This window comes from Saccharothrix sp. NRRL B-16314, from assembly GCF_000716595.1.
Classification (GTDB): domain Bacteria; phylum Actinomycetota; class Actinomycetes; order Mycobacteriales; family Pseudonocardiaceae; genus Actinosynnema.
This window is the reverse complement of the sequence record NZ_JNXC01000023.1, coordinates 1-114062: the sequence shown is the minus strand read 5'-3', so window position 1 is coordinate 114062 and position 114062 is coordinate 1. Positions and strand designations below refer to the sequence as shown.

Below are 114062 nucleotides of genomic sequence, written 5' to 3'. Positions count from 1 at the left end.
ACAGCGCGAACAGGTCGTTCGCCTCGGCCGGCAACCCGGCGAACAGGTCGTAGGTCCACGCCGCGGCGCCTCTCACGCCGCTGTACCGCTCGTCCTTGTACTTGGCCATCCGCGCCTGGTGGTCGGCGGTGAACGCGGCCTTCGCCTTCGCCTCGCCGGACTCGAACCGCTTGGCCACCTCGTCGTCCAGGCCGCCCAGCACGGCCTCGACCTTGGTCTTCGTCTCGTCGAAGATCGCCTTCAGCTCGCCGGTGATCCTGATCCGGTCCTGCTCGTCCTTCGACTTCGTCGCGTTCTTCGCCGCGGCGGACTTCTGCGCCTGGTTGCCCTTCGCGCCGGTCAGGCCTGCGACGGCGGCCTGGCCGGTGGCCCTCGCGTCACCGGTGGCGGAGGCCAGCGTCTGCGCCTCGGACGCCCGCACGGCCGCGGGCGCGGTGTCGCTGTGCTCCTCGCCCTGCTTCTTCGCGGCGACGGCTCCGGTGAAGTCCGGCTCGTTGGACTGGGCCAGCTGCTCCTCGGTGACGCCCGCCTCCGCCATTTTGGCGTTCGTCTCGTGCTTGTCCGCGCTCAGGTCGGTCTGCTCGGCGGGAGCCTTGTCCGGCACGGCCTTCCGCGCGTCCGGCGGCGCGATGGCGGCGGGTGGCGGCGCGTCGGCCATCGGCTTGACCGGCTTCTCCACGGCGCGGCTCGGGTCCGGGGACTCCTTGGTGCGGTCGGCGACGTCCTTGGCCGACTGCTCCTTGCCCGCCGTCACCTGGCCCATCACGTCGGACTTGAGCTGGTCGGCCTTGCCCGACGTGGCGAACTTGTCGGCCTCGTCCAGGTTCTTGGGCGCCTGCTTGGCGATGGCCGCGTTGACCGCCGCGATGAACGCCGCCTTGTCGAACCCGGCCGGCTTCGCCTCGGCCATCTTGTCCACCTGGGCGGCCTTGGCCTGGGCATCCTTGTCGTCCGGGGGCGCCACGGCGGCGTCCTGCGCCTTCTTCACCTCGGCGGACGCCGGCGGGTGCGCCTTCGCGGTCTTGGCCTTCGCCGTGATGTCGTGCCGGAGCGCCCGGAACTTCGGGTCCTGCGCCGGGGTGATCGTCGTCGGCGCGGCGGCGCGTTGGGCGACCAAGCCGGAGACGGCGGCGTTGCCCGCCAACGACTGCAAGGCGAGCAGCGGCGGCGCGGGCGGTCTGCGCGTGCGGGCGTGGGGCCGTTGCACGCGCGGAGCCGGGCCGTCGTCCCGTGCCAACGCCATCCACCCACTGTCGGGCGCGCCGGGTCCGGCGGCAACGACCGGAAGGGCGGTCCCGGCCGCCCGAACGGGCAGCTGCACCTTTGGGCAGCTATCGGCGTACCCCGGCACAGCCTCGCGGTCGTTTCGCCCGCCGCCGAACCGCAGCAGCATCGACCGCACTCGCTCCGAGAACCAGCCGGATCCGAACCGTCAGCACGACTTGGGAGGCAACGGATGCCCACCTATCTCTCGCCGGGGGTGTACGTCGAGGAGGTGGAGGCAGGTGCGCGGCCCATCGAGGGCGTGGGCACCGCCGTCGCCGCCTTCGTCGGCTTCGCCGCCCGAGGCCCGTACAACACGCCGACGCTGGTCTCCAACTGGGCGCAGTACACGCAGGTCTTCGGCGACTTCGTGCCCGACTGCTACCTGGCCCAGTCGGTTTACGGGTACTTCCTCAACGGCGGCACGAACTGCTACGTCGTGCGCATCGGCGGTGAACGGGCCAAGGGCAACGGCCACGTGCCCGTGAGCGCCGGCGCGCACGCCGTGCTGGGCGGCTACAAGGTCACCGCGCGGGAGCAGGCCGCGGGCGAGATCGAGGGCGAGATCACCGTCGAGGTGGCCGACCCGGCCGGCGAGAACCCGCCGGACGACCGGTTCGCGCTGCTGGTCAAGCTGGACGGCAAGGTGGTCGAGACGCACCAGGTGACCACCAAGCGCACCAAGGAGCACGTCGTCACCGTCGTGCGGGAGAAGTCGAAGCTGATCACCATCGAGGAGACCGCGCCCAACGCGGTGGCCAAGCCCGACAAGGGCAGCGTCACGTTGAAGGACGCCGGGGCGCCGCCTGCCGTGCCGCGCGAGGTCGCGGCCGACGACTACGTCGGCGACGTCTCCGACCGCACCGGCTTCGGCGGCCTGGAGGCGGTCGAGGAGATCACCATGGTCTCGGTGCCCGACCTGATGAGCAGCTACCAGCGCGGCGCGATCTCGCTGGAGTCGGTGAAGGCCGTGCAGCTGGCGATGATCGCCCACTGCGAGCTGATGGGCAACCGGATCGCCGTGCTCGACCCGCCGCCCGCGTTGAACCCGCAGCAGGTCAGGGACTGGCGGCTGAACGGCGCCGGGTACGACTCGAAGTACGCGGCGCTCTACTACCCGTGGATCAAGATCTTCGACCCGGCGAGCGACGACCACCTGTTCGTCCCGCCCAGCGGCCACATGGCCGGCGTGTGGGCCAGAACGGACGCCTCGCGCGGTGTGCACAAGGCGCCCGCGAACGAGGTCGTGCGCGGCGCGGTGGCGTTGGAGACCCAGCTGACGAAGGCCGAGCAGGAGCTGCTGAACCCGATCGGCGTCAACTGCGTGCGGTCGTTCCCCGGCCGTGGCATCCGGGTGTGGGGCGCGCGGACGCTGTCGTCCGACCCGGCGTGGCGCTACCTGAACGTGCGGCGGCTGTTCAACTACCTGGAGGAGTCGATCCTCAACGGCACCCAGTGGGTCGTGTTCGAGCCGAACGACGACGCGCTGTGGGCCAGGATCCGCCGCACCATCAGCTCCTTCCTGGTCACGGAGTGGCGCAAGGGCGCGCTGTTCGGGCTGACGCCGGACGAGGCGTTCTACGTGAAGTGCGACCGGGAGACCAACTACGCCGAGACCATCGACCTCGGTCAGGTCATCTGCGAGGTCGGCATCGCGCCGGTCAAGCCCGCCGAGTTCGTGGTGTTCCGGCTGGCGCAGATCTCCGGCGGCACCAGCCTCGTCAACGAGTAGTCGTCGTCCCGTCCCGTCCTCTCCTCGATGTTGTCGTTCTAGTTAAGGCGGTTGGTCATGGCTCTTCCCGACCTCGACACCTCGGTCGGCCACTCGTTCGGCCTGGAAGTCGACGGCGTCGCGATCAAGCAGATCTCCGAGGTGTCCGGGCTGAAGATGGAGCAGGACGTCATCGAGCTCAAGCAGAACACCCCGGACGGCAAGTACGTCATCAAGAAGTTGCCCGGCAGGCCGAAGGCGGGCGAGGTCACCCTCACCCGTGGCCTGACCGGCGACAACAGCTTCGAGAAGTGGGTGAAGGACGCGCACTTCGGCAAGATGGCGAGCGCCCGCAAGGGCGGGGCGATCATCGTCTACGACTACGAGGGTCAGCCGATCAAGCGGTACAAGCTGACCAACGCGTGGCCGAAGTCGTTGGAGATCGGGTCTTTGAAGGCCGGCGACACCAGCGTGCTCACGGAGAAGCTCGTGGTCACGTACGAGATGATGGAAGTCGAGTGACGTCATGCGCAGGATGATGGCGGCGATCGCTCCGGACGTTTCGACCACTGCTTCGACTGTTCCGGCTGCTTCGGCTGCTTCGGCTGCTTCGGTCGAGCGGATGCGGACGGAGTTCGCCTTCGAGCTGCCGCGCGGGTACGTCGACGACAGCGGCGTGGTGCACCGGTCCGGCGTGATGCGCCTGGCCACCGCGCGGGACGAACTCGTGCCGCTGCGCGACGACCGGGTGCGGGAGAACGCGGCGTACCTGACCGTGGTGCTGCTGGCGAGGGTGGTCGTGCGGATCGGCACGGTGACCGACGTGCACGCCGGAGTCGTGGAGAACCTGTTCGCGTCGGACCTGGCTTTCCTCCAGGACATGTACCGGCGGGTGAACAGCGAGGGGCACACCCGCGCGGCGGTGGCCTGTCCCGAGTGCGGGCACGGGTTCAGCGTGGACGTCGCGGGTGGGCGCCTGGGGGAATCGTGACGTACGCGGCCGACCGGCTGCACGAGGAGGTCGCGTACGTGGCGTACCACTTCCACTGGTCCTGGGACTCGATCCTCGACCTGGAGCACCCGGACCGGCTGCGGTACGTGGCCGAGATCGCCCGGATCAACACGCGGATCAGCCAGGGACGGTGAGGGGCCATGTGGCCGTGGCGACGCGCTCGACCCGCGCCGCCGGCGTTGCCGGTGCGGCGCGCGGAGTGGCGTGGGTTGCCGCCGATCCAGCGGGTGGTGGCGGCGCACCCGTTGGTGAACCCGGTGGAGCGCTTCTCGGGGAATCTTGTGTCGTGGCGGTCACCGGCTTACCTGGCGCCGTTGGCGCACCGGGTGGGGGTGGACGAACCGTCCGGGGTGATCGACGGCGTTGTGCAGCGGGTGGAGCCGTCGGGTGTTCCGGACCTGCCGGTCGTCGCCCGCCCGCCTGCGCGCAAGCCGCGCGAGGGGTTCTGGTCACGGATCTGGGGGTCGGCCGCTGGGGGCTCGGCTGAGAGCGTTGTGGCACAACGTGATGTGGTGGAACCGGTGCAGCGGTTCGAGGACGGCAGCGAGCCGGATGCGCAAACCCTCGGCCCTGAACCTGAACCTGAACCTGAAGCCGAACCTGAAGCCGAAGCCGTGCCAGGGCCAGAAGGCACGCCACCGCACCAAGCGAGTTCCGCGCGTGCAACCGAGCCAGCCCTCGAAGTCGCGAGAAGCCTCGCCGACGCGCCGACCCCCGAAGCAGCTCCAAGCCGTCATGCGGACCCGGAGCCGTCGACAGCGCCGACAGGGCCGACGCCGACAGCCGCACTGAAGCCGATAACCGCGCAGAAGCCGATAACCGCGCAGCGGTCGGTGGTCGGGCCGGGGCTGGAGGCGGTGCAGAGGTCGGTGAGTGGACCGGAGTTGGAGGCGGTGCAGAGGTCGGTGGACGGACCAGAACTGGGAGCGGCTTCGAGATCGGTAGTCGGGTCGGAGCGGGAAGCGGCGTCCAGGCCGGTCGCTGCACCGGACCCGGCAACCGCGCAGAGACCGGTAGCCGCGCAGGAATCGGTAGCCGCGCCGGGGCCAGAGGCGGACGTGGTGCCAAGGTCAGTGACGGCACCGGGGATGGACGTCACGCAGCGGTTGGTCGGTGAGCCGCGGTCGGAAGCCGCGCACAGGTCGGAAACGGCGCAGCGGTCGGTAGTCGGGTCGGCGTCGGGAGCGGCGCAGGGGTCGGTGACCGATCCAGGGCTGGGAGCGGCGGAGAGGTCGGCTGCCGGGCTGAGGCCGGGGCCGGGGTCGCCGTTGGTGACGGTGCCAGGGCTGGGAACGGCGCAGCGGTCGGTCGCTGGCTCGGAGTTGGAAGCGGTATCGCGGTTGGGGGCGGGGCCGGAGCTGGGGGCGGTGCAGCGGTCGGTTGCTGGGCCGGGGCCGGGAGCGGCATCGCAGTTGGTGGACGTGCCGGGGCTGGGGGCAGTACAGCGGTCGGTGGCGGGGGCGGGACCGGAAGCCGCGCAAGGACCGGTGGCTGTGCCGGAGGTGGTAGCCGCGCAGAGGTCGGTGGATCTGCCGGAGCTGGGAGCGGCCCAGAGGTTGGTTGCTGGGTCGGAGCGGGAAGCGGCATCGCGGTTGGTGCCTGCGCCGGAGTTGAGAGCGGCGCAGGGGTTGGTGCCTGTGCCGGAGACGGGAGCGGCGCAGGGGTTGGCGCCTGCGCCGGAGTTGGGAGCGGTGCAGAGGTTGGTTGTTGGGTCGGAACCGGAAGTCGCGCAGAGGTTGGTTGGTGCCTCGACGCTGGATGCGGTATCGCGGTCGGTGGCTGGGTCGACGGTTGGCGCGGCACCGCAGTCGGAAGCAGGACTGCAGTCGGGAACGGCATCGCAGCTGGCAGTCGGGCGGGCTTCGACGGTTGGGGCTGGGCCTGCGGTGGCTTCCGGGCTGAATCCGGGGCGGGAAGTTGCGGCCCGGCTGGAGGTTGGGCAGCCGACAGTTGAGGCGGCACCGGCTGTCGTCCCGTCGATGCAGATGCTCGGTGGCACGCCGGTTGTCAGCCGAAGCATCGAAGTTGCTGGTGCCGAGGTTACTGCGGCACAGAGACTTCCGGTCGGGCAGTGGAGTGAAGGCGCGACCGAAGTGGCACCGACCCTGTCGTCTGCGGGTGGGCTCGGGGCGCCGATCGTCGGCCGTTCGGTCGCGATTCAGCGCTTCGCGGAACCCGCTACCGAGGTGACGGGGCCGTTGCTGGGCGAACAGCATCAGGTCGGGCCGGTGGCGCAGCGGACTGTTGCGTCCGCGCCCACTGCCGCCGTGTCGGCTGGTCCGGACCCCGGTCGTCCGGTGCTGGGGTTGGGGCGGCCTGTGGTGGGGGAGGGTCGCGGTCCGGCGGTCGCGCGCCCCGTTGTGGCCCGGTTCGACTCTCAGAGCGATGCCCCGACCGATTCCCAGGCCGGTTCCCCGGCCGACTACCCGGTCGACTCGCGGGTCGAGTTCGTGCAGCGGGAAGTCCGGCCTTCGACGTTCGTGCCCGTCGAGCCGGTGCAGACCACCACCGAGGAGGTGGCTGCGGCCAACCCGGGCCAGGCAGCGCAGGCACCGGCCCAAGCACAAGCACAGGCAGCACCGGGCCAGGAGCCCGAGGAACTGCTCAAGAAGCTCTACGACCCCCTGGTTCGCCGGCTCAAGGCCGAGCTGTGGCTCGACCGCGAACGGCGCGGAGCGTTGACCGATCGGTGGAGGTGAGCGGAATGGCCGAGGTGGATGAGGCGGTGGCCGTGTGCTTCGTCGTGCGCATCGACGACGAGAGCCTCGGCTCCTTCAACAGCTGCGACGGGCTCGGCATCGAGTTCACCGTCGAACAACGCGAAGAAGGCGGCAACAACGGGATGGTGTGGCAGCTGCCCACCCGCATCAAGTACTCCAACGTCAAGCTGTCCCGCCCCGTCACCAAGGACAGCGCGAAGATCATCAAGTGGATCGCGGGCATGGCGGCCGGCATCACCCGGAAGACCGCGATCATCGAGGCGCGCACGCTCGCGGGCACGGTGATCGCGAGTTGGGCGCTCTCCGGCGTCGTCCCGGTGCGGTGGAGCGGCCCGCAGCTGTCGGCCGACTCGCCCAAGGTCGCCACCGAAACGCTCGAACTCGCCCACCACGGCTTCCTCAGCACGGCGAAGTGACGCCATGGCCTCCCCGATCACCTTCACCTCGGCGGGCTCCGGCAAGACGACGAGCTACGCCGCACCCACGAACCTCCAGAAGGCCCTGCTCAGCGTCCACCGCCCCCCGAAGGCCGGCGGCGCCGCGAAGCCGGGCGACCTGATGCACGAGATCACCTTCCAGTTCAACCCCAAGGAACTCTCGCTGACCAAGAACGCCAAGTGGGAGCGCAGCCGTCAACCGAACGTGGCCAAGAGCGGCACGCCGGAGTTCAAGGGCTCGGACCCCTGCAAGCTCACCCTCGAAGTCTTCCTCGACGCCACCGAGCACATGAACGACGACGTGGTGAAGAAGGTCGAGCAGCTGTTCGGCTGCTGCGTGCCCACCGAGGACAGCCGCCAGCAGGGCAAGGGCTCGCCACCCTGGGTGATCTTCAAGTGGGGCGGCATGACGGGCTTCCCGGCGTTCGTCTCCAGCGTCAGCGCCAAGTACACCCTGTTCACGCCCGCCGGTGTCCCGGTCCGCGCCACCTGCACGGTCAACCTGGAGGAGATCGCGGGCGAGCAAGGCGGCCAGAACCCCACTTCCGGCGCCCTCGCGGCCCGCGACTCGCACGTCCTCGTCGCGGGCGACACCCTGCAATCGCTCGCCTACAAGGCCTACGGCAACGCCGAGCTGTGGCGGGAGATCGCGGAGGCCAACGACATCGACGACCCGATGCGGCTGCGGCCCGGCTCACGGCTGCTGGTGCCCGCGTTGGAGGAGATCCGCGATGGCCAATGAGACGTTCGCGAACTCCCTCGTGGTCGAGGTGGAGGGCGGCCCGCTGCCCGCCGACGTGAAGTCCCTGCTCACCCACGCGTTCGTGGACGACAGCCGCAACCTGCCGGACGTGTTCGTGCTCCGCTTCCGCGACCCCGGCCACGTGGTGCTGGGCAAGGCGAAGTTCAAGATCGGCGCCAAGATCGCGCTGAAGGTGCAGACGTCCGACCCGGGCGGCCCGCAGCCGCTGATGACCGGCGAGGTCACCGCGGTCGGCGTCGAACTGGACGCGACCGGCACGTTCACCGAGGTCCGCGGCTACGACCTCGGCCACCGGCTGTTCCGCGGACACCGCGTCGCCGCCTACCCGAACATGACGATCGCCGACGTGGTCCGCAAGATCGCGCAACGGGCGGACATCCCGGTCGGGCAGATCGACGACGTCCGGGGTTTCGGCCGCCCGCACACCCAGCTCAGCCAGGACGGGGTCAGCGACTGGGAGTTCCTGTCCCGGATCGCCGGGCTGGTCGGCGCGCAGATCGCGGTGGTCGAGGGGAAGCTGGAGTTCCAGCTCCCCGAGGAACCCAAGTCCGCGCCCGCCCCGAACGCCAAGGCCAAGGCGAATCCCCTGGTGCTGGAGATGCACCGCACCCTGCTGTCGCTGCGCGCCGCGATCACCGCCGCCGAGCAGGTGCCCGAGGTCCAGGTGCGGGGCTGGGACCCGGAGAACAAGCAGGCGGTGGTGGCCGCCGAGCCGCCGAGCGCGCTGGGCACCGAGGTCGCCGGCCTCGACCCGCTCGCGTTGGCCGGGAAGTTCGGCAGCCCGCCGTTCCTCGCCGCCGGCACGCACCGCACCCAGGCACAGGCGAACGCGGTCGCCGCCGCCCTGGGCACGCAGCTGGGCGGCGCGTGCGCGGAGTTGGCCGGTGTGGCGCGCGGCAACCCCAAGCTGCGCGCGGGGACGGCGGTGGCGTTGACGAACATCGGCGAGCCGTTCGCGGGCAGGTACACCCTCACCAGCACCCGGCACCTGTTCGCCGAGCAGGTCGGGTACACCACCGAGTTCACCGTCTCCGGCCGCCAGGAACGCTCCCTCTACGGCCTGGCCAACGGCGGCCCGCGCGGCACGGCCGAGCGCGGCCTGGTCCCGGCCGTGGTCAGCGACGTGCGCGACCCGGCGAAGACGGGACGGGTCAAGGTGACCTACCCGTGGCTGTCGGCGGACTTCTCCAGCGGCTGGGCGCGGACCGTGCACCCCGGCGCGGGCAACGGCTACGGCGGACTCGTGCTGCCCGAGGTCGGCGACGAGGTGCTGGTGGGCTTCGAGCACGGCGACTTCGACGCCCCCTACGTCCTCGGCGGCCTCTACAACGGCAAGGACGCGCCGCCCACGCTCACTGTGGACCCCGTGGACGGCAACAGCGGCGAGGTCGTGACCAGGGGGTTCGTCTCGCGCAAGCACCACAAGGTCGAGTTCGTGGAGGACGAGGGGATCGTCGTCTCCAGCGGTGACGGCAAGTTCGTGGTCAAGCTCGACCAGAAGAACCAGGTGGTCGAGGTGACCAGCGGCAAGGCCGTGACGATCAAGGCGCAGAACGGCGTGACCATCGACGCCGGCACCGGCCCGCTGGAGCTGAAGGGCCAGAAGATCACCGCGAACGCCCGGACCGACGTGACCATCGAGGCCGGCGCGCAGCTCAAGGCGACCGGCACGGCCGGGGTCGCGGTCGAGGGCGCGACGGTCGCGGTGACCGGCCAGGGCCAGGCCGAACTGACCGCGAGCGGACCCGTGACCGTGCGCGGCGCGGTCGTCCGGATCAACTGAAGGGGAGGGCGGATGCCACCAGCGGCGAGGGTCGGCGACCCGACCGGGCACCCGGGCGTGCTGGCGCCGCCGGGCGTGCCGACCGTGCTCATCGGCGGGATGCCCGCCGCCACCGTGAGCGGGCTGCACACGTGCGCGTTCCCCGGCCTGCCACCGCACCCGCCGACGCCCGTGCTGCCGCCCGGCTGCCCGACCGTGCTGATCGGCGGACTGCCCGCGGCCCGGATGGGCGACCTGGCGGGCTGCGGCGCGCCGATCGTCGTCGGCTGCCCGACCGTCCTCATAGGAGGGTGACGTGGACTTCATCGGCCGCGGCCTGGCCTTTCCCGTGCACACCGACGCCACCGGCTCGGTCGCGCTGGTCGGCGGCGAGCGCGAGATCGTGGAGAGCATCCGGCTGATCCTGGCCACCGCGCCGGGCGAACGGCCGATGCGGCCCGAGTTCGGCTGCGCCATCCACGACCTGGTGTTCGCGCCCGCCGACGCGGCCACCGCCGGCCGCATCGCCTACGAGGTGCGGCTGTCCTTGGAACGCTGGGAGCCGCGCATCTCGCTCACCGACGTGTCCGTCGGCTTCGACGAGGTCGACCAGGGCACCCTGCTCATCGACATCCGGTACGCGCTGCGCGGCACGAACGACCCGCGCAACCTGGTGTTCCCCTTCTACGTCATCCCGCCGCACGAGGCCGACGAGGAGGGCGTGCGATGACGTCCCTGCCCACGCCCAACCTGGACGACCGGCGGTTCCAGGACCTGGTGGACGAGGCCAAGCGGCGCGTCCAGCAGCACTGTCCCGAGTGGACGGACCACAACGTGTCCGACCCGGGCGTGACGCTGATCGAGGCGTTCGCGCACATGGTGGACGAGCTGCTGTACCGGCTGAACCGGGTGCCCGACCTGCACTACCTGCGGTTCCTCGACCTGATCGGGGTGAAGCTGTTCCCGCCGACCGCGGCGCGCGGCGAGGTGACGTTCTGGCTGGCCGCGCCACGTGACGTGCCGGTGGTGGTGCCGGCGGGCGCGCAGGTCGCCACCGAGCGCAGCGAGGTCGAGGACCCGGTGGTGTTCACCGTCGACCGCGAGCTGAGCGTCGTGCCGTGCTCGTTGACGCACCTTGTGACCGCGGTCGGGGACGCCGGCATCCCGCCCGCCGACCGCACCGACGAGCTGCGTGACGGCAAGGAGCCCGAGGTCTTCGCCGACCCGCCCGCGGCCGGTGACTCCGTCCTCTTCGGACTGTCCGACGCCGTGCCCGGCTGCGCGGTGCTCCTGCGCGTCGAGGCGCACGCGGAAGGCCGCGGCGTCGACCCGCGTGACCCGCCGTGGGAGTGGGAGGCGTGGAACGGCACCGGCTGGAGCCCGTGCGAGGTCGACCGCGACAGCACCGGCGGCTTCAACCAGCCCGGTGACGTGGTGCTGCACGTGCCGCGCACGCACGTCGTGTCGGTCATCGCACGGCAGCGCGCCGGGTGGCTGAGGTGCCGTGCCGTCGCGCCCGAACCCGACCGGCCGTTCTACCAGCGTCCGCCGAGACTGGTGTCCGTCGTCGCCGCCACCATCGGCGGCACGACCAGCGCCACCCACGCGGACATCGTCCGCGGCGAGACCATCGGCGTGTCGGAAGGCGTTCCGGGACAACGGTTCCCGCTCGCCCGCACGCCGGTCGTGGTGGACGACGGCACGCTCGTGGTGGAGGTCGCCACGCCGGACGGCTGGCAGGAGTGGCGCGAAGTGCGGTCGTTCGCCGAGTCCGGGCCGGCCGACCGGCACGTGGTGCTGGACCGGGTCGGCGGCGAGGTGATCTTCGGACCGGCGGTGCGGCAACCCGGCGGCGGCGTGCGGCTGTACGGGGCGATCCCGGCGAAGTCGGCCGCGATCCGGGTGCCCGAGTACCGGACCGGCGGCGGGCTGCGCGGCAACGTCGCCCGCGGGCTGTTGCAGGTGCAGCGCGACCCGGTGCCGTTCGTCAGCACGGTGACCAACCGGCGGCCGGCGTCCGGTGGGGTGGCGGGGGAGTCGGTGCGCGACGCGGCGTTGCGCGGGCCGCTGCTGCTGCGGACGCGCGACCGTGCCGTGACGACCGAGGACTACGAGGTGCTGACGCGGGAGGCCGCGCCGGAGATCGCGCGGGTGCGGTGCGTGCCCGCCGGGCCCGGGTCGGCGGCGGTGCGGGTGCTGGTCGTTCCCGCTGTGGGGATGCACGAGGAGTCGGACTTCGCCGCGTTGCAGCCGAGCGCGGACGTGCGCGGCCGGATCGAGCGGTTCCTGGAGGAACGCCGGTGCGTCGGCGCGCGGGTGTCCGTCGAACCGCCCTACTACCAGGGGGTCACCGTGGTGGCGCAGCTCAAGGCGAAGGCCGGTACCCCCGAGGACGTGCTGCGGACCCGGTCCGTGCAGGCGTTGTACGACTACTTCAACCCGGTCAGCGGCGGCCCGGACGGCGACGGTTGGCCGTTCGGGCGGCCCGTGCAGTCAGGTGAGGTGTTCGCCGTGCTGCAACGGCTGCCGGGGGTGGAGCTGGTCGAGGAGATCAAGCTGTTCGGGGCGAACCCGGTCACCGGCGAGCGCGGCAACGCGGCGGCCCGGCTCGACTTGCCGGTCAACGGGCTCGCGTTCTCGTACGGCCACCAGGTGAGGGTGGCGCGATGACGACCCCGCACCCGTTGGCCGATCGGCTGCCCGCCGTGTACCTGGAGGACGGGTTCACGCAGCGGTTCCTGGTGGCGCTGGACGAGGTGCTGGCGCCGGTGTTCACCACGCTGGACGGGTTCGCGGGCTACCTGGACCCGAAGCTCGCGCCGGAGGACTTCCTGGAGTGGCTGGCGCACTGGGTGGCGCTCGACGTCGGCGAGGGCTGGGCGGTGCCGCAACGGCGGGCGCTGGTGGCGCGGGCCGTCGAGCTGCACCGGTGGCGCGGCACGAGGCGAGGGCTGGCCGAGCACGTGGCGCTGTTGACGGGTGGGCAGGTGGAGGTGCGGGACAGCGGCGGCTGCACGTCGACCGACCGGCCGGGCCTGGCGGTGGCCGAGAACCCGCCGCGCGTGCACGTCCGGGTGCGGGTGCCGCGGCCCGATCAGGTGGACCGGACCCGGCTGGTCGCGGCGATCGCCGATGCGGTGCCCGCGCACGTCGCGGTGGAGCTGGAGGTGGTGGGGGCATGATCGTGTGCGCGCAGTGCGGTGAGGGCAACGCGGCTGGTGCGGAGTTCTGCGGCGCTTGTGGGACGTACCTGGAATGGGAACCTGCGGCCCAGCCCGTGGCGGGGCAGGCAGCGGGGCCGCCGGGCGGGCAGGCAGGTGGTCAACCGGGCGGTCAGGCCGGTGGTCAGGTTGGTGGTCAGCCGGGCGGTCAGGCAGGCGGGCAACCGGGCGTGCCTGCGGGTGGTCAGGCGGGGCACGGGCCGCTACCGAGTCGCGGTGTGCCGCAACAGGGACCGCCGTACCAGCCGGTCCCGCCGCCGAGAGGCACCCAGTGGCAACCCCCGCCCGGTCCTAACGCGCCGGGTCCTAACGTGCCGGATTTGAATGGGCCGGGTCTGAATGGGCCGGGTCGGTACGCGCCCGGTTCGAGCACGCCCGGTTCGAGCACGCCCGGAGCAGCCGCGTCGGGGGGCAGCGGGGCCGGTTATCCATCACCCGGACACGCTGGCTCGGGTTATCCATCGCCGAGTCAGTCCGGGCCGGGGTTCGTGCCTGCGAACCAACCCGGCGCCGGCCAACCGGGATCGGCACAGCCTGGCCGAGCACAACCCGGCCCGCTGCAACCCGGCCCGCTACAGCCCGGCGCGATGCGGCCCACCGACCAGAAGTCCACCCCAGGCGCCCGCCGCCCGCGCCTCACCGAACGGCGAGCAGCCCAGTCCGGTGACCTGATCTGCGGCCAGTGCGGCGAAGCGAACCCACCCTCCCGCAAGTTCTGCGCCCGCTGCGGCGCGGCGCTGGTGGAGGCGGAAGTGGTGGCGGAGAAGTGGTGGCGACGCCTCCTGCCCAAGCGCAAGCCGCTGGAGGCGGGCACGCGCCCCAAGAGGCACCGGCACGGTTCCGCCAGACGTGGCATCGGCAAGGCGCTCCGCTGGTCCTTCCTCATCGCCCTGCTCGGCGCGATCGGCGTCTACGGCCTGGTCCCGTCGTTCCGCAGCCTCGTCAACACCCAAGCCACCTCCCTCGCCACCGAGGTGAAGGGCATCTTCGTCACCGAACTCACCCCCGTCCGCCCGACCGGCATCACGGCCAACGTCGAGTCGCCCGACCACCCGCCGCTGATGGCCACCGACAACGCGAAGAACACCTTCTGGCTCGCACCGGTCGAGCCGGCGGAACCGTCGCTCGTGCTCGACTTCGGCCGCGAGGTGGACCTGCGCGAAGCCATCATCCGGGTCGGCAACCCCGACGACCTCCAGGCCGCGCACCGGCCCAAGAAGCTGCACCTCGTCTTCTCCACCGGCCAGACGTTCGACGTCGACGTCGCCGACACCCCCGACGAGCAGCGCGTCAAGATCGGGAACAGCGCGGGCGCGACCAACGTCGAGGTGCACGTGGTCGAGCTGCACCGGTCGTTGCGGGGCAACGAGGTCGCCCTCGCCGAGATCGAATTCTTCGCGGTGAGGTGAATCGTGCGACACCTGGCGCTCGTGGTGCTCCTGCTGGCCGGCCTGGTCGTGGCCGCCCGCCCGGTGGCCACCGCGCAGCCACCCGACCCGACCGCGCCGTACCGGATCGGCGTGAGCCGGACCGGTGACCTCTGGAGCACCGACGCGGACGGCGGCGATCCGCGCCGGCACACCGACACCACCCGGCCCCGGGAAACGGACCCGGACTACTCGCCGGACGGCACGCTCGTCGCCTACACCGTCGACCCCGGCAGCGACGCGCCGACTCAAGTACTGATCGCGAACGCCGACGGCTCGAACCCCCGCCCGCTGAGCGACCGGGAAGGCGAGCGCCAGCCGTCCTGGTCACCGGACGGCACGATGATCGCCGTCACCGACGACGACGGCATCAGCATCGTGCGCGTGTCCGACGGCTCCGTGCTCGACTCGATCCCCACTCCCGCGCACATGGAGCTGGAGGACAGCCACCCGGCGTGGTCCCCGGACGGCGACACGATCGCCTTCGCCCGCGACACCCGCCGCGCCACCACACCGCGCGTCACCCCGTTCACGGTCGGTGCGTCCACCCAGGACTCGTTCACCACCACCGCGACCGTGCGCACGCCGCCCGTCCTGGCGAAGCCCGAGATCATGTTCCTGGTCGACACCACCGGGTCGATGTCCGCCACGATCGACGCCCTGCGCACCAGCCTCGGCCAGGCGATGGGCAGGATCGCCGACGCCGAACCGGAGGCCACCTTCGGCCTGGCCGCCTACGAGGACTTCACCGACGGCGTCGACCGCCGCTACCGGCTGCTCGCGCCCCTGGGCGAGGCGGCGGCGGTGCAGGCGGCGCTGGGCCGGCTGGACCTCGGCAACGGCGGCGACCTGCCCGAGGACTGGTTCAACGCGCTGCACGAGATCGCCAGGGGCACGAACGCGGACGGCTCGTACAAGGTGTTCGACAAGCCGGGCACCAGCCGGATCGTCGTGCTCGCCGGTGACGCCAGCAGCCACGAGTGCGACCCCTCCTGGCCCAACCCGACCGTCTCACCCACCCCCACACCCACAGCGACCGCGACGCCCACCACGGATCCGGGCCCCTCGCTCCGCGCCCAGGACGAGCCGGACGAGTGCGGCCCCTACTGGCGGCGCTCCACCGTCGTCGAAGACCTGACCAGCCGCGCCGGCGACCCCGAACCGCGTGACATCCACGTCGTCGGCGTCCCGGTCATCACCTCGTCGTCCGAGGGCCTGGACCGGCAGGGCCAGGCCACCGAGATCACCCGCGCGACCGACGGCGCCCTGATCGAGGCGGGCGCGTCGCCGGACGACATCGTGGCGGCCATCGAGGACGGCATCACCCGGATACCGGTCACGGTCCGGCCCGTGGCGGACTGCCCGGACAACGTGTCCGTCACGTTCCAGCCCGAGTCGGCGACCGTGGGCGGCAGCACCGACGTCGAGTTCACCGAGACCGTGCGGTTCGTGGAGCCCGGACCGTCCCGCGCCGCCGCCTTGGGCGACGTCCACTGCACGATCCGGTTCGAGTTCGACGGCAAGACCCCCGACCAGCCCTACGAGCAGCACCTGGACCTCAGCCGACGCACCGGCCCGACCCTGGTGGTCGAGAGCAACGCCACGCCCAGCCCGAACGGCGACCCCGTGCCGGTCACCTTCACCGCCACCGCGACGAACGCCGCCGGCGCGACCCTCCCGGTGCGCTGCGACGCCACCTCCGGCGCGCTGTTCCCGGTCGGCCTGACGACCCTCACGTGCAGCGCGACCGAACGGGGCCGCACGGTCACCGCACGCACCCTCATCACCGTCTACGCGCCGGACGGCGACTCCTACCGGGACATCTGGCTGGCCGAGCTGAACGGCACGCGGGTCCGCCGCCAACTCGACCTGACCCGCCGGTTCACCGGGGGCTGCGGCCGTGACGACGGCGCGCCCGCGTGGTCGCCGGACGGCTCCCGGCTCGCCTACGAGCACGCCGACGCGCTCTGCGTGGCGGACGTGGCCGGTGGACTCGCCACCAGGGTCGTGGGCGGCGACCCGTCCGACCCCGCGTGGTCGCCGGACGGCGCGCTGATCGCGTTCAGCCGGTCCGACGGCGACCGCCCGAGTCTGGTGTGGACGGTCCCGCCCAGCGGCGGGAGCGCGTCGCGGCTGATCGCGCTCGACGAGGACGACGTGACCCAGCCCGCGTTCCAGCGCCTGCCCGACCTGCGGGTGACCGGCAGCGCCGTGCCCGCCGACATCGTGTTCGGCGGCACGACGACCATCCGCCTGCGGGTGGCGAACGTCGGCCTGACCGCACCCCGCGCCGCCGACCTGGCGATCACCGTGCCCGCCGGGCTGCGCGTCGACGGCATCACCACCACCGTCGGCACGTGCACGGTGACGACGTGCGCCCTGGGCCGCCTCGCCCCCGCCGGGTTCGCGGACATCCGGATCACCGTCACCGGGACGACGGCGGGCAGGCACGTCGTCCGCGCGTCGCTGGCCGACGACGTCAACCCGGGCGACAACCGGGTCGACGTGCCGGTGACCGTCGCCGAGGAGGTCCGGCCACCGGACAACCCCGGCTCGCTGTCGATGGCCGTGGCCCTGGCACCGCTGGAGGGCTACGTCGGCGGTGACGACCTCGTGCTGTCCTACAAGGTCCGCAACGGCGCACCCGAGCCGATGACCGACGTCCGCGTCGTCACCGCCCTGCCGCCGCAACTGCTCCCGGTGAAGGCCGTCGTGGGCTGCGCGGCCGACGGCGCGACCTGCCCGATCGGCACGCTCGCGCCCGGTCAGGAAGCCGAAGTGCGGGTGACGCTGCCCGCCAAGGCGGCCGTGGACGGCACGGCGGGCGGCTCGGTGCTCGGCGTCGGACCGGACAGCGACGCGGCCGACAACACCGCCGTGACCTCCGTGCGGGTGCGGCAGCCGGAGATCACCGTGGCTCCGGGCGTCGGGCCGGCCGGGTTCGTGCCGCGCGCCACCGGCAAGGCGTTCCCGCCCGGCGCGACGGTGCGGCTGGCCTGGACCGTCGGCATCTCGCCGACACCCGGCGAGGTCGTGGTGAAGGCCGACGGCACGTTCGACACGCAGTTCCTGGTGTTCCACAACGACCGCATCGGACCGCGGCAGCTGGAGGGCGCACCGGTCATCGGACCGGCGTTCGGTCCGGTGCGGTCCAAGGACTTCCTGGTCGTGCGCAGCTCTCTCCAACCACCCGATTTCGTGAACCGGTGACGAGCCGGTCCACCGGTGGAAGCCGGTGGGCTGCCCGTTGGGGCAGCGCCGGTCGCACCACGTCCCACCCTTCCGCCGGTCCCAGGACCGACCCGACCACCGGAGGATTCACGCCATGGGCGCAACCGCGACGCTGTCCGCCACGGGCCTGGCCGTGGTGCCGGGCGAAGACGTCACCTGCACGGTCGTCGTGCGCAACACCGGGGACCTGGTGGACGAGTTCACCGTGGACGTGGTGGGCGACGCGGCCGGCTGGGCCACCGCCGAACCCGCCTCGGTGAGCCTCGTGCCGCAGGCGTCCGCCTCGGTGGTCGTGCGGTTCGCGCCGCCGCGCGCCGCCGAGGTCGCCGCGGGCCCGGTGGCCTTCGGCATCCGGGTCGTCTCCCGCGAGGACCAGTACGGGTCGGTCGTCGAGGAGGGCGTGGTCGAGGTCGGCGCGTTCACCGACATGTCCGCGGAACTCGTGCCCGCCAAGGTGGAGGCGGGGGCGCGGGGCAAGTTCGAGGTGGCGATCGACAACGTCGGCAACCACCCGGTCGCGGTGCGGCTGCACCCGGCCGACCCGGACGGCGAGCTGGAGTTCAAGCTCGACCGGGCGGACGTCGTGCTCGCGCCCGGCACGGCGGCGTTCGTGAAGCTGACCGCCAAGCCGCGCACCACGTTCCTGCGCGGACCGTCGCAGCCCCGGCCGTTCCGGGTGGAAGTGGTGCCCAGCTCCGGGCCGCCGCTGGCCGCGGCGGGCATGCTGGTGCAGCGGCAGCTCCTGCCCAAGTGGCTGCTGCCCGCGTTGATCGCGCTGCTGGCGTTGGCGCTGGTGCTCGCGGCGCTGTGGTTCACGGTGCTGCAACCCGCGGTGAAGTCCGCCGCGCGGGAAGCCGCCGTGCAGCAGGCCGACCAGGTCAAGACGGCCGCCGACGAGGCGCAGGCGGGTGCCGGGCAGGCGCAGGAGCAGGCCAAGGAGGCCGAGGTGAAGGCCGATGCGGCGATGAAGGCGGCCGGTCTCGACCCGCAGGCGCCCCTCGGTTCGCCGCCCACCGCGAAGCCGAACCAGCCGGCCGAGGTGCCCGGCGACCCCACCGACTTCCGGGTGGCCGCCGACGCGGCGATCGTGGCCAACCCGGACGTGTTCACCGACTTCGTCTTCACGCCGCCCGCCGACAAGACGCTGCTGATCAGCGACATCGTGCTGCAGAACCCGCGCGGCGACACCGGGACGGTCCGGGTCGTGCGCGACGTCGAGGGCACCCGCAGCGTGCTGCTGGACCTGGGCCTGGCCAACTTCCGCGACCACGACCTGCACTACGTGGAGCCGCTGCGGTTCAAGAAGGGCGAGAAGATCGTCGTGCTGGTGAGCTGCCAGAACCCGGCGGAGAAGGGCAACTGCAAGCCCTCGGTGTCCTTCTCCGGCCGGGCGCTGTGACCACTGGCGCTGTGACCACGTCGGATCAGGTCGGATCAGATCAGACCTTCGCGGAGCGCGAACGCCACCGCGTGCGCCCGGTTGCGCAGCTGGAACCGGTTGGTGATGTCGTGCAGGATCGACTTGACCGTGCGCTGCGAGTAGCACAGCTTCTCGGCGATCTCCCGGGTCTCGAACCCGTCCGCGATCAGCCGCAGCACCTCGGTCTCCCGGTCGGACATGCCGGCCATGGTCCAGCCGTTGGGGTTGAGCACGTTGCGCTGCAACCGGGACACCCGGTCCAGCAGCCGGCCGAGCAGGTCCGGCGGGAGCGCGCCCTGGCCCGCCGCGGTGGCCTTCACCAGGCGCACCAACGTGTCGGGCGTCGCGTCGGACCGGCGGATCACCGCGGACACCCCGCTGCTGACCACGTTCAGCAGCTCGGGGTCGGCGATGTCGCCCGCCACCAGCACGATGCCCGCGCTGCCCGGCGCCTGGAGCCTGCGCAGCAGCTGCTGCGCCTCGCCGTCGAGCCGCTCCAGCACGACCAACGCCACCGGCGCGGGCTCGTCCTGGTCGACCAGCCTGATCTCCGGCCGGGACCGCAGCGCGGCGGTGACCCCGGCCCTGGTGATGGAATCCGTCGCGTGCAGGGCGACCGCGACCTGCTCTGCGTTCATCTCGTGCTCCCGCCCTCGTGCCCCGGATAACCCCGTACTCCCGATAACGCCCAGTGCTCCGATAACACCTAGTGCTCCGATAACACCTAGTGCTCCGATAACGCCTAGTGCTCCGATAACCCTGTCGCCATCGTCGCCACCCGGGGTGTCCCGGCACTACGGGCGCTGCGTCCCGATGTGTCCCGGCGCATCGCCCAAACCGGCCTGCTTCGCCCGGGACACGGCCTGGGCGCGGTCGGCCACGTGGAGCTTGCGCAGGATGTTCGACACGTGGTTGCGCACCGTTTTCGGGCTGAGCACCAGCGATCGGGCGATCGCGGTGTTGCCCCGGCCGTCGGCCATCAGCCGCAGCACGTCCCGCTCCCGCGTGGTCAGCTCCGGGAACGCCTCCACCCGCTCCGGCGGCGCGCTGCCGAAGAACGCCAGCAGCCGCACCGCGATCGCCGGGCTGAAGATCGCCTCACCCTCGCCGACGGACCGCACCGCCCGCACGATCTGCTGCGGCCGGGCCGCCTTCAGCAGGTAGCCCAACGCGCCCGCGCGCATCGCCGCGAACACCGACTCGTCGTCGTCGAACATGGTCAGCACCAGCACCCGCACAGACGGGTCGTGCGCCACGATCCGCCGCGTCGCCTCCACCCCGCCCAGGTCCGGCATGTTCAGGTCCATCACCACCACGTCCGGGCGGAGCGACGCGGCCATGGACACCGCCATCCCGCCGCCCGACGCCTCGCCGACGACGTCCAGGTCCGGCGCGGCGGCCAGCGCGGCGGCCAGCCCGTACCGGAAGAGCGGGTGGTCGTCCACGACCAGCGCCCGTAACGGGGTCATCCCGTCACACCCCGCCCACGACGGGCAGGTCCGCCACGACCACCGTGCCGCCCTCGGCGGAGAGCTCCATCCGCCACGTGCCGCCGACCTCGTTCGCCCGCTCGCGCATCGAGTTGAGCCCCACCCCGTCGCCCTGCTCCGGCACCGCGCCCACACCGTCGTCCACGACCTCCACGCGCAGGCAGCCGTCGAACCGCAGCCCCACCAGGCAGCACCGCGCACCGGCGTGCCGCACCACGTTCGTCAACGCCTCGCAGATGATCCGGTACGCCGCCACCTGCACCGACACCGGTAACTCCGGCAGGTCACCGCACCGCACGTCCACCCGCACCGGGTGCCGGTCGGTCAACGACGCCACGTGCGCCCGCACCGCGCCGACCAGACCGAGCCGCGCCAGCACCGCCGGGTAGGAGCCGGAGGCCAGCCTGCGGATCTCGTCGACCGCCGTGTGCGCCTCTTCCTCCAGCCGGGCCAGCAGCAGCCCGGCCGATGCCGGGTCGTGGGCGACCAGCTGCCGGGCCGCGCGCAACCCCAGCGCGATCGCGGCCAGCGACGGACCCAGACCGTCGTGCAGGTCCCGCAGCAACCGGCGCCTCGCCTCGTCGGCGGCGTCGGCGGGAACGATGAACTCGCGGCGCATGTCCCCTCCCCCAAGTGGGTGAGCGCGCGGGCTGCCTCGCCGTGACGGTGGGCCGCCTCGCCTGTAGGGGAAGTCGTCCTGCCCGCACATCCCGTTTCAAACCTCGACGATGTTCCACCTTTGGAGGTAACGAAACCCGAATGCGGTGACGGAACGACGTATCACGGCGGCCCGACCGTGCTCCATACGGATAGCGAGGACCACAGGAGGGCGTGGAATGGGGCAGACGAGTGGCCGGGCGGTACTGCAGGTGCACCCGACCAGGCTGTGCAACCTGCGCTGCCGGCACTGCTACTCCAGCTCCGGCCCGGACGTCGCTGAATCGGTTCCGATCGCGGTGCTGTCCACCGTGGTGCGGGACGCGGCCGGACTCGGGTACGACGTGCTGAACGTGTCCGGCGGCGAACCGTTCCTCTACCCGGAACTGCCCGCGTTGCTGCGCGCGGCCCGTGCGGCGGGGATGCGGACGACCGTCACGACGAACGCGGTCGCGCTGACCCAGCGCCGGATCGGGCTGGTGCGCGGGCTGGTCGACCTGGTGGCCGTGTCGCTGGACGGCGACCGGTCGACGCACGACCGGATCAGGGGCCAGGAAGGGTGCTTCGACAAGGCGCTCGCCGGCATCCGCAGGTTCACCGAGGCGGGCATCCCGGTCGGCGTGATCACCACCCTGACCCAGGGCAACGCCACCCAGCTGGGCGACGTGGCGCTCGCCGCGGCCCAGTCCGGCGCCCTGCTGCTCCAGGTACACCCGCTCGAACCCGAGGGCGCCGCGAACCGGCTCATGGCGGGCGAACGCCCGGACGCGGTCGAACTCGCCTACGCGGCGGTGGAACTGGGCCGGATCGCCGAGGAGCACGGCCTCGCCGTCCAGCTCGACGCGGTGCCGCGCACCATGCTGGCCCGCAAACCGGAAGCCTTCATGGCGGTGCCGGTGGACGAGCCGCAGCCGCTGGGCCGGTGGCTGACCCCGCTGGTGATCGAGTCGAACGGCGCGGCGGTGCCGGTGTCCTACGGGTTCGACCGCCGCTACGGGCTGGGCAACATCCTGGACCGACCGCTGGCGGACCTCGCGGGCAGCTGGGACGCCGCACCGTTCCTCGCCCTGTGCCGGGAGACGTGGCAACGCCTGGTCGACGGCCGCACCGGGCCTCTCATCCCCTGGTACGGCCACCTCGTCCGGGCGTCCCGCGTCTCGCGCACCGCCACCGCCGGCCGTTAGACCGGCAGCTCGGCCGCTTCCCTGGTGTTGACCACCCGATCCGGTGTCACGCCGCACTCCTCGGCCCGCTCGCACCCGTACGAGAGCCAGTCCAGCTGCCCCGGCGCGTGGGCGTCGCTGTCGATCGAGAACGAGCACCCGAGCTCCAGGGCCAACCGCAGCAACCGCTCCGGCGGGTCGCGCCGCTCCGGCCGCGAGTTGATCTCCACCGCGGTGCCGTGCTCGACGCACGCCGAGAACACCGCCTCCGCGTCGAACGTCGACTCGGGCCGGCCCTTGCCGACCACCAGCCGCCCGGTGCAGTGCCCGAGGACGTCGACGTGCGGGTTGGACACCGCCGCGACCATCCGCCGGGTCATCTCCGGCGCCGGCATCCGCAGCTTCGAGTGCACGCTGGCGACCACCACGTCCAGCCGCTCCAACAACTCGGGCCGCTGGTCGAGCGACCCGTCGTCCAGGATGTCCACCTCGATCCCGGTGAGGACGCGGAACGGCGCCAGCTCGGCGTTCAGCTCCGCCACCACGTCGAGCTGTTCGAGCAGCCGGTCGGCGGACAGGCCGTTGGCCACCGTCAGCCGGGGTGAGTGGTCGGTCAGCGCCATCCACGAGTGCCCGAGGTCGCGGGCCGCCTCGGCCATCTCGCGGATCGGGCTGCCGCCGTCCGACCAGTCCGAGTGCGTGTGGCAGTCACCCTTCAGCAGCGCGCGCAGCGCCTGCCCGCCGACCACCGGCTCCCGGAACTTCGCGAGGTAGGCCGGTTCACGCCCGGACACCGCGTCCGCGATCACCCCGGCGGTGGCCTTGCCGATGCCGGGCAGGTCGGTCAACGTGCCCGCCGCGACCCGCTTCGCCACCTCGCCGTCCGGCAGCGCGGCCACCACCTGCGCCGCGTTGCGGAACGCGCGCACCCGGTAGGTGGGTTCACCCGCGCGCTCCAGCTGGAACGCCACCTGTCGCAATGCCCAGAGCGGATCCACGACGTCCTGTCTACTCCGCCCGGTGCGGTGACGCGCGCTCGGACCCCGTGCGGAACCAGAGGCCGCCGGGGGCCTGGCGGTAGCCGAGTGCCCGGTACACGGCGTCCACAAGGGACTGGCCCCGCTCGTTGACGCCGACGCCCTGGCCCATCCGGGTCATCGCGTACCCGAACGACATCCGCGACTCCGGCGCCGCGAACCCGAGCGAGCCGCCCATCCCCGAGTGCCCGAACGCGTCCTCGGACATCAGCGCACCCCGTTCCTCCGGGGGCAGGTAGTGGTTGTCGACCGCTTTCATGAACCCCAGCGAGAACCGGGTCGGCGCGAGCAGCATCTCGTCGTGCCCGGCCGACACCACCGACGACATCACCGGGATCTGCGTGTCGGCGACCAGCCGCACCCCGTTGTACTCGCCGCCCAGCGCCAGCGGCCGGTACATCTGCGCCAGGCCGCGCGCGTTGCTCATCCCGCCGACCGCCCCGAACTGCGCCGCGTGCGCCTCACGCGTGTTCGACGCGGCGACGTACCCGCCGCTGTTCGTCAGCAGCAGGGCCTGCATCGACTCGGGCCGGGTCATCCCCGCCACGTACAGCTTCGGCAGCGTGCCGCCCCGGTCGGCCGGGATGGTCGGTGCGACCAGCGGCTCCAGGTCCTCCGGCAACGTCAGCCAGAAGTCCAGCCCCAGCGGACCGGACACCTCCTTCTCGAAGAACTCGGCCAGCGACGCACCGGAGACCCTGCGGACGACCTCGCCGACCAGGTGCCCGAACGTCAACGCGTGGTAGCCGTGCCGAGTGCCCGGCGCCCAGAACGGCTCCTGCCGGGCCAGCAGGTCCGTCATCAGCCCCCAGTCGAACATCCCGCCCGGCGGCACCGGCTCACGCCACGCGGTCAACCCGGCCTGGTGCGCCAGCAGGTGCCGCACCAGCGCGTCCGCCTTGCCGTTCTGCCCGAACTCCGGCCAGTACCTCGTCACCGGCGCGTCAAGGTCCAGCTCACCCCGTGACGCCAGCACGTGCGCGCACAACGCCGTGGCGCCCTTCGTGCACGACCACACGTGCGTGATCGTGTCCTCCGTCCAAGGCCGACCGCCCGCGTCACCGCCCCACAGGTCGACCACGGTCTCGCCGTCCACCGTCACGTGCACGCCCGCGCCCACTTCACCGCGTTCGGCGAAGTTGCGCTCGAACTCGGCACGGACCTCGGCGAACTCGTCGGCGCAGCTGCCCTCGACCGTCATCGACCCTCCAGGTGCGGCGGTTGTCGCACCCATGCCACCACGGTGAGCCACGACACGTGAGTAGGGATTCCTCAGTCGGTAGGGCGCCGAGCCGGGGCAGCGGCTGAACTAGCACTTCTATATCGGGTCCGCTACCCTTGTGTACGTGGCTGGCTTGAGCGTGCGGGAAGCGGCACAGCGCTTGGACCTGAACCCTTCGCGTGTCCGGGCACTGCTCAAGGAAGGCGGCCTCACCGGTCGGCGGGTTGGATCCCAGTGGGTCGTCGACGACGATTCGGTGACGCGCCGGCTCGACATGGCCGCCTCGGCTCGTGGTCGTCCGTTGTCGCGCAGGAGCGCGTGGGGTGCGGCGGCGTTGTCGGACGGGCAGGCCACGCCCTGGCTCGCGAGCAGTGAGCGGTCTCGGTTGAGAACCCGGCTGGCCGGACATGCCGCAGACGGTGTCGACGTCTACCGGTGGTGGATGCGGAAGCGGGCTTCGGTCGCGCGCTACCGCATCGCCGATGCCGACATCGCCGAGTTGCTCGCGGACAGCGCTGTGGTGGCCGGTGGTATCAGCGCGGCGGCACCGTACGACCTCGGGCTGTCGTTCGCGGACGAGGCCGAGGTCTACGTGGGCAGCTCCGAGGTGGGCCGGCTCGTCGACGAGTTCTTCCTGGTCGGGTCAGGGCGCGGAAACCTGGTCCTGCACGTCGAAGACAGCGGTTCGGACTGGCACCAGCGCACCGCCCGGGTGGTCGACGGGGTGTCTGCCGTCCCTCGGCTGGTGGCCGCCGTGGACCTCCTGGACAGCGATGACACCAGGACGAGAAGCGCGGGGACACGCCTGCTCGGAACTCTTCTCCGCTTGGTGGCAGGAGGGCTTGGTCCGCGTGACTGACGAACTGCCGGCGGGCAGCAGCGAGGTGCTCGATGCACTGGAGGTCGTCAGCGGTGAACCTCGTGCCCGCCTCGACACCGCGCTCCGGGCGGCAGAAGCCGACACGGCGATCGCGGACGTGGAGCATGTCGTCGAGGCGCTGGATGCCGTTGTCCGGCGCGTCCGCCTCGCGCCGATCGCATTCGACGCCAAGGCACCTGTCATCGAGCCGCTCAAGCGGCTTGTGGTGTCGCCACCGGCGGTCCGCATGGCCGACATCGCGGTGTGGCGGAAACTGGTGAAGGAACTGCCCGTTCGGGTCGTGGACGTGGTGCGGGATCCGGTCGTACTACCGGCGATGACACGGCCCCAGGAAGCGGCGTGGTCGACCATCCTCGACCTCGAAGACGGGCTGGATTGCCACTGGTCGCTCATCGGCGGCCAGATGGTGGCGCTGATCAGCGTCGAACACGGAGAAGCCATTCCGCGGGCGACCACCGACGGGGACATCGTCCTCGGCGTCTGGCTCGATCGCGACGCACTGCGCGAGGCGAGCGCGTTGCTGACGGAGCGCGGGTTCAAGGAGGACGTCACCGGTGACGGATACGGCTACCGGTACCGGCGTGACACGGCCAGCATCGACCTGCTCGTGCCCGAGGAACTCGGCCGACAGCACCGGATCCCGACCACTGCGACGGGTCGTCGCGGGGTCGAGATGCCTGGCGGGAACCAGGCGTTGATCCGGAGCGAACGACTTCCCGTGCGGCTGGGTGATCGCACCGGCCTCGTGCGCCGCCCGAACCTCCTGGGTGCGCTGGTCGCCAAGTCCGTGGCCTCCGTGGTCGACTCCAGGGACCCCGACCGCCATCGTGAGGACGTCGCCATCCTCGCTCGGATCGCGCTGAACGCGGGTGCGTTCCGCGCCATGAGGCGTATGAGCCGGGACAAAGACCGCAAGCGGTTGAGGAAGGCCCTTGAGCTGATGCCGGACGGACATCCGGCGTGGCGGCGGATCGCCGAGCCGCAGGAGGTCCGCCAGGCGTTGGTCCGGCTGGCACTACCCGGGACCAGGCGGTAGGGCATTCCGGTACCCATCGGTAGGGTGAGTGGCCCATCGACGGGAGGTGGCCTGTTGTCGTCCTCGGGCCGGGCCTTCTTCGGCAGGGAAAGCGAACTGGCGGCGGTCTTCGACGTGGTCGGGCGGGTGCCGGCGGCCGGGTTGGTGACGGTCGTGGTGTCCGGCGAGCCGGGGATCGGCAAGTCCAGCCTGCTGGCCGAGACGTGCCGCCGGCTGCGCGACCAGGGCTGCGCGGTGGCCGCCGCGGAGTCGGACGACGTGAGCCGGCGCATCCCGTACGCGGCGGTGGCGACGGCGTTGCGGTCGGTGCCGGTGGCGGACGACGTCCGGGCCGCGCTGGACGCGTTGGACCTCACCTCCACGCCGGACGCCACCTGGTTCGGCCGCTCCTGCGAACTGGTCGCCCGCGTGCTCACCGGCCTCACCGCCGAACGGCCTGCCGCCCTCGTGCTGGACGACCTCGACCACGTGGACGACGACTCGCTGGCCATGCTCGCCGTCGTCCTGCGCCGCGTCACCGCCGCACCGCTCGTGCTGATCACCGCCGCCCGCACGCACCACCACAACCCCGGCGTCGGCGAACTGCTGGACCGCCTCGAACGCCACGCCGAGGTGGTGCGGGTGGAGTTGGCCCCGCTCAGCGGAGGCGACGTGGCGCGCATCGTGGAGACCGTCCTCGGCACGCCGGTCGACGACGGCCTGGCGCACGAGGTGCACCAGCGCGCGGACGGCAACCCGTTCTTCGCCGTCGAGATCGCCCGGTCGCTGCGCGAGCTGGACCTGGTCGCGGTGGACGGCAACCGGGCGCACCTCACCGTGTCGCCGTCGGCCATCCGGCTGACCAGGCGGGAGGCCGTGCTGCGCCGGGTCGCGCCGCTGGACCGGGACACCAGGGCGGTCGCCCGCGCGGTGTCGATCTTCCGGCGGGTGCGGCTGGACCAGATCGGGCTGCTCGCGCGGGTGTCGTCGCTGCCCGAGGACACCGTGGTGGACGCGTTCGACGGGCTGCTGCGCGCGCACATCGTGGTGCGCGACGACGACCGCGGCTACCGGTTCTCGCACGCCCTGGTCGGCGAGGCGCTGTACCAGGAGATCGGCCCCGCCCAACGCCGCCACCTGCACAGCCTGATCAGCGCCCGGCTCATGGACGACCGCGAGCGCGGCCTCGCCGTGGACGAGATGGAGCTGGCCTGGCACCTGGCCGAGTCCGCGCCGCCCGGCGACCTGCGCGCGATCCGGGTGATGGCGCGGGCCGCCGCGGCGAACCGCACCGGCGCGCCGGAGACGGCGGCGGCGTTGTGCGCGCGGGCGTTGGAACTGCTGCCGGTGGCCGCGCCGGAACGGGCCGGGCTGCTGGCCTCGCAGTGCCGCGCACTGGCACACGCGTCCCGCCCGGCCGCCGCCATCGCACCCGGCCTCGCCGCGCTCGACGTGCTGCCACCCGGCCCGGACCGGTCACGGTGCGCGGTGGTCGTGCTGACCAGCCTGTTCCTGGTCGGTCGGATGGCCGAGGCGCTGAGCCTGGCCGACGCGGAACTCGCCACCGGCGACGCCCCCGCCGCGTTGCACGCACAGCGCGCGCTTCTCCTCGTCTTCACCGGACGTCACGCCGAAGCCCTCGCCGCCGCCGACCGGATCGAGGCCATGCCGTTCACGTCCGCCGCCGAGGGCGTGGTGGTGTTCGACCGGCTCGCCGTGATCACGTCGATGCTGTTCCGGCACGACAAGACGGTCGAGTACGCCAACCGCTCGCTGCGTTCCGCCGCCGGCCAGCCCATCCTGGAACTGCAGGCGCTGGCCGTCGGCGCGTCGACGGGCGCGCTCGCGGGCCTCGTGCACGACGCGACGTGGCGCCTGCGCCGAGCCGAGGAGCTGCGGGAACGGACCGGCGGCCACGCGTTCCGCGGTGAGCTGGAGATGACGCGGGTGGCGCTGGACTGGTTCGGCGGCGCGTGGGACGCCTGCCTGGAACGCGTGGGCCGGGCCGCCGCCGAGCTGGAGTCGCGGCAGGAGCTGATGATGCTGGACGGCCTGCGCGCGATCGAACTGGAGGTCCGCACCTGGCGCGGCGAACTCGACGTGGCCGCCCGGCTGGCCGCCCTCGCGCCGCCGACCAGCCCGAACATGTCCCGCCTGCACGCACTCGCGCTGGCGGGCTACCTCGCCGCGCGGGGTGACGCGGAAGGCGCACGCACCACGCTGGTCGAGGCCGTCGACGAGGACGGCATGACCGCGTACAGCTGCGTGCTGCTGGGTCGCCTGGTCGAACTGGACCTGGCCCACGGTCGGGTGGAAGAGGCGCGGCAGACGGTGAAGCGGCTCTGCGGCGTGGCGGCCGACCGGGTCGCGCCGTGGACCGTCACCACCGTCCGGCGGGTCACGGGCCTGGCCGAGCGGGACGGCGACGTGCTCCGGGAGGCGGTGCGGGAGGCCGAGGCCGGCGGCCTGGTCTTCGAGAAGGCCCGCGCGCAGCTCGCGCTGGGCGTGGTCGACCGTGACGCCGTGCCGGAACTCCTCGACGCCTACGCCCTGTTCCAGCGCCTGGGCGCGCACGGCCTGCGCCGCCAAGCCGGCGGTCGGCTGCGCGAACTCGGCGCGAAGGTGCCGCGGGCCCGCGCCAAGGCACCCGGCGTGCTCACCGAGGCGGAGGAGAACGTCGCCCGGCTGGTGCAGCAGGGGATGCGCAACCGGGACATCGCCGCCGCCCTGCACTACAGCCCCCGCACGATCGAGGTCTACCTGTCCCGCATCTACGCCAAGCTGCACGTGTCCTCGCGCCTCGAACTGGCCCGCGCCCTGGACGCCCGCGCTTAGCGACCGTTTAGCCGGAGCGACCCGGACAGCGTGTCCGGACACGTACGATCCGCCCACGGCGGCGCCTCCCGCGGAGCCGCGGGTCCTGTCACTCGTGCGTTCCGGGGGGAATCCGTGAAGCGACTTGCCGACGTCCGCTTGCTCGCCCTGCTGATGGTCTTCTTGGTGGCGGCGGGGTGCGCCTCGCTCACCGAACTGGCGAACCTGCAGTCGCGGATCCAGGAGGAGGGGTACACCGAAACGTCGGTGTACCACCGGACGTCCAACGGCGTCGACACGTTGACCATCTCGGCGAGCACGACCGCGAAGGACGACGACGGCGAGCGCATCGCCCGGATCGTGTGGGACACCTACCCGGACGAGGTCGACCAGCTCGTGGTCACCGTCAACGGGAAGGCGAACTCCGCGTCCCACGGGCAGATGGAACAGGCGTTCGGTCCGCGCAAGATCAACCCGCAGGGGTCGGGCGGCGGATCGGTCGGGGGGTGGGTCGCCGGCGTCGGGCTCCTCCTGCTGCTCCTGCTCGGCGGCGTGATCGCCGTGCTGGTCGTGCGGAGCCGCCGACGCACCCGGCGGATCCAGCTGATGCACCAGCAGCCGCAGTACCCGTACTACAAGCAGCCCTGACCGCGAGTTCCCGGGTCCGCGGGCCGTCCGAGCCCGGCCGCCGCTTAGTTGTCGTGGAGACACCACTAACCCGCCGGTGACTTCCGGTGTTGCCTGGTGGGCGTGGAGGTCATCGCGGTCGCCGGTCGCCGGGAGCTGTCGTTCGACGGCTTCCGCTTCCCGCTGCCCGCGGAGATCGGCGACGCCTCCGCGCTGGCCCTGGCCCACCACGGCGTCACCGCTTGGCACCTCCTCCGGACCTGTGCGCACCTGCGGCAGGGCGAGTCGGTGGTGGTGCACGACGCGGCGGTCGGGGTCGGCGCGCTGGCCGTGCAGCTCGCGGTGAGCTTCGGCGCGGGCCGGGTGGTCGCCACCGCGCCGACCCAGGCGCAGCGGCGGCTGGCGGTGCGGCTGGGGGCCGACGTCGCGGTCGACTCCTCCGCGCCCGGACTCACCGAACGGCTGCTCACCGGCGGGCTGGTCGACGTCGTGGTCGGCCTCACCCCGATCCCGCTGCCCGCAGGCCGGTTGCCGACCAGGCCGCTGCCGACTGGGCCGCTGCCGTCCGGGCCGCTGCCGTCCGGGCCGTTGCCGTCCGAGCCGTTGCCGACCGGGCCGGTACCAACCGGTGCCGAGCCAACCGGTGCCGAGTCGACCGGTGCCGAGCCGATTGGTGCCGAGCTGATCGGTGCCGAGCTGACCGGTGCCGAGCTGACCGGCTGGCAGCCGAGCGCCGGGTTCCCGACCCATCCCGGCCCGGTCGACGGCGCGCTGGCCCTGCTGGCACCCTTCGGGCGGCTCGTCTTCCACGGCGAACCGGTCGACGTGGACCCGGTGCGGCTCGGATCCCGCGCGGTTGTGGGGTTTCGGTTCGCGGACTGCCTGGCGAAGCCGGAGATGGTCGTCGCCGCGCTGAGCGAGCTGACCGGCCTGACGTCCGCCGGCCGGCTGCACCCGCTCGCGCCCGCCCGGACCACCCGTTGAGGAGTCGCATGCGCACCGCCTACACGACCTGCCCGCTGTGCGAGGCCACCTGCGGGCTGGAGCTGACCATCGAGGACGACCGCGTCACCGCCGTCCGCGGCGACCGGCAGGACACCTTCAGCAACGGCTTCCTGTGCCCCAAGGGCGCGTCCCTCGGCGCCCTGGACGCCGACCCGGACCGCCTCCGCACGCCCCTGGCCCGTCGCGGCGGCGAGCTCGAGCCCGTCTCGTGGGACGACGCGTTCACCCTGGTGGACGAAAAGCTGACCGGGATCATCACCGGGCACGGCCGGGACGCGGTGGCCCTGTACCTGGGCAACCCGACCGTGCACTCGCTGGCCGGCGGCCTGTACGCGGGCGTGCTGCGCAAGGCGCTCGACTCGCGCAACGTCTTCACCGCTGCCACGGTGGACCAGATGCCCAAGCACGTGTCGTCCGGCCTGCTCTACGGCGGGATCTTCACCATCCCCGTGCCCGACATCGACCGCACGGACTTCCTCCTGCTGCTCGGCGCGGACCCGTTCTCCTCCAACGGCAGCCTGTGGACCGTGCCGGACGTGCCGGGCCGGCTCAAGGCGCTGCGCGAGCGCGGTGGCGCGTTCGTCGTGGTCGACCCGAGGCGCAGCCGCACCGCCGCCGCGGCCGACCGGCACCTGCCGATCGTCCCGGGCACCGACGTGTTCCTGTTGCTGGCCATGGTGAACGAGCTGTTCGCCGCCAACCTGGTCGACCTCGGCGCCCTCGCACCGCACGTGGTCGGGGTGGACGGGGTCCGGGCGCTGAGCGAGCCGTTCACGCCGGAGGCGGTGGCGGCGCGGTGCGGCATCCAAGCCGACGAGATGCGGGCGTTGGCGCACCGGCTCGCGGCGGCGCCCCGCGCGGCCGTCTACGGGCGGCTCGGCACCACGACGGTCGAGTTCGGCACCGTCGCGAGCTGGCTGGTCGACGTGCTGAACATCCTCACCGGCAACCTGGACCGGCCCGGCGGCGCGATGTTCCCGCTGCCCGCGCACGCGCGGCGCGGCACCGGGACGGGCAAGGGCTTCACGGCCGGCCGGTGGCACAGCCGGGTGCGCGGACTGCCCGAGGTGGCGGGGGAGCTGCCGGCGGTCGCGCTCGCCGACGAGATCGAGACGCCCGGCCCCGGCCAGGTCCGCGCGCTGGTGACGGTGGCGGGCAACCCCGCGCTGTCCCTGCCCAACTCGGCCCGGCTCGACGCCGCGCTGTCCACCCTGGACTTCATGGTGTCGGTCGACCCGTACCTCAACGAGACCACCCGGCACGCCGACGTGATCCTGCCGCCACCGCCGCCCAGCCGGCGCGCGCACTACGACCTCGCGTTCCTGTCGTTCGCGGTGCGGAACGTGGCCAAGTACTCCCGGCCCGCCGTGCCACCGGTCCCCGGCGAACCGGACGAGGGCGAGATCCTGCTGCGGCTGACCGGCATCGCCGCCGGCCTCGGCCCGAAGACCGACGTCGACGCGCTGGTGGGCCTGTCCGGCGAGTCGCCGCACACCCGCGAGGAACGGCTGCTGGACGCACGCCTGCGGTCCGGCCCCTACGGGCTGTCGGTGGACGCCCTGCTCGACCAGCCGCACGGCGTCGACCTCGGGCCGCTCACCAGCCGCGTGCCGGAGGTCCTGCGCACCCCGTCCGGCCGGATCGAGCTGTGCCCCGACCCGATCGCGGCCGACGTGCCGCGCGTCCTCCGGGCGTTGCGCGCGCCGGCCGACGGCTTGGTGCTGGTCGGCCGCCGGCACCTGCGGACGAACAACTCGTGGCTGCACAACGTGCCGGCGCTGGTGAAGGGCAAGCAGCTGTGCACGCTGCTGGTCAACCCGGACGACGCCGCCCGGCTCGGCCTGGTGGACGGCGGCGCGGCCCGCGTGACGTCACGGGTCGGCGAGGTCGAGGCCACCGTGGAGGTCACCGCCGACATGGCCGCCGGCGTGGTCAGCCTGCCGCACGGCTGGGGCCACGACCGGCCGGGCACCCGCCTCACCACCGCCGGGGCCCGTCCCGGCGTGAACGTCAACCTGCTCACCGACGACCTGGCCGTGGACCCGCTTTCCGGCACCGCCGTCCTCAACGGCGTCCGCGTGCACGTCACCCCCGCCCAGTCGGCCCAGTCCGTCCAGCTCGCGAAGTGAGGAGTACCGCCATGTCCGTGACCACGGCGCGCGTCACCGCCGACCTGCCCTTCGTGGCCGCCCAGGTGCACGACGACCGGGTGGCCTGGCGCCACCTGCGCGACGGGCAGTGGCAAGACCTGACCTTCACCGAGGTCGCCGAGTGGGTCATGGAACTGGCGTCGGGCCTGGTGCACCTGGGCGTCGAGCCAGGCGACCGGGTGTGCGTGCTGTCGGAGACCCGGCCCGAGTGGTCGGCGGCGGAGCTGGCGGTGCTCGCGGCGGGCGGCGTGGTGGTGCCGATCTACCCGTCCAGCGCGCCGGAGGAGTGCGCGTGGATCATCGGCGACTCGGGCGCCGTGCTGCTGATCGCGGAGACCGCCGAGCAGCGCGCCAAGGTCGACGGCATCCGCGACCGGGTGCCCGCGCTGCGCGACGTGATCGTCGTGGACGACGGCGGCCTGGCCGAACTCCGGTCGCAGGGCCGCACGTCACCGCTACCGGCCGAGCTGGACGACCGCCGCGCCGCGGTCGACCCCGACGACCCGGCCGTCATCATCTACACGTCCGGCACCACCGGCCCGCCCAAGGGCTGCGTGCTGACCAACCGGAACTTCACCACGATGTGCCTGCTCACCGAGGAGCTGTCGTACGTCCTGGTGGACGACGTGGTGTACCTGTTCCTGCCGCTGGCGCACGTGTTCGCCCAGATCGTGCACCTGTCCGCGATGCACGTCGGCGCCACGCTGGCGTTCTACGGCGGTGACGCGACGAAGATCGTGCCGGAGCTGGCGCAGGTGCGGCCGACGTACCTGCCGTCCGTGCCCCGGATCTTCGAGAAGGCCTACACCGCCGCGACCGCCGGTGTGCCGGAAGAGCAGCTGCGCCAGGCGGTCAAGGTCGGTCTGGCGGTCCGCGAGCTCCAGGCCGCCGGCCGGCCGCTGCCCCCGGAACTGGCCGCCGCGTTCGAGAAGGTCGACCCGGTGTTCGCCAGGGTGCGGGCGATCTTCGGCGGTCGGCTGCGCCAGGCCCTGTCCGGCGCGGCGCCCATCTCGGTCGAGGTGCTGGAGTTCTTCACCGCGGCCGGCGTGCCGGTGCTGGAGGGGTACGGGATGAGCGAGTCCACCGGCGTGGGCACGGTGAACACGTTGACCCGGCACAAGTTGGGCTCCGTCGGCACGTTCGGCATCGCGGGCCTGCAGCTCAAGGTGGACGAGGACGGCGAGATCCTGATGAACGGCCCGCACGTGTTCGCGGGCTACTGGAACAACCCCGGCGCCACCGCCGAAGTGCTCACCGACGGCTGGCTGCACACGGGCGACCTCGGCGTGGTGGACGACGACGGCTTCGTCACCATCACCGGCCGCAAGAAGGACATCATCATCACCGCCGGCGGCAAGAACATCGCCCCCGCCAACGTGGAGAACCAGCTCCGCCAGTCCCGCTGGATCTCGCACGCCGTCGTGTACGGGGACCGGAAGCCCTACCTGGTCGCCCTGATCACCCTGGACCAGGACGAAGTCGTCCCGTGGGCCACCGCGCAGGGCCTGCCCACCGACCTGCCCACCCTGGCACGCACGCCCGAGGTGCGCGCACTGATCCAGCAGGTCGTGGACGAGGCGAACTCCCACTTCTCGCACCTCTCCCAGGTCAAGCGGTTCACGATCCTGGACCGCGATCTGAGCCAGGACGACGGAGAGCTGACGCCGACGTTGAAGGTCAAGCGCCGGGTCGTCCACAGCACCCACGCCGAGCTGTACGACGAGCTGTACACGTGACGACAGCCGATCGGGTCGTCGTCGCCGACCGATCGGGTGCTCCACTGGACGGCGCGCTGGAATGCCTTTACCGTTCCAGGTCACAAGACCATCACCCGACCTGCCTCCGCCCAGGTCAACGCACGCCAACGATCCGTGGAGGCTTCCGTGGCACCCAGCCCAGGCGCACCCCGTCCAGGCGTACCCGGTCAGGGCGTACCCGGCGCCCGGCGACGCCTGTCGACCTCGTTCGGCGCCGTCACCACCGCTCTGGCGGTGCTCGCGACGACCTTGGTGTCCGCCGTGCCCGCGAGCGCGGCGCCGATCCTGCTGTCCCAGGGAAAACGGGCGGTCGCCTCGTCGGCCGGCTCGGGCTTCGCGCCGGGCCTGGCGGTGGACGGGAACTCGTCCACCCGCTGGGCCAGCGTGGGCGGCGTCGACCCGTCGTGGATCTACGTCGACCTCGGCGCCACCGCGACCATCACCAGGGTCCGGCTCCAGTGGGACCTGTCCTGCGCCCGCGCGTACCGCGTCGAGACGTCGGCCGACGCGAGCACGTGGACGACCGTCCACTCCACCGCCGCCGGCCAGGGCGGTGTCGAGGACCTGGTGGTCAGCGGCAGGGGCCGGTACGTCCGGGTGCACGGCACCACGCGGTGCCGCACGGCGTCGTACTACGGCTACTCCTTGCAGGAGTTCCAGGTCTTCGGCGAGACCGGGCAAGCGGACACCACGCCGCCGTCCCCGCCGGGGAACCCGCGCTCCGCCAACATCACGTCCACGTCGGTGGACCTGCTCTGGGACCCGGCGACCGACAACGTCGGCGTCACGTCCTACGAGGTCTACCAGCAGGGCCAGTTTGTCAAGTCGGTCACCGGCACGTCCACCACCGTCACCGGCCTCAACCCCAACGGCACCTACCTCTTCTACGTCAACGCCAAGGACGCCGCCGGCAACATCTCCCAGGCCAGTGACAACGTCGAGGTCCGCACGCCGCCCGCGCAGGCCGACACGGAGAAGCCCACCGCGCCGTCCGGCCTGCGCGCCACCGCCGTCACGGCGAACTCGGTGTCCCTCGCGTGGAACGCCTCGACCGACAACATCGGCGTGACCCGCTACGAGGTGCACGCCGGCGGCGCGAAGGTCGGTGACGCCACCGGCACGTCGGCCACCGTCGGCGGGCGCAGCCCGAACACCGCGTACACGTTCACCGTGCGGGCGTTCGACGCGGTCGGCAACGCCTCCGACCCGAGCACCCCGGTCACCGCCACCACCCCGTCCGGCGGCGACCAGGTCGGCACGGTCACGGAGCTGGCCGCCGACACCGATCTCCCGTGGGGCTTGGACTTCCTGCCCGACGGCTCCGGCGTCTACGCCCGGCGCGACGCGTTCGACATCGTCAAGCTGTCGCCGTCCGGCGTGAAGACGAACCTGGGCGCGGTGCCGGGCGTCGCGGGCACGAGCGGTGAAGGCGGCCTGCTCGGCGTGGAGGTGTCGCCGGACTTCGCCACGGACAACTACCTGTACGTCTACCACACCGCCGCGAACGACAACCGGATCGTGCGGATCAAGGTGCAGGACGACGCGCTGGTAGCGGGTTCGCTCCAGGTGCTGCTCACCGGCATCCCGCGCAACCGCTACCACAACGGCGGCCGGCTGCGGTTCGGCCCGGACGGCAAGCTGTACGCGGGCACCGGCGACGGCCAGAACGCGAACTGGGCGCAGGACCTGGCGAACCTGGGCGGGAAGGTGCTGCGGCTCGACACCGACGGCTCCGCGCCGACCGACAACCCGTTCTACGGCAACGGCGGCAACGCCCGGTACGTGTGGACCTACGGCCACCGCAACGTGCAGGGCCTCGCGTTCGACGGCCAGGGCAGGCTGTGGCAGGCCGAACTCGGCAACACCCTGATGGACGAGCTGAACCTGTCCCAGAAGGGCGGCAACTACGGCTGGCCCGCCTGCGAGGGCACGTCCGGCAGCTGCTCCGGTTACGTCGCGCCGAAGCGGACGTGGAGCACCGCCAGCGCCTCGCCCAGCGGCATCGCGATCGTCAACAACGCCCTGTACGTCGCGGCGTTGCGCGGCAGCAGGCTCTACCGGCTGGAGATCAGCGGCACGTCGGTCGGCTCGGAGACGACCCACTTCCAGGGCACCTACGGCCGGCTGCGCACCGTCGAACCCGCACCGGACGGCAGCTTGTGGCTGACGACCAGCAACGGCGACAAGGACAGCACCCCCGACAACTCCGACACCCGCGTCCTCCGGGTGCAGCTGAACTGAATAGGCTGTCTTCCGTGAGGTGGGCGTCCCTGCTCGTGGTGCTCTTGGTGCTCGCCGGTTGCGCGGACAGCCGCACGGTGGCCATCGACGAAGTGCCGGTGGCGGCGGACCCGCTGGTCACCACCCCGGACGCCTCCACCGGCACGTTCGCCGTCGACTGCGGGCGCAACGAGTCGCGGCACCTCAACGCGGACAACATGGTCATCGCGCCGGGACAGCCGTTCGGCGCGCACCACACCCACGAGTACGTCGGCAACGTCGGCACCGACGCCGCGTCCACCGACGAGTCGCTGGCCGCCGCCGCGACCACCTGCCGGGCCGGCGACCCGTCCACGTACTACTGGCCGGTGCTGCGGCTGACCGACCGGACCGGCCACGACGAGCACGAGCCCGGCGGCGGGGTGCACGGCAACACCGGCGAGGTGCTGCCGCCGGCGGCCGTGGACATCACGTTCACCGGCAGCCCGGTCAGCCGGGTCGTGCCGATGCCCAGGTTCCTGCGCATGATCACCGGCGACCCGGCCGCGCTGAACTCTGGGCGCGGTCGGGCGCGGTGGAGCTGCACCGGGTTCGAGGACCGGCACACCGACCGCTACCCCGACTGCCCGCCGGGCGGCCGGGTCCTGCGCACCTTCGAGTTCCCCAGCTGCTGGGACGGCCGCAACACCAACAGCCCGAGCCACCGGGCGCACGTCGAGTTCCCGGCCGCCAACGGCGTGTGCCGGACCGGGACGTTCCCGGTGCCGAAGCTGCGCGTCCGGGTCGCCTACGACGTGCCGCACGGCGTCCCGTACGCCATCGACAGCTTCCCCGAGCAGCGGCGCGACCCGAGCACGGACCACTGCATGTTCGTCAACGTCATGCCCGAGCCGCTGATGGCCCGCCTCACCGCCTGCCTGAACACCGGCGGCACCTGCTCGTAGGAACTCCTCCCGCCCGCGGTGAACCGAACCGGCCCGGCAGCCGTGTCCGGGGGAGGGAGTCGACGAGAGGAGTGGGTGGATGGCGGCTCTGTGGTCCCGGAAACGGGAGGCCGCGGCCGACGAGGCACTGATCCGGTCGCTCTACGAGGAACACGGGCGGGCGCTGCTCGCGTACGCGACGCGGTTGACCGGCGACCGGGCGGCGGCCGAGGACGTCGTCCAGGAAACCCTCGTCCGCGCCTGGCGGCACCCGGACGCGCTGGTGAACGGCAAGGGCTCGGTCCGCGGCTGGCTCCTCACCGTGACGCGCAACATCGTCACCGACCGCATCAGGGCGAAGGCGGCGAGACCGCGGGAGGTGGCCGAGACGCCCGCGGCACCGCCGGTGCAGCGCGACCACGCCGATGCGGTGGTGGACTCGATGGTCGTGCTGCAGGCCCTGGACCGGTTGTCGTCCGACCACCGCGACGTGCTGATGGAGATCTACTTCCGGGGTCGGAGCGTGACCGAGGCGGCCGAGGCGCTGGGGGTGCCGCCGGGCACGGTGAAATCGAGATCGCACTACGCGTTGCGGGCGTTGAGGGAGACGTTCGTCGGGCAACGGGTCGCGCTGAAGGGGGTGGCCGGATGACCACGAACCACGATCCACAGCTGCTGGGCGCCTACGTGCTCGGCGTGCTCGACGAGCGGGAGGCGCGTGCCGTGGAGGACCACTTGGCGTCCTGCCCGCGGTGCCGCGCCGAGGTGGACGGGCTGCGGGCGATGGAGGAGGTGATGGGCGACGTGCCCCCCGAGGCGTTGCTCGACGGCCCGCCCGACGGCGGTGACCTGCTGTTGCAGCGGACGCTGCGGCAGGTGCGGTCCGAGCGCGAAGGCCGCGTGGTCCGGCGCAGGGTCGGCCTGGGGTTGGCGGCGGCGGCGGTGGCGGCGATCGTGCTCGGCGGTGGTTTCGCGGTCGGCCGGAGCACGGCGCCCGATGTCGGCCAGGCCCAGCAGCAGCAGACGACCACGCCGCCCGCGCCGCCCGCCGGGACCAGGCTCGGGTCGGCCACCGACCCGGTGACCGGGGCCCGGATGACCGCGCAGGTCAGGCCCGCCGCCGGGTGGGTGCGGGTGAACGCGTCCGTCGCGGGCGTGGCGAAGGGCGAGAAGTGCAAGCTGTTCGTCGTCGCCAAGGACGGGAGCAGCCAGGAGGCCGGCAGCTGGCTGGTCTCACCGGCCGGTGAGACGGACGGCACCAACCTGGACGGCTCGGCGCTCATCGCGCCCGAGGACGTCGTCGCGGTCGAGGTCCGCACCTTCGCGGGGGAGCGGATCGTCACGGTGCCCGTCTAGCCCTGGTCCCGCCCCCGTGCGCGTCCACCGCGCACGGGGGCGGTCACCCGTTCAGGGCTTGAGCACGACCTTGCCCACGGTGGCGCGGCCTTCCAGCGCGGCGTGCGCCTTGGCGGCCTCACCGAGCGGGAACGTCGTGATCAGCGGCGTGAGGCGCTGGTCGGCCAAGGCGCGCAACGACAGCTCCTCCAGCCCGCGCAGGCTGGTGCCCTTCATCATCCGCGGCCCGACCGCGACCGTCGCGGTGATGCCGAGGCGGTAGAGGTCGGCGGTCCCGATGCGGGTCGGCTCGCCGGCGGACCAGCCGAACAGGACGATCCGGCCGCCGACGCCCAGCAGCTCCAGCGCCTCGCGGCCCGGTTCGCCGCCGACGCCGTCGAGCACCGCGGTCACCTCGCCGATCCCCTCCGACCAGCCCGGCCGGGTGTAGTCGACCACCACGTCCGCGCCCAGTTCCCGGACCAGGTCCAGCTTGGCGGTGCTCGCCACACCGACGACCCTGGCCCCGACCGCTTTCGCCTCCTGCACGAACAACGCGCCCAACCCGCCCGCGGCGGACGTCACCAGCACCACGTCGTCCGCGGTGATCTCCGCGATCCGCAGCACCCCGAGGGCGGTCCGGCCGGTGCCGATCATCGCCACCGCCGCGTCGAAGGGCACGTGGTCCGGCAGCTCGTGCAGCGAAGCGGCGTTCGCCACGGCCGACTCGGCGTAGCCGCCGCTCGCCGGCCCGAGGTGGGCGGTGACGCGCTTGCCCAGCCAGTGCGCCTCGACTCCCTCACCCAACCGCGTGACGACCCCGGCGACCTCCCGACCCGGCGTCATCGGCAGCGCGGGCAATGGGAACGGCCCGCCGCCCTCACCGCGGCGGATGCTCGTGTCGAGCAGGTGCACCCCCGCGGCGGACACCGCGATCCGCACCTGGCCGGGCCCCGGCTCGGGGTCTGGCGCCTCCTCGTAGCGCAGGTTCTCGGCTGGACCGAACTCGTACTGGCGGATGGCGTGCATCTTCGTCGTCCCCTCGGCCTGTGGTTGCCCGCAACGCTAGGAGTTCGAGCTAACTGGAGGTCAAGGGAACCGTTGCGGTGCGGTAATTCCTTTGACCGAACCACCACTTCGACGGGATAGTCGTGTGGACGCCGCACTGGTGTCCGATCAATCGGAAGGACTCGTCGTGGACAGCAGGGAGACCGAGTGGAACGGCTCGGCGACGCGCGCCTCGCACAATGCCGGCGCACGCTCCTGACCTGTGCGTACGGTGATTCCGGCGAGACGGCGCGGAATTGTTCGGGAAACCGGTTCGGCCTATTCGCACCGGGTTTTCGAATGGTGGTCCGCGCGGCACGCCGGCCCGGCCTTCATGGGGTGGGTCGGGACGGGTGAAAACCCCGGCACGACGGGGTGCGGGACTCCTGTCGGGAACGGGGGCGGGTTCGTGCGCCCGCCCCACCTCCACCCGACCGACTGGTTTGCCGTTCCGGGAGCAGGGGTAGTCGGTGGTCGTCCGGAGCCCGTCCAGGGCTCGTGGTCCTCAGTTGGAGGGCGAGATGACCCACCACTCGACCGCCGGTCGTGTCAAGGTCGCGGGTCTCCAGCCCGCCCAGGTGTTGGCGGGCCTCGTCGGCCTGGTCTTCCTCGCGTTGGGTGTGCTGGGCTTCGTGCGGACCGGCTTCGGCGATTTCGCGGGTGATCAGCACGCGACGCTGCTCGGGTTCGCGCTCAACCCGCTGCACAACGTGGTCCACCTGGTGTTCGGTGTGCTCGGCCTGGTGATGGCGAGCACGTCCGGGCTGGCCCGGCTCTACGGCTGGCTCTTGTTCCTCGGCTACGGCGTGGTGCTCCTCTGGGGCCTCGCTGTCGCCGGTGTCTTCTCCAGCAACCCGGTCTCGGGGCTGGGCAACCCGTTGGCGTTGAACAGCAACGACAACTGGCTGCACCTCGGCCTCGCCGCCGTCGGTCTGCTGATCGCGGTGCTCCCGGCGCGGCGCAAGCTCGTGACGGAGCCGGTGGTCGAGCAGCCGGTCGCGGAACGCCCGGTCTACGAGCACCCGGTGGCGGACCAGCGCGCCACCATCCGGAACCCGCAGGCACAGGTGGACCCGGCCACCCAGGAGATGCAGACGCAGGAGATGCCGACCCAGCGCTCGGGCGTGCACCCGAACGACCGGATCGAGTCGATGGACCCGACCGTGTCGCCGCGGCCGGTCCAGCCGGTCGACCCGACCGTCGAGGAGCACAGGTCACGGCGTGGTCGCTAGCAGGGCAAGCCACTGACGGAGCAGGTCACTGATCAGGGCTGTACCGGTGCACGGTCCTCCGCGGACCGTGCACCGTCGTGCGCGCTGACGGCTACGCGGCGGAGTCCATCCGCCGGAGCTGGTCGTCGTCCAGCTCGATCTCCAGCGCACCCAGCGACTCCTCCAGCTGGGCCAGGCTGCCGGCACCGACCAGCGGGATGATGCCCTGCCGCAGGACCCACGCCAGCACCACCTGGTTGACCGTCGCGCCGAGCTCGGCCGCCACGTCGTGCAGCACCTCCAGCCGCCGCGTGGTGCCGGGGTGGTCGTACTGCTCGTCCAGCGGCTTGTCCCGGTACTTCCCCGACAGCAGCGTCGAGTACGCCACCAGCGCCACGTCGCCCTCGGCCGCCGCGTAGTCGAACAGCTCGTCGGTCATGTGCACGTGCCCGGACTCCGGCAGCGCCGCGCCCGGCCTCGGCCGCAGGTAGCTGTACCGCTGCTGCGCCGCCACGTACAGCGGCCACCCGTTGGCCCGCGACACCGCCCGCGCCCGGTCGAACCGCCACGTCGCGTGGTTGCTCGCCCCGATCTCCCGCACCGCACCCGCCTCGACCAGGGACGCGAACCCGCCCAGCGTGTCCTCGAACGTGACGCTGCGGTCCTCGACGTGGCTGTAGTACAGGTCGATGTGGTCGACGCCCAGCCGCTTCAGGCTCGCCTCGGCCGCGCGCTTCACCGTGTCACCGGCCAGACCCTCGGCGTTCTCCAGGCCCGTGCCCGGCGTCAACGGCCGCGCGCCCATCTTCGTCGCCAGCACCACGTCGTCGCGGTTGCCCCTCGCGGCCAGCCAGCGGCCGACCGTCTCCTCGCTCTCGTCGCCCGTGCCGCCGTCCCAGAACACGTAGTTGTTGGCCGTGTCCAGGAACGTGCCGCCCGCCTCCGCGAAGCGGTCCATGATCGCGAAGGAGGTCTTCTCGTCCACCGACTTGCCGAACGGGAGCGTCCCCAGGCTCAGGGCGCTCACCTCCAGTGAACCGATGCGCTGTCGTCTCATGGCGGCCAGCCTGGATGCTGGAGCACGCTCCAGGTCAAGCCCCTGGCATGCTGGACGGCGATGTCGACACTGACGAAATGGGCTCCCGCCGTGCTGGCGCTGGTGCTGGTGGCCAGCCCCGGCGTGTGGCGGTACAGCAGGCACGTCATCACCATCGCGCACGAGGCCGGGCACGCCCTCGTCGCGCTGCTCACCGGCCGCAGGCTGGAGGGCATCAAGCTGAACTCGGACACGTCCGGGGTCACCGTGTCGCGCGGGCGGCCCACCGGCGTCGCCGTGGTGCTGATGTACTTCGCCGGGTACGTGACGCCGTCCCTGCTCGGCCTCGGCGCGGCGGCGCTGGTGACGTCCGAGCAGGTCAGGCCCCTGCTGTGGGCCACGATCGTGCTGCTCGCCGGGATGCTCCTCATGATCCGCAACGCGTTCGGCGTGCTGTCGGTCGTGCTGACCGGCGGGGTCATGTTCGCCGTGTCCTGGTACGCCACGACCGAGTGGCAGGCGTCGTTCGCGCTGTTCGTGACGTGGTTCCTGCTCCTCGGCGGTGTCCGGCCGGTGGGCGAGTTGCAGCGCCGGCGGCTGCGCGGGCGCGCACCGCAGTCCGACGCCGACCAGCTGGCCCGGATCACCCGCGTGCCCGGCCTGATGTGGGTGGCGCTGTTCGCCGTCGTCACGATCGGAACCCTGCTGGTGGGCGGGCGGATGCTGCTCCCGCTCTAGGCGCCGCGCGCTTCAGGGCGGACCGGTCGGGTAACCCCTTCCTTTCGAGGGAGGGCGCCATGACCACCACCGTCGCCGACCACGTGCTGCGCCGCCTCCGCGACTGGGGCGTCGAGCACGTCTTCGCCTACCCGGGCGACGGCATCAACGGGCTCGTCGCGGCCTTCGGGCGGCACGACGACCAGCCGCGGTTCATCCAGTCCCGGCACGAGGAGATGTCCGCGCTCGCAGCCGTCGGGTACGCGAAGTTCAGCGGCCGGGTCGGGGTGTGCCTGGCCACGTCCGGACCGGGCGCGATCCACCTGCTCAACGGCCTGTACGACGCCAAGCTCGACCACGTGCCGGTGGTCGCGATCGTCGGCCAGACCGCCCGCACCGCGATGGGCGGCAGCTACCAGCAGGAAGTCGACCTGCACTCGCTGTTCAAGGACGTCGCCTCCGAGTACCTGGTCGACGTGACGGTGCCCGAGCAGCTGCCCAACGCGCTGGACCGGGCGATCCGCACCGCCGAGTCGCAGCGCGCGCCCACCGCGTTGATCATCCCGGCGGACGTGCAGGAGCTGGAGTACTCGCCGCCGGAACACGCGTTCAAGCACGTGCCGTCGAGCGCGCCGAGCCGTTCGTGGGCCACCGCCGTGCCGTCGTCGGAGGACGTGCGGCGGGCGGTCGAGGTGCTGGACGCGGGGGAGCGGGTGGCGATCCTGGTCGGGCAGGGCGCCCGCGGCGCGGCCGACGAGGTGCGCGAACTCGCCGACGTGCTCGGCGCGGGCGTGGCGAAGGCGTTGCTGGGCAAGGACGTGCTGCCCGACGACGAACCGTGGGTGACCGGCTCGATCGGGCTGCTCGGCACCCGGCCCAGCTACGAGCTGATGCGCGACTGCGACACGTTGCTGATCGTCGGCTCCAGCTTCCCCTACTCGCAGTTCCTGCCCGGGTTCGACGACGCGCGGGCCGTCCAGGTCGACGTCGACGGTCGGCTGATCGGCATGCGCTACCCGACCGAGGTCAACCTCGTCGGTGACGCCGCCGCGACGCTGAGGGCGGTGCTGCGCGCGGTGCGGCGCAAGGAGGACCGGTCGTGGCGGGAGACGGTCGAGCGCAACGTGGCCGACTGGTGGGAGACCCTGCGCCGGCAGTCCTTCGTGGACGCCGAGCCGGTGAACCCGATGCGGATCATGTGGGAGCTGTCGCCCCGGCTGCCCGAGAACGCGATCGTCACCGCCGACTCGGGCAGCGCGGCCAACTGGTACGCCCGGCTGGTGCAGCTGCGCGGCCGGATGCGCGGGTCGCTCTCGGGCACGCTCGCCACCATGGGCGCCGGCGTCCCGTACGCGATCGGCGCGAAGTTCGCCCACCCCGACCGGCCCGTCGTGGCGCTCGTCGGCGACGGCGCGATGCAGATGAACGGGCTCGCCGAGCTGATCACCATCGCCCGCTACCACGAGGAGTGGACCGACCCACGCTGCGTGGTGTGCGTGCTGCACAACAACGATCTCAACCAGGTGACGTGGGAGCTGCGGGCCATGGGCGGCGAACCGAAGTTCGAGCAGTCCCAGGTGCTGCCCGACGTCGGCTACGCCGCGTTCGCCCGGTCCATCGGGCTGGACGGCATCGACGTGGACGACCCGGACGACCTCGGCGCGGCGTGGGACCGGGCGCTGACCGCGTCCAAGCCCGTCGTGCTGGACGTGCGGTGCGACCCGAACGTGCCACCGATCCCGCCGCACGCGACGTTCGAGCAGGCCAAGGCCACCATCGAGGCGATGCTGAAGGGCGACCCGGACGCGTGGGACGTGGTGCGACGCGGCGTCCGGACCAAGGTTCAGGAATTCCTGCACGGGTAACCGTCGGCCATGGTCTCGATGGGTTACTTCCTCTCCAGCGAGGAGTTCGGTCCGCGCGAGCTGGTGCAGCAGGCGCGGTGGGCGGAACAGGCCGGTTTCGAGCGGCTGTGGATCTCCGACCACTACCACCCGTGGAACGACGAGCAGGGCAACAGCCCGTTCGTCTGGTCGGTCATCGGCGCGTTGTCCGAGGTCACCTCACTGCCCGTGACCACGGCCGTCACCTGCCCGACGGTCCGGATTCACCCGGCCGTGGTGGCGCAGGCCGCGGCGACGGCCGCCCTCCAGTGCCGCGGCGGGTTCACCCTCGGGGTGGGCACCGGCGAGGCGCTGAACGAGCACATCCTCGGCGACCGGTGGCCGTCCGCGCCCGAGCGGCTGGAGATGCTGGAAGAGGCCGTCGAGGTCATGCGGGCGCTGTGGACGGGCGAGGAGGTCAGCCACCGCGGCCGGCACTACACGGTCGAGAACGCCCGGCTCTACACGCTGCCACCGTCACCGGTCCCGGTGTACGTGTCGGCGTTCGGGCTGAAGGCGGCGGACCTGGCCGGCCGGATCGGCGACGGCTTCTGCTCGACCATGCCGGACCCGTCGCTGATCTCGAAGTTCCGGTCCGCCGGAGGCGAGGGCAAGCCGACGCAGGCCGGGTTCAAGGTGTGCCACGCGGAGTCCGCCGAGGCCGGTGTGAAGACCGCGCACCGGTTGTGGGCCAACGAACACCTGCCCGGTGAACTGGCGCAGGTGCTGCCGACACCGCGGCACTTCGAGCAGGCCTCGACGCTGGTCACCGAGGAGGCCGTGGCGTCCGCGCTGCCCGTCGGCCCGGACCCGCGGCCGTACGTGGACGCGGTCCGCGAGTACGCCGACGCCGGCTACGACGAGGTCTACGTGCAGCAGATAGGCCCGGACCAGGAGCGGTTCTTCGCGTTCTGGGCCGACGCCGTGGCGCCCGAGCTGGCTACCCGGAATTCCGCCGCCAAGACACCCGCCGCCCGGACACCCGCGAGCCGATCACACGGAGGTGCGCGATGAGCGACCCGAACGAACGTCCGCTGGACGAGACCGAGCAGCTGGACGAGGACGAACTCGACGTCGACCCGCTGGAGCAGGGCATCGAACCGCCCGAGCACTGGAGCGGCGCCGACCGCCACGGCACCACGCAGCGTGAGCTGCGCGAGGGCGAAACCCTCGACGAACGGCTCGCGCAGGAAGAACCGGAGTAATCCGATGAGGCGCACCACGTTTGCCTTCCCCGGACCAGCGGGTACGCCGTGATCAAGGACATGTGACACCGCTAGGGGGTTCACCCGATGACCAGCACCGCGCGTTTGCCCAAGCCCGTGACCGATGTCTGGGACTGGCAGAAGGAGGGTTTGTGCCGAGGCCGTGACAGTGCGGTGTTCTTCCACCCGGACAACGAGCGCGGCTCGGCCCGCGCCGCCCGGGAGGAGAAGGCCAAGCAGCTCTGCGCCCGCTGCCCGGTCGTCGACCCGTGCCGCGAGCACGCGTTGGCGGTCCAGGAGCCGTACGGCGTCTGGGGCGGCATGGGAGAGGACGAGCGCCGCCGCATCATCGCGAGCCGTCGCCGTTCCGCTGCCTGACCCGTCCGGCGGCCCGACCCCGTCGGGCTGCCCGGTCCCGCACTGCCCGACCCCGTCCGGCCGCCTCGTCACCCGACCCCCGACCATGCCCAGGCCGGACCGACCGCCGTACTGGCCATCGAACACCACTGGCCCCCGAACACGCCGAGGCCGCCTGACCCGGAAGTCAGGCGGCCTCGAGTGTCCGGGGGTGTCCGGTAGCAGACCTCCCCGGCACCGTCCCGTCCGGCGGAGTCCCACCCCGCGTCCCACCCCGTCTGGCGTCCTACTCGGTCAGACCCTCGCGCAACTGCCGCAGCGTCTTCGCCAGCAACCGCGACACGTGCATCTGCGAGATCCCGACCTTCTGCGCGATCTGCGTCTGCGTCATGTTCCCGAAGAACCGCATCACCACGATCTTCCGCTCCCGCTCCGGCAGCTTCTCCAGCAACGGGTGCAACGCCTCCCGCTGCTCGATCGCCTCCAGCTCGGGGTCCTCCTCGCCCAGCGTGCTGCCCAGCGAGATCGAGCTGTCGTCCGCCACCAGCAGGTCGTCCAGCGACGCGCTGTGGTAGGCGTTGCCCGCCGCCAGCCCCTCGTGGATCTCCTCCCGGCTCAGCCCGAGGTGCTGCGCCAGCTCGCTCGGCGTCGGCGCCCGGCCCAGCTCCTGGGACAGCCGCGCCGAACCCGCGTTGATCGCCAGGTGCAGCTCCTTGAGCCGCCGCGGCATCCGCACCGACCAGCTGGAGTCCCGGAAGTACTTGCGGACCTCGCCCATGATCGTGGGCACCGCGAACGACAGGAAGTCGCTGCCCCGCTCCGGGTCGAACCGGTCCACCGCGTTGATCAGGCCGACCGTGGCGACCTGCACCAGGTCGTCGTACGGCTCACCGCGGTGCCCGAACCGCCGCGCGATGTGCTTGGCCACGGGCAGGTGCTCGGTCACCAGCTCGTCGCGCAGCCGCTCCCGCGCAGGATCTTCCTTCGCGGTCGCGGCGAGCCGGACGAACAGCGGCGCCAGGTGGTCGTAGTCCCCCTGGGTGCCGGACCGTGTCGTGCCCCCGTCGGACCCCGTCACGCATCCACCGTCCCCAGTGACCGCTTGACCAGGTCGATGTGCACCTCGAACCCGTCGGCCCGCGGCGCGACCCACGTCGTGACCGAGTCGACCAGCGCGCTCAGCACCCGCCAGCCGAAACTGTCCCGGTCGGGCGGTGCCGACCGTTCCGAACCCACCTCGGTGAACACCTGCACCGCGCCGTCGACCACGATGAACCGCGCGCTGAGCACGGCGTCCGTCGCGGCCAGCGAGATGAGGGTCGAGCACGCCTCGTCCACCGCCAGCTTCAAGTCCTCGATGGAGTCCAGGTCGAAATCCTGCCGCATGGCGATGTCGGCGGCCACGGCCCGGACGATGGACAGCTGCGTGGGATCCGCCGCCATCCGCAACTCGACCCCGGCCAGGGCGTTCTCCGACTCACCGCTGCGCGGCTCAGTGTGCGACACGCTCACCTCGTCGTCCGTTCTGTCTCGTTGTGCTGCTGAAGCTATCGGTACCCGAACTGATCGTCGCTCACACGTGTAAGCGACGCGCGGGCCGGGAAGACTGACTGATGCGACAGGAGGCCTTTTGACCGATCAACTCGCGGACCACCACTGGGGAGTGGAGTTCCCGGCACGGCCAGGGGAACTCGCGGCGGTCCGTGCCCGACTCGATTCCTGGCTGGCCGCCGAGGGTCTCTCCGAGGACGACCGCTACGACCTGCTCATCGCGGTGAACGAGGCGGCGAGCAACGCCGTCGAGCACGCCTACGCCTCCGACTCGACCGGCAACGTGCACATCCACGCCGACGCCCGGCCCGACGGCGGCATCCGCGTCGTCGTCGCCGACAACGGCTGCTGGCGCGTGCCACCGCCGACCCTGTCCGCCCGCGGCCGGGGCCTGCTGCTGATGCACGAGAACGTCGACGAGGTGATGGTCGACCGGCAGCCGAGCGGCACCACCGTCACCCTCGTCCTCACGCCCGGGCAGAGATCGCGCGGCACGTTCCTGCCGCCGTCCACGCCGCCGGAACCCGTGCAGGTCGCCGCACGCGACGGGTGGGTGGAGGTGGTCGTGCTCGGGGACGTGCCGGCGCACGCCGCGCCCGCCGTCCGCCGCCGCATCCTGACCGCGGCACGCGGTGGCACCGTGCCCGTCGTGGTGGACCTGGGCGCCCTCGGAGAGCGCAACGAAGGCCTCATCCGCAGCCTGAGGGCCGTCGCCGACGCCGCCGCGGCAGCGGGCAACCGCGTGGTCGTACGAGCACCCGAAGACGGCCACGCCCGCCGCGCACTCGTCGCGGCGGGCGTGGACCAGGTCGTGGACCTCGTTCCGCACGGCTAGAGCGGTGCGTGGTCTCAACGCGGCTCTTCGGCCTCCAACGCGCGGTCGACCGACTCGAACACGCTGAACACCTCACCCAGACCGGTGGCCGCCAGCGGGCGGGTCACCGCGCGCTCGACGGCGACGACGCGGAACGTCGCGCCGCGGCGCTGGGCGTGCTGGGACGCCTCCACCAGCACCGCCAGGCCGGCCGAGCCGAGGAAGCTCACACCGGACAGGTCGAGCACCAGGGTGCTGCCCTCTTCGATGTGGGGCAGCACGTCCGCGCGCAGCTGCGGGGCGGTGAGCATGTCGACCTCACCGCTCACCGCGACCACGGTGACCCCTTCGGACACCGTGCGAACGGTGAGCCGGATCTGCCCGGCCCGCAGGCCGGTGGCGGCGGACTCGGCTCCGCTCGTCGCCACGACGTCCGGATCCTGAACCGTCACGAGGCTCTCCTCTTCACCTTCAGTAACCGCTGGGTGGGAAGCCCGGTCGCGCGACGAGGTGCGCAGCGCTTGAAAGCAGCGTGGCGGAAACGTGCCCGCTAGCCGGACTTCCCGGCGCGGCTGTTGGCTCAACCGCTGCGTCACCCACCGTACGGAGCCCGTAGCGACACCACAAGCGGAGGGGCGGCGCATGACCTGTACCAGTGTAGTGCGCCTTTCGGTGTGCGGCGGGCCACGTACGGTGAACGGTTTGATCCGGGCGTAGGCGGTTACACCTCGAAGGAAGGCGCACTTCGGGATCCGCACAACTCAGCGACGAAACCCGCCTCCCGGCGCGGCTGGGCCCGGAAGTGACGTGGTGTCGGCCACAGTCGCGCAGAATTCCGTGTCGGGGATAACGCCACGAGAGCCGTGAGCGACAACCCTGATGGAGGGATTGCACATGAGCACCAGAACGGAAACCGAGTCCGAGCCCGCGAAGCGCAAGGCAGCGCGTCCCGGCACCAACGGGACGGGATCGCTGCCCACAGCCCCGTGCAGCGTGGTGTGGAGCCAAGGCCACGCCTACGTGCTCGAAGGTTTCCGGGCCCGCTGGGTCGGCGTCGACGACCGCGGTCGTCCGCAAGCGCTCAGCGGTGACGAACTGCAACGCCGCGGCTGGAGCCGCACGCGCGTCCAGTGACTACAGTTCGTCCGTGTCGCACGATCCAGCCGACCGGCTGCTGACCATCCCCAACGCGCTCAGCGTGCTGCGTTTGCTCGGCGTGCCGCTGTTCCTGTACCTGCTGCTGGGACCGCACGCGGACGGCTGGGCGCTCGTCGTGCTGGTCGCGGCGGGCCTCTCCGACTGGCTCGACGGCAAGATCGCCCGCTGGCTCGACCAGACCAGCAGGCTCGGCGCCCTGCTCGACCCGGCGGCCGACCGGCTCTACATCCTCGCCACCCTCGTCGCGTTCGTCGTGCGCGACATCGTGCCGTGGTGGGTGGCGGCAGTGCTGGTCGGCCGCGAGCTGGTGGTCGGGGCGTGCCTGCCCGTGCTCCGCGTCCGCGGCTACGGGCCGTTCGAGGTCAACTACCTCGGCAAGGCCGCCACGTTCAACCTGCTGTACGCGTTCCCGATCCTGCTGCTCGCCCAGGGCACCTCCACCGCCGCCCAGATCGCCCGGCCGGTGGCCTACGCGTTCATGGTCTGGGGCTGCGCCCTCTACCTCTGGTCGGGGGTGCTGTACCTCTACCAATTCGGCCACGCGCTGCGCGGACGGCCGGGGGTCGCGCCCGTCTGAACGGCGACGTGGGAAGATCCGGCAGCGAAGATCCACCGTCATTGAAGGAGCACACCGCGGTGATTCCCGAGGAGCTCAAGTACACCGAGGAACATGAGTGGGTGCTGCGCACCGGTGAGGACACCGTGCGCGTGGGCATCACCGACTACGCCCAGGAGCAACTCGGCGACGTCGTGTTCGTCCAGCTCCCGGAGCTCGGCGAGCAGGTCGGCGCCGGCCAGACGCTGGGAGAGGTCGAGTCCACCAAGAGCGTCTCGGACATCTACGCGCCGCTCGCCGGTGAGGTCGTCGCCCGGAACGACTCGTTGGACCAGCAGCCCGACCTGGTCAACTCCGACCCGTACGGCGAGGGGTGGATGGTGGAGCTGCGGCTGGAGGACCCGACCGCGGTCGACGACCTGCTCGACGCCGCCGCGTACCAGGAGCTGGCGGCATCGGAGTGACGTCGATCTTCCGGCGGCTCTTCGGTCGGTGGGGGAGCCGCTCCTCAGACAAGGGTTCGGGCACGATAGGTTCTAGCGGTCTCGACGCTTCCAGCAGCAGGAGGAGAGCTCAGGTGAGCACGAACGACGGGCCAGGCGTTCCGCCAGAGCAGTCCCCGGAGCGGACCTCCGTTTTCCGGGCCGACTTCCTCGCCGAGGTAGAGGGCGCCGAGGCGCCCGCCCAGGAGCCGGCCGTCGCCGGCGTCGACGCGCTGCCCGCTGGGTCGGCCCTGCTCGTGGTCAAGCGCGGCCCCAACGCGGGGTCGAGGTTCCTGCTGGACCGCGACACGACCAGCGCGGGTAGGCACCCCGACAGCGACATCTTCCTCGACGACGTGACGGTCTCCCGCCGCCACGCCGAGTTCCGCCGCGAGGGCGGCGAGTTCGTGGTGATCGACGTGGGCAGCCTCAACGGCACCTACGTCAACCGCGAGCCCGTCGACCAGGCGGTGCTGGCGAACGGCGACGAGGTGCAGATCGGCAAGTTCCGCCTGGTGTTCCTGACCGGTCCGGGCGCCGGGGGCCAGGGGGCCTGAGCGATGGGGCTCCGGTGACGGCGGCCGGGCGGTCACGCGGGGGGTCGAGCATCGGGGCGGTGTTGGCGCAGCTCCGGTCGGACTTCCCCGACGTCACCATCTCCAAGATCCGGTTCCTGGAGTCGGAGGGGTTGGTCCGCCCGGCGCGCACGGCCTCGGGGTACCGCCAGTTCAGCTCGGCGGACGTCGAGCGCCTGCGGTTCATCCTGGCCGCGCAGCGGGACCGGTACCTGCCGCTGAAGGTCATCAAGGAGCAGCTGGAGGCGGCCGACCAGGGTGCCGCGAAGGTGTTGCGCGCGGTGGACCCGGCACCGGCGGCCGGGCACCGCGTGACCCGTGACGACCTGCTGGCGCGGGCGGGCATCGAGCCCGGTGTGCTGGCGGACCTGGAGCAGCACGGCCTGATCAGGGCAGGTGCGGGCGGGTTCTACGACCACGAGGCGGTGCAGATCGCGTCGACCGTGCGGGCGATGGTGGAGCACGGGGTGGAAGCGCGCCAGCTGCGCCCCTTCCGAGCCGCCGCCGACCGGGAGATCGGACTGGTCGAACAGGTGCTCGCGACGGTGCACCGGCAGCGTGACCGGGCGAGGGTCGAAGAGGTCGTGCGCGAGCTCGCGGCACTGTCGGTGACCCTGCACACACTGCTGGTGAAAGTCGACTTGCGGGACGTGCCGGGTAAGCGCGTTTGACCGGGTGGACGCGTGTCCGCATCGTGATCCGGAGCCCGTGGACGGTTGCGCACGAGGCCCGCTTGGCGGGTAGCGTCGAAAGAGTACGTGGGGGATCCTCGTGGGAACGGGGACGCCAGAATTTCAGCGCGCTGAGGGAGGCGAGACCCGATGAGCGAAATGCGCGTCGTCGGCGTGCGGGTGGAACTGCCCGCCAACCAGCCGATCCTGCTGCTGCGCGAAACCGAGGGCGAGCGGTACCTGCCGATCTGGATCGGATCGGTCGAGGCCACGGCGATCGCGTTGGAGCAGCAAGGCGTCCGGCCCGCGCGGCCGTTGACGCACGACCTGCTCAAGGACGTCATCGGTGCCCTCGGCCGGCAGCTGGAGCAGGTCCGGATCACCGACCTCCAGGAAGGCACGTACTTCGCCGAGCTGGTGTTCGACGGCGACATCCGGGTGTCCGCGCGGCCCAGCGACTCGGTGGCGCTCGCGCTGCGGATCGGCGTGCCGATCCACGCCGAGGAGTCCGTGCTGGCCGAGGCCGGCCTGATCATCCCGGACGAGCAGGAGGACGAGGTCGAGAAGTTCCGCGAGTTCCTCGACTCCATCTCCCCCGAAGACTTCCGCGGCGCCGACACGTAGCCGACACGCAGCCGAGGTCGCAGGACCTCAGGGCCGTCCCCGCCACTCTCACACGCGCCAGGCCCGCCGGCGGCAGGGCCACACCCTCACTCGGACTAACCCGCGCCGGCTCCGCCCGCGCCAGCCCCACTCGGACTAACCCGCGCCGGCTCCGCCCGCGCCAGCCCCACTCGGACTAACCCGCGCCGGCTCCGCCCGCGCCAGCCCCGCCCGCGCCAGCTCCACTCGGGCCAGCTCCGCCCGCGCCAGCTCCGCCCGCGCCAGCCCCGCTCGGGCCAGCCCCGCTCGGGCCAGCCCCACTCGGGCCAGCCCAGCGCCGGCTCCACTCGGGCCAGCCCCACCGCGCCAGCCCTCCCGCCGCGCCCACCGCGCCAAGCTCGCCGACCGATCCCGGTGTGCCGCGAGATGCCGGTGTGTCGACTGATCCCGGTACCGACGGAACGTCCGGGTCACCCACCCACCCGGCTGCCCGCACGCGCGTTCTCGTCGCCCAGCCGCGTAGCGGCCACCCAACCGTCACCCGCACACACTTCCGCAGGGGTACCCGCCCAGGGGATCCCTGTTTTCGATCTTTCCAGGCGGGTCCGACAAATCCGCGTCGCCGGCGCGGGCCTGTGGACAACTGCGTGTGCGGTGCGTTGCGGGCCGAGGTTAAGTGCCACCCGTTGGTGGAGTCCGACCGGGTTACACAACGTCAGCGATCATCGGCTAAACGATCACTAAACGTCATCCGAATGGGTTACACCGGGCGGCTCCCTCAACCTCAACCTGAGGTTGAGGTCAGACACGCCCAGCGCGTCGCGTTGACCTGCCCCCTAGGCGGTCTTACCGTCGAACTCAGGTGAATTGCCACGGTGTGATTTCAGCACCGCGGCGGCTTCACGTTGGTCGCCGGTCGTCGTGACCGGACCGAGGGGAGGCAGGCGTGGTCGAGGAAGCGCCCATCCGGGCCGGATCCGGTGAACAGGGCGAGCTGTTCCCGGACTCCTCGCTGCCGGACGAACTCGTCGGGTACCGCGGCCCCGCCGCGTGCCAGATCGCGGGAATCACCTACCGCCAGCTGGACTACTGGGCACGCACGGGGCTGGTCAACCCGACGATAAGGAGTGCCCACGGCTCGGGGAGTCAACGGCTCTACTCGTTCAAGGACATCCTGGTCCTCAAAGTGGTCAAGAGACTCCTGGACACCGGTGTCTCGTTGCAGAACATCCGGGTCGCGGTCGACCACCTGCGCCGACGCGGCGTGCAGGACCTGGCCCGGATCACGCTGTTCAGCGACGGCACCACCGTCTACGAGTGCACCTCGCCGGAGGAGGTGGTGGACCTGCTCCAAGGCGGCCAGGGCGTGTTCCGGCTGAGCCCAAGCCGGCTGAGCCCAAGCCGGCTGAGCCCAAGCCGGCTGAGCCCAAGCCGGCTGAGCCCAAGCCGGCTGAGCCCAAGCCGGCAGAGCCCAAGCCGGCAGAGCCCAAGCCGGCAGAGCACAAGCTGGTCGGGACTGAGCGAGCCCAGGACTGAGAGAGCCGGAACCGAGTGAGCTGGGACTGAGCGAGCCGGGACCGACCAAGTCGGGATCGACTCAGTCAGGACCGGGCAGGTGGAGACAGGGCGAGCCGGGATCGACCTCCGGAGGCAATCCCGCCCGACCTCAGGCGAGATCCGTCGGGCGGCGGTACCACCGGCCTCGGCTGGGACCGGCCCCATCGGCGGCTCCGGCCGGCAACCCCGGCGAACACCGGTTGAGATCCCCGTCGCGCGGCGATACCACGGACGCGACCGCGAGGTATCGTTTCGCGCGTAGTCGCTTCAACCCGCGCGGGAGAGTCCGAGCCAGTCTCGGCGCCGAAGGAGCAAATCCTCCCCGGAACCTCTCAGGCGCAAGGACCGCGCGGGTGAGACGCCTCTGGAAAGCGGGTCAGGCCTCACCGGCCATGACCCCGCCGACGGTGCAAGCCCGCGAGGGTGAAGCTCTCAGGCGCCCGCACATCGGGCAGAGACAGAGGGGGAGGGCACGGCAGAAGTGTGTCCGTAGCCCACCCTGGAGGCGCATCACATGACGCAGGACCGCATTCCCCTGGCCGCTCTGGAGCACGGCACGCCCTTCGCCGACCGGCACGTGGGCCCGAGGCCGGTGGAGCTGGCCCGCATCCTCGACGTCGTCGGCGTCGGCTCGCTGGAGGAACTGGCGCAGCGCGCCGTGCCGTCGTCGATCCGTGAACGCGACCTCGTGCTGGACCTGCCGTCACCTGCCACCGAGACGGAGGCGCTGGCCGAACTGCGCGCCCTCGCCGCCCGCAACCGGCCGATGACCCAGATGATCGGCCTCGGCTACTACGGCACCACCACCCCGCCGGTGATCCGCCGCAACGTGCTGGAGAACCCGGCCTGGTACACCGCCTACACGCCCTACCAGCCGGAGATCTCGCAGGGGCGGCTCGAAGCGCTGCTCAACTTCCAGACCATGGTCGGCGACCTGACCGGCCTGCCGCTGGCCAACGCCTCGATGCTGGACGAGTCCACCGCCGCCGCCGAGGCCATGACGCTGGTCCGCCGCGCCGGCCGGTCGAAGTCGGCCAAGTTCGTGGTGGACGTCGACACGCTCCCGCAGACCCTCGCCGTCATCGAGACCCGCGCCGAGCCGCTGGGCATCGAGATCGTCACCGCCGACCTGTCGCAGGGCCTGGAAGGGCTCGGCCTCGGCGGCGACTACTTCGGCGTGCTGCTGTCGTACCCGGGCGCGTCCGGCGTGGTCCGCGACCACGCGGGGGTGATCGAGGAGATCCACAAGGCGGGTGCGCAGGCCGTCGTCGTCGCCGACCTGCTGTCGTTGACGCTGCTGCGCCCGCCCGGCGAGATCGGTGCGGACGTCGTCGTGGGCACGACCCAGCGGTTCGGCGTGCCGATCGGGTTCGGTGGCCCCCACGCCGGTTACATGGCCGTGCGCCAGGGCCTGGAACGGCAGCTGCCGGGTCGCCTCGTCGGCGTGTCCGTCGACGCGGACGGCTCGCTCGCCTACCGCCTCGCGCTCCAGACCCGTGAGCAGCACATCCGCCGGGAGAAGGCGACCAGCAACATCTGCACCGCGCAGGTCCTGCTCGCGGTGATCGCCTCCATGTACGCGGTGTACCACGGCCCGGAAGGGCTGCGGGCGATCGCGACCCGCGCGCACCGGATGGCGACCGTGCTGGCGTCCGGCCTGTGCGAGGCGGGCGTCGAGGTGGTGCACGGCGAGTTCTTCGACACCGTGCAGGCGCGCGTCGAGGGCCGCGCGGCCGACGTCGTCGCCGCCGCGCGCGAGCGGGGCGTGAACCTGTGGCAGGTGGACGCGGACGTCGTCTCGATCGCGTGCGACGAGACCACCACCCGCGCCCACCTCGAACTGGTGTGGCAGGCGTTCGGCGCGACCGTCGCCGACGTGGACGGCCTGGACGCCGACACCGCCGACGGCATCCCCGCCGACCTGCGCCGCACCAGCGACTACCTGACCCACCCCGTGTTCCACGCGCACCGCTCCGAGACGGCGCTGCTGCGCTACATGCGCGCGTTGTCGGACAAGGACGTGGCGCTCGACCGCAGCATGATCCCGCTGGGCTCGTGCACGATGAAGCTCAACGCCACGGCCGAGATGGAGCCCATCACCTGGCCGGAGTTCGCCGACCTGCACCCGTTCGCGCCCGCGTCGGACGCCGAGGGGCTGCTGACCATCGTCCACGACCTGGAACGGTGGATGGCCGAGATCACGGGCTACGACGCGGTGTCGTTGCAGCCCAACGCGGGCAGCCAGGGCGAGTTCGCGGGCCTGCTGGCGATCCGCGCCTACCACCGGGACAACGGTGACGCGCACCGCGACGTGTGCCTGATCCCGTCCAGCGCGCACGGCACCAACGCCGCGTCCGCCGTGATGGCCGGGATGCGGGTCGTGGTCGTCAAGTGCGACGAGCACGGCAACGTGGACATCGAGCACCTGCGCGCGACGGCCGAGGCGCACCGGGACGACCTGGCCGCCATCATGATCACCTACCCGTCGACGCACGGCGTGTACGAGGACACCGTGCGCGAGGTGTGCGGGCTGGTGCACGACGCCGGTGGCCAGGTGTACGTGGACGGCGCGAACCTCAACGCCCTGATCGGGTTGGCGCAGTACGGCAAGTTCGGGTCGGACGTGTCGCACCTGAACCTGCACAAGACGTTCTGCATCCCGCACGGCGGCGGCGGTCCGGGCGTCGGCCCGATCGGCGTGCGGTCGCACCTCGCGCCGTTCCTGCCGAACCACCCGCTGCAGCCGACCGCGGGCCCGGCGACGGGCGTCGGCCCGATCAGCGCCGCGCCGTGGGGTTCGGCGTCGATCCTGCCGATCTCGTGGGCGTACGTGCGGATGATGGGCGCGGACGGCCTGCGCCGGGCCACGCTGACCGCCGTGGCGGCGGCGAACTACGTGGCACGGAGGTTGGACGAGCACTTCCCGGTGCTCTACACCGGCGAGGGCGGTTTCGTGGCCCACGAGTGCATCCTCGACCTGCGGCCGATCACCAAGGCGACCGGTGTGACGGTGGACGACGTGGCGAAGCGGCTGGCGGACTACGGGCTGCACGCGCCGACCATGTCGTTCCCGGTGGCGGGCACCCTGATGGTGGAGCCGACGGAGAGCGAGGACCTGGCCGAGATCGACCGGTTCGTCGACGCGATGATCGCGATCCGGCACGAGATCGACCGCGTCGGCTCGGGCGAGTGGTCGGCGGACGACAACCCGCTCCGCAACGCCCCCCACACCGCCGCTTCGATCACCGCCGAGTGGGACCACCCGTACAGCCGTGAGGTGGCGGTGTTCCCGGCGGGCGTTTCGGCGCCCAAGGTGTGGCCGCCGGTGCGCCGCATCGACGGTGCCAAGGGCGACCGCAACCTGGTCTGCTCCTGCCCCCCGATCTCCGCGTACGGCGGCTGATCAGTCGTTCGGCCCTGGCTGCGAGCCCACGCCTCGCAGTCAGGGCCGGACTGATGACAAAGCCGGGCTGATGACCCTGCGGTAGGACTCGGCCGGTCTGCTCATCTCCTCGGTGAGGCCGAAGCGTCGCAGCACAGCCAGGCTGCACAAATTCTTCTCGTGCACCACCGCGTAGACCCGGGCGTCACGCGGTGGCCTCCGCGCACTGATGTCGGTCAGGGCAGCCGACATCAGCACGTCGGACGCGCGTGTTCCGGACTCGAAGCGTCTGCCCTGCCACGACAGGCTGAACGCGATGACGTAAAGCTTCGCCGCCTCGATCCGCCGACCGTCGGCGGCGACGAGCGCAGCGTGCTCGTGTGCCGCGACCCCGATCAACTCGTCGGACGGCGCGGTGAGCAGCGGGACGCGCGGATCGGCAGCGACCGCGTGGGGGTCGAGCCCCCAGCTGAGCGAGTCATGGCACACGAATCGCTCCACTTCCTGTTGCCAGGCCTCACCACCGAAATTCCTGAACCAAGCCCGCGTCCTCCGCGTACGCCGACCGGACGTGCCACTCCTGCGCTCTCATTCGTGGATGACCACCGGGACCGGGACGAACAGCGGCGCAGCGGTGCCGGAAAGACGGTCGGCGTCCTCCTCGGTGATCGCGACGGTCCGCCGATCCGTCCGGTCGACGGGTGAGTAGGGCGCGGGGTCGAGGTCGATGCCCGGCACCACCTCGACCATCGCCCGGTTCCGCGACAGCTCTGTCCTGACGACCACCGGACCGCCGAGGTAGTCGCGGTGCACACCGTGGAGCAGCGGCCGGGGCAGGAGGATTTCGCTGTTGTCCCCGCGGAGTCTGACCCGAGCGGTGTGCAGGTGTAGCTCGGACACGTGCCCGTGGTGGATCAGCATCTGCGCCAGCGCCTGCTCGACCGGTGAGTGGTACGCCTCGGTCCGTGGCGGCTCCGCCGCCCTGGTTGCCTCAGCCGCCGCGCGGACCAGGTTGACGTTCAATTCCGGCAGCAGCTCACCGGCCACCGTCGCGGTCACCGCGTCCCTGGGCAACTCCGCGAAGTGGTCGGCCAGGCGCTGGAAGATCTCGCCGGTCTCCAGCTCTCGCGCCGCGTCCGCCAACTCCGCCGCCTGCTCGAAGCGGCCGAGCCTGGCGCACTCCGCGGCCCGGACGTTGAGCCTGCTGAAGAACCGCACCTGGCCCTGTAGCCGGCCGCCACCACGGAGGCGCACGGACAGGCCCTCGGTCGCGCAGTGGTTCCTGCGCAGCGTGCGGTACGGGGCTTCGCTCGTCTCGTCGCCCCCTGGCTGGAAGGCCCGGACCAGCGCCTCCCGGCTCGCTATCGGCCACTCGACTGGTGCTCTCATGGCCTTCACGGTACCGCACTGAGGCGTCGAATCGACGCCTCGATCAGGTGATGTCGTAGTCCAGCTCCAACCGCCCCGGTTCGCCCTGTGCCCACGTGATCCGCCCGCTGCCGGTGAGGCCGGTCAGGGCGTCGGTGGCGGAGACGATGGTGACGGTGGCGTCCGCTACGCCGTCACGGAAGCCGCCGACGTGGTGCAGGACGAAGCTGCCCCGGCGGCCGTCGAGGACGCCCGTCACGACCTCGTACCCGGTCGACACGCACGACTTGTCGTCCGGATACGCCATGACGAACCGCATGTCGCCGGTCGCCTCCAGGCCGCCGCTGTACGCGACGGTCATGCCGCCCGCCGTCTGCTTCGGGCCGCTCACCTCGTCGTACCGCTTCCCGTCCCAGGTGTTCTCGTCCCAGCTCTTCATTTCCGCGTTCGCGATCACTGTCGTCATGCCGGGAATCGTGCCGGGCATACCTGACAGGTGTTGTCAGGAAGGATGGCGGTATGCGCGCGAGCCGCTTGTTGTCCCTGCTTCTCCTGCTCCAGTCACGCGGTCGGATGACGGCTCGGGAGTTGGCGGACGAGCTGGAAGTCTCGATCCGCACCGTCTACCGGGACGTCGACGCGCTCAGCGCCTCCGGCGTCCCCGTGTACGCCGACCGCGGCCCGGCGGGCGGCTACCAGCTGGTCGACGGCTACCGGACCCGGCTCACCGGCCTGACCGCCGCCGAGGCCGACTCGCTGTTCCTGGCCGGGCTGCCCGGACCGGCCGCCGAACTCGGCCTGGGCGCGGTGGTGGCGGCGACCCAGCTCAAGGTGCTCGCCGCGCTGCCGCCGGAGCTGCGGTCGCGTGCCGCGCGGGTGGGGGAGAGGTTCCACCTGGACGCGCCCGGCTGGTTCCGCGGCAACGAGGGCACGCCGCACGTCGCCACCATCGCGGAGGCCGTGTGGCAGCAACGCCGACTCCGCATCCGGTACGTCCGGTGGGCGCAGGTGGAGGTGGAGCGGACGGTCGAGCCGCTGGGGCTCGTGCTCAAGGCGGGCACCTGGTACCTCGTCGCGCGATCGGACGACGACCTGCGCACGTACCGCGTGTCACGCGTGCTGGAGCTGACCCCGTCGGACGAGCCGTTCGACCGCCCCGACGGGTTCGACCTCGCCGAGTACTGGCAGGGCTGGTCGGAGCGGTTCGAGGAGCGCATGTACCCGATGCGCGTGACGGTCCGGCTCACACCGGACGGGCTCAAGGCCGCCCGCGTCCTGCTGAGCCTCGTCGCCGCCCGGGAACTGGCGGACGTCGAACCGCGGGGCGAGTGGACGACCGTGCGGGTGCCGGTCGAGTCGCTGGACCACGCCCTGGTGGACCTGCTCCGGCTCGGCCCCGACGTCGAGGTGCTGGACCCGCCGGAGCTGCGGGAACGCGTCGTCGCCCGGATCGCCGCCATGGCCGCCGTCTACGACCGGTAAACCGTGCTAGCCTGACACGTGTAAGAGAATTCTTACACGTGAAGGAGCGACATGACGGGCACCCGGCCGACCGGCGACGAGCTGGTCGAGGTGCTGGCCGCGTTGTCCAACCCCCTGAGGCTGCGCATCGTCGCCACGCTGGCGGGCGGACGGGACTACGTGAGCAACCTCGCCCGCGTGATCGGCGTCAGCCGGCCGCTGCTCCACATGCACCTGCAACGGCTGGAAGCGGCCGGTCTGGTCGTCGGCAGCCTGGAGCTGTCCGACGACGGCAAGGCCATGAAGTACTTCGAGGTCGCGGACTTCGACTTCACCCTGACCCCGGCGGCGCTGGCCGCGGCGGTCCCGACCCTGACCACGCCGGACCCGCACCGCGGTCCGGCCCGCGAGGAGCGTTCGTGATGGATTTCAGCGAGACGACCTGGCCCGGCGCGATCCTCACGGTCGGCGTCCTGTTCCTGGTCCTGGTCTTCGTGATGTTCCTGCTCAACAGCTTCCTGGAGACCCGCAAGGCGAAGATCGGCGCCGAGCAGGCCGAAGGGCTGCGCCAGCTCGTCCGGCGCTACGAGCAGCTGGCCGAGAACACCCTCGACGTGCAGCAGCGCACCGCGGCGGACCTGGCCGACCTGCGCACCCGCACCGCGTCCGTCGAGCACATCCTCAGAACGGTGGAGTGACCATGAAAGCGATCGAGCAGGACGAGTACGGCACCGACGTGATGGAGTTCCGCGACGTCGACCGGCCGCTGGTCGGCGACGACGAAGTGCTGGTCAAGGTGCACGCGGCGGGTCTCAACATCGCCGACTGGTACATCATGACCGGCACCCCCTACGTGCTGCGGATGGCGGGTTACGGGCTGAGAAGGCCGAAGGCGAAGATCCGCGGCACGGACGTGGCCGGCAGGGTCGAGGCGGTCGGCCGCAACGTGACCGGGTTCGCGCCCGGTGACGACGTGTTCGGCTGGTGCGAGGGCTCGCTGGCCGAGTACGCGACCGCCAAGGAAGGCGCGCTGCTGCGCAAACCGGACGGCCTCACGTTCGAGCAGGCCGCCGCCGTGCCGCTGGCCGGGTACACCGCGTTGCAGGCCTTGCGCGACCACGGCCAGGTCGGAGCGGGGCAGAAGATCCTGGTCAACGGTGCTTCCGGCGGGATCGGGACGTTCGCCGTGCAGATCGCGAAGGCGTTCGGCGCGGAGGTGACCGGGGTGTGCGGACCGGGCAACGTCGAGCTGGTCCGGTCCCTCGGCGCGGACCACGTGATCGACTACTCCCGGTCGGACTTCACCCGCGGCGACGAGCGGTACGACCTCGTCCTGGACAACGTGGGCAACCACTCGCTGTCCGCGCTCCGGAAGGTCCTCACGCCGCGCGGCACGCTCGTGCCCAACAGCGGTGGGCGCGGCCGGTGGCTCGGCGGCGCGAAGCGGGTGCTCCAGGCGATGCTGCTCTCGCTGTTCGTGCGGCACCGCGTGAAGCCCTTCATCGCCCAAGCGCGCCTGGAGAACCTGGTCGCGCTCGCCGGACTGGTCGACGCCGGGCAGCTCACGCCGGTGGTCGGCCGCACCTACCCGAGGGGCGACGCCGCCGAAGCGCTCGCGCACGTCGCGGAAGGCCACGCGCGCGGCAAGGTCGTCGTGACGGTGTAGCCGGTGCGGGTCAGGCGGCGGAGAGGAGCTGGGCGAGGGCGGCGTCCACGCCTCGACCGTCCTCGACCACCGACAGCGTGCCGCCGGTGGAGCGGGCCAGTTCGGTCAGCGGCTCCCGTTCCGGGTCCGGCCCGATCGCGATGACGCTGATCACGATGTCCTTGCCCGGCTGCTTCGCCGACGCGAGCCGCGACGTCAGCTCCTCGAACGTCAGCCCGCCGTCGTTCACCCCGTCGGTGAGCACCACGATCCGGTTCCGCTTGCCGTCCTGGTAGTCCGCCAGCATCCGCTCGTACAGCGCGAGCACGCTGGTGTACAGCTGGGTCGCGCTGCGCGGCTCCAGCTTCCCCACGCCGTCCAGCAGCGCCTGCCGCTGCCCGGCGACCGGACCGGTGGCCACCAGCTGCCGGTAAGGCTTGTCGCCTTCGAGCTGCATGGAGAACTCCCACAGCCCGAGCGACCCGGACACCGACCGGTTGACCTGACCGGACAGCGCCTGCTTCACCCACTCCATCCGGCTGCGACCGTCGCCGCCGGGTTCCTCCATCGACTTCGACGTGTCCACCAGCACGGTGACCACCTGGCCGTCGTCCGCGGTCGCCCACGCCGCCGAGATCTGCTGGGTGGTGTTGGCGTCCGCGGGCGCGAGCATGTCCGTCACCGCGGCCCACCGGACGCCGGGCGACGGCTTGGGCCGCTCGGTGGTGGCCTCGACCCGCAGGCCGGCGGCGGCCAGCGTCTTCTGCTGGTCGTCGCCCTGCAAGAACTCCCGGAACGCCTGCGCCGCGCGCACCTGGGCCTCGCCGACCCAGTCGCCCGCCAACGGCACGAACGGGAAGTCCGCGGTCGGCGTCGGCCCGCCCGTCGCCACCCCGTACAGGGGCTGTGCGGGCGTACCGCCGTCCTTGCCGGTGTTGTGCCGGTACAGATCCACCTCGAACACGGGGACCGCGCTGAACCCGGCCGCGTTCACCGCCGGGTCGGCGGCCAGCAGCGTCAACGCCTCCACCGTGCCGGCGGGCGTCTGCCCCGGCTTGGCGGCCGTCAGCCTCGCCATCGTGGTCTTCACCGGGTCGAGCGCCAGCATCTCGGTGGTGACCGGGCCCTTGGCCTCGGGGCTCGCGCCCGCCAACGCCGACTGCACGGCCATCGCGGTGGCCGCGTTCGTCGCCGGGTCCGGCATGGCGACCGTGAACGCGCCCCACTCGGGCTTGCCGAATTTGCCCCAGCCGTCCGCCGTGCCGGCCAGGTCCGGCAGCTCGGTCCAGCGGAACCCGGCGCCGGACTGCACCGCCTGCGCCGGTTCCTGGTGCATCGCGAGCACCACGGGGCTCGTCGCGATGGACTCGGGCGCCGCGCCGAGCAGGCTCGCGTCCTGCGCGCCGAGCCGGTTCGCCCACAGCATCGAGTCGGTGACCCACGCGTGCGGTCGCGCGCCGAGCGCGCCCTCGTCCCAGCCCTGGGTGAGGCCGGCCAGCACGACCTCGGAGTCGACCGACTGCACCTCGATCTGGATGCAGTGGTCGTAGACGACGGGCCGCTGCCTGCTCCACGCCTCGGCGACCTGCTTGACCGCCTCGGCGATGCTCGGCGTCGACGCGACCCTGAGCAGCGCCTGGCCCTCGTCGCAGTCGCCCGCCTGTGCCGCGGCACGGCGCTCCACGATGCCACCGACCCAGCTCCACCCGAGCCAGCCGAGCACCAGCAGGGCGACCAGGCCGACGATGGCGACCGGCCACTTCGCGATGCCGCGCCGCACCTTCGTCCGCAGCGCGCGGTGTCGAGACATCGTCTTCCCTCTCAGCGTCCGACTACGGCTGGCGGATCCCGACCGGCGCCACGCTAACAGGTGGCGTCTGCAGATCGGGTGAAGTGCGACAACACCTGCGTCAGGCCGATCAACCGGGCCCTCAGCGGCGCGGCTTCCTCGGCGAACGCGCTCTGCCGCCGCACGTACTCGGCCCGGCCGTCGACCGTTTCGATCGGCACCGGACGGTAGCCCAGCGCGGACAGGTCGTACGGGCTCGCCCGCATGTCCAGTTCGCGAATCCGCAACGCCAGCTCGAAGCAGTCCGCCACCAGCTCCGACGGCGTGGCCGGGTCGAGCTTGTACGCCCATTTGAAGAGGTCCATGTTGGCGTGCAGGCAGCCCGGCTGCTCCAGCCCGACCTGCGTCTCCCGGGTCGGCTGGAGCGCGTTGCGCGGCCTCGCCTGCGGCGTGAAGAAGCGGAACGCGTCGAAGTGACCGCACTGCACCCGCTGCGACTCCACCACCTCGTCGGTGCCCGCGCCGCCCAGCCGCAGCGGCCACGCGTTGTGCCGCACCTGCTCCGGCTCCTGCCGGTACACCATCGCCCACTCGTGCAGGCCGAAGCAGCCGAGCCGGGGCGCGCGACCGGCCGTCGCGGTCAGCAGCCGACCTGCGAACCCGATCGTGTTACCCCGTTCCCGGGCGAACGCCTCGACGTCCAGCGCCACGCCGTCGTCGGTGCGCCGGTAGACGGGCCACTTGAGGTAGGCGCGTGCGGCGTCGCCTTCGAGCACCACGCCGGGGCCGGGGTGCCAGCGTTCCAACCGGGACGGGCGGTGCGAGTAGTACGAGAAGAGGAAGTCCAGCACCGGGTGCTTGAGGCCGGCGGCCTTGCGCTCGTGGTGCGGGCCGGTCCACTGCCGCACCCGGTCCGCGTGCGCGTCACGGCGCGCGGTCCACTCGGCTTCGGACAGGACGACCCCCACGATTCCTCAGAGTACTTCCCCCCGGACCAGCGCCAACCCGAGCCCGGTGCGCAGCGACACCACTTCACGCCCCTCACGGCGGCTGACCGCCAGGCCCGCCGCGCGAAGCACACCCAGGTGTTGCGACACCGAGCCGACCGTCACGCCGAGCCGGGTCGCCAGCTCCGTCACGGTGCTCGGCCGTTCCAGCTCGCACAGCAGCCGCGCACGGGTGCCGCCGACCAGCCGGGCGAGCGCGTCGTGCGTGGGCGCGTCCGACCGCTCCCACAACGAGCCGAAGCCGTGCGCCGGGTAGCAGAGCCCCAGCCGCACCGGACTGTCCCGCAGGTAGGCGTGCGGCCAGGTGAACGCGGACGGCACCAGCACCAGGTCGCGTTCGCCGATGAGGACGGTCCGATCCGCGACCGTCAGCTCGGGGTTGCGGTACGACACCTCCGGGTGGAGTTCGGCCAGCACGGTCGGTCCACCCAGCTCGACCAGCCGCCGTCCGCGCCGTTCCACGTCGCCTTGGAGCACACCCTCCAGCCGTGGCCAGACCGGCGCGATGATCGCGTCGTGCACCGCGTGCAGCCGTTCCTGCATGGCGGCGATCGCGGTCGTCGGGTCGGCTCGCAGCCCCGGGTCGTCCACGGCCGCCGCGATCCGCTCCGGCGTGGCGACCGCGAGCGCGTCGATCTCCACCTCGACGCCGACGGACCGCTTGCCCGGCGTCGGGATCAGGAACTCCGGCACCACCGGCCGGGTCGCGAGCAGGTGCAGCAGCGACGGGTCCGGACCCAGCTCGCCGAGCCGCTTCTCGGCCCACGCGATCCACCGCTGGTGCACCGGGGACAGCGTGGGTGAGGCGAGCACGCGCAAGCCGGCGATCGTCTCCCAGAGCGGTGAGACGGCGAAGCGGAGAGCCATGGGTTCACTCCACGCTAAAACGTCGTCGATCGCCAGTGGCTGTTGACAAGGTGTCGACCATGTCCAGGGGGTGGGTGCGGCTGCAGGCCGTCGCGGTGTCCGGTTCGGTGGCCGAAGGCCTGATGTTGGCGGTGTTGCCGTGGATCGCGGCGACGATCACCTCGGACCCGCGTCAGCTGTCGCTGGTGAACGTGGTGGGTCAGTCGCCATGGCTGTTGTTCTCGCTGTTCGCGGGTGTGCTGATCGACCGGGTGCGGCGCAGCACGGTGCTCGCGTCGGCCTACGCGGTGCAGGGGTGCGCTGCGCTGGCGCTCGCCGTGGCGGGGGTGACGGACGCGCTGAGCCTGCCGCTGCTGGTGGTCGTGGCGTTCGTGGTGACGTCGGCTCAGGTGCTCGGTGACGGCGCGACCGGCACGCTGGTGCCCGAGGTGGTGGAGCCGGAGCGGCTGTCCAGGGCCAACACCAGGCTGATCGTGATCGACCGCGGCGTGGTGCAGTTCGTGGTGCCGCCGGCGGCCGGCTTCCTGGTCGCGTACGGCCTCGGCACGCCGGCGTGGGTCGCGTGCGCGGCGGCGGTGGTCGCGGTCGCGCTGGTGCCGGGGCTGCGCTCGGCGCCGGTCACGCCGTCGGTGAAGCACCCGCTGCGCGACATCGCCGACGGGCTGAAGTTCCTGATCGCCACGCGGCTGCTGCTGTCGATCACGGTCGCGGTGGCGCTCGGGTCGTTCGCGGCGAGCGCGTCGATGTCGATGTTCGTGCTGTACGTCAAGGAGGTGCTGGGCCTCGGGTCGGTCGGCTACGGCGTGATGCTGGCGTGCGGCGCGGCCGGCTGGGTGGCGTCGTCCTTCGTGGTGGGCCGGATCGTGGACCGGATCGGCTACGCGTGGTCGATGCGGCTCGCCCAGGTCGGCATGGTCGCGGGGCAGGTGCTCATCGCCGTGCTGCCGCCGTGGGCGTGGTCGATCGGCGTGGTGTGGTTCGTGATGTCGGCGATCGTGATGGTGTGGAACGTCTGCTCGCAGTCCAGCCGGCAGCGCTTCACCCCGCCCGCCCTGCTGGGCCGGGTCCTGACCGGCCACCGCGCGCTGGCCTGGGGCCTGACGCCGTTCGGCGCGCTGGCCGGTGGTTTCGTCGCGGCCGGTTTCGGCCTGCGGGCGGTGTGGGTGATGGCGACGCTGATCCAGGTCGGCGCGCTGGCCGTCACCTGGCGCGGCCTGTCGACGCGGGCGTTCCGCGAGGCGGAGCAGACCGCCGCCGCGCGCTGATGGCCTGGGGTCAGAGCGGCGGGACCAGGCCGGGGAACTTGCGGGCGCCCTTGCAGTGCGGGCACTCCCGGCCGTTGTCCACCGTTCGCGGCGCACCGCCGATCACGGCCGACGTCGGGTTCGCGATGAACCCCGCGCCGCCGCACAGGTGGCAGATGGTGCGGGGTTCGGAGGTCACGCCGAACAGGTCGTCCTCGTCCTCGACGTCGTCGTCGTCGAACCCGTCCTCGTCGAACTCGTCCTCGTCCTCTTCCGGCTCGAAGTCGTCTTCGTCATCCTCACGCGGATCCACGTGACCAACCGTAGTCGGGTGGGACCGGCCGTGCCCCCTCGGCCGGTCCCACCCGGGCACTCAGGGCCGCTGTCCGGCCTGGTCGACCACGGCCAGCGCGATGATGGCGTGGAAGTTCGTGCCGAGCAGCTCGTGGGTGTCCTTGTCGAACACGATCACCACCGGCCGCGCCTCGGCCTTCGAACCCGCCGGCACGGGCCAGGTGATGCCGATCCCCGGCCGGCCCGCCGCGTCACGCGCGTCCGGCACCACGGACAGGCCGGGCACCCGCGCCGCCGCGTCGTACAGCGCCGCCCTCGACAGCGGCGGCAGGAGGGACTCGTTGATCAGGCCGAGCACGTCCTTGCCGCGCGCGTTGACGCTGCCCGGCTCGCCACTGGCGTTCGCGTCGAGGTACGCGAGCATCCCGTCGACGTCCGTCGGCAAGTCCGACCGGTACGCCGGGCGCGGCTCGCACGGCTCGGTGACGCCGGGCAGCACCTCGGGGCCCTTTACCACGGCGGCCTGCCCGTCCCGGCACCCCGGCAGCGGGCTCTTCGAGCCGTCGGGGTGGTGCAGCAGACCGTCGAGGGTGCCGTCGACGGACTTCCAGATCTCCCGCTCGGGTCCGCCTTCACCGGCGCTGCGCGTGTACACGAACTGGTCCGCCCGTGGCGGTGTCGACGTGTCGTCGCGGGCCGTCCGGGCGGCGCGGGCGAGCAGCCGCACGGGGTCCGTCACCTCGGCCGCCGACGAGTCCGGCGACGAGGCCGACGACGGCGCGGTCGCCGCGTTCCCCCCGGTGACCGGTCGGCCCGCCGGCATCAGCACGATGGTCGCCGCGACCGCCGCCGCCAACCCGATCGCCGCCGTGCCGACCAGCGCGTAGCGGGAACGCCGCTTCCGCAGTCGCACCGGCCCCCGACCGGCGATCCCGGCCATGAACGCGTCGCGGGCGGGCGCCAGCGCCGCCTGGTCCGGCAACGGCGTCTCGTCGCCCAGTTCGCGCACCAGCTGGAGCTCATCCATTGTTCAGCAACTCCTCGATCTCGGTGGGGTTCTGCCCGCCCAGGGCCTGCCTGACCTTGCGGCGGGCCCGGTTCAACCGGGACCGCACCGTGCCGACGGGGATCTCCAGCGCCGCCGCGACCCCCTCGTAGGACAGCTGTTCCCACGCGATCAGGAGCAGCACGTCCCGGTCCTCGTCGGACAGCCCGCCCAGCGCACCGGCCAGCATCGAGCGCATGGCCTGCGCGGTGACCTCGGCGGCGACGCGGTCCGCGTGGTCCGCCTCGGCGGCGGCGTGGTGGTCGGACGAGCGGGCCTGGTAGCGGCGAGCCTCTTGCCTGCGGTGTTGCCCGACGAGGTTCGTGGCGATGCCGTACAGCCACGGCCGGGCGTCCGGGCGGGTCCGGTCGTAGCGCTCCCGCTTGTCGAACGCCGTCAGGAACGTCTCGGCCACGAGGTCGTCCGCGACCTGCGTGCCGAGCCTGCGCGCGAGGTACCGCTGGATGTGCGGCGCGTGCCGGTCGAAGATCGCGGCGAACGCGTCCGGCTCGTGCCGCGATCGGTCGATGATCTCGGCGTCGGTGGGTGTCATGGTGGCCTTTCCGGCTGTTCCCCGGTGAAGGGCGGTCACCTGCTATCCGCCGGCGGGCCCGATCGGGTTCACGGTGTGAGCGGAAGTTGACCGGTGTGTGAGGACCCCTGGAGTAGCAAGGACGTCCAGAGCAAATCAGGGGGAGCTAGTGGACAAGGTGAACGGAGTGCAGCCCCGGCGGCCTGCCGTCGGGGTCGATGGCCGGATCCTCACCACCCCGGTGGGGTTGGCGTTCCCGCGGAACGTCACGTTCGAGTCGTGGGAGCAGGCGGGGCAGCGCATCTCGCGCATCGCCAGCTCGTCCGCGTGGTACCTCGGCGACTGGCTCGTCTTCGGCCAGGACAAGTACACCGACCGGTACCGTCGGGCGGTCGAAGCTGTGGGGCTCGACTACCAGACGTTGCGCAACTACGCGTGGATCGCGCGCAAGTTCGAGCCGTCCCGGCGCCGGCCGGGGCTGCCGTTCCAGCACCACGCGGAGGTCGCGGCGCTGCCGCCGGCCGAGCAGGACGAGTGGCTGGACCGGGCCGAGCGGGAGAGCTGGTCGCGGACCGCGCTGCGGCGGGCGTTGCGGGAGAACCGCGACCCGGGCTCGAAGGCGTACCGGGTGGTGATGCCGCGGGTGAGCGCGGGCACCGAGGCGGTGGACCGGTGGCGGCGGGCCGCGATGGCCGCCAACGCCGACTTCGAGTCGTGGATCGTGGCGGCCCTCGACCGAGCCGCCGACCACGACCTGGAGCTGGTGAGCGTGCCACCGCTGGAGCTGTCGGGCGACGACGAGCGGGAACGCGGCCGGGACCGGATCGGCCTGCCCGCGGTGCGTCCGGCGTCGTGACCTAGGCGAGCGCCGACGTGCGGACGGGAACGAGGCGGTCACCGGCGCCCGCCTCACCCACCGCTACAGCTCGCGGCGGACGTGCGTGCCGTCGCGGACGGTGCCCACGTACTCCTCGACCAGGTCCTCCAACGCCACCACGCCGTGCACGACGCCGTCCGCCGACACGGCCTGCGCCAGGTGGCTCTGCGAGCGCCGCAGCGACGCCACCGCGTCGTCCAGGCTCGCTTCCACCGGCACCTGCGGCAGCCCGCGCACCCTGGTCGGCGGCACCCGCGTCGACGGGTCGGCGTCCGACAGGTCCAGCACGTCCTTGACGTGCAGGTAGCCGATCAGCCGGTCGTCCTCGCGGACGGGGAAGCGGGAGAAGCCGGTGGCCGACACGGCGGCCTCCACCTCGCCCATGGTGGGCCGCCCGGACACCGACGTGACGCGGTCCAGCGGCACAAGGACGTCGGCCACGGTGCGTTCGGCGGAGGACAGCGTCTTCGCCAGCCGCCGGTGCTCCGAGTCCTCCAGCAGCCCTTCCTGGCGGGACTGCGCGATCAGCAGGGCCAGCTCGTCGCGCGTGTACGCGGACTCCAGCTCCTCCTTCGGCGTCACGCCGATGAGCCGCAGCACCGCGGTCGCCACCACGGTGAACCCGCGCAGCAGCGGCGCGACCAGGCGGCAGAACCACAGGTGCGCGGGCACCAGCAGCAGCGCGGTGCGCTCCGGCCCGGCGATCGCCAGGTTCTTCGGCACCATCTCGCCCAGCACCGTGTGCAGCGCCACCACGATGATCAGCGCCAACGCGAACGCCACACCGTGCCGCACCGCGTCCGGGATGCCGACGCCGTGGAACGGGGCCTCCAGCATCGCCGCCACCGCCGGCTCGCCCAGCGCGCCCAGGCCGAGCGAGCACAGGGTGATGCCGAGCTGCGCGCCCGCGATCAGCAGCGGCAGCTCGCGGCCCGCCTTGATCACCGCGCGGGCCCGGCTGCTGCCCTGCTCGGCCAGCGCCTCCAGCCGGTCGCGGCGGGCGGTGATGATGGCGAACTCGGCGCCGACGAAGAAGGCGTTGCCCGCCAACAGCAGCAGGATCACCAGGATGCTCACAGCGACGACCCCGATCGGTCGGGCACCGGCGGCTCGGCGGCCCGTGCGACCCGCAGTTCGGCCACCCGGTGCCGGTCCATCTGCACCACCGTGATCCGCCAGTCGTCCACGCGGATCTCGTCACCCGCGTCCGGGATCCGGCCCAACCGCGCCATCACCAGGCCCGCCACGGTCTCGTAGTCCCCCTCGGGCATCCGGAACCCGGTCGCCTCGGCGATCTCGTCGTCCCGCAGCAGCCCGGACACCAGCCACGCGTCGCCGCCGAGCCGCCGCACCGGCGCCGTCTCCCGCCGGTCGTGCTCGTCGCGCACGTCACCGACGATCTCCTCGACCAGGTCCTCCAACGTGACCAGGCCCGCCGTGCCGCCGTACTCGTCCACCACCAGCGCGGTCTGGAGGCCGGAGGCGCGCAGCCGGTCCAGCAGCGCGTCGCCCTCCAGCGTCGCCGGCACCGTCTGCACCGGCCTGGTCAGCGCCGACACCGGCGTGGTCGCCCGCTGCGAGCGCGGCACCCCGAACACCTGCTTGACGTGCACGATGCCCCGCACCTGGTCCAGGTCGCCGTGGTAGACGGGGAACCGGGAGAAACCCGTCTCCCGCGCCTTCGCCACCAAGTCCAGCACGGTCGCGTCGGCGCGCAGCGACTCCACCCGCACGCGCGGCGTCATCAGCTCCTCCGCGGTGCGGTCGCCGAAGCGCAGCGACCGGTCCAGCAGGGTCGCGGTGCCGGGGTCGATGGTGCCGTGCTCGGCGCTGGAGCGGATCAGCGCGCCCAGCTCCTGCGGCGACCGGGCCGACGCCAGCTCCTCCGCGGGCTCGACGCCGAGCCTCCGCACCAGCCAGTTCGCGGTGCCGTTCAACCCGGTGATCAGCCACCGGAACACGGCGGAGAACCCGGCCTGCACGCCCGCGACGGCACGCGCCGTCTCCAACGGCTTCGCGATGGCCAGGTTCTTCGGCACCAGCTCGCCGAACACCATCGACAGGGCCGTGGCCAGCGCCAGCGCGAAGGTCAGCGCGATCGGCCCGGACGCCGACGCGGGCACGCCGAGGGCGGTCAGCACGGGGGAGACCAGCCGGGCGATGGTGGGTTCGGCGATGTAGCCGGTGATCAGCGTGGTGATGGTGATCGCCAGCTGCGAACCGGAGAGCTGGAACGACAGGGAGCGGTGCGCCTTCTCCACCGTCCGCGCCTTGGCGTCGCCGACCTGGGCGACGTGCGACTCGACGGTGCTGCGCTCCAGGGCGGTCAGGGAGAACTCGGCGGCGACCGCGATGAACGTGCCGATGGTGAGGAGCACCACGGCGACGATGCCGAGCACGCTGGCCAGGATCATCATCGGACCCACCGGTGGTGGGCCGGGCGGGGCCGGCAGCCGGGTATCGGACCCGGCTCGGTACTGCAGCCCGGGGACTGCGCGTCGCGCACGGTGCGGGATCACTCCTCGTGAGGGGTGGTCGAACTCGGTCCAGTTTAGAGCGTAACCACCGGTCAGCGCAGTCCGATACCGCTGGGCGGCGCCGTGCTGGCGCGCAGCACGACCTCGCCCGCCACCCGGACCGTGCGGGGCGCCGCCACCACGTCGTCCAGCACCAGCCGGGCCGCCCGCTCGCCCATCTCCTCCAGCGGCAGCCGCACCGTGCTCAGCGCCGGCACCAGGTCGCGCAGGGTGGGGATGTCGTCGAACCCGGCCACCGAGACGTCCTCCGGCACCCGCAGCCCGTGCTCCCGCAGAGCCGCCATCGCGCCCATCGCCATCACGTCGTTCGCGGCGAACACGCAGGTCGCGCCGGTGCGCGCGGCGATGAGGCCGGCCATCGCCGCGTGACCGCCGTCGCGGGTGAAGTCACTGGTGAAGACGTTCTCGTCCGGCAGGTCGAGGCCTTCGTCCGCCAGTCCGGCCTTGAACCCGGCCAGCCGGTCGCGTGCCACCACCAGGTCCGGCGGACCGGCCAGCACGGCGAACCCGCGGTGGCCGAGCGCGGCGAGCCGCCGGGCCAGCGCCCGCGCGCCGGACCGGTTCGCGGGCACCACCGTGTCCGTGCCGAGCTTCGCCTGGGAGACGCACGCGACCCGGCCGCCCTGCGCGGTGAACGCGGTGATCTCCTCGGCGAGCCGGCGGGACGCGTTCCGGTCGGTGGTGCGGCTGCCCGCGATCACCACGGCCCTGGCCCGGTGCGCGCGCAGCGTGTTCACCAGCTCCACCTCGCGGCCCGGGTCGCGGCCGGTGGTGCCGAGCACCACGACGAGGCCCGCTTCCTCCGCGATCCTCGTCACACCGGCGGCGATGCTGGAGAAGTAGGGGTCGGCGATGTCGTGCACCACGAGACCCACCAGCACGCTGGAGTTGCGGGCCAGTGCCTGCGCCGAGGCGTTGGGCAGGTAGCCGAGACCGCGCGCGGTGCCGAGCACCCGTTCGCGCAGCTCTTCGCTGACCTGCCGGGTGCTGCCGTTGAGCACGCGCGAAGCGGTCGCGAGCGACACGCCCGCGTGCTTCGCCACTTCCGCCAGCGTGACCTGCCGCGACGCCAACGCCGCCTCCTTCGGGTTCCTGGTCCGGCGAGACTAGCCGCCCAGGAGGTTGACGTCCGTGAGGAGCCGACCGTAGCGTGTTGGAAAGCGCTTTCCAGTTGGCTGGGGCGGCCACGGACTTTCTCGAGTGGGGTGTACGCATGGCGGTGCGCACGATCGGCGTCGCGTTGAACGGGGTCACGGGGCGGATGGGGTACCGGCAGCACCTCGTCCGCTCGATCCTCGCCATCCGCGAGCGCGGCGGGATCAGGGTCGGCGACGACGTGCTGGTCCCCGAGCCGCTGCTGGTGGGCCGGAACGCCGCCAAGCTGAAGGAGATCGCCGAGCGGCACGACCTGCCGCGCTGGACCACCGACCTGGACGCCGCGCTGGGCGACCCGGACGTCTCGGTCTACTTCGACGCGCAGGTCACCTCGGCGCACGTGTCGGCGTTGACGGCGGCGATCGACGCGGGCAAGCACGTCTACAGCGAGAAGCCGGTAGCGGCCACGCCCGAAGAGGTGCGGGACCTGGCCCGGCACGCGGACGCGGCGGGCGTGAAGCACGGCGTGGTGGCGGACAAGCTGTACCTGCCGGGCATCCGCAAGCTGCGGCGCCTGCTGGACAGCGGGTTCTTCGGCCGGGTGCTGTCGGTGCGCGGCGAGTTCGGCTACTGGGTGTTCGAGGGCGACTGGCAGACCGCGCAGCGCCCGTCGTGGAACTACCGGGCCGAGGACGGCGGCGGGATCGTCGTCGACATGTTCTGCCACTGGAGCTACCTGCTGGAAGGGCTCCTCGGACCGGTGGAAGCGGTGACCGCGCGGGCCGTCACGCACATCCCGGAGCGCTGGGACGAGAACGGCGACCCGTACGCGGCGACGGCCGACGACGCGGCGTACGCGATCTTCGAGATGGCGGGCGGCGTGGTGGCGCAGGTGAACTCGTCGTGGACGACGCGGGTGCGCCGGGACGAGCTGGTCGAGTTCCAAGTGGACGGCACGCACGGCAGCGCGGTGGCCGGTTTGCGCAACTGCGCGGTGCAGCACCGGACGATGACGCCCAAGCCGGTGTGGGACCCGGACGTGCCGTCGTCCATCGACTTCCGCTCGCAGTGGCGGGAAGTGCCGGACAACGAGGTGTTCGACAACGGGTTCATGGTGCAGTGGGAGGAGTTCCTGAAGCACGTCGCCGTCGGTGCTCCGTTCGCGCACGACTTCCACTCCGGGGTGCGGGGCGTGCGGCTGGCGACGCTGGGCCTCGAGTCCTCCCGCACGGGCCGGCGGATCGAGGTGCCCGCGTGACCTCCGTCCTGCTGCCCGGCCGCGACGGCGCGTTCCGGGAGCACCGGCTGTCGGCGCCGCGCACGTGGGAGACCGGTCCGTTCTCGTCACGGGTGGCGTTCGCGGCGGCGCACGTGGTCGCGGACCCGTTCGGCGGCAACGGCGCCGGCGCGCCCGCCGCGCTCGACTGGGACGCGACCCTCGCCTACCGGGTGCGGTTGTGGGAGCACGGTTTCGGCGTCGCCGAGGCCATGGACACCGCGCAGCGCGGCATGGGCCTCGACTGGGACACCGCGTTGGAGCTGATCCGGCGCAGCGCCGCGATCGGCGGCGGACGGCTGTCCGCGGGCGTCGGCACGGACCACGGCACGGCGGACCCGCTGACCGCGTACCGGGAGCAGCTGGCGGCCGTCGTGGAGGCGGGCGCGCAGCCGATCCTGATGTGCAGCCGCAAGCTGGCCGCCGCGGCCCGCGGACCCGAGGACTACCAGAAGGTGTACGGGGCGCTGCTGGAGGAAGTCGACCAGCCGGTGATCCTGCACTGGCTCGGCCCGGCGTTCGACCCGGCGCTGGAGGGCTACTGGGGTTCGGCGGACGTCCCCACGGCCACCGGGCACTTCCTCGACCTGATCAAGGCGTACCCGGACAAGGTGGACGGGGTGAAGGTGTCGCTGCTGGACGCCGCGCACGAGGTGGGGCTGCGACGCGCGCTGCCCGCCGGCGTGCGCTGCTACACCGGTGACGACTTCAACTACCCGGAGCTGATCGCCGGGGACTCCGCCGGGCACAGCGACGCGCTGCTGGGCATCTTCGACGCCATCGCGCCGGCCGCGTCCACCGCGTTGCGGGCGTTGGACGCGGGTGACCTGGCGCGGTACGACGAGGTGCTGGCGCCCACGGTGGAGCTGTCGCGGCACCTCTTCGGCGCGCCGACCTACTACTACAAGACCGGTGTCGTGTTCCTGGCCTGGCTGGGCGGGTTCCAGGACGCGTTCGGCATGGTCGGCGGGTTGCAGTCGGCGCGGGACGTGGTGCACCTCGGTGAGGCGCTGCGGCTCGCGGACCTGGCCGGGCTGCTGCCCGACCCGGACCTCGCCGCGGCCCGGTGGGGACGACTGCTGGACGTGCTGACGTGAAGGCGTGCCGATGATGGAGTTGTCGTTGAACCAGGCCACGGTGAAGCGGGCGTCCGTGCCCGAGGTGGTCGACGTGTGCGTGCGGAACGGCATCCCGGCGGTCGGGCTGTGGCGCGACCCGGTGGCGGAGTACGGGCTGGAGCGGACGGCCGCGCTGGTGGCGTCGGCCGGGCTGGAGGTGTCGTCGCTGTGCCGCGGCGGCTTCTTCACCGGGCTCGACCAGCGGCTCGACGACAACCGGCGGGCGATCGACGAGACCGCCGCGCTGGGCGGCTCGTCGTGCCTCGTGCTGGTGCCCGGCGGGGTGCCGGACCGCGACCTCGTGGCGGCGCGGGCGCGGGTCGCGTCGGCGTTGGAAGTGCTGGCGCCGTACGCGGAGGCGGCCGGGGTGCGGCTCGCGCTGGAGCCGATGCACCCGATGTTCTGCGCCGACCGGGGCGTGGTGTCGACGCTGGCGCAGGCGTTGGACCTGGCCGAGCCGTACCCGTCGTCCGTGGTCGGTGTCGTGGTCGACGCCCTGCACGTGTGGTGGGACCCGGCGCTGGCGGCCGAGGTGAAGCGGGCCGGTCCGCGGATCCACTCCTACCAGGTGTGCGACTGGGTGACGCCGCTGCCCGCCGACGTGCTGCTCGGTCGCGGTCTGCCCGGTGACGGGCACATCGACCTCGTCGGGCTGACCTCGCTCGTCGCCGACGCCGGGTACACCGGGTACGTCGAGGTCGAGGTGTTCAACGAGGACGTGTGGGCGCGCCCGTACGACTCCGTCGCGGCGGACCTCGTGCGGCGGCACGAGTCGGGGTGGGAGCCGGTCGTGGACGGCGGCCACGACCGGCTCCCGGTCACCCCCTAGCGGGGCGGTCTCGTCAGCGGGGCAGTTCCCGGCCGGCGGCGAGCAGGCGGAGCGTGCTCACGGACGGCACCAGCGCGTACAGCGCGCCGGTGGTCCGGACGAACCGGGCGAAGGTCAGGCGGGCGCCGTCCACGGTCGCACCGCCGTGACCGCCGATGACCGGATCGGTGCCCGTCGGCGCGCCCCGCCCGCCCGCGGCGAAGTCGGGGTTGCCCGCCCACGCCCGCTGGACGAACTCGAACTGGTCCTCCAGCGACGTGCAGTGGGCCACGAACACCAGGCCGCGCTCGCCGTCGCGGGTGTCCTCGCCGTTCTCGCCTTGGCCGAACGGGGTGCCCCGGCGCAGGATCCGGTGCTGCCGCGGCGTCCGGTACGTGAACGACCGCGGGTTCGTCTTGCGGATGTGCGCCGCGCACGGGGTCGTGTCGCCGTCCGGGTCGTCGGCGTAGTCGAAGTCGTTGTCGTGCTTCGCGGCGGCGAGCGGACGGCCGTCCTTGTGCCGCCCGATGAGCCTCGCGCCCATCGTGACGGGGGTGGTGCCCGTCCGCTCCGCGTGCGCTTCGACGGCCCGGTTCCAGCCGTCGACGTCCTGGGTGAGGCGGCGGATCACCTGGATCGAGCCGTCCGTCAGCCACGCGGCGGCGCTCGGCCGGGCGGACTCGGTCGGGTAGCCGAAGACGAACTCGCCCGGGTTGACCAGCACCTGGCCCGGGTGTCCCCGCCGGTGGCCGGGCTGGTCCGGGTCCTCGTCGTGGAAGTAGCGGACGCCGGGCTGCGAGATGCCGTCCTTGTAGCCGAAGTGCTCGTGGCCGCGCTGGTCCCGGCGGGTGCCGGCACGTTCCTCGTGGACGACCGTGACGCCGAGGAGGGTGTCGAGGAGGTCCAGGATCCGGGTGGTGCTGTCCAGGCGGTCCTCGGCGTCGGACGCGACCGTGACCACGGCGTGGACGTGCTGGTCGGTGCGGCCGAACAGCCAGTGGGCCGGTGCGGAGTCGCCCGTGTCGCCGTTCGCGTCGGCCGCTTGTTCGGCGGTGCGCGGGAAGTGGTCCCGCAGGTCCTGCCTCGTCGCGTCGGGGTTGATGCTCAGGGCGACGATGCCCTCGGGGGTGAGGGACACGTTCGTCCACGTGGCCTTCAGGCCGGCCGGGTCTTCGCCGAGCACGGCGCGGCCGAGGGAGAAGGCCTCGTTGAAGTCCTCGATGTCGGCGGTGACGTCGACGTGGCCGAGCATCGCCGCCAACCAGGTGCGGGCCGGCTTGGCATCCGTGAACCGCACGAACCGGAACCGCTGGTGGTCCTTGTTGAACGCGGCCAGCACGTTGCCCTGGATCTCCCGCGACCCGCGCAGGAGCGGGCGCGCACTCCGCCGTTCGGCGTGCAGGTGCAGCAGGTCGGTCATGAGCCACCCCCTTGTGGGTTCGAGAGGCCCCACCAGCCCCCGGGATACGTCACCGCGCGTCGGAACCGGTTGAGAAGAGCCGCCCGCAACGTCGCCCACACCGCAATTCCCGGACCAGATGGGATGCGAGGACCCACGGGATCACCGGGTCGTCGAATCGGGCCGTGATCGGGGTGAGCGCCTTCACCGAGCCGAGAGGGGACCGGCCGTGCAGGACCCCGTGGACGGCCGCCACGGGTGCGTGACGGACCCGGACCAGGACGTGGCCGTTTCTCAGGGCCGGGCAGGACCGGATCGACAGTGCGGCGCAGTCCGCGCACACGGGCGGTTCGGTGCAGGCCATGCGGTCGGGCCAGTCCGGCCAGTCCTCCCGGTGGTCCTGGAGAAGCCACAACGTGCCCTCTTGGTCCGTGTCGGCCGGGCCGCCGCAGACCTGGCAGAGAAGGTTCTCCATGGCCTCGCGCTGGCGGGTGGCGTGGACGATGCCGAACCGCGGTTTCCCTCGGCCCGGCGCGTCCGGGGTGCGTTTGAGCAGGATGCCCCGCTGGTCGCGGTCGTCCGGGGTTTCGTCGCGGTAAGCGATGCCCCGGTTCCCCGGACGGATGATCAGGTCGAAGTCGGCGGGTTCCTCCGGCGACCACGCGGTGACGTACGGGACGTGCAGAGGGTTCGAGCCCTTCAACACCACGGATGGTTTCCGGGCGCATCCGGGTTCTTCGAGGTTCCCGCCCGCCTCGTGCACGAGTTCTGCGTTCGCCGCCATTCCTCTCCTTCCTGCTGTGCGCGGCGTCGGGCCGCACTTGATCACCACGCAACCCCGTGGGACGGATGTGGAAAACCGTGCCCACGGAACTCCCACGCCTGGTCGTGTCACCCGTTCGTGCGGCCGGCTACGCTGGGACGCAGCGCGGACACCTCAGCGGGACACGGGGGCCCAATGGCACGCCAACCGGACGCGATTGCGGAATCCCGCCGCGGACTCGGCGACCTCCTCGGGCGGTTCCTGGCCGCTGCCAGAAGGACGAAAGGTGAACTCGGTCGGGCAACCAACTACGACCGGACTTCGATCTCCCACATCTGCGCAGGGCGGCAGTTCCCCGATCGCGGGTTCTGGGAAGCGGCGGATCGCTTCCTGGCAGCGGAGGGCAGGTTGGCGGACCGGTACGCCGAAGTGGCCGAAGCGGAGGCACTGCTCAAGTGCGCCGAAGGTGAGCGCAAGCTCGCGGAGTCTTTGAACGCCTCCGGGCGGCATGTCGAAGCCGACCATGACGACGAGTCGGCCGCGATCGAGTTGACACGACGTGTCTCGGCAAGCGACGTGGGCGGTGAAACGCTCGCGCAACTCGAATCGTCGTTCGACGACCTGGCAACGGCTTATCCTGTCACGCCTCCCGCTCTGCTCCTGCCGAGGCTGCGTCGTCAACTGGCATACGTGACGCGCTTGACGGATGCGCGGAAAACGCTGGCCGAGCATCGGCGGCTGCTGGTCGTCGGTGGATGGCTGTCATTGCTGTCGGCGACAGTGCACATCGACCTGGATCAGCAGTCGGCCGCCGTGGCGCGGCTGAAAACCGCGATCAGCCTCGCCAAGAGCGCCGAGCACGACGAGATCAGGGCTTGGTGCTTCGAGACCGAAGCTTGGCGCGTCCTCACCCGTGGCGATTACCAACGGGCTGTCGAGTTGTCGAAGACGGCGCAAGGCCTTGCCCCCGCTGGAAGCTCTGCCGCCATCCAAGCCGCCTCGCAGGAGGGGCGAGCCTGGGCGAGGCTGGGGCAACCGAAAGAGACCTACGCCGCCATCAACCGGGTCCATGGTCTTGTGTCACCGCTCGCAAGGCCGGAACACCCGGAGCATCACTACCACTATGACCCAGACAAGTCTGTTGCCTACACGGCCACGACGTTGGCGTGGGTCGGCGACAAGGCGGCCGAGGGGTACGCGCGTGAGTTGATCAGCCGTTTGAACCCGGGTGGAGAAGTGGAAGAGTGGCCACGCCGAGTGGCGTCGGCCACTCTCGACCTGGCCTTGGCGCTGGTGGTCGGTGATCGGCTCGACGAGGCCTGTCACGCCACGCAGCAGGCGATGGCTTCCGGGCGAATAGTGCCGTCGAACCATTGGCGTGTCGCCGAAGTGGTGTCGGCGGTGGAGGCACGCCGACTCCAAGCGGCCAAAGACCTGCGCGACGCATACGAGACCATGTGCCGCCCTGCCGGAGGGATCGCCTGGGTGCCACGGACCCGATGACCTCGGCCGAACCCCGGAATAGCCGCCGAACCCCGGATTAGCCGCCGGACCCGCGGAGTAGCCGCCGGACTCGACCGGTCAGTCGGGGCCGACCAGCAGTCAACCCGCGTTCTCCGCGTGATCACCGACCGGCCGCTACCCGCCGCATCAGGCTGCCACCGGCCGCCGAAGACCGAGAGGACCGGGACGGTGCAGGGAAGCCCGGAACTCCCGGCTTTGTCGGACCCCGCCGGTAAAATCAAAGCAGGGGTCCCCCGGCGGGGACCCCTGCGTAGTGGTGCGAGTGCCGTGCGGTCAGCCGCCGTTGCAGGGGCGGTACGGCTGGGCGCGGTACGTGCGGGGGGTGTTGGCGGTGATGCGCAGCACCGAGTCGTACAGCGCCCGCCCCAGGGAGGCCCTGGCTCGCAGGGCCGGGTGGGTCGCGCTGTAGTTGTCCGCGTTCGCCGCCTGGTCGCCCGCGAACCGCCCGGACGCGAACAGGGCGTACGTGATGATCGGCTTGCCCGCCACGTCGAACACGATGCCGGCCTCGTTGCGACCGTCCTCGAACCAACCGGCCTTCGTCGCCACGTTCAACCGCTCCGCGGACGACAGGTTCAACCGCACCCCGTCCGTGAACGACGTCAGCGACCGCAGCACCATCAGCAGGTGCTCCGTCGACGCCTGCGACAGCAGCTCACCGGCCGCGAGCCGGTGCAGCAGCGTGAACGTCTCCCGAGGCGTGGTGGTGCCGAGGTAGAACCGGTTCGGGTTGGCGACCGGAACGACCTGGGTGTGCACGAAACCCTTGGACCGCAGGATGTCGTTCAGCTCCAACGCGGGCACGACCAGCCCGCACAGCCGCACCGCCGTGTTGTCCGACACCGTCAGCAGCGCCGCCAGCGCGTGCCCCACGGTGATCGAACTCGGGTACGCGCCGTCCAGCGCGAAGATCCCGTCGGTGTCCTGGATGACGATCGCCTGCGTGACGTCCACCCGCTGGTCCAGCGTGATCAGGCCCCGGTCGACCTTGTCCAGCACCGCCACCGCGACCGCGATCTTGTTCACGCTGTACGCCTCGACCACGCGGTCCGCCGCGGCCTCGACGGCGGGCCTCACCACGCCGTCCGGGTCGGCCACCCCGATGTACGACGACCACGTGCCGCCCGCCCGCGCCACCTGCGACGCGTACTTCCACGAGATCTTCCGCCGGGCCAGGTCGGCCGTCGTCGGGATCAGCGCGTCCCACTCCTCCTCGGTGGTCTGCGCCTGAGCCGTACCGGCGGTCGAACCCAGCACGGCGCTCGCCGCCGCGACCGAACCCAGTCCCAGCGCGAACCTGCGATTGATGCCCATGTTCCCCCAATCAGGTGGTTACGGTGTGATGACGCCCCAACCGGGCCCCGGCGTTGCCGCAATCCGGTTACTTGATCCAATCAGCAGTAGCCTGCGGCCATGGGAACAGGGGTATTCCTCATCACGGGGGCTAGCCGGGGCATCGGCGCCGCTACCGCGCAGCTGGCCGCGGAGGCCGGGTACCGGCTGGTCCTGGCCTCGCGGGACGCGTCGGCGCTGGCCGGGCTCGCGGCCCGGCTCGGCGGCCCGGACCGGGTCTGGGCGGCCTCGTGCGACGTGCGGGCGTTCGACCAGGTCGCCGCGCTCGTCGGCCGGGTCGAGGAGGAGTGGGGAAGCCTCGACGTGGTGTTCGCCAACGCGGGCACCGGCGTCGTCACCTCGTTCACCACGACCGACGGCGCGCCGCCCGCCGAGTGGAGCGACATGGTGCTGACCAACGTGTGCGGGCCCGCGTTCACCGCCCGCGCGGCGATGCCCGCGCTGATGCGGCACGCCGGCCACCTCGTGCTGACCGGCTCGGCGGCGGGGCGCGGCGTGCGGCCGGGCAACCTCTACTCGGCCACCAAGTGGGCGGTGACGGGGTTGGCGCAGGCCATCCGCGCCGAGTGCGTCGGCACGGGCGTCCGGGTCACCCTGGTGCAGCCCGGGTTGACCGACACCGGCGGCATCCCGCCGTCCCGCGCGGCCGACCCGAAGCTCGCGCCGGAGGACGTCGCGCGCGCCGTGATGTACGCGGTGGGCCAGCCGCCGACCGTGGACGTCAACGAGATCCTCATCCGCCCGGTGGGCCAGGACGCCTACCGGTAGGCGGGACCGGGAGAACCGGCCTCGATCCGGGCCGGGAAAGCGCTCGGCGCAGCCGGGTGATCCGACTGCGCCGATGGGGAGAGTGCGCCGAGAAGGACGAGCCGGTGGCGGACCCCGTGGGGAGCCCGCCACCGGTCACCCGGTCAGCCCTTGCCGCAGGACTGGCCGTTCACCCGGAAGTCGGTGGGCTCCCCCGCACCCGACCCCGAGGAGTTGAAACCGATGTTGGCCGAACCGCCGTTGGCCACGTTGCCGTTCCACGACACGTTCGTCGCGGACGCCGCCTGGCCCGTCTGGTTCCACGTCGCCGACCAACCCTGGGTGATCTTCTGCGTGCCCGGCATGGTGAACTCGAGCTTCCACCCGGTCCACGCCTGACCGCTCGTGTTGGTCACGGTGACGTTGACCGACATGCCGCCGGACCAGGTCGAGGCCTGCCACCGGACCTTGCAGTAGTTCGCCACCACGACCGGCTTGGTCCGCACCGTCACCCGGGGTGACATGGCCGACTGCAGGCCCGCGCCGTTCTTGGCCACGACCGAGAACTGGTAGCTGGTGTCCGCGCGCAGACCGGTCACCGTCGCCGACGGCGTGGTCACCGTGGCGGCCACGCGCAGCGTGTCCGCCTCCTGCACGATGACGTCGTACGACTTGACGCCGCTCTCCGCGTCGGTGGACGCCGGCCACGTCAGGCCCACGCTCGTCGTGGTGATGTCCGACGCCACCGGGGTGCCCGGCACCGACGGGGGAGTGGTGTCCACCGGCGGGGCCGTCGTGACCTTCTCCGCGGCCCAGTTGGAGATCCACGCGAACGCGGAGTTCCAGTTGACCGTGACCTCGTTCACCGAGTACGCCTCGATGTGGTCGACGAAGCACTTCTGGGCCTTGCAGCCCTCGAGCAGGCGCGCCGCGACCGGGTCCTGCAACGCGCTGTTCGGGCCACCCGAGAGCACGCCCGGAGGCGCGGTCGGGAGGGTCGGGTCCAGCTGGTTCGCCCAGTGCCGGTGGTGCACGTTCTTCACCGGCTGGTCGCCGTAGCCCGTGACGTACGAGTACGACATCGGGTTGCGGCCCATCAGGTAGTGCAGGCCCTCGAACACGCCGGTCCGGTACTTCTCGGCACCGGTGAAGTCGTGCGCGAGCGCCAGCACCGCGATGTTGTTCGCGACCAGGCCGTTCGAGCCCCAGTCGTAACCGGTGGTCGTCCGGTACGGCGCCGGGTAGCCCTGCGTCGCCATCTGCGACAGGTGCGCGTCGGCGACCGCGGTGAACGCCGACTTGATCGCCGAGACGTCCGACGCCGGCAGGCCGTTCGGCACGAGCGCCAGGGTGATGTCGCCCAGCGGACCGGTCGAACCCCAGTCGAAGCCGCGCGCGTTCACGCTCGCGCCCTTGAAGTGCGTCGACGACGTCACGTCGGTGCGGTAGGACGACTCACCGGTCGTGGCGAACATCTCGGCCGCGGCCCAGTAGAACTCGTCGGTCAACGTCGAGTCGCTGTACGAGCCGCCGCCGGTGCCGTCGTTCGGGTCGGCGATCTTGTTCGGGTTCGCCTTCGCCGCTGCGTACGCCTTCACGGCCGCCGCCTGCGCCTTGGCCGAGAACGTCGGGTCGATCGTCTTCCAGATGCGCGCCGACTGCGCCGCCACGGCCGCCATGTTCAGCGTCGCCGCGGTGCTCGTCGCCGACAGGCGCCGCGCCTGCGGGTCCTGGTGCGGCAGCAACGGCAGGCCGGTCCAGTTCACGTCGTGGATCTTGTGGTGCACCATGCCGTCGGGCGCCTGCATCTTCAGCAGGAACTCGACCTCCCAGCGCGCTTCGTCCAGGATGTCCGGCACCCCGTTGGCCTTCTCCGGGATGGCCAGCGTGCCGTCGCCCAGGGCCGCCGCGTCGCCGATCAGCTTCGCGCGCTCGTAGGTGTTGAGCACCTGCCACGCCGAGATGCCGCCGTTGACGACGTACTTGCCGTGGTCGCCCGCGTCGTACCAGCCGCCGCGCACGTCCAGCGTGTAGCCGCAGGGGACGGTCGAGAGGCAGGGGACGTTGTTGTCACCCTGGTTCGGGGCGACGTTCAGGTGACCGGCCGGCCGCGCGTAGGTGGCGCCCACGTACTGCTCGTCGATCGCGATGCCACTGCGGTTGTGGTAGAAGAACGCCAGCGAGTCGTACCGCAGCTTCTTGATCGCCGCGGTGGCGATGTCGAAGGGGTAGCTCGTCTCCGTGCCGACGGTCAGCGTGTAGCCGGTGCCCGCCGTGTCGTACGACGAGAAGTCGATCAGGTGCGTGGAGTCGCCCGACTCGGGGTCGACCGAGCCCCTGGGCACGGTCTGGCCGGTGGCCACCGAGGTGCCCGCCGAGTTCTTCAGCACCCACGTCTGCGCGACCGTCGAGTCGGACGTCAGGGTGGCGTGCTTGGGCAGGCCCGGCACGTAGCCGACCTGGTCGACGTTCACCTTCTTCGCCGGCACGGCCGGGTCGCCACCCGGCGGCTTCACGCCGCCGATCAGCGACACGTTGTCCACGCAGACGGTGGTGTCGGCCGCCTGGGCGCCGAGGTGGAACGTGACCTGCCCCGGACCCGCATCCGGGAAGTCCAGCTCCGAGGTGAAGGTGAAGGAGAAGCGCTGCTTGGTCGTGGTCAGCGCGACGTCGTGCTTGGCGATCTGCCGGTAGGGGCTGACGCCCTCACCGGCGACCGCCGCCGCCGGCCGGGCGACCGAGGCGTACGCGTCGAACGACATCGTGTAGGACTGGCCGGCCTCGAACGGCACGCCGTTCTGGCCGATCAGCGAGTCCCACGGGTTGACCGTGCCGCCGGTGACGGTGGCGCACAGCTCACCGTTGGTGACCCGGTTCGTCACACCGGCGCTGGCCCACCACGGGTCGGCGCCGCTGCTGAAGGTGCCGTTGATCAGCCGTTCGTAGTCCGCCGCGTGGGCCGTGCCGGACGCTAGCGCGCCGCTCACCGCCACGAGGGCGAGTGCTGCGGTGGCTTGACGGCGCCACCGGGGAGAAGGAAGCGATCTCATGGACTTGGGTCTCCTCCGTCTGCTCTGACGGTTGACGACGCTTCTGGGAGCGCTCCCTGGGAGCGCTCCCAGGGACTCTAGGGTGACTCGGGGCACATTCACAAGACTGAATTTGACCTCCAGTTAAGTTGAGGTCACAGGCTGTGAGGAAAGGCGGGCGACCGAGGGGGATGCGATGCGCGCGGTGTGGATGACCGGGTTCGGTGGACCGGAGGTGCTGGTCGGGGGCGATGCGCCGGAGCCCGTCGCCGGGGCCGGCCAGGTCGTGGTCGACGTCGCCTACGCGGGCATCACGTTCGTCGAGACGCAGTTCCGGCGCACCGGCATGGGCCCGTTCGCACTACGCCCGCCCGCCGTTCCGGGCAACGGGGTGGCCGGGGTCGTTGCGTCGATCGGTGCCGGTGTCGACCCGTCGTGGACCGGCGCCCGGGTGATCACGTCGACCGGCGGGCACGGCGGTTACGCCGAACGCGCGGTGGCCGCCGAGGCGGACCTCGTGCGCGTGCCGGACGGGTTGGCGCTCGACAAGGCGGTGGCGCTGCTGGCCGACGGCCGCACGGCGTCGATGAACCTGCGCGCGGTGGGGCCGGTGGCGGGGCAGCGGGTGCTGGTCCTGGCGGCGGCCGGTGGCGTGGGGACCCTGCTCGTGCAGCTGGCGCGTGCGGAAGGGGCGACGGTGGTGGGTGCGGCGGGTGGCAAGGCCTCGCTGATCTCGTCGCTGGGGGCGGTGCCGGTCGACTACCGGGAAACCGGGTGGGCGTCGGCGGTGGCGCCGGTGGACGTGGTGTTCGACGGCGTCGGCGGCGCGGTGGCGCGGGAGGCGTTCGGGTTGCTGCGGGCCGGTGGGCGGATGTCGAGCTACGGGCTGGCGGGCGGCTCCTGGGCGGACGTCAAGCCGGAGGAGGCGGCGGCGCGCGGGGTGACGTTGGTGGGCCTTTCCCGGCCGGACGCCGCGGAACTCCGTTCGCTCGTGTCGTCGGTGTTGGCCTCGGCAGCGGCCGGGCGGCTGGTTCCCGTTGTCGGGCAGCGGTTTCCGCTGGAGCGCGCGGCCGACGCGCACGCCGCCATCGAAAGCCGGGCGACGGTCGGCAAGACGGTGTTGGAGGTGCGGTGATGGACGTCGGGATCACCCTGCCGGGGTTCGGGTCCGACCCGGTCGAGCACGCGCAGCACGCCGAGGGGTTGGGGCTGGAGTCGGTGTGGCACGGCGATCACCTGATCCCCGTGAACCCGTTCCTGGACGCCACGCTGGTGCTGGCGACGGTGGCCGCCGCCACCCTCCGGATCGGGCTCGGGTTCGGGGTGATGGTGGTGCCGCTGCGCCCGGTGGCGTGGGCGGCGAAGCAGATCGCCACGTTGCAGCACTTGTCGGGGGATCGGGTGCTGCTCGGGGTCGGCAGCGGGGGTGCGGCGCACGGCGAGGCGGCGTGGCGGGCGGTCGACGTGCCGTTCGCGGAACGGGGTCGGCGGACGGACGAGTCGTTGGCGGTGCTGCCGGACCTGGTGCGGGGCAAGGCGACCGGGGTGCACGGGGCGGAGGTCGTGCTGTCGCCCGGCGCGGTGATGCCGCCGGTGCTCGTGGGCGGTGGGGGAGGCGTCGCGCTGCGCCGGGCGGCCCGGTTCGGTGACCACTGGTACCCGGCTTTCGTGCCGTTCCGGGCGGTGGCCGCGGGGGTCGCGCGGTTGAAGGAGCTCGCGGAGGAGTGCGGCCGGCCGGTGTGCGCGGTGACGGTCGGGGTGAGCGTGGCCTTGGGCGATGTGCCGGATTCGGTGGTGGAGCACCGGATCAGGTCGATGACGGGGTACGGGCTGAGCGAGGAGCAGGCGCGGGAGGTGGTGGTGGTCGGGTCGGTCGCGCGGGCCCGGGAGCACTTCGCCCGGCTGGCGGAGGCCGGTGCCGACCGGGTCGTCGCGATGCCGTTCACCGAGGACCGGTTCCGGCAGGCGGAACTGGTGGCGCGGGCGAGCGCGCCCGAGTGACCCTCGCGGTGCGACGGGAATTGTCGGTGCTGCGCGTTACCGTGGCGGCATGACTGAGCGGATCGTCCAGGCCAACGGCGTCGACCTGTGCGTGGAGACGTTCGGGTCGCCCACCGACCCGGCGGTGCTGCTGATCGCCGGGTCGACCGGGTCGATGCTGTCGTGGGCGGACGGGTTCTGCGCGCGGTTGGCGGCCGGGTCGCGGTACGTCATCCGGTACGACCACCGGGACACCGGGCGGTCGGCGACCTGGCCGGCCGGCGCGCCCGGGTACGGGTTCCCGGATCTCGCGGCGGACGCGGTCGGGGTGCTGGACGCGGTGGGGGTGGCGCGGGCGCACGTCGTGGGGATCTCCATGGGTGGGGGCATCTCGCAGCTCGTGGCGCTCGACTTCCCGGAGCGGGTGGCGTCCTTGACGTTGATGTCGACGAGTCCGGGCGGGCCGGGTGAGCCGGGGTTGCCGGCCATCGCGCCCGCTCTGCTGGAGCACCTCGCGGCCGGCGGGACGCCGGAGCCCGACTGGGCCGATCGTGACGCGGTGGTCGGGTACCTGGTGGAGTCGCAGCGGCCGTTCGCCGGGCCGAGGCCGGTGGACGTCGCCGCGGCGCGCGAGGTCGCCGGCCGGGTGTTCGACCGGGCCCGCGACATCTCGGCCAGTGGCAACCACTTCCGGATCGGCGGCGGGGAGTCCTGGCGGGATCGGCTGGGGTCGATCGCGGTGCCCGTGCTGGTCGTCCACGGGGACGTCGACCCGTTGTTGCCGTTGGGGCACGCGGAAGCGATGGTGCGCGAGGTGCCGGTGGCGCGGCTGTTGGTGCTGGAGGACACCGGGCACGAGTTGCCGGAGGGGGTCTGGGACGTGCTGGTGCCCGCGCTCGTGGAGCACACCGGGGCGACCGAGGGGGCTGCGGGCCCGGTCTGGAAGGTGTGAGAAGTTCAGGTTTCACCCTTGACTGGTGTAGACCATTTCCGGTTGAGTGGCCCCCGTCACGTCCGAGGGCGCTCGAACGGAAATGAGTGATCTTGTGTCGAGATTCCGCGTAGTGGCGGCGGTCGTCGCCTTCGTTCTCGGGGCGGCGCTGACCGTCGTGGTGGCCAACACGGCCGCCGCAGCCGCCTGCGCGTCCGCCTGGACGTCGTCCGCCGTCTACACGAACGGCATGACGGCGTCCCACGCCGGCCACAACTGGCAGGCCAAGTGGTGGACCCAGAACGAGGCACCCGGCTCGGCCGCGGTCTGGGCCGACCAGGGCGCCTGCGGCACGACCACACCCCCGCCGTCGTCCTGCGACTACCCCGTGTGGGTGCAGGGCAAGTGGTACACCGCGGGCAACATCGTGCGGTACACCGACGGCAAGTACTACATCGCCGAACACGACAACCCGGGCTACGACCCGACGATCAGCACCTGGTACTGGAACCCGCACACCTGCGGCTCGACGCCGACCACCACGACCAGCACCCCCGCACCGGGCGGGTTCGTGGTGAGCCAGACGCAGTTCCAGCAGATGTTCCCGAACAGGAACGCGTTCTACACCTACTCCGGGCTCACGGCCGCGCTCGGCGCGTACCCGGACTTCGCCAAGACCGGCTCGGACACCGTCCGCAAGCAGGAGGCGGCGGCGTTCCTGGCCAACGCCAACCACGAGACCGGCGGCCTGGTGCACATCGTCGAGCAGAACCAGGCGAACTACCTGCACTACTGCGACGCGGGCCAACCGTACGGCTGCCCCGCCGGCCAGGCGGCCTACTACGGCCGCGGTCCCATCCAGCTCAGCTGGAACTTCAACTACAAGGCGGCGGGCGACGCGCTGGGCCTGCCGCTGCTGACCAACCCGTGGCTGGTGCAGCAAGACGCCTCGGTGGCCTGGAAGACCGCCCTCTGGTACTGGAACACGCAGTCCGGCCCCGGCACGATGACCCCGCACAACGCGATGGTCAACGGGTACGGCTTCGGTGAGACGATCCGCAGCATCAACGGGTCGCTGGAGTGCGGCGGGCGCAACCCGGCGCAGGTCCAAAGCCGCGTCGACGCCTACCTGCGGTTCGTGGGCATCCTCGGCGTGCCGGCGGGCAACAACCTGTACTGCTGACAGCCCTTGGTGAAGAAGGGGGCCGTGTCGACACGGCCCCCTTCTTGCTGTCCCCCTTCTTGCTGCGCCCCTTCTACAGCGCCCCTTCTACTGCGCCAAGTGCGCCAGCACGGCCCACCCGAACGATCCGGGCGACTCGACCCACGGCACGTGGCCCGCGCTGGGCAGCACGACCCGCGCCACGTCCGGCAGCGCCTCGGCCAGTGAGTCCACCGCCCACCGGGGCCGCACGTCCGCCGCGCCGTCCACGATCAACGTCGGCACGGCCAGTTCCCGGCACCGCGCCACCAGGTCCTCCTCGTCCCACGCGCGCGACTCGGCGTTCAGCGCGGCGTTCGCCTCCTCGTTCACGCCGAACCACGGCGTGGCGAGGGCTTCGGCGTGCTCCCGGGCGGTCGACGGGTCGGCGAAGTCCGCGGTCCACCACCGGACCGCCGCGTCACGCCCGGTCACGCCGTCCGGCTCCGGGCCGAGCCGCTCGGCCAGGTTGCGCCGGTACTCGTCGCGCCAGTCCTGCCCCAGCCCCGTGCCGGACGCGTAGACCAGCGACGAGACCCGGTAGGGGTGTGCCAACGCGTAGTGCAGGGCCACGTCGGCACCCCAGGAATGGCCCAGCAGAGCCATCCGTGGCAGTCCGAAGTGGACCCTGACGGCGTCGAGGTCGGCGAGGGTGCGGGCCGTGGTGTACGGCCCCCGGCGTTCGGACCGGCCGCCGCCGCGCTGGTCCCAGCGGATCACCCGCACCCGCGCGGCCAGCAGCTCGGCGAGCCCGCCGAACATGTCCCACAGCCCGGGGCCGCCGTGGCACAGCACCAGTGGCTCGCCGTGCCCCAGCTCACCGTGCCCCAGCTCGGCTGCCCACAACACGCAGCCGTCGTCCGCGATGACCTTGTGCTCCTCCATGCGGTCAGTGTCGGCCAACCGCGCGGCGGAACACACCGGTCCGGCCGATCGGGGCGGTGCGGGCGACCTCCACCGGCGCACCGCCGGCCGACGCGCGCACCGCGTTGTCGGCCGCGGCCCGTTCGGCGGATCTCCCGCCGGTGTGTCCGTTCACGGTGAGGACTACGTGCGGCACGCGTCGCCGGTTCAGATCCTTGACCGGCTCGACGTTCACGATTATGGTCTAGACCACATCGTTTGGGTGACGGGCCGTCCTCGGCTCGTCACGCACCGCATGATCCGGCCGCCGCGGAAATGGACCCTGCCTTGGGGGCCCGCCTCGGGTCCCCTCCGAAGGAGCTGGACACATGAGCCTGAAACGCAAGCTCGCGGCGGTCATCGCCGGCGTGGGCATCGCCCCGTTCATCGTCGTCGTCTCGGCGGGAACGGCGAGCGCGCACGGCTACATCTCGTCGCCGCCGAGCCGGCAGGCGATGTGCGCGCAGGGCCGCGTCTCGAACTGCGGTCCGATCGTCTACGAGCCGCAGAGCGTGGAAGGCCCCAAGGGCCAGCGCAACTGCCACGCCGGGCTGAGCCAGTTCGCCGTGCTCAACGACGACAGCCGGGCGTGGCCCACCACCTCGGTGGGCAACAACGTGACGTTCAACTGGACGCTCACCGCCCGGCACGCCACCAGCACGTGGGAGTACTACGTCGGCGGCACCAGGATCGCCGAGTTCAACGACGGCGGCCGGCAGCCCGCGGCCACCGTGACGCACAACGTGAGCCTCGGCGGGCGGACCGGCCGGATCAAGCTGCTGGCCATCTGGAACATCGCCGACACGCCCATGGCGTTCTACTCGTGCGTCGACCTCCAGGTCGGCTCCGGTGGCGGCACGCCGACCACCACGAACCCGCCGACGACGACCACCACCACCAGGCCGCCGACGACCACGACGCAGCCACCGGTCGGCGGCACGTGGGCGGCCAACACCGCGTACTCGGTCGGGTCGCAGGTGAGCTACGGCGGCGCCAACTACCGCTGCGTCCAAGCCCACACGTCCCTCGTGGGCTGGGAACCGCCGAACACCCCGGCCCTGTGGCAGAGGGTCTGACCGACGACCGATGACGAAGCCCGTCCGTGCCGCCCTTGCCGCGGCACGGACGGGCCCTTCGGTGAAGGAGGACGACCCTTGCGACGCATCATGGCCCTGGTGGCCGGATTCCTCGTGTTGGCCGGCTGCGGCGCGGGTGCCGCCCCCGCGGCGCCGCCACCGCCGGTGTCGGCCGTCGTGGAGAGCGACGAGTTCAACGCGACCGACGTGATGTTCCTCCAGATGTCCGTGTCCCACCACCGGGCCGGGCTGGAGATCGTGCGACTGGCCGAGGACGGCGCGCTGCGCGCGGACGTGAAGACGCTGGCCGCGGCCATCAAGGTCACCCAACTGTCCGAAGTGGACTCGATGACGAAGTGGCTGGCGGACTGGCGGCAGCCCGAGTCGGCGGGCGACAACCCCGAGCTGCACGCGGGTCACGGGGGTGACCACTCGACCAGCCCGGAGGCGATCGCGGAACTGGCCGCGACCGCGCCCGCCGAGTTCGAGAAGGCGTTCCTGAACCTGCTCATCGGGCACCAGCACAACGCGGTGGCGATTGCGAAGCTGGAGAAGGAAGGCGGCGTCAACCCGCAGGCGAAGCACCTGGCGGAGCGGATCTTCGAGTCCCGCACCGCGCAGATCGCGCAGATGCTCGGTTACCTGGACTAGAGGCCGAGCGCGAGGTTGCTGGTGAAGCGGCGGTGCTCGCCCGTCACCGGGTCGGTGAACGCGAGCACCTTCGCCAGCAGCTGGAGCGGGTTCGTGAAGTCGTCCAAGGGCTTCTCGCGCAGGACGGGGTAGAAGTCGTCGTGCCGGATCGGGACGCCGAGCGACGCCATGTGCAGGCGGAGCTGGTGCGTGCGGCCGGTGGCGGGCACGAGCCGGTAGCGGCCCCACCTGTCGCGGTGCTCGACCAGGTCGACCAGGGTCTCGGCGTTGGGCGGGCCCGGCACCTCCTGCGCGGTGATCACGCCCTTGACCTTGACGATGCGGCTGGTCACGGTGGTGGGCAGGGTCAACGCCGGGTCGTGCGGCGCGATCGCCTCGTACTCCTTGTGCACCACGCGGTCCTTGAACAGCGTCTGGTACTTGCCGCGCAGGGTCGGCTCGGCCACGAACATGACCAGCCCGGCGGTGACGCGGTCCAGCCGGTGCGCCGGGATCAGCTGCGGCAGCCCGAGATCGCGGCGGAGCCGGACCAGCGCCGTCTCCACGACGTGCCTGCCGCGCGGGATGGTGGCGAGGAAGTGCGGTTTGTCGACCACCACGATGGCGTCGTCGCGGTGCACGATCCCGATCTCGAACGGAACGGCCACTTCGTCCGGCAGGTCCCGGTGGAACCAGACGGACGTGCCGGGCGTGAACGCGGCGTCGGCGGCGATCGGGCCGGACAGGTCGTAGACGCGGCCCTCGGCGAGCATGAGGTCGATCCGCTCGGGGGCGACCCTCGGCAACCGCTCGACCAGGTGGTCGCGAACGGTCGCCCACGGGCCCTCGTCGGGCAGCCGCAGACGTGCCGGGTCGAGGCCGTGGCGCTGGTCGAGCGGCGGCCGGAGCTTGCGCCTCATCACCGGCACCCTACCCTGCGGCGATCGGGCCGGCGGCCACGCGAGCGGCCCCCGTGACCAGGTCAGGCGGGGTCCGTGAACGCGACCTCGTAGCCCAGGGCGCCGAACATGCCGGTCAGCATCTTCCGCGTGTTCTCGTCCGCCCGGTCCGCCAACCCCGACTCGCGCGCGGCGTCCGCGATCTTCCCCTCCGCCGCCACGTAGAACGGCTGCTGGTCCGGCGTCTCCACCAACGACGCCAACCGGTCGAACAGGCCGCGTTCCTGGGCGAACACGTAGCACCGCTCCTGGTCCAGGGTCGGCTTGTCCAGCACCGCCTTCGGCAGCGCCAGCTCCACCGACCGCGGCTCACCGGTCGGCGACACCGTCAACGCGTCCTCCGCCAGCCCGCCGAAGTCCACGTAGGCGTTCACCGTCCCGGACGCCACGAACAACGTCCGCTGCCCCGCCAGCGCCGCCGGCACGTACCGGACGTCGCGTTCGATGTCGAGCACCACCTGGAACTCGCCCGCCGAAGCGTGGTACTGGCTCAAGTCCCGTAACGACTTCAACAACGCCGGACCACTGCGGTCGACGGTGTCGGTGCCCGGCCCGCTGAACCGGGGCACCACCATCACCGCGGCGACCGACACGGCGACCACCACGACCACCGCCACCGCCACTCCGCTGCGCCACTTCATGCCGGCGGAGTACCCGCGCCCGCCGACGGGGAACCGCCGCCGCACTCCTCCCGCCGTCGGGAGCACCGGGGGCCATGGGGTTCGATGGTCGGGAGGAGCACGACGACCGAGGAGAGACCGTGTACGAGACGCTGAAGAACATCCTCGTCAGCACGCTGAAGGTCGCGCCGGAGCAGATCACCCCGGACGCCACCAAGGACGACCTCGACCTGGACTCGATCGCCTTCGTCGAGCTGTCGATGGAGCTCGGCAAGGAGCACGACCTGCACATCAGCGACGACGAGCTGTTCGACATGGAGACCGTCGCCGACATCGTCGCGCTGATGCGGGAGCGGGCCGGTACGGACCGGTGACCGGCCTCGACATCGCCGTCACCGGGCTCGGGCTGGTCACGCCCGGTGGCGTGGGGGTGGAGGCGGGCTGGGCGGCCGTGTGCTCGGGACGGTCGACCGCCGCGCCCGACCCGGCGCACGCCGACCACGGCGTGGCGATCTCCTGCCGCGTCGCCGACTTCGACGCGGACGCGCTGCTGGGCGCCCGCCGGGCGGTCCGGCTCGACCGGTTCGCGCAGCTGGCGCTGGTCGCCGCGCGCGAGGCCGTCGCCGACGAGGACCGCACGACGTGGGACGCGGCGCGGGTGGGCGTGGTGATCGGCACCTCGTCCGGCGGCGGCGAGACGGTCGCACGGCAGCACGGCGTGCTGCTCGCGGACGGCCCGACCGGGGTGTCGCCGCTGTTGCTGCCGATGCACCTGCCGAACATGGTCGCCGGCCAGATCGCGATGGAGTTCGGCTTCCACGGCCCGAACCTCGTGGTCGCGACCGCGTGCGCGTCCGGGGCCACCGCGATCGGCGTCGCCTGCGACCTGCTGGCCGCGCGGCGGTGCGACGTGGTGCTGGCCGGCGGGACCGACGCGCTGCTCACCCCGTTGACCCTGGCCGGCTTCGCCCGGATGGGTGCACTGTCCGCACGGACCGACCCGGCCACCGCGTCCCGGCCGTTCGACGCGGACCGGGACGGGTTCGTCGCGGCGGAGGGCGCTGCGGTGCTGGTCCTGCGGCGGGCCGAGGACGCGCGGGCCGACGGGCGGCGGGTCCGGGCGCGGATCGTCGGGTACGGCGCCACCGCGGACGCGCACCACATCACCAAGCCCGACCCCGAGGGCAGGGGCGTGGTCGCGGCGGTCCGGGCGGCGTTGGCGGACGCGGACGCGGCGCCGGGCGACGTCGGGCACGTCAACGCGCACGGCACGTCCACGCAGCTCAACGACCTGGTGGAGGGTCGGGTGCTGGCGGGGCTGCTGCCGTCCCGGCCGCTGGTGACGTCGACCAAGGGCGTCACCGGGCACATGCTGGGCGCGGCCGGTGCGGCGGAGGCCGTGTTCACGGTGCTCTCGCTCGAACGGGGGATCGTGCCGCCGACGGCCAACCTCGACGCGCTCGACCCCAGGCTGGACATCGACGTGGCGACCACCGCAGTGCCGCTCGTGGCCGACCTTGCGTTGAGCAACTCGTTCGGGTTCGGTGGGCAGAACGCGGTGCTCGCCATCGCGAGGACGTGACGGGGGGATGATGACCGGAGCGGTGATCCTGGGGGTCGGCGGAAGCCTGCCGGAACGCGTCGTGACCAACGCCGACCTCTCCGCCTCGCTGGACACCTCGGACGAGTGGATCCGGACGCGCACCGGCATCCACACCCGGAGGTGGGTGGACGCCGGCACGTCGACGTCGGACCTGGCCGTCGACGCGGGCGCGCGGGCCATGCGCTCGGCCGAACTGTCCACTGTGGACGCTGTGATCGTGGCGACGACGACACCGGACCGGCGGTGCCCCGCGGTCGGACCGGAGGTCGCCTCCAGGCTCGGCCTGATCGGCGTGCCCGCGCACGACGTGTCCGCCGTGTGCACCGGGTTCCTCTACGGGCTGGCGAACGCCGTGGGGCTCATCGCGAGCGGCGCGGCGCGGACGGTGCTGCTCATCGCCGCCGAGACGTTCTCCACCATCCTCGACCCGGCCGACCGCAGCACGGCGGTGATCTTCGGGGACGGCGCCGGCGCGATCGTCGTCGGCGAGGGTGAACCGGGCGGCATCGGTCCGTGCGTCCTGGGCAGCGACGGCAGCGGAGCCGACCTCATCCAGATCCCGGCGGGTGAGGACTACTTCCGGATGAGCGGAACCGAGGTGTTCCGGCAGGCGGTCAAGCGGATGTCGGACGTCGCGCTGGACGTGCTCGCCCGCACCGGCCTCGGCACCGACGACGTCGACCACCTCGCGCCGCACCAGGCGAACCGGCGCATCAGCGACGGGGTCGCGCGCCGCATGGGCCTGCCCGGGTCGAAGGTGCTGACGAACGTCACGACGGTCGGCAACACGGCCGCCGCCTCGATCCCCCTGCTGCTGGCGGAGGCCGCCGCGGACGGCCGGGTCAAGGAGGGCGACCGGGTGCTGACGGTGGCGTTCGGCGGTGGGCTCACCTGGGGCGCGGGCACGCTGGTGTGGCCCGACGTCACGGCGGACTTCGGCATCCTCGGGAAGGACTGACCACCGGCGCGCCTACACTCGGGACGTGACCGGTGCGATGCGCTTCGTGCACGCGGGGTTCGGCCCGGACGCGGTGCCGTACGAACGGGGTTACGCCGAGCAGCGGCGGTTGCACGCGCTGCGGGTCGCGGACGAGATCCCGGATGTGTGCGTGCTCCAGGAGCACCTGTCGGTCTACACCGCCGGCAAGCGCGCCAAGACCACTGCCCGTCCGGTCGAAGGCATCCGGGTGCTGACCGTGGACCGCGGCGGCGAGATCACCTGGCACGGTCCCGGTCAGCTCGTCGGCTACCCCGTGGTGAAGCTCCCGGTGCCGCTCGACCCGGTCGGCCACATCCGCAAGGTGGAGGACGCCCTGATCGGGGTGTGCGCGGAGTTCGGCGTCGGGACGTCCCGGCTCGCCGGGCGCAGCGGCGTGTGGGTGCTCGGCGACCGCCCGCCCGCTCCGGACGTGCCGCCGTCCGCCGCGCGCGAGCACGGGCAGCACCGCAAGATCGCCGCGGTCGGTGTGCGCGTCGAGCGGTGCACCAGCCTGCACGGGTTCGGCCTCAACTGCGACCCGGACCTGACCGCGTTCGACCGGATCGTGCCGTGCGGCATCGACGACGCCGGTGTCACGTCCCTGGCCGCCGAACTGGGCCGCCCGGTCCCGGTGACCGAGGTGCTCCCGGTGGTCGAACGACACCTGTCGAGGGTCTTCTAGGGCTCGCCGCCCCGTGCGGTGCCGGCCACCGGTCACTCGTGGTGCTCGAAAGCCCTTGCCGCGACCGGGGATGACGCGAACGAGAGCGGCGCTGCCACACGGACGTGTGCGTGTCGTTCCGGGAATTCGGGGAACGGGCGCTCCTCAGCGTGGCGGTGATCGCGTCGTCCCACGTCAAGGGCGGTTGTGCGAGGAGAAGCGCAGGTCGAGGCCGACCCGGTCGGCCCGAATGGGGACGGCGACCGCGACGGGCGGTCCGGCGCGCCCCACCGGTGTTAGCTTCGGGTCGCCGGGCAGTGACCGCGTCCACCCGCGCCCGCCCCTGGAGGAACCCATGACTGTCACCGACGCCGTGCGCGGCGACCTCGCCGAGGTCCGCGCGGGGGTGGACGCGACGCTCGACAGCTTCCTGGCCGAGAAGGCGCTCACCGCACCGGACCCGTGCCTGCCGCCGCTCGTGGACGTGCTGCGGGCGTTCACCGCCGGCGGCAAGCGCTTGCGGCCGATGTTCTGCCACTGCGGCTTCCTCGCCGCAGGCGGCTCGCCCGACGACCCTGCGGTGAAGTGGACCGGTGCGGCGCTGGAGATGTTCCACACCTTCGTGCTGGTGCACGACGACATCATGGACAGCTCCGCGCTGCGCCGGGGCCGCCCGACCGTGCACCGGGTGCTCGCCGACCGGTTCGCGGGGGAGAGTGGCGGCGGGGGAGCGGCCGAGCGGTTCGGCGTGAACATGGCGATCCTGCTGGGCGACCTGTGCTTCTCCTGGTCCGACGAACTGCTCGACCGGGCCGAGGTGGACGTGGACCGGTGGCGCGAGGTGCGGGCGCTGGTGCAGACGATGCGCACCGAGCTGATCGCCGGTCAGTACCTGGACCTCGGCGGTGGCGATCGGGCCAACGCTGACCCGCTGCGGTCGGCGTGGCGGGTCGTGCGGCTCAAGACCGCCCGGTACACGGTGGAGCTGCCGCTGCGCGTCGGCGTCGCGCTGGCCGGTGGCGACGCGTCGCTGATGCGGGTGTGCGGCGCGTACGGCAGGCCGGTCGGCGAGGCGTTCCAGCTGCGCGACGACCTGCTCGGCATGTTCGGCGACCCGGGCGTGACCGGCAAACCGGACCTGGACGACCTGCGCGGCGGCAAGGCGACCGTGCTGATGGCGTTGGCGTGGCAGCAGGCCACACCGGGGGAGCGGCAGGTGATCTCGGCCCTGCACGGTGATCCGGAGCTGGACGAGGTCCGGGCCCGGCAGCTGCGGGACGTGGTGCTCGCGACCGGCGTCGCCGCCAGGGTGGAACGGCTGATCACGATCCGCGCCGACCGCGCGTTGAGCGCGCTGCGCTCGTCGCCGATGGACCCCGCCGCCAAACCGCCGCTGGCCGAGCTCGTCACCCGCGCGACCCGCCGCGTGCGGTGACCGCCCCGGTACCGTCGATCGGGTGAGGCCTCTGCTCCTGGTCGACATCGACGGGCCGCTGCACCCGTTCGCCGCCCGCACCCCGCCGGACGGCTACGTCGAGCACCGGTGGCGGCTGTCCCGCTGGGGCAGGGCGGTGCAGCGGGCGTGGCTGAACCCGGAGCACGGCCCGGCGCTGCTCGCGGTCGCCGAACGCACGGGCGCGGAGTTGGCGTGGGCCACGACGTGGGAGCACCGGGCCAACACGACCGTCGGCCCGGCGCTCGGCCTGCCGTCGTTGCCGGTGGTCGGGGTGCGTGCCTACGAGGGCAAGGCGGACTGGAAGTTCGGCGCGGTGGGCCGGTTCGCCAGAGGTCGGCCGCTGGCCTGGCTGGACGACGACTTCGACCTGTTCCCCACCGCGCGCCGGGCGTTCCTCCACCGCCGCCGCGACGTCACCGCCCTGATCGCGGTCGACCCGGCCACCGGCATCACCGCCGACCACCTCGCCGCCGCGGACGCCGCCCTCAGGTCGGCCACGGGTTCGGCCACGGGATCGGCTACGGGGTGGCCGGTGTCCACGTCCTGAGCCGACCGCCCGCGAGTTCGGCGAACCTCCCGGTGCGCGGGTTGTGGGCGTTCGGCGTGAAGCCCTCGACCACGCCCGTCCGCGCACCTTCCTCCGGCGCCCAGATCTCCAGGCCCGCCGGCGTGCCGACGTAGAGCAGCCCGTCGTGCCCCCACATCCGCCCGACCGGACCGGCGAACGCGCCGACCCGCCGCCCGCGCAGCACGTCGTACACCTCGACCCCGGCCAACGGGGGCCGGTCGTACCGCCCGATCGGCTGAAGCGCCACGGTGTGGTCGTCCACCCACGCCACCGGCAGGTCCCAGCAGTCCCGCGCCGACAGGTCCATGCCGTGCTCGGTCGCGTAGGCGTCACCACCGAGCCAGGCCGCCACGTCGAGCACCACCGGCATGCCGAACGGGCTCCACACCCACCCGTCGTCCAGCACCCGACGCCCCGACGGGTCGGCGAGCAGCGCGCCGTGGAAGTAGTCAAGGTAGTGCTCGGGCGCCGGACCTTCCCCCGACCAGGACGTCTCGCGTCCGGTGAGCAGCCGCCCCGAGGCCGGGTCGAACGCGTCGAGCCGGTTCCAGTCCGTCGCGGTGACGACCACCCCGGGAGTCGGGAACACCAACGGGAAGCACGTCTGCCGGTAGTGGTAGTCGCCCCGGTCCAGGGACAGGACGGGGTCGCCCGTGACGAGGTCCAGCACGACGCCGTACCGGCCGAAGTCGGTCACCACCGCCGCGTGCCGACCGTCCGGCGAGGTGTGCAGCGCCAGGCGCGGCGGATCGTGCGGGTCGTCCTCCGTCGGTGACGCGGTGACCGACACGGGTGCGACGAACCGCGCGCCGTCCCGGTCGACCTCCACCAGGCCGGCTCCGGTGAGCACCAGCCAGCCGCCCGGCAGCGCGGCCACGCACCGGTCGTTCACCGGCTCGACCGCGCAGTCGGCCGTCGTCCACACCCCGCGCGCCGCGGTGTCGTGGTGCCGGACCTCGGGTCGCCCGATCCAGCCCAGCAACTCGCTGTACTCGTCCACCCGGTCCGCGCACCCCAGGCACACGACCGCCAGGCACGACCGCGGCTCGTCCAGCTTCGCGCACTCACCGCAGAGCCGGTCGTACTCCAGACCGACCCCGGTGAACCACCCGTAGTGGTCAGGAGGCCTCTCGACGACGAGATGCGCGCAGCCCCGGAAGTCGGCGGCGTTCGCGGCATGCCCGCACGGCAGCACGTCCACGCCGCCCATTGTGGGCCGTTCCGGCCCTGTTGACGTTCCGTGGCCGCTGCGCCGCCGACTTTCGGCCATTCGTGCATCACTTTTGTCTTGAACTGGCGAAAGTATTGCGAACTTTGGTCGAGTCTGAACAGAATTGCGGCGCGTCCGGCTGTGAGCGGGACCACAGGTTGCTCCGTGCAGCCCAGCAGCGTCGTGCGAACGAGGAGACAGCGGTGCGAGGTAAGCGAAGCAGGCCGACCGACCGGCGACCCGCGGCCCGGGTCATCGCCGCGGCACTGAGCCCGATCCTGGTGGCGGGGACCCTGGTGGCCGCGACCCTGGTGGCGACCCCGGCGGCGGCGCAGGCCGACGGCGGGCACCTCCTCGTCTTCTCCAAGACGGCGGGCTTCCGGCACGACTCCATCCCCGACGGCATCGCCGCGATCACCGACCTCGGCGCGGCGAACGGCTTCACCGTGGAGGCGACCGAGGACGCCGCCGCCTTCACCGACGCCAACCTGGCCCGGTTCGACGCCGTGGTCTGGCTGTCGACCACCGGCGACGTCCTCGACGACACCCAGCAGCAGGCCTTCGAGCGGTACGTCGAGAACGGCGGCGGCTACGCCGGGGTGCACGCCGCGGCCGACACCGAGTACTCCTGGCCCTGGTACGGCGAGCTGGTCGGCTCCTACTTCAAGTCGCACCCGGCCATCCAGGAGGCCGACGTCGCGGTCGAGGACCACGACCACCCGTCGACCGCGCACCTGCCGGACACCTGGACCCGCACCGACGAGTGGTACAGCTACCAGGCGAACCCGCGGTCGGAGGTGAAGGTCCTCGCCGCGCTGGACGAGACCAGCTACACGCCGACCGACCCGTCCGGTGATCACCCCATCGCGTGGTGCCACACCCCGGGCCAGGGCCGTTCCTGGTACACGGGCATGGGCCACACCAAGGAGTCCTACGCCGACCCGACGTTCCGGCAGCACCTCCTCGGCGGCTTGAGGTACGCGCTCGGCACGGCCGCCGCTGACTGCGAGCCCGACGCCGCGCCACCGACCGACGGTGACTTCGACCAGGTGACCCTCGCGCTCGGCGAGGAGAAGACGGGCGAGCCCATCGCGATGGCGGTGCTGCCGGACCGCAAGGTCGTGCACACCTCCCGCGACGGCCGGGTCTGGCTCACCACCCCGGAAGCGACCACCGCGCTGGCCGGCCGCGTCCCGGTCTACAACCACGACGAGGACGGCCTGCAAGGCGTCGCGATCGACCCCGGCTTCACCGACAACCGCTGGCTCTACCTCTACTACGCGCCACCGCTGACCACCCCACCGGGTGACGCGCCGGAGACCGGCACGGACTTCGAGGCGTTCAAGGGCCACAACCAGCTGTCCCGCTTCAAGCTCACGACCGACGGCGTGCTGGACCTGGCGAGCGAGCAGCGCATCCTCCAGGTACCGGCCGACCGCGGCCTGTGCTGCCACGCCGGCGGCGAGATCGACTTCGACGCCGCCAGCAACCTGTACCTGTCCACGGGCGACGACACCAACCCGTTCGCCTCGGACGGCTACACCCCGATCGACGAGCGCGCCGACCGCAACCCCGGTTTCGACGCGCAGCGCTCGGCCGCCAACACGAACGACCTGCGCGGCAAGGTGCTGCGGATCAAGGTCCAGGACGACGGCACGTACACCGTCCCGTCCGGCAACCTGTTCGCCCCGGGCACCGACAAGACCCGGCCCGAGATCTACGCGATGGGCTTCCGCAACCCGTTCCGGTTCGCCGTGGACAAGGCCACCGGCTGGATCCACCTCGGCGACTACGGCCCGGACGCCGGTTCCGCGAACCCGGCCCGCGGCCCAGGCGGCAGCGTCGAGTTCAACCTGATCAAGGAACCCGGCAACTACGGCTGGCCCTACTGCGTCGGCGACAACGTCCCGTACGTCGACTTCGACTTCGCCACCAGGACGTCGGGCGCCGCGTTCGACTGCGCCGCGCCCAAGAACACCAGCCCCCGCAACACCGGCCTGGTCGACCTGCCGCCCGTGCGGCCCGCGTGGATCCCGTACGACGGCGGGTCGGTGCCCGAGTTCGGCACCGGCGGCGAGTCGCCGATGGGCGGCCCCACCTACGACTTCGACCCGGCCCTGGACAGCCCGGCCAAGTTCCCGGAGCACTTCGACGGCAAGACGTTCGCCTACGAGTGGGACCGCGGCTGGATCAAGACGATCGACGTCGGCGCGAACGGCGAGCGCGGTGCGATCACGCCGTTCTTCGACTCGATGACGTTGACCCGCCCGATGAACCTGGAGTTCGGCCCGGACGGCTCGCTGTACGTGCTGGACTACGGCAGCGGCTACTTCGGCGGTGCCGAGGACTCGGCGGTCTACCGCATCGATCACACCCGCGGACGCCACACGCCGGTCGCGAAGCTGGCCGCCGACCGGACGTCCGGCCCCGCGCCGCTGACCGTGCGGTTCGACCCGGCCGGCACCGCCGACGAGGACGACCACCCGTTGACCTACGCCTGGGACTTCGACGGCGACGGCACCAGCGACTCGACCACCGCCGGACCGGTCGCGCACACCTACGCGACGGTCGGCCAGTTCACCGCGAAGCTGTCCGTCACCGACCCGACCGGTCTCGTCGGCTCGGCGAGCATCGTGGTGAACGTCGGCAACACCGCGCCCGTCGTGGTGCTGGACGCACCGGCCGACGGCCGGGTGTTCAGCTTCGGTGACCAGCTGCCGTTCTCGGTCACCGTCACCGACCCGGAGGACGGGCAGGTCGACTGCTCGAAGGTGACCGTGGAGTACATCCTCGGCCACGACAGCCACGGCCACCCGCTGAGCCGCGCCACCGGCTGCGAAGGCGTCATCGCCACCCCGTCCGACGGCGGGCACGGCACGGAGGCCAACATCTTCGGCGTCGTCAACGCCTACTACACCGACGGCGGCGCTGCCGGTGCGCCCGCGTTGACCGGCGAGGACGAGGCGATCCTCCAGCCGCGCGACAAGCAGGCCGAGTTCTTCACCGCCATGCAGGGCGTCCAGGTGGTCGAGACCGGCACCGCCGAGGGCGACAAGCGCGTCGGCTACATCGACGACGGCGACTGGATCGCGTTCGACCCGGTGAACCTGACCGGCGTCACGGCGATCGGCTACCGGGTGTCCTCGGGCGGCAGCGGTGGCACGATCGAGGTGCGCGTCGACTCGCCGACCGGCCCGCTCGTGCACCAGGCGCCCGTGCCGTCGACCGGTGGCTGGGACAACTACGTCGAGCTCGCGCCGACCCCGATCACCGACCCCGGCGGCACGCACCGGCTGTTCCTCGTGTTCAAGGGCGCCGGGAGCCTGTTCGACGTGGACGCGATCCGGTTCGGCACCGGCTCGTCCGAGCCCGGCTGGGAACCGGTGCGGCCCACACCCGCCGAGTCGTACTCCGCGCAGCACGGCACCACGGTGATCCGGGCGGCGAGCGCGCAGGGCGGCAGCCAGGTCGGCAACGTCCACGACGGCGACTGGATCGCGTTCGACGGCGTCGCGCTGGCCGGCGTCACGGGCATCGGCTACCGGGTCTCGTCGGCCACGGCGGGCGGCACGATCGAGGCGCGCGTCGACTCGCCGACCGGTCCGCTGGTGCTGAGCACGCAGGTCGGCGGCACGGGGGACTGGCGCACGTACGCCGACCTCGCGCCGTCCCCGATCACCGACCCCGGCGGCACGCACCGGTTGTACTTCGTGTTCCGCGGTGGCAGTGGCGCGTTGCTGGACCTGGACACCATCACGTTCCGCGGTTCGGGCACGGTCGTCGGCGTCGACGTGCCGGCGGAGCACCTGACCGGGCAGCAGGGCGTCGTCGTGCACGACCGCGAGACGGCACAGGGCGGCAAGCGGGTCGGCGACATCAACGACGGCGACTGGATGTCGTACGCGGACGTCGACCTGGCGAAGCTCGCCGGCATCGGCTACCGGGTGTCGTCCGGCGGGGTCGGCGGCACGTTGGAGGCGCACGCCGACTCGCCGACCGGTCCGCTGGTGCACGAGCCGCTGACCGTGCCCGTCACCGGCAGCTGGGACCACTACCTCGACCTCGCGCCCCGAGCCGTGACCCTGACCGGTGTGCGTGACCTGTACCTGGTGTTCAAGGGCGGCAGCGGCGCGCTGTTCGACGTGGACACCCTGAAGCACCTGCGGTACAAGCCGGCCGGCACTTGCGCGCCGACCACTCCGGAGGCGGGGTACCGCAGCCTGTACGACGGCACGGGTGTCGAGGGGTGGCGGCAAGCCGGACCCGGCCGGTTCGTCGAGGACGAGTGCGCGCTGCGCAGCGAAGGCGGGCTGGGGCTGCTGTGGTTCGAGGAGGAGTTCTCCGCGTACAGCCTCAAGTTCGACTGGAAGGTCGCGGGCGACGACAACTCGGGCCTGTTCATCGGCTTCCCCGACCCCGGCACTGATCCCTGGGTGGCCGTGAACCAGGGCTACGAGGTGCAGATCGACGCGACCGACGCGCCGGACCGCACGACGGGCGCGATCTACTCGTTCCAGTCGGCGAACATCGCCGCCCGGGACGCGGTGCTCAAGCCGCCGGGCGAGTGGAACTCGTACGAGATCGTCGTGCAGGGGCAACGCGTCCGCGTGTTCCTCAACGGGGCGCTGGTGAACGACTTCACCAGCGTCGACCCGGCCCGTGACCTCACCGGCGGGCACATCGGCCTGCAGAACCACGGCGACGGCGACGACGTCTGGTTCCGGAACGTCCGGATCAAGGACCTGTGACCCGCTCGCGCACCCCGCAAGACCGTTCCGATGATCGAGGAGCCGCCATGCCGTCCCGCCGCACGTTCCTGAGCACCGCCCTCGCCGCCGGCGCCGCCGTCGCCCTGCCCGGGGTCGCCGCCGCCGACCAGCTGCGCCGTCGGGTGCCGAGGGAGTCGATCAGCATCCAGCTGTACACGTTGCGCGGCATCATGGGTGACGACCCGGAGCCGGTGCTGTCGGCGCTGGCCGACATCGGGTACCGCAAGGTCGAGCTGGCCGGCACCTACGGGCGTTCCGCCGCCGAGTTCGCCACCGTGCTGGGGCGGCACGGGCTGCGGGCGACGTCCGCCCACGTCGGCATCGACGGTGATCTCGACCAGGTGATCTCCGACGCGCTGACGCTGGGCAACAAGTACGTCGTGGTGCCGTGGGTGAACTACGGGACGCTCGCCGAGTGGCGGGCGTTCACCGCGCGGCTGGAGGTGGCGGGGGACAAGCTGCGGCGTGCGGGTCTGCGCCTCGGCTACCACAACCACGCGCACGAGTTCGCGCAGGTGGAGGGCGTGCGGCCGTTCGACGTGATCACGGCGGGGACGTCACGGCGCAACGTGCACCTCGAACTCGACCTGTACTGGGCGGTGGTGGGCGGAGTGGACCCGGTGGAGCTGTGCCGGGACCACTTCCCGCGGGTCCGGCAGTTCCACGTGAAGGACCGCGCCGCGGACGGGTCGTTCGCCGACCTCGGCACCGGCACGATCGACTTCGCGGGCATCTTCCGGGCGACGAACGTGACCGAGTACATCGTGGAGAACGACCAGCCGCGCGACGCCCTCGCCACCGCGCGGATCGGCTACGACTACCTGCGCGACCTCAGGTTCTGAGCCGGCGGCGGAATCGGTCGGGAATCGGTGGGGAATCGGTCAGGAATCGAGAAGGCGGGGGCACGGGGCTTCTCCTAGCGTCGATGGGATCACCACCGGCGAGAAGGAGTTGTCCCCATGTGCCTCGCTTCGTGGGCGCGCGCACGCATCGCGGCGCAGCGCCTGGACGACCTCGTGCTGCTGCGGCGCGTCCGTGACCGGATCGACCGTGATCACGCGAAGCCGCTGGACGTCCAGGCGCTCGCCCGCGGCGTGGGCATGGCCGCCGGGCACCTCAGCCGCCGGTTCAGGTGCGCGTACGGCATGTCGCCGTACGCGTACCTGGTGGCGCGGCGCACCGAGCGCGCGACGGCGGCGCTGCTCGGCGGCGGCTCCACCGGCCTCACCGGCGTCGGCGGTCTTGCTGGACCGGTCAGGAATCGAGAAGCGCCGGTCGTCCACGCGGAACTAGCGTCATCGACATGACCTCCATCGCCGCAGTCACCCTCGAAGTCACCGACACCGCCGCCGCCGATCGCTTCTACACCAACGCTTTCGGCCTGGACGGGCAGATCCGGCTGCGCGCGTCGGACGCGCCCACGACCGGCTTCCGCGGGTTCACGATGGCGCTCACCGTGTCCCAGCCGTCCACCGTGGACAGCCTCGTCGACGCCGCCCTCGCCGAGGGCGCCACGTCGCTGAAGCCGGTCACGAAGTCGTTCTGGGGCTACGGCGGCGTCGTGCAGGCACCGGACGGCACGATCTGGAAGGTGGCGACGTCGGCGAAGAAGGACACCGGCCCGGCCACCCGGCGGATCGACGAGGTCGTCCTCCTGCTCGGAGTCGCGGACGTGGTGGCGAGCAAGCGGTTCTACGTCGAGCAGGGCCATGTCGTCGGTAAGAGCTTCGGCCGCGTGTACGTGGAGTTCGCGGCCGGGACGAGTCCCGTCAAGCTGGCGCTGTACCGGCGCCGTGCCCTGGCCAAGGACGTCGGCGTCTCGCCCGACGGGACCGGCTCGCACCGGCTCGTGATCGGTGGCGACGCCGGTGGCACCGACCCGGACGGGTTCACCTGGGAAGCCGCGTCCGCCGTCACGGGGTCAGCCCGGCCGTGAACCGGTCGGGTTCGCGCGGGTCGACGCGGCCGTCACCTCGGCGACCCGGCGGGCCAGGTGACGGCGTTCCGCGTCGGTCGGAGCCAGCGCCAAGGCCTCCTCGTACGCGGTGATCGCCTCGGCGTGCCGGCCCAGCCGCCGCAGCAGGTCGGCGCGGGTCGCGGGCAGCAGGTGACCGGTCACCTCGCCGGCCAGGCCGTCCACCAGCGCGAGCCCCGCCGACGGGCAGTCCGCCATGGCCACCGCGACCGCCCGGTTCAGCCGCACCACCGGTGACGGCACCAGCCTGGCCAACTCGCCGTAGAGCAGGGCGATCTGCGGCCAGTCCGTGTCCGCCGCGCGCACCGCCGTGGCGTGGCACGCGGCGATAGCGGCCTGCACCTGGTACGGCCCCGGCCGACCCCGCCGCAACGCCGAGTCGAGCAGGGCGACCCCCTCCTCGATCCGCTCGCCGTCCCACCGCGCCCGGTCCTGCTCCTCCAACGGCACCAGGTCGCCACCGTCGAGCCGTGCGGCCTGACGCGAGTCCTGCAACAGCAGCAGGGCGAGCAGACCCACCGCCTCCGGCTCGTCGGGCATCAGGTCGACCAGCGTGCGCGCGAGCCGGATCGCCTCCGCGCACAGGTTCCGCCGCACCAGGTCCGCGCCCGCGCTGGCCGCGTAACCCTCGTTGAACAGCAGGTACAGCACGCCCAGCACGCCGCCGGTGCGCTCCGGCAGCAGGTGGGCGGGCGGCACCCGGTACGGGATGCGGGCGTTCCGGATCTTCTGCCGCGCCCGCACCAGCCGTTTCGCCATCGTCTGCTCCGGCACCAGGAACGCCCGCGCGATCTCGGCCGTGGTGAGACCGGTGACGGTGTGCAGGGTGAGCGCGACCCTGGCCTCCAGCGTCAACGCCGGGTGACAGCACGTGAAGATCAACCGCAGCAGGTCGTCGCGGAAGCCGTCGTCGGCGGTCCCATCGGGCTCGTTGTCGGACTCGTCGTCGGGCACCGCCACCACCTCCCGGAGCTTCGCCGCCTCCACCGTCGACCGCCGCAACCGGTCCAGCGCCCGGTTGCGGGCGGTCGTGGTGAGCCACGCGCCGGGACGGAGCGGGACGCCTTCACGCGGCCAGCGCTCCAGCGCCCGCGCGAAGGCGTCCTGCACGCACTCCTCTGCGAGGTCCCAGTCGCCGGTGAGGCGGATCAGCGTCGCCACGATCCGCCCCCGCTCGGCCCGGAACAGGTCCGCGACCTGCGCCTCCACCGGCACTTCAGGCACCTCGGGCCCTTCAGGCACTTCGGTCACTCCGCGAACGGCCGGACCTCGACCGAGCCGTACCGCGCGCACGGGTGCCGCGACGCGATGCGGATCGCCTCGTCCAGGTCGGCGCAGTCCACGATGTCGTACCCGACGATGTGCTCCTTGGTCTCGGCGAACGGCCCGTCGGTCAACAGCACCTCGTCACCGCGCGTGCGCACGGTCGTGGCGTCCTGGATCGACCGCAGCTGCGACCCGTCCAGCCGCCTGCCCTCGACCTCGGTCAGCCACTGCTCGATCGTCGGGTCGCCCGCGGTCGGCTCGATGGTGTCGTCGACGCAGATCAGCAGCATGTACTTCATCGGTCACTCCTGTCGTCCGGTGCATTCCACCACTACGACGAACGGGAATGCCGGCGGAGGACACCCACCCGCGAGAACATCCCGCCTAATCTTCCGCGCATGACTTTCCCGGCGAGGGACCTGGCCGCCATCGAGGAGGACGTCGCGCTGCTCGACGCCGTCCTTGAGCCGATCGCGAAGCAACCGGTGGACCTCGACGACCCGGACTGGCTCTCGAAGCTCCAGGCCGCACCCCCGGCCCTCGACCGGGCGGGCGTGCGTCCGGAGGCGGAAGAGGTGCTCGCCGAGATCCTCGGCCGTTACGCGGCGGACGACGCGGTGAGGCCGGGGCTCCGCGCCCTGTTCGACCGGTACGGGTCGTTCCGCTGGGCGGTGAACCCCCGGTTCCCGGCGACGCCCGACGGCGTCCGGTCCGCGTTGCTCCTGCTCTCGGCGCGCGACCAGAGCTCGGACATGCGGGACGAGATCCTCGCCGTGCGGTCCGTCTGCGACGAGGCACGGGCGGCGGGGGTCGACGTCGACCCGATCCTGCGCGAGGTCGCCGCGATGTCCAGCGACGTGGACCGGTACGGCATGGGCTCCGTCCGCGCGCTCTTGCTCCGGACCGCGGGGTAGCGCGGTCCGGCTCGTGCCCCGAGGCCTACGGCGCGGTGGAGTTCACCACGTCGACGTCCTCCTTGTCCTCACCGCGGCGGCGCAGGAACGCGAACCCCGGGATGCCCAGGATCGCCTGGCGGACGTCGTTGGTGACCTCCAGCAGCTGGTGGATGTCCGGTCCCACGCGGTCCAGGGTGGTCAGGATCGGCAGCACGTCGTCCATCAGGTGCTTGGTCAGCGTCGGCAGCTGGTCCACCAGGCGGACGGCGGCGTCCACCTCGTGCGGCGACAGCTCGTCCACGAACCGCTGCGCCAGCGGGTGGGCCTTCTGCGCGATCGGCGCGTAGTCGTCCACCAGCTCGCGTGACGTGCGGGCGGTGTGGACGGCGTCCGCCGTCACGGCCTCGGCCGCCGCGGTGACCGCCTTCGCCCGGACGACCAGCGCCTCCGTCTCCTCCAGCACCCGTCCGGTGCGGATGACCAGCTCATCGGCGCGGCGCACGACGGCTTCGGCCGCGCCCAGCAGGTCGAGCACCCGGCCGGGCACGGACGCGGCGGTCTCGACGGTGGTCCTGGCCAGATCGAACAGGGCGCGCGGGTTCAGCTCCATGGCACCCACTCTGCCGCACCGGGGCGTCCGGGGCCTCGGGGAGTTCCCCGACGGGGTGATCCTTGTCCGAGTCGTCCAGACCAATTACAGTCGGTTCCGTCGCCGCCTCGACGCTCCCCGGACGTTCGGGGAGTCGAAGGAGGCACGCATGACCAGAACGCTCCGAGCCCTGGTCGGAGCGGTGCTCGCCGGTGGCCTGACGATGGCCGCACCGGTCGCGCACGCGCAGGTCGAATCCGGGCCGTGGACGTCGTACTCGCCCACGTTCACCGTGCAGGAACGGGGTTGCGGCGACGTCTCGGACCTGACCTTCCGCCTCACCTGCTCCACCGCGAGCGGCGACCAGCGCGCCGAGCGCCGGTACGCCACGTACACCGGGGGCACCCGTCAGTTCGAGGGGTCGTTCCGCATCACCAGCCTCGGCGGCACCCGCATCAGCCTGAAGCAGACGTTCGACGACTCCACGCCCGGCCCGTACTTCATGCTGGCCGTGGAACGGGGCGGACGGCTCTACGCGGTGCACGGCGGCACGACCGTCGCCACCGGTGCCACCGTCGGCACCACCGTGCGGGTGAACACGGTGCACGTGGTGGGCAGTCAGCACCGCACGTACATCAACGGGTCGTTGCGGCACACCTACGCCAGCCCCGGCGGCAGCTTCTACGACAAGTTCGGCGCCTACCGCACCAACAGCGGTCAAGGGCCGGCCACGGTCGTGTGGAGCGGGATCAGGTTCTGGCGCAAGTGAGTCGTCCAGCCCTGGCGTTGGCGCTGCTCCTGACCGCGTGCCTCGTCGGCTGCGGTCAGGAGCAGCACCGGCGGCTCACCGCCGCGTCGACCTCGCCGACCGACGTCTCCCTGGCGTGGGAGGCGGAACCGGGCGCGGCGGGGCAGGTCGTCGAGTACTCGAACGCTCCCGACGGCGACTACACGATCCTCGGGTTCGTCCCGCCCGACCGGACCACGTACGAGCACCCGGACCTGATCCCGCAGACCCCGTTCTACTACCGGGTCCGGTCGTTCCACGGCCCCGCGTCGGCGACGGCAGACGTCGCGCTGCCGCCCGGTGACGACGTGCCCGAGTCCGACGACCACGCCTGGGCGGAGCCGGTCACCGGTCCCGGCGGCACGCACCCGGTGCGGTCCGCCGACGCCGGTCCGACCGACTTCCGCGCCGAGGTCAAGCACGCCAACGGAATCCTGTTCACGTGGACCGACCGCGCCGAGGGCGAGGAGGGGTACCTGCTGGAGGTCAGACCCTCCGGGGCGGCGGACTTCACGGTGGCCGCGCAACTCGACCCGGACGTGCGGTCCTTCGGGCTGATCACGTTGTCGACGGAGAAGAACGCCACCTACAGGGTGCGTGCCTACTACTACGGTGCGGCGTCGAACATCGCGCACCAGAAGACGGAAGGCTAGGCCAGGGCCAGGTCGACGGCCGCCTCCACGTGGCTGCGGGTGGAGTCGATCAGCGGCACGGTGCTGTCGGAGCCGTCCACCAGCAACGTGATCTCGGTGCAGCCGAGGATCACCGCCTCCGCGCCGCGGTCCACCAGGCGTGCCATCACGTCCCGGTACGCGGCGCGGGAGGCGGGTTCGACCCGGTTCCTGGTCAGCTCCTGGTAGATGACGTCGTGGACGAGCGTGCGGTCCGGCTCGTCCGGGACGACCAGTTCGACGCCGTGCTCCCGCATCCGGTCGCGGTAGAAGTCCTGCTCCATGGTGAACCGGGTGCCCAGCAAGCCGACCTTGCGGTACCCGGCCGCTTTTCGGGCCGTGGCGTCCACGATGTGCACGAACGGCACCTTGAGGGCGTCCGTGATCGCGTCCGCGACCTTGTGCATCGTGTTGGTGCACAAGAGCACCAACTCCGCGCCCGCGCCTTCGAGCGTGCGGGCGGCGGCGGCCAGCAGTTCGCCGGAGCGTTCCCACTGCCCGGTCCGCTGCAACTCCTCGATCTCGGCGAAATCGACCGTCAGGAGCACGCTGGGCGCGCAGTGGTGGCCGCCGAGCCGGCGCCGCGTCTCCTCGTTGAGGAGCCGGTAGTACTCGGCCGACGATTCCCAGCTCATGCCGCCGATCAACCCGATGGTTCGCATGGCCACGATTGTGTCCGCCCACGAAGCTGTGGCAACCGCGTTTCACCGTTGCCGCCGCCGTGTCGCCGCCGTGTCGCCGTTGCCGCCGCTGGTCGCGGGAAGCCGACACGATTCAGGCCGGTACCTGCGGTACGTTGCCTCGATGGCGCTGCTCAGCTACTCCTCGGGGACCTCGGACGTGCCGCTGCTGGGTGACACCATCGGCGCGAACTTCGACCGCGCCGTGGCCGCGCACGGCGATCGCGACGCACTGGTCGACTGCGCCACCGCACGCCGGTGGACGTACCGCGAACTGGCCGCCGAGGTCGATTCCGTGGCCGCCGGGCTGGTCGCCTCCGGGGTCGGCGTGGGTGACCGCGTCGGCATCTGGGCACCGAACCGGGCCGAGTGGGTCATCGTCCAGTACGCCACCGCCCGCATCGGCGCGATCCTGGTCAACATCAACCCCGCGTACCGGGTGCACGAGCTGGAGTACGTGCTCAACCAGTCCGGGGTGCGCACGCTCATCGCCGCCGCGTCGTTCAAGACCTCCGACTACGCCGGGATGATCGCCGAGGTGCGCCCGCGCTGCCCGGCGTTGCGCCAGGTCGTGCTCTTCGACAGTCCGGAGTGGACGGAGCTGCACGCGAACGCTCCACACCAGAACGCTCCCCACCCGGACGCCGCGCGCACGTGGCCGGAGCTGTCGGCGGACGACCCGATCAACATCCAGTACACGTCGGGCACCACCGGCTTCCCCAAGGGCGCGACTCTGTCGCACCACAACATCCTCAACAACGGCTTCTCCGTCGGCGAGCTGTGCGGGTACACGTCCGAGGACCGGATCTGCGTCCCCGTCCCCTTCTACCACTGCTTCGGAATGGTGATGGGCAACCTCGCGGCCACCTCGCACGGCGCGTGCATCGTGATCCCCGCACCCGCGTTCGACCCCGTCGCCACGTTGCGGGCGGTAGCCGAGGAGCGGTGCACGTCGCTGTACGGCGTGCCGACGATGTTCATCGCCGAACTGGCCGACCCGGACTTCGCCTCGTACGACCTGTCGTCGCTGCGCACCGGCATCATGGCCGGCTCACCGTGCCCGGTCGAGGTGATGAAGCAGGTGGTGGAGCGGATGGGCATGAGCGAGGTGTCCATCTGCTACGGCATGACCGAGACCTCGCCGGTGTCCACGCAGACCCGCCGCGACGACTCGCTGGACCGGCGGGTGTCCACGGTCGGCCGGGTCGGACCGCACCTGGAGGTGAAGATCGTCGACCCGGAGACCGGCCGCACCGTGCCGCGCGGCCTGCCGGGCGAGCTGTGCACCCGCGGGTACTCGGTGATGCTCGGCTACTGGGAGCAGCCGGACAAGACCGCCGAAGCGATCGACGCCGCGCGGTGGATGCACACCGGCGACCTGGCGGTGATGGACGACGACGGCTACCTCAACATCACGGGCCGCATCAAGGACATGGTCATCCGAGGCGGCGAAAACCTCTACCCGCGCGAGATCGAGGAGTTCCTCTACACCCACCCGGACGTGCTCGACGCGCAGGTCGTCGGCGTGCCGGACGTGAAGTACGGGGAGGAGCTGATGGCCTGGGTGCGGATGCGCCCCGGCACCGAACCGCTGACGGCCGAGGCGCTGCGGTCGTTCTGCGCCGGGAAGCTCGCCCACCAGAAGATCCCGCGGTACGTGCACGTGGTGGACGAGTTCCCGATGACCGTCACCGGCAAGGTCCGCAAGGTAGAGATGCGCAAGCGGGCCGTGGAGATCCTCGGACTCGCCGCCGCCGACGCGGTGGAGCACGCCTAGCGGCCGACGGGGAGGCAGGATCGACCCGTG

109 protein-coding genes, 1 pseudogene and 1 riboswitch (1 of these 111 running past the window's edge) are annotated in these 114062 nt (G+C 72.0%); of the genes and pseudogenes, 73 read left to right on the top strand and 37 right to left on the bottom strand.

Features of this window, described 5'->3' with window-relative positions:
* A protein-coding gene (locus tag OQ02_RS28255) for a phage tail protein (RefSeq protein WP_231500262.1) crosses the window boundary here: on the bottom strand, positions 1–1243 show its beginning. Its footprint begins 2093 nt before the window's first position; only the first 1243 of its 3336 coding nucleotides appear in the window; the start codon lies at positions 1241–1243; its stop codon lies beyond the left edge, outside the window.
* A gap of 213 nt (positions 1244–1456) precedes the next feature.
* Here OQ02_RS28255 and OQ02_RS28250 point away from each other — a divergent pair, with 213 nt between their 5' ends.
* From OQ02_RS28250 to OQ02_RS28180, 15 genes are all read left to right on the top strand, one after another.
* Complete coding sequence (locus OQ02_RS28250; protein WP_033441629.1) at positions 1457–2995, top strand: phage tail sheath family protein; 1539 nt, start codon at positions 1457–1459, stop codon at positions 2993–2995.
* Positions 2996–3052: 57 nt separating this feature from the next.
* Positions 3053–3496, top strand: a complete 444-nt coding sequence (locus OQ02_RS28245) for a phage tail protein (RefSeq protein ID WP_033441628.1) — start codon at positions 3053–3055, stop codon at positions 3494–3496.
* A gap of 4 nt (positions 3497–3500) precedes the next feature.
* Entirely contained in the window at positions 3501–3965 is a 465-nt protein-coding gene (locus OQ02_RS28240) for a hypothetical protein (protein ID WP_033441627.1), read from the top strand.
* Positions 3962–4120, top strand: coding sequence for a DUF6760 family protein (locus tag OQ02_RS44175; RefSeq protein WP_106618461.1), 159 nt, complete (start codon positions 3962–3964; stop codon positions 4118–4120). The genes OQ02_RS28240 and OQ02_RS44175 overlap by 4 nt, the downstream gene beginning before the upstream one ends.
* 1845 nt (positions 4121–5965) lie before the next feature.
* Positions 5966–6685, top strand: a complete 720-nt coding sequence (locus tag OQ02_RS44170) for a hypothetical protein (RefSeq protein WP_231500261.1) — start codon at positions 5966–5968, stop codon at positions 6683–6685.
* A gap of 5 nt (positions 6686–6690) precedes the next feature.
* Positions 6691–7122 (top strand): phage tail protein, encoded by a 432-nt coding sequence (locus tag OQ02_RS28225; protein WP_033441624.1) that lies wholly within the window; start codon positions 6691–6693, stop codon positions 7120–7122.
* Positions 7123–7126: 4 nt separating this feature from the next.
* Entirely contained in the window at positions 7127–7885 is a 759-nt protein-coding gene (locus OQ02_RS28220; protein WP_033441623.1) for a CIS tube protein, read from the top strand.
* Positions 7875–9689 (top strand): VgrG-related protein, encoded by a 1815-nt coding sequence (locus OQ02_RS28215; RefSeq protein WP_033441622.1) that lies wholly within the window; start codon positions 7875–7877, stop codon positions 9687–9689. Before OQ02_RS28220 ends, OQ02_RS28215 begins: the two co-directional genes overlap by 11 nt.
* Before the next feature lie 12 nt (positions 9690–9701).
* Positions 9702–9983 carry a PAAR domain-containing protein gene (locus OQ02_RS28210; protein WP_033441621.1) on the top strand — a complete coding sequence of 94 codons (282 nt, stop codon included), beginning with the start codon at positions 9702–9704 and terminating at the stop codon, positions 9981–9983.
* A 1-nt stretch (position 9984) separates the two neighbouring features.
* Positions 9985–10398 carry a GPW/gp25 family protein gene (locus OQ02_RS28205; protein ID WP_033441620.1) on the top strand — a complete coding sequence of 138 codons (414 nt, stop codon included), beginning with the start codon at positions 9985–9987 and terminating at the stop codon, positions 10396–10398.
* Positions 10395–12338, top strand: a complete 1944-nt coding sequence (locus tag OQ02_RS28200) for a putative baseplate assembly protein (protein WP_033441619.1) — start codon at positions 10395–10397, stop codon at positions 12336–12338. Before OQ02_RS28205 ends, OQ02_RS28200 begins: the two co-directional genes overlap by 4 nt.
* Positions 12335–12850, top strand: coding sequence for a phage tail protein (locus OQ02_RS28195; RefSeq protein ID WP_033441618.1), 516 nt, complete (start codon positions 12335–12337; stop codon positions 12848–12850). The genes OQ02_RS28200 and OQ02_RS28195 overlap by 4 nt, the downstream gene beginning before the upstream one ends.
* Positions 12851–13476: 626 nt before the next feature.
* A complete protein-coding gene (locus OQ02_RS28190) occupies positions 13477–14298 on the top strand; it encodes an NADase-type glycan-binding domain-containing protein (protein ID WP_156077351.1) in 822 nt (273 codons plus the stop codon).
* A gap of 3 nt (positions 14299–14301) precedes the next feature.
* A complete protein-coding gene (locus OQ02_RS40270; RefSeq protein WP_037329648.1) occupies positions 14302–17526 on the top strand; it encodes a DUF11 domain-containing protein in 3225 nt (1074 codons plus the stop codon).
* A 115-nt stretch (positions 17527–17641) separates the two neighbouring features.
* The gene (locus tag OQ02_RS28180; RefSeq protein ID WP_033441617.1) at positions 17642–18946 is read left to right on the top strand and encodes a hypothetical protein; all 1305 of its coding nucleotides are present in this window, start codon (positions 17642–17644) and stop codon (positions 18944–18946) included.
* 35 nt (positions 18947–18981) lie between these two features.
* Here OQ02_RS28180 and OQ02_RS28175 read toward each other — a convergent pair whose 3' ends face one another.
* From OQ02_RS28175 to OQ02_RS28165, 3 genes are all read right to left on the bottom strand, one after another.
* Complete coding sequence (locus OQ02_RS28175) at positions 18982–19605, bottom strand: helix-turn-helix transcriptional regulator (protein WP_033441616.1); 624 nt, start codon at positions 19603–19605, stop codon at positions 18982–18984.
* A gap of 156 nt (positions 19606–19761) precedes the next feature.
* On the bottom strand, positions 19762–20436 hold the full coding sequence (locus OQ02_RS28170) for a response regulator (protein WP_033441615.1): 675 nt from the start codon (positions 20434–20436) through the stop codon (positions 19762–19764).
* Positions 20437–20440: 4 nt separating this feature from the next.
* Positions 20441–21076 carry a sensor histidine kinase gene (locus tag OQ02_RS28165; RefSeq protein WP_033441614.1) on the bottom strand — a complete coding sequence of 212 codons (636 nt, stop codon included), beginning with the start codon at positions 21074–21076 and terminating at the stop codon, positions 20441–20443.
* 217 nt (positions 21077–21293) lie between these two features.
* Here OQ02_RS28165 and OQ02_RS28160 point away from each other — a divergent pair, with 217 nt between their 5' ends.
* Positions 21294–22298, top strand: coding sequence for a radical SAM protein (locus tag OQ02_RS28160; RefSeq protein ID WP_033441613.1), 1005 nt, complete (start codon positions 21294–21296; stop codon positions 22296–22298).
* Here OQ02_RS28160 and OQ02_RS28155 read toward each other — a convergent pair.
* Together OQ02_RS28155 and OQ02_RS28150 are read right to left on the bottom strand one after the other, a co-directional pair.
* Positions 22295–23275 carry a PHP domain-containing protein gene (locus OQ02_RS28155; RefSeq protein ID WP_033441612.1) on the bottom strand — a complete coding sequence of 327 codons (981 nt, stop codon included), beginning with the start codon at positions 23273–23275 and terminating at the stop codon, positions 22295–22297. The genes OQ02_RS28160 and OQ02_RS28155 overlap by 4 nt on opposite strands.
* A gap of 10 nt (positions 23276–23285) precedes the next feature.
* Entirely contained in the window at positions 23286–24548 is a 1263-nt protein-coding gene (locus OQ02_RS28150) for a serine hydrolase domain-containing protein (protein ID WP_081915998.1), read from the bottom strand.
* Between the two features lie 112 nt (positions 24549–24660).
* Between OQ02_RS28150 and OQ02_RS41365 the strand changes: the two genes are divergently transcribed.
* From OQ02_RS41365 to OQ02_RS28095, 11 genes are all read left to right on the top strand, one after another.
* Positions 24661–25395, top strand: coding sequence for a helix-turn-helix domain-containing protein (locus tag OQ02_RS41365; protein ID WP_156077350.1), 735 nt, complete (start codon positions 24661–24663; stop codon positions 25393–25395).
* Entirely contained in the window at positions 25388–26452 is a 1065-nt protein-coding gene (locus tag OQ02_RS28140) for a hypothetical protein (RefSeq protein ID WP_051772887.1), read from the top strand. The genes OQ02_RS41365 and OQ02_RS28140 overlap by 8 nt, the downstream gene beginning before the upstream one ends.
* A gap of 54 nt (positions 26453–26506) precedes the next feature.
* Positions 26507–29266 (top strand): ATP-binding protein, encoded by a 2760-nt coding sequence (locus OQ02_RS28135; RefSeq protein ID WP_033441610.1) that lies wholly within the window; start codon positions 26507–26509, stop codon positions 29264–29266.
* Between the two features lie 114 nt (positions 29267–29380).
* A complete protein-coding gene (locus OQ02_RS28130; protein ID WP_156077349.1) occupies positions 29381–29893 on the top strand; it encodes a hypothetical protein in 513 nt (170 codons plus the stop codon).
* A gap of 102 nt (positions 29894–29995) precedes the next feature.
* On the top strand, positions 29996–30856 hold the full coding sequence (locus OQ02_RS46130; protein ID WP_231500260.1) for a zinc-binding dehydrogenase: 861 nt from the start codon (positions 29996–29998) through the stop codon (positions 30854–30856).
* A gap of 8 nt (positions 30857–30864) precedes the next feature.
* On the top strand, positions 30865–33006 hold the full coding sequence (locus OQ02_RS28120; RefSeq protein ID WP_033441608.1) for a molybdopterin oxidoreductase family protein: 2142 nt from the start codon (positions 30865–30867) through the stop codon (positions 33004–33006).
* An 11-nt stretch (positions 33007–33017) separates the two neighbouring features.
* Positions 33018–34763, top strand: a complete 1746-nt coding sequence (locus OQ02_RS28115; protein WP_033441607.1) for an AMP-dependent synthetase/ligase — start codon at positions 33018–33020, stop codon at positions 34761–34763.
* Positions 34764–34910: 147 nt separating this feature from the next.
* The gene (locus OQ02_RS28110) at positions 34911–37025 is read left to right on the top strand and encodes a PQQ-dependent sugar dehydrogenase (RefSeq protein ID WP_231500259.1); all 2115 of its coding nucleotides are present in this window, start codon (positions 34911–34913) and stop codon (positions 37023–37025) included.
* Between the two features lie 14 nt (positions 37026–37039).
* Complete coding sequence (locus tag OQ02_RS28105; RefSeq protein WP_033441606.1) at positions 37040–37948, top strand: DUF1996 domain-containing protein; 909 nt, start codon at positions 37040–37042, stop codon at positions 37946–37948.
* A 79-nt stretch (positions 37949–38027) separates the two neighbouring features.
* Positions 38028–38579 (top strand): sigma-70 family RNA polymerase sigma factor, encoded by a 552-nt coding sequence (locus OQ02_RS28100; protein ID WP_033441605.1) that lies wholly within the window; start codon positions 38028–38030, stop codon positions 38577–38579.
* Complete coding sequence (locus tag OQ02_RS28095) at positions 38576–39283, top strand: anti-sigma factor family protein (RefSeq protein WP_033441604.1); 708 nt, start codon at positions 38576–38578, stop codon at positions 39281–39283. Before OQ02_RS28100 ends, OQ02_RS28095 begins: the two co-directional genes overlap by 4 nt.
* Before the next feature lie 51 nt (positions 39284–39334).
* On the opposite strand, the gene OQ02_RS28090 is transcribed toward OQ02_RS28095, so the two are convergent.
* Positions 39335–40291 carry a zinc-binding dehydrogenase gene (locus tag OQ02_RS28090; protein ID WP_033441603.1) on the bottom strand — a complete coding sequence of 319 codons (957 nt, stop codon included), beginning with the start codon at positions 40289–40291 and terminating at the stop codon, positions 39335–39337.
* A gap of 539 nt (positions 40292–40830) precedes the next feature.
* Between OQ02_RS28090 and OQ02_RS28085 the strand changes: the two genes are divergently transcribed.
* On the top strand, positions 40831–41541 hold the full coding sequence (locus OQ02_RS28085) for a DUF4383 domain-containing protein (RefSeq protein ID WP_081916001.1): 711 nt from the start codon (positions 40831–40833) through the stop codon (positions 41539–41541).
* A 91-nt stretch (positions 41542–41632) separates the two neighbouring features.
* Here OQ02_RS28085 and OQ02_RS28080 read toward each other — a convergent pair whose 3' ends face one another.
* Positions 41633–42577, bottom strand: a complete 945-nt coding sequence (locus OQ02_RS28080) for an aldo/keto reductase (protein ID WP_033441602.1) — start codon at positions 42575–42577, stop codon at positions 41633–41635.
* A gap of 60 nt (positions 42578–42637) precedes the next feature.
* Here OQ02_RS28080 and OQ02_RS28075 point away from each other — a divergent pair, with 60 nt between their 5' ends.
* The 5 genes from OQ02_RS28075 (at position 42638) to OQ02_RS28055 (ending at position 46739) form a co-directional block, all read left to right on the top strand.
* Complete coding sequence (locus tag OQ02_RS28075; RefSeq protein ID WP_033441601.1) at positions 42638–43294, top strand: M50 family metallopeptidase; 657 nt, start codon at positions 42638–42640, stop codon at positions 43292–43294.
* Between the two features lie 59 nt (positions 43295–43353).
* The gene (locus OQ02_RS28070; RefSeq protein ID WP_033441600.1) at positions 43354–45138 is read left to right on the top strand and encodes a thiamine pyrophosphate-requiring protein; all 1785 of its coding nucleotides are present in this window, start codon (positions 43354–43356) and stop codon (positions 45136–45138) included.
* 9 nt (positions 45139–45147) lie between these two features.
* Positions 45148–46170, top strand: a complete 1023-nt coding sequence (locus tag OQ02_RS28065) for a TIGR03557 family F420-dependent LLM class oxidoreductase (protein ID WP_063747167.1) — start codon at positions 45148–45150, stop codon at positions 46168–46170.
* The gene (locus OQ02_RS28060; RefSeq protein ID WP_033441599.1) at positions 46167–46361 is read left to right on the top strand and encodes a hypothetical protein; all 195 of its coding nucleotides are present in this window, start codon (positions 46167–46169) and stop codon (positions 46359–46361) included. The genes OQ02_RS28065 and OQ02_RS28060 overlap by 4 nt, the downstream gene beginning before the upstream one ends.
* 87 nt (positions 46362–46448) lie before the next feature.
* A complete protein-coding gene (locus OQ02_RS28055; protein WP_033441598.1) occupies positions 46449–46739 on the top strand; it encodes a WhiB family transcriptional regulator in 291 nt (96 codons plus the stop codon).
* Positions 46740–47004: 265 nt separating this feature from the next.
* Here the strand turns inward: OQ02_RS28055 and OQ02_RS28050 are convergent, their stop codons facing one another.
* Positions 47005–47796, bottom strand: a complete 792-nt coding sequence (locus OQ02_RS28050; RefSeq protein ID WP_033441597.1) for a SigB/SigF/SigG family RNA polymerase sigma factor — start codon at positions 47794–47796, stop codon at positions 47005–47007.
* Positions 47793–48224, bottom strand: a complete 432-nt coding sequence (locus OQ02_RS28045; RefSeq protein WP_063747171.1) for an ATP-binding protein — start codon at positions 48222–48224, stop codon at positions 47793–47795. Before OQ02_RS28045 ends, OQ02_RS28050 begins: the two co-directional genes overlap by 4 nt.
* 124 nt (positions 48225–48348) lie before the next feature.
* Here OQ02_RS28045 and OQ02_RS28040 point away from each other — a divergent pair, with 124 nt between their 5' ends.
* Positions 48349–49104: an ATP-binding protein gene (locus OQ02_RS28040; protein ID WP_051772885.1), complete on the top strand. Its 756-nt coding sequence runs from the start codon at positions 48349–48351 to the stop codon at positions 49102–49104.
* Positions 49105–49118: 14 nt separating this feature from the next.
* Here OQ02_RS28040 and OQ02_RS28035 read toward each other — a convergent pair whose 3' ends face one another.
* Positions 49119–49535, bottom strand: a complete 417-nt coding sequence (locus tag OQ02_RS28035; RefSeq protein WP_033441595.1) for an STAS domain-containing protein — start codon at positions 49533–49535, stop codon at positions 49119–49121.
* A 442-nt stretch (positions 49536–49977) separates the two neighbouring features.
* Between OQ02_RS28035 and OQ02_RS28030 the strand changes: the two genes are divergently transcribed.
* The 6 genes from OQ02_RS28030 to OQ02_RS28005 all read left to right on the top strand — a co-directional run bounded on the left by OQ02_RS28030 (position 49978) and on the right by OQ02_RS28005 (position 53149).
* Positions 49978–50217, top strand: a complete 240-nt coding sequence (locus tag OQ02_RS28030) for a hypothetical protein (protein WP_033441594.1) — start codon at positions 49978–49980, stop codon at positions 50215–50217.
* A gap of 13 nt (positions 50218–50230) precedes the next feature.
* Positions 50231–50818: a CDP-alcohol phosphatidyltransferase family protein gene (locus OQ02_RS28025; protein WP_033441593.1), complete on the top strand. Its 588-nt coding sequence runs from the start codon at positions 50231–50233 to the stop codon at positions 50816–50818.
* 59 nt (positions 50819–50877) lie between these two features.
* Positions 50878–51261, top strand: coding sequence for a glycine cleavage system protein GcvH (gcvH, locus tag OQ02_RS28020; RefSeq protein WP_033441691.1), 384 nt, complete (start codon positions 50878–50880; stop codon positions 51259–51261).
* Between the two features lie 113 nt (positions 51262–51374).
* Positions 51375–51836, top strand: coding sequence for a glycogen accumulation regulator GarA (garA, locus tag OQ02_RS28015; protein ID WP_033427969.1), 462 nt, complete (start codon positions 51375–51377; stop codon positions 51834–51836).
* 14 nt (positions 51837–51850) lie between these two features.
* On the top strand, positions 51851–52525 hold the full coding sequence (gene ftsR, locus OQ02_RS28010) for a transcriptional regulator FtsR (RefSeq protein ID WP_033441592.1): 675 nt from the start codon (positions 51851–51853) through the stop codon (positions 52523–52525).
* 150 nt (positions 52526–52675) lie between these two features.
* Entirely contained in the window at positions 52676–53149 is a 474-nt protein-coding gene (locus OQ02_RS28005) for a bifunctional nuclease family protein (RefSeq protein WP_033441591.1), read from the top strand.
* Positions 53150–53284: 135 nt separating this feature from the next.
* Here OQ02_RS28005 and OQ02_RS46780 read toward each other — a convergent pair whose 3' ends face one another.
* On the bottom strand, positions 53285–53449 hold the full coding sequence (locus tag OQ02_RS46780) for a hypothetical protein (RefSeq protein WP_156077348.1): 165 nt from the start codon (positions 53447–53449) through the stop codon (positions 53285–53287).
* 625 nt (positions 53450–54074) lie between these two features.
* On the opposite strand from OQ02_RS46780, the gene OQ02_RS28000 reads away from it, so the two are divergent.
* Together OQ02_RS28000 and gcvP are read left to right on the top strand one after the other, a co-directional pair.
* Positions 54075–54683 (top strand): MerR family transcriptional regulator, encoded by a 609-nt coding sequence (locus OQ02_RS28000; RefSeq protein ID WP_269321647.1) that lies wholly within the window; start codon positions 54075–54077, stop codon positions 54681–54683.
* Between the two features lie 269 nt (positions 54684–54952).
* Positions 54953–55043, top strand: a riboswitch (glycine riboswitch).
* A gap of 156 nt (positions 55044–55199) precedes the next feature.
* Positions 55200–58088 carry an aminomethyl-transferring glycine dehydrogenase gene (gene gcvP, locus OQ02_RS27995; protein WP_033441590.1) on the top strand — a complete coding sequence of 963 codons (2889 nt, stop codon included), beginning with the start codon at positions 55200–55202 and terminating at the stop codon, positions 58086–58088.
* Between the two features lie 39 nt (positions 58089–58127).
* On the opposite strand, the gene OQ02_RS27990 is transcribed toward gcvP, so the two are convergent.
* The 3 genes from OQ02_RS27990 to OQ02_RS41355 form a co-directional block, all read right to left on the bottom strand.
* On the bottom strand, positions 58128–58556 hold the full coding sequence (locus OQ02_RS27990) for a hypothetical protein (RefSeq protein WP_156077347.1): 429 nt from the start codon (positions 58554–58556) through the stop codon (positions 58128–58130).
* A 99-nt stretch (positions 58557–58655) separates the two neighbouring features.
* A complete protein-coding gene (locus OQ02_RS27985; protein WP_156077346.1) occupies positions 58656–59456 on the bottom strand; it encodes a hypothetical protein in 801 nt (266 codons plus the stop codon).
* 43 nt (positions 59457–59499) lie between these two features.
* Complete coding sequence (locus OQ02_RS41355) at positions 59500–59901, bottom strand: DUF3224 domain-containing protein (protein WP_051772884.1); 402 nt, start codon at positions 59899–59901, stop codon at positions 59500–59502.
* Positions 59902–59954: 53 nt separating this feature from the next.
* On the opposite strand from OQ02_RS41355, the gene OQ02_RS27975 reads away from it, so the two are divergent.
* The 4 genes from OQ02_RS27975 to OQ02_RS27960 are packed head-to-tail and all read left to right on the top strand — an operon-like array spanning position 59955 to position 62562.
* A complete protein-coding gene (locus tag OQ02_RS27975; protein WP_033441587.1) occupies positions 59955–60917 on the top strand; it encodes a helix-turn-helix transcriptional regulator in 963 nt (320 codons plus the stop codon).
* Positions 60918–60968: 51 nt separating this feature from the next.
* Complete coding sequence (locus tag OQ02_RS27970; protein ID WP_033441586.1) at positions 60969–61319, top strand: ArsR/SmtB family transcription factor; 351 nt, start codon at positions 60969–60971, stop codon at positions 61317–61319.
* The gene (locus OQ02_RS27965) at positions 61319–61594 is read left to right on the top strand and encodes a hypothetical protein (RefSeq protein ID WP_033441585.1); all 276 of its coding nucleotides are present in this window, start codon (positions 61319–61321) and stop codon (positions 61592–61594) included. The genes OQ02_RS27970 and OQ02_RS27965 overlap by 1 nt, the downstream gene beginning before the upstream one ends.
* A 2-nt stretch (positions 61595–61596) precedes the next feature.
* Entirely contained in the window at positions 61597–62562 is a 966-nt protein-coding gene (locus OQ02_RS27960; RefSeq protein WP_033441584.1) for an NAD(P)-dependent alcohol dehydrogenase, read from the top strand.
* A gap of 10 nt (positions 62563–62572) precedes the next feature.
* Here the strand turns inward: OQ02_RS27960 and OQ02_RS27955 are convergent, their stop codons facing one another.
* Genes OQ02_RS27955 through OQ02_RS27945 form a run of 3 tightly spaced genes read right to left on the bottom strand, consistent with a single transcriptional unit; the run spans position 62573 to position 66204 of the window.
* A complete protein-coding gene (locus OQ02_RS27955; RefSeq protein WP_033441583.1) occupies positions 62573–64351 on the bottom strand; it encodes a substrate-binding domain-containing protein in 1779 nt (592 codons plus the stop codon).
* 53 nt (positions 64352–64404) lie between these two features.
* Complete coding sequence (locus OQ02_RS27950) at positions 64405–65301, bottom strand: hypothetical protein (RefSeq protein ID WP_051772883.1); 897 nt, start codon at positions 65299–65301, stop codon at positions 64405–64407.
* 3 nt (positions 65302–65304) lie between these two features.
* Complete coding sequence (locus OQ02_RS27945) at positions 65305–66204, bottom strand: ArsR/SmtB family transcription factor (RefSeq protein ID WP_033441582.1); 900 nt, start codon at positions 66202–66204, stop codon at positions 65305–65307.
* A 59-nt stretch (positions 66205–66263) separates the two neighbouring features.
* On the opposite strand from OQ02_RS27945, the gene OQ02_RS27940 reads away from it, so the two are divergent.
* Positions 66264–67469, top strand: coding sequence for an MFS transporter (locus tag OQ02_RS27940; RefSeq protein ID WP_033441687.1), 1206 nt, complete (start codon positions 66264–66266; stop codon positions 67467–67469).
* A 10-nt stretch (positions 67470–67479) separates the two neighbouring features.
* Here OQ02_RS27940 and OQ02_RS27935 read toward each other — a convergent pair whose 3' ends face one another.
* From OQ02_RS27935 to OQ02_RS27925, 3 genes are read right to left on the bottom strand one after another with little or no spacing between them, the layout of a single operon-like run.
* Positions 67480–67761, bottom strand: a complete 282-nt coding sequence (locus tag OQ02_RS27935) for a hypothetical protein (protein ID WP_033441581.1) — start codon at positions 67759–67761, stop codon at positions 67480–67482.
* Positions 67762–67821: 60 nt separating this feature from the next.
* A complete protein-coding gene (locus tag OQ02_RS27930; protein WP_033441580.1) occupies positions 67822–68769 on the bottom strand; it encodes a CU044_5270 family protein in 948 nt (315 codons plus the stop codon).
* The gene (locus OQ02_RS27925) at positions 68762–69340 is read right to left on the bottom strand and encodes an RNA polymerase sigma factor (RefSeq protein WP_033441579.1); all 579 of its coding nucleotides are present in this window, start codon (positions 69338–69340) and stop codon (positions 68762–68764) included. The genes OQ02_RS27930 and OQ02_RS27925 overlap by 8 nt, the downstream gene beginning before the upstream one ends.
* 157 nt (positions 69341–69497) lie before the next feature.
* Here OQ02_RS27925 and OQ02_RS27920 point away from each other — a divergent pair, with 157 nt between their 5' ends.
* Entirely contained in the window at positions 69498–70175 is a 678-nt protein-coding gene (locus OQ02_RS27920; RefSeq protein WP_269321646.1) for an LmbU family transcriptional regulator, read from the top strand.
* A 63-nt stretch (positions 70176–70238) separates the two neighbouring features.
* On the opposite strand, the gene OQ02_RS27915 is transcribed toward OQ02_RS27920, so the two are convergent.
* The 3 genes from OQ02_RS27915 to OQ02_RS27905 form a co-directional block, all read right to left on the bottom strand.
* Positions 70239–71273, bottom strand: a complete 1035-nt coding sequence (locus OQ02_RS27915; protein ID WP_081915994.1) for a hemolysin family protein — start codon at positions 71271–71273, stop codon at positions 70239–70241.
* Positions 71270–72613, bottom strand: a complete 1344-nt coding sequence (locus OQ02_RS27910; protein ID WP_051772882.1) for a hemolysin family protein — start codon at positions 72611–72613, stop codon at positions 71270–71272. Before OQ02_RS27910 ends, OQ02_RS27915 begins: the two co-directional genes overlap by 4 nt.
* A 152-nt stretch (positions 72614–72765) precedes the next feature.
* Positions 72766–73806, bottom strand: a complete 1041-nt coding sequence (locus tag OQ02_RS27905) for a LacI family DNA-binding transcriptional regulator (RefSeq protein ID WP_033441577.1) — start codon at positions 73804–73806, stop codon at positions 72766–72768.
* A 140-nt stretch (positions 73807–73946) separates the two neighbouring features.
* Here OQ02_RS27905 and OQ02_RS27900 point away from each other — a divergent pair, with 140 nt between their 5' ends.
* The 3 genes from OQ02_RS27900 to OQ02_RS27890 are packed head-to-tail and all read left to right on the top strand — an operon-like array spanning position 73947 to position 77051.
* Positions 73947–75086, top strand: coding sequence for a Gfo/Idh/MocA family protein (locus OQ02_RS27900; RefSeq protein WP_033441576.1), 1140 nt, complete (start codon positions 73947–73949; stop codon positions 75084–75086).
* Complete coding sequence (locus OQ02_RS27895; RefSeq protein ID WP_033441575.1) at positions 75083–76201, top strand: dihydrodipicolinate synthase family protein; 1119 nt, start codon at positions 75083–75085, stop codon at positions 76199–76201. Before OQ02_RS27900 ends, OQ02_RS27895 begins: the two co-directional genes overlap by 4 nt.
* A 10-nt stretch (positions 76202–76211) precedes the next feature.
* The gene (locus OQ02_RS27890) at positions 76212–77051 is read left to right on the top strand and encodes a sugar phosphate isomerase/epimerase family protein (RefSeq protein WP_033441684.1); all 840 of its coding nucleotides are present in this window, start codon (positions 76212–76214) and stop codon (positions 77049–77051) included.
* Positions 77052–77064: 13 nt separating this feature from the next.
* Here OQ02_RS27890 and OQ02_RS27885 read toward each other — a convergent pair whose 3' ends face one another.
* Positions 77065–78450: a Dyp-type peroxidase gene (locus OQ02_RS27885; RefSeq protein ID WP_033441574.1), complete on the bottom strand. Its 1386-nt coding sequence runs from the start codon at positions 78448–78450 to the stop codon at positions 77065–77067.
* Between the two features lie 49 nt (positions 78451–78499).
* Positions 78500–79213 (bottom strand): hypothetical protein, encoded by a 714-nt coding sequence (locus tag OQ02_RS27880; protein ID WP_051772881.1) that lies wholly within the window; start codon positions 79211–79213, stop codon positions 78500–78502.
* Positions 79214–79387: 174 nt separating this feature from the next.
* Between OQ02_RS27880 and OQ02_RS27875 the strand changes: the two genes are divergently transcribed.
* Positions 79388–80695, top strand: coding sequence for a helix-turn-helix domain-containing protein (locus OQ02_RS27875; protein WP_051772880.1), 1308 nt, complete (start codon positions 79388–79390; stop codon positions 80693–80695).
* 294 nt (positions 80696–80989) lie between these two features.
* Here the strand turns inward: OQ02_RS27875 and OQ02_RS27870 are convergent, their stop codons facing one another.
* Positions 80990–82030, bottom strand: a complete 1041-nt coding sequence (locus tag OQ02_RS27870; protein ID WP_033441573.1) for a serine hydrolase — start codon at positions 82028–82030, stop codon at positions 80990–80992.
* Between the two features lie 99 nt (positions 82031–82129).
* Between OQ02_RS27870 and OQ02_RS27865 the strand changes: the two genes are divergently transcribed.
* Positions 82130–82837, top strand: coding sequence for an SDR family oxidoreductase (locus tag OQ02_RS27865; protein WP_033441572.1), 708 nt, complete (start codon positions 82130–82132; stop codon positions 82835–82837).
* Between the two features lie 143 nt (positions 82838–82980).
* Here OQ02_RS27865 and OQ02_RS27860 read toward each other — a convergent pair whose 3' ends face one another.
* Positions 82981–85866 carry a glycoside hydrolase family 9 protein gene (locus OQ02_RS27860; RefSeq protein WP_051772879.1) on the bottom strand — a complete coding sequence of 962 codons (2886 nt, stop codon included), beginning with the start codon at positions 85864–85866 and terminating at the stop codon, positions 82981–82983.
* 175 nt (positions 85867–86041) lie between these two features.
* On the opposite strand from OQ02_RS27860, the gene OQ02_RS27855 reads away from it, so the two are divergent.
* The 4 genes from OQ02_RS27855 (at position 86042) to OQ02_RS27840 (ending at position 89939) form a co-directional block, all read left to right on the top strand.
* Complete coding sequence (locus tag OQ02_RS27855; protein ID WP_033441570.1) at positions 86042–86980, top strand: zinc-binding dehydrogenase; 939 nt, start codon at positions 86042–86044, stop codon at positions 86978–86980.
* Entirely contained in the window at positions 86980–87846 is an 867-nt protein-coding gene (locus OQ02_RS27850; RefSeq protein WP_033441569.1) for an LLM class flavin-dependent oxidoreductase, read from the top strand. The genes OQ02_RS27855 and OQ02_RS27850 overlap by 1 nt, the downstream gene beginning before the upstream one ends.
* Positions 87847–87895: 49 nt before the next feature.
* A complete protein-coding gene (locus OQ02_RS27845; RefSeq protein ID WP_051772878.1) occupies positions 87896–88777 on the top strand; it encodes an alpha/beta fold hydrolase in 882 nt (293 codons plus the stop codon).
* Positions 88778–88871: 94 nt separating this feature from the next.
* On the top strand, positions 88872–89939 hold the full coding sequence (locus OQ02_RS27840; RefSeq protein WP_033441568.1) for a glycoside hydrolase family 19 protein: 1068 nt from the start codon (positions 88872–88874) through the stop codon (positions 89937–89939).
* 87 nt (positions 89940–90026) lie between these two features.
* Here the strand turns inward: OQ02_RS27840 and OQ02_RS27835 are convergent, their stop codons facing one another.
* Both OQ02_RS27835 and OQ02_RS27830 read right to left on the bottom strand, forming a co-directional pair.
* Positions 90027–90842, bottom strand: a complete 816-nt coding sequence (locus OQ02_RS27835; protein ID WP_033441567.1) for an alpha/beta fold hydrolase — start codon at positions 90840–90842, stop codon at positions 90027–90029.
* A 4-nt stretch (positions 90843–90846) separates the two neighbouring features.
* Positions 90847–91056, bottom strand: a complete 210-nt coding sequence (locus OQ02_RS27830; protein ID WP_033441566.1) for a hypothetical protein — start codon at positions 91054–91056, stop codon at positions 90847–90849.
* 133 nt (positions 91057–91189) lie between these two features.
* Here OQ02_RS27830 and OQ02_RS27825 point away from each other — a divergent pair, with 133 nt between their 5' ends.
* Both OQ02_RS27825 and OQ02_RS27820 read left to right on the top strand, forming a co-directional pair.
* Positions 91190–91936 (top strand): lytic polysaccharide monooxygenase, encoded by a 747-nt coding sequence (locus OQ02_RS27825; RefSeq protein ID WP_033441565.1) that lies wholly within the window; start codon positions 91190–91192, stop codon positions 91934–91936.
* A gap of 78 nt (positions 91937–92014) precedes the next feature.
* Positions 92015–92587 carry a DUF305 domain-containing protein gene (locus OQ02_RS27820; RefSeq protein WP_231500258.1) on the top strand — a complete coding sequence of 191 codons (573 nt, stop codon included), beginning with the start codon at positions 92015–92017 and terminating at the stop codon, positions 92585–92587.
* Here OQ02_RS27820 and OQ02_RS27815 read toward each other — a convergent pair.
* On the bottom strand, positions 92584–93486 hold the full coding sequence (locus tag OQ02_RS27815) for a pseudouridine synthase (RefSeq protein ID WP_033441679.1): 903 nt from the start codon (positions 93484–93486) through the stop codon (positions 92584–92586). The two genes, OQ02_RS27820 and OQ02_RS27815, sit on opposite strands and share 4 nt — an antisense overlap.
* Before the next feature lie 62 nt (positions 93487–93548).
* Positions 93549–94166, bottom strand: coding sequence for a DUF4230 domain-containing protein (locus tag OQ02_RS27810; protein WP_033441678.1), 618 nt, complete (start codon positions 94164–94166; stop codon positions 93549–93551).
* A 119-nt stretch (positions 94167–94285) separates the two neighbouring features.
* Between OQ02_RS27810 and OQ02_RS27805 the strand changes: the two genes are divergently transcribed.
* From OQ02_RS27805 to OQ02_RS27780, 6 genes are all read left to right on the top strand, one after another.
* Positions 94286–94519 (top strand): acyl carrier protein, encoded by a 234-nt coding sequence (locus tag OQ02_RS27805; protein WP_033441677.1) that lies wholly within the window; start codon positions 94286–94288, stop codon positions 94517–94519.
* Positions 94516–95727 carry a beta-ketoacyl-[acyl-carrier-protein] synthase family protein gene (locus OQ02_RS27800; RefSeq protein WP_033441564.1) on the top strand — a complete coding sequence of 404 codons (1212 nt, stop codon included), beginning with the start codon at positions 94516–94518 and terminating at the stop codon, positions 95725–95727. Before OQ02_RS27805 ends, OQ02_RS27800 begins: the two co-directional genes overlap by 4 nt.
* 10 nt (positions 95728–95737) lie before the next feature.
* Positions 95738–96706: a beta-ketoacyl-ACP synthase III gene (locus OQ02_RS27795; RefSeq protein WP_033441676.1), complete on the top strand. Its 969-nt coding sequence runs from the start codon at positions 95738–95740 to the stop codon at positions 96704–96706.
* 25 nt (positions 96707–96731) lie between these two features.
* Positions 96732–97409 carry a lipoyl(octanoyl) transferase LipB gene (lipB, locus tag OQ02_RS27790; RefSeq protein ID WP_231500257.1) on the top strand — a complete coding sequence of 226 codons (678 nt, stop codon included), beginning with the start codon at positions 96732–96734 and terminating at the stop codon, positions 97407–97409.
* 334 nt (positions 97410–97743) lie between these two features.
* Positions 97744–98823 carry a polyprenyl synthetase family protein gene (locus OQ02_RS27785; protein ID WP_033441563.1) on the top strand — a complete coding sequence of 360 codons (1080 nt, stop codon included), beginning with the start codon at positions 97744–97746 and terminating at the stop codon, positions 98821–98823.
* A 22-nt stretch (positions 98824–98845) separates the two neighbouring features.
* A complete protein-coding gene (locus OQ02_RS27780; protein ID WP_051772876.1) occupies positions 98846–99391 on the top strand; it encodes an HAD domain-containing protein in 546 nt (181 codons plus the stop codon).
* On the opposite strand, the gene OQ02_RS41350 is transcribed toward OQ02_RS27780, so the two are convergent.
* Positions 99363–100613, bottom strand: a complete 1251-nt coding sequence (locus OQ02_RS41350; RefSeq protein ID WP_156077345.1) for a hypothetical protein — start codon at positions 100611–100613, stop codon at positions 99363–99365. The two genes, OQ02_RS27780 and OQ02_RS41350, sit on opposite strands and share 29 nt — an antisense overlap.
* A gap of 263 nt (positions 100614–100876) precedes the next feature.
* Between OQ02_RS41350 and OQ02_RS27770 the strand changes: the two genes are divergently transcribed.
* The 4 genes and pseudogenes from OQ02_RS27770 (at position 100877) to OQ02_RS27755 (ending at position 107327) form a co-directional block, all read left to right on the top strand.
* Complete coding sequence (locus OQ02_RS27770) at positions 100877–105370, top strand: carbohydrate-binding protein (protein WP_442973685.1); 4494 nt, start codon at positions 100877–100879, stop codon at positions 105368–105370.
* Between the two features lie 47 nt (positions 105371–105417).
* Positions 105418–106233: a sugar phosphate isomerase/epimerase family protein gene (locus tag OQ02_RS27765; RefSeq protein ID WP_033441562.1), complete on the top strand. Its 816-nt coding sequence runs from the start codon at positions 105418–105420 to the stop codon at positions 106231–106233.
* Between the two features lie 117 nt (positions 106234–106350).
* Positions 106351–106602, top strand: a pseudogene (locus tag OQ02_RS27760) (AraC family transcriptional regulator); the annotation flags it as partial.
* Positions 106603–106694: 92 nt separating this feature from the next.
* Positions 106695–107327: a glyoxalase gene (locus tag OQ02_RS27755; protein ID WP_033441561.1), complete on the top strand. Its 633-nt coding sequence runs from the start codon at positions 106695–106697 to the stop codon at positions 107325–107327.
* On the opposite strand, the gene OQ02_RS27750 is transcribed toward OQ02_RS27755, so the two are convergent.
* Both OQ02_RS27750 and OQ02_RS27745 read right to left on the bottom strand, forming a co-directional pair.
* Positions 107313–108581: an RNA polymerase sigma factor gene (locus tag OQ02_RS27750; protein ID WP_051772874.1), complete on the bottom strand. Its 1269-nt coding sequence runs from the start codon at positions 108579–108581 to the stop codon at positions 107313–107315. The genes OQ02_RS27755 and OQ02_RS27750 overlap by 15 nt on opposite strands.
* 32 nt (positions 108582–108613) lie before the next feature.
* Positions 108614–108931 (bottom strand): YciI family protein, encoded by a 318-nt coding sequence (locus tag OQ02_RS27745; protein ID WP_033441560.1) that lies wholly within the window; start codon positions 108929–108931, stop codon positions 108614–108616.
* A gap of 99 nt (positions 108932–109030) precedes the next feature.
* Here OQ02_RS27745 and OQ02_RS27740 point away from each other — a divergent pair, with 99 nt between their 5' ends.
* A complete protein-coding gene (locus OQ02_RS27740) occupies positions 109031–109546 on the top strand; it encodes a hypothetical protein (RefSeq protein WP_033441559.1) in 516 nt (171 codons plus the stop codon).
* Positions 109547–109571: 25 nt separating this feature from the next.
* Here the strand turns inward: OQ02_RS27740 and OQ02_RS27735 are convergent, their stop codons facing one another.
* Positions 109572–110138 carry a hypothetical protein gene (locus OQ02_RS27735; protein WP_033441558.1) on the bottom strand — a complete coding sequence of 189 codons (567 nt, stop codon included), beginning with the start codon at positions 110136–110138 and terminating at the stop codon, positions 109572–109574.
* 148 nt (positions 110139–110286) lie between these two features.
* On the opposite strand from OQ02_RS27735, the gene OQ02_RS27730 reads away from it, so the two are divergent.
* A complete protein-coding gene (locus tag OQ02_RS27730; RefSeq protein ID WP_033441557.1) occupies positions 110287–110886 on the top strand; it encodes a hypothetical protein in 600 nt (199 codons plus the stop codon).
* Positions 110883–111557, top strand: a complete 675-nt coding sequence (locus tag OQ02_RS27725) for a fibronectin type III domain-containing protein (protein ID WP_081915990.1) — start codon at positions 110883–110885, stop codon at positions 111555–111557. The genes OQ02_RS27730 and OQ02_RS27725 overlap by 4 nt, the downstream gene beginning before the upstream one ends.
* Here the strand turns inward: OQ02_RS27725 and OQ02_RS27720 are convergent.
* Positions 111554–112237 carry an aspartate/glutamate racemase family protein gene (locus OQ02_RS27720; RefSeq protein WP_033441555.1) on the bottom strand — a complete coding sequence of 228 codons (684 nt, stop codon included), beginning with the start codon at positions 112235–112237 and terminating at the stop codon, positions 111554–111556. The two genes, OQ02_RS27725 and OQ02_RS27720, sit on opposite strands and share 4 nt — an antisense overlap.
* A gap of 142 nt (positions 112238–112379) precedes the next feature.
* On the opposite strand from OQ02_RS27720, the gene OQ02_RS27715 reads away from it, so the two are divergent.
* The gene (locus tag OQ02_RS27715) at positions 112380–114032 is read left to right on the top strand and encodes an AMP-binding protein (protein WP_033441554.1); all 1653 of its coding nucleotides are present in this window, start codon (positions 112380–112382) and stop codon (positions 114030–114032) included.
* The last annotated feature ends 30 nt before the right edge of the window (positions 114033–114062 follow it).

Excerpts from the sequence above, each read along its gene's own strand:
- OQ02_RS28250 (WP_033441629.1), top strand. The coding sequence starts at position 1,457 with ATGCCCACCTATCTCTCGCCGGGGGTGTACGTCGAGGAGGTGGAGGCA.
- OQ02_RS28245 (WP_033441628.1), top strand. The coding sequence starts at position 3,053 with ATGGCTCTTCCCGACCTCGACACCTCGGTCGGCCACTCGTTCGGCCTG.
- OQ02_RS28240 (WP_033441627.1), top strand. The coding sequence starts at position 3,501 with ATGCGCAGGATGATGGCGGCGATCGCTCCGGACGTTTCGACCACTGCT.
- OQ02_RS44170 (WP_231500261.1), top strand. The coding sequence starts at position 5,966 with ATGCAGATGCTCGGTGGCACGCCGGTTGTCAGCCGAAGCATCGAAGTT.
- OQ02_RS28225 (WP_033441624.1), top strand. The coding sequence starts at position 6,691 with ATGGCCGAGGTGGATGAGGCGGTGGCCGTGTGCTTCGTCGTGCGCATC.
- OQ02_RS28220 (WP_033441623.1), top strand. The coding sequence starts at position 7,127 with ATGGCCTCCCCGATCACCTTCACCTCGGCGGGCTCCGGCAAGACGACG.
- OQ02_RS28215 (WP_033441622.1), top strand. The coding sequence starts at position 7,875 with ATGGCCAATGAGACGTTCGCGAACTCCCTCGTGGTCGAGGTGGAGGGC.
- OQ02_RS28210 (WP_033441621.1), top strand. The coding sequence starts at position 9,702 with ATGCCACCAGCGGCGAGGGTCGGCGACCCGACCGGGCACCCGGGCGTG.
- OQ02_RS28200 (WP_033441619.1), top strand. The coding sequence starts at position 10,395 with ATGACGTCCCTGCCCACGCCCAACCTGGACGACCGGCGGTTCCAGGAC.
- OQ02_RS28195 (WP_033441618.1), top strand. The coding sequence starts at position 12,335 with ATGACGACCCCGCACCCGTTGGCCGATCGGCTGCCCGCCGTGTACCTG.
- OQ02_RS28190 (WP_156077351.1), top strand. The coding sequence starts at position 13,477 with ATGCGGCCCACCGACCAGAAGTCCACCCCAGGCGCCCGCCGCCCGCGC.
- OQ02_RS28180 (WP_033441617.1), top strand. The coding sequence starts at position 17,642 with ATGGGCGCAACCGCGACGCTGTCCGCCACGGGCCTGGCCGTGGTGCCG.
- OQ02_RS28175 (WP_033441616.1), bottom strand. The coding sequence starts at position 19,605 with ATGAACGCAGAGCAGGTCGCGGTCGCCCTGCACGCGACGGATTCCATC.
- OQ02_RS28170 (WP_033441615.1), bottom strand. The coding sequence starts at position 20,436 with ATGACCCCGTTACGGGCGCTGGTCGTGGACGACCACCCGCTCTTCCGG.
- OQ02_RS28165 (WP_033441614.1), bottom strand. The coding sequence starts at position 21,076 with ATGCGCCGCGAGTTCATCGTTCCCGCCGACGCCGCCGACGAGGCGAGG.
- OQ02_RS28160 (WP_033441613.1), top strand. The coding sequence starts at position 21,294 with ATGGGGCAGACGAGTGGCCGGGCGGTACTGCAGGTGCACCCGACCAGG.
- OQ02_RS28150 (WP_081915998.1), bottom strand. The coding sequence starts at position 24,548 with ATGGGTGCGACAACCGCCGCACCTGGAGGGTCGATGACGGTCGAGGGC.
- OQ02_RS28120 (WP_033441608.1), top strand. The coding sequence starts at position 30,865 with ATGCGCACCGCCTACACGACCTGCCCGCTGTGCGAGGCCACCTGCGGG.
- OQ02_RS28115 (WP_033441607.1), top strand. The coding sequence starts at position 33,018 with ATGTCCGTGACCACGGCGCGCGTCACCGCCGACCTGCCCTTCGTGGCC.
- OQ02_RS28100 (WP_033441605.1), top strand. The coding sequence starts at position 38,028 with ATGGCGGCTCTGTGGTCCCGGAAACGGGAGGCCGCGGCCGACGAGGCA.
- OQ02_RS28095 (WP_033441604.1), top strand. The coding sequence starts at position 38,576 with ATGACCACGAACCACGATCCACAGCTGCTGGGCGCCTACGTGCTCGGC.
- OQ02_RS28090 (WP_033441603.1), bottom strand. The coding sequence starts at position 40,291 with ATGCACGCCATCCGCCAGTACGAGTTCGGTCCAGCCGAGAACCTGCGC.
- OQ02_RS28085 (WP_081916001.1), top strand. The coding sequence starts at position 40,831 with ATGACCCACCACTCGACCGCCGGTCGTGTCAAGGTCGCGGGTCTCCAG.
- OQ02_RS28080 (WP_033441602.1), bottom strand. The coding sequence starts at position 42,577 with ATGAGACGACAGCGCATCGGTTCACTGGAGGTGAGCGCCCTGAGCCTG.
- OQ02_RS28075 (WP_033441601.1), top strand. The coding sequence starts at position 42,638 with ATGTCGACACTGACGAAATGGGCTCCCGCCGTGCTGGCGCTGGTGCTG.
- OQ02_RS28070 (WP_033441600.1), top strand. The coding sequence starts at position 43,354 with ATGACCACCACCGTCGCCGACCACGTGCTGCGCCGCCTCCGCGACTGG.
- OQ02_RS28065 (WP_063747167.1), top strand. The coding sequence starts at position 45,148 with ATGGTCTCGATGGGTTACTTCCTCTCCAGCGAGGAGTTCGGTCCGCGC.
- OQ02_RS28060 (WP_033441599.1), top strand. The coding sequence starts at position 46,167 with ATGAGCGACCCGAACGAACGTCCGCTGGACGAGACCGAGCAGCTGGAC.
- OQ02_RS28055 (WP_033441598.1), top strand. The coding sequence starts at position 46,449 with ATGACCAGCACCGCGCGTTTGCCCAAGCCCGTGACCGATGTCTGGGAC.
- OQ02_RS28030 (WP_033441594.1), top strand. The coding sequence starts at position 49,978 with ATGAGCACCAGAACGGAAACCGAGTCCGAGCCCGCGAAGCGCAAGGCA.
- OQ02_RS28005 (WP_033441591.1), top strand. The coding sequence starts at position 52,676 with ATGAGCGAAATGCGCGTCGTCGGCGTGCGGGTGGAACTGCCCGCCAAC.
- gcvP (WP_033441590.1), top strand. The coding sequence starts at position 55,200 with ATGACGCAGGACCGCATTCCCCTGGCCGCTCTGGAGCACGGCACGCCC.
- OQ02_RS27985 (WP_156077346.1), bottom strand. The coding sequence starts at position 59,456 with ATGAGAGCACCAGTCGAGTGGCCGATAGCGAGCCGGGAGGCGCTGGTC.
- OQ02_RS41355 (WP_051772884.1), bottom strand. The coding sequence starts at position 59,901 with ATGACGACAGTGATCGCGAACGCGGAAATGAAGAGCTGGGACGAGAAC.
- OQ02_RS27975 (WP_033441587.1), top strand. The coding sequence starts at position 59,955 with ATGCGCGCGAGCCGCTTGTTGTCCCTGCTTCTCCTGCTCCAGTCACGC.
- OQ02_RS27970 (WP_033441586.1), top strand. The coding sequence starts at position 60,969 with ATGACGGGCACCCGGCCGACCGGCGACGAGCTGGTCGAGGTGCTGGCC.
- OQ02_RS27965 (WP_033441585.1), top strand. The coding sequence starts at position 61,319 with ATGGATTTCAGCGAGACGACCTGGCCCGGCGCGATCCTCACGGTCGGC.
- OQ02_RS27960 (WP_033441584.1), top strand. The coding sequence starts at position 61,597 with ATGAAAGCGATCGAGCAGGACGAGTACGGCACCGACGTGATGGAGTTC.
- OQ02_RS27955 (WP_033441583.1), bottom strand. The coding sequence starts at position 64,351 with ATGTCTCGACACCGCGCGCTGCGGACGAAGGTGCGGCGCGGCATCGCG.
- OQ02_RS27945 (WP_033441582.1), bottom strand. The coding sequence starts at position 66,204 with ATGGCTCTCCGCTTCGCCGTCTCACCGCTCTGGGAGACGATCGCCGGC.
- OQ02_RS27940 (WP_033441687.1), top strand. The coding sequence starts at position 66,264 with ATGTCCAGGGGGTGGGTGCGGCTGCAGGCCGTCGCGGTGTCCGGTTCG.
- OQ02_RS27930 (WP_033441580.1), bottom strand. The coding sequence starts at position 68,769 with ATGGATGAGCTCCAGCTGGTGCGCGAACTGGGCGACGAGACGCCGTTG.
- OQ02_RS27925 (WP_033441579.1), bottom strand. The coding sequence starts at position 69,340 with ATGACACCCACCGACGCCGAGATCATCGACCGATCGCGGCACGAGCCG.
- OQ02_RS27910 (WP_051772882.1), bottom strand. The coding sequence starts at position 72,613 with ATGATGATCCTGGCCAGCGTGCTCGGCATCGTCGCCGTGGTGCTCCTC.
- OQ02_RS27900 (WP_033441576.1), top strand. The coding sequence starts at position 73,947 with ATGGCGGTGCGCACGATCGGCGTCGCGTTGAACGGGGTCACGGGGCGG.
- OQ02_RS27890 (WP_033441684.1), top strand. The coding sequence starts at position 76,212 with ATGATGGAGTTGTCGTTGAACCAGGCCACGGTGAAGCGGGCGTCCGTG.
- OQ02_RS27885 (WP_033441574.1), bottom strand. The coding sequence starts at position 78,450 with ATGACCGACCTGCTGCACCTGCACGCCGAACGGCGGAGTGCGCGCCCG.
- OQ02_RS27880 (WP_051772881.1), bottom strand. The coding sequence starts at position 79,213 with ATGGCGGCGAACGCAGAACTCGTGCACGAGGCGGGCGGGAACCTCGAA.
- OQ02_RS27875 (WP_051772880.1), top strand. The coding sequence starts at position 79,388 with ATGGCACGCCAACCGGACGCGATTGCGGAATCCCGCCGCGGACTCGGC.
- OQ02_RS27870 (WP_033441573.1), bottom strand. The coding sequence starts at position 82,030 with ATGGGCATCAATCGCAGGTTCGCGCTGGGACTGGGTTCGGTCGCGGCG.
- OQ02_RS27865 (WP_033441572.1), top strand. The coding sequence starts at position 82,130 with ATGGGAACAGGGGTATTCCTCATCACGGGGGCTAGCCGGGGCATCGGC.
- OQ02_RS27860 (WP_051772879.1), bottom strand. The coding sequence starts at position 85,866 with ATGAGATCGCTTCCTTCTCCCCGGTGGCGCCGTCAAGCCACCGCAGCA.
- OQ02_RS27855 (WP_033441570.1), top strand. The coding sequence starts at position 86,042 with ATGCGCGCGGTGTGGATGACCGGGTTCGGTGGACCGGAGGTGCTGGTC.
- OQ02_RS27850 (WP_033441569.1), top strand. The coding sequence starts at position 86,980 with ATGGACGTCGGGATCACCCTGCCGGGGTTCGGGTCCGACCCGGTCGAG.
- OQ02_RS27845 (WP_051772878.1), top strand. The coding sequence starts at position 87,896 with ATGACTGAGCGGATCGTCCAGGCCAACGGCGTCGACCTGTGCGTGGAG.
- OQ02_RS27835 (WP_033441567.1), bottom strand. The coding sequence starts at position 90,842 with ATGGAGGAGCACAAGGTCATCGCGGACGACGGCTGCGTGTTGTGGGCA.
- OQ02_RS27825 (WP_033441565.1), top strand. The coding sequence starts at position 91,190 with ATGAGCCTGAAACGCAAGCTCGCGGCGGTCATCGCCGGCGTGGGCATC.
- OQ02_RS27815 (WP_033441679.1), bottom strand. The coding sequence starts at position 93,486 with ATGAGGCGCAAGCTCCGGCCGCCGCTCGACCAGCGCCACGGCCTCGAC.
- OQ02_RS27810 (WP_033441678.1), bottom strand. The coding sequence starts at position 94,166 with ATGAAGTGGCGCAGCGGAGTGGCGGTGGCGGTGGTCGTGGTGGTCGCC.
- OQ02_RS27795 (WP_033441676.1), top strand. The coding sequence starts at position 95,738 with ATGACCGGAGCGGTGATCCTGGGGGTCGGCGGAAGCCTGCCGGAACGC.
- OQ02_RS27785 (WP_033441563.1), top strand. The coding sequence starts at position 97,744 with ATGACTGTCACCGACGCCGTGCGCGGCGACCTCGCCGAGGTCCGCGCG.
- OQ02_RS27765 (WP_033441562.1), top strand. The coding sequence starts at position 105,418 with ATGCCGTCCCGCCGCACGTTCCTGAGCACCGCCCTCGCCGCCGGCGCC.
- OQ02_RS27755 (WP_033441561.1), top strand. The coding sequence starts at position 106,695 with ATGACCTCCATCGCCGCAGTCACCCTCGAAGTCACCGACACCGCCGCC.
- OQ02_RS27745 (WP_033441560.1), bottom strand. The coding sequence starts at position 108,931 with ATGAAGTACATGCTGCTGATCTGCGTCGACGACACCATCGAGCCGACC.
- OQ02_RS27740 (WP_033441559.1), top strand. The coding sequence starts at position 109,031 with ATGACTTTCCCGGCGAGGGACCTGGCCGCCATCGAGGAGGACGTCGCG.
- OQ02_RS27735 (WP_033441558.1), bottom strand. The coding sequence starts at position 110,138 with ATGGAGCTGAACCCGCGCGCCCTGTTCGATCTGGCCAGGACCACCGTC.
- OQ02_RS27730 (WP_033441557.1), top strand. The coding sequence starts at position 110,287 with ATGACCAGAACGCTCCGAGCCCTGGTCGGAGCGGTGCTCGCCGGTGGC.
- OQ02_RS27720 (WP_033441555.1), bottom strand. The coding sequence starts at position 112,237 with ATGCGAACCATCGGGTTGATCGGCGGCATGAGCTGGGAATCGTCGGCC.
- OQ02_RS27715 (WP_033441554.1), top strand. The coding sequence starts at position 112,380 with ATGGCGCTGCTCAGCTACTCCTCGGGGACCTCGGACGTGCCGCTGCTG.